The 115343-nt window shown below is 42.8% G+C and carries 70 protein-coding genes and 1 pseudogene (2 of these 71 running past the window's edge); 29 read left to right on the plus strand and 42 right to left on the minus strand.

All coding sequences use genetic code 11. The features are described from left to right. Positions 1-2552, minus strand: partial view of a DNA mismatch repair protein MutS gene (gene mutS, locus HMPREF9447_RS11575; RefSeq protein WP_009129923.1) — the 5' portion only. Its footprint begins 64 nt before the window's first position; 2552 of the gene's 2616 nt are visible here — the first part of the coding sequence; its start codon is at positions 2550-2552; the stop codon falls past the left edge of the window. A 451-nt stretch (positions 2553-3003) separates the two neighbouring features. Between mutS and HMPREF9447_RS11580 the strand changes: the two genes are divergently transcribed. Both HMPREF9447_RS11580 and HMPREF9447_RS11585 read left to right on the plus strand, forming a co-directional pair. Beyond that, positions 3004-4485 carry a glycoside hydrolase family 30 protein gene (locus HMPREF9447_RS11580; RefSeq protein WP_044138040.1) on the plus strand — a complete coding sequence of 494 codons (1482 nt, stop codon included), beginning with the start codon at positions 3004-3006 and terminating at the stop codon, positions 4483-4485. Positions 4486-4637: 152 nt separating this feature from the next. Next, positions 4638-5072 (plus strand): DUF6078 family protein, encoded by a 435-nt coding sequence (locus HMPREF9447_RS11585; RefSeq protein ID WP_009129925.1) that lies wholly within the window; start codon positions 4638-4640, stop codon positions 5070-5072. Positions 5073-5202: 130 nt separating this feature from the next. Here the strand turns inward: HMPREF9447_RS11585 and HMPREF9447_RS11590 are convergent, their stop codons facing one another. Beyond that, entirely contained in the window at positions 5203-9240 is a 4038-nt protein-coding gene (locus HMPREF9447_RS11590; RefSeq protein WP_009129926.1) for a hybrid sensor histidine kinase/response regulator transcription factor, read from the minus strand. Positions 9241-9444: 204 nt separating this feature from the next. On the opposite strand from HMPREF9447_RS11590, the gene HMPREF9447_RS11595 reads away from it, so the two are divergent. The 4 genes from HMPREF9447_RS11595 (at position 9445) to HMPREF9447_RS11610 (ending at position 16810) form a co-directional block, all read left to right on the plus strand. Beyond that, positions 9445-12591 (plus strand): SusC/RagA family TonB-linked outer membrane protein, encoded by a 3147-nt coding sequence (locus HMPREF9447_RS11595; protein ID WP_009129927.1) that lies wholly within the window; start codon positions 9445-9447, stop codon positions 12589-12591. An 8-nt stretch (positions 12592-12599) separates the two neighbouring features. Further along, the gene (locus HMPREF9447_RS11600; protein ID WP_374937440.1) at positions 12600-14456 is read left to right on the plus strand and encodes a RagB/SusD family nutrient uptake outer membrane protein; all 1857 of its coding nucleotides are present in this window, start codon (positions 12600-12602) and stop codon (positions 14454-14456) included. Between the two features lie 15 nt (positions 14457-14471). Continuing rightward, complete coding sequence (locus HMPREF9447_RS11605; RefSeq protein ID WP_009129929.1) at positions 14472-15146, plus strand: DUF3823 domain-containing protein; 675 nt, start codon at positions 14472-14474, stop codon at positions 15144-15146. 113 nt (positions 15147-15259) lie between these two features. Beyond that, entirely contained in the window at positions 15260-16810 is a 1551-nt protein-coding gene (locus tag HMPREF9447_RS11610; protein WP_044138042.1) for a glycoside hydrolase, read from the plus strand. Here the strand turns inward: HMPREF9447_RS11610 and HMPREF9447_RS11615 are convergent. The 3 genes and pseudogenes from HMPREF9447_RS11615 to HMPREF9447_RS29105 form a co-directional block, all read right to left on the minus strand. After that, entirely contained in the window at positions 16807-19011 is a 2205-nt protein-coding gene (locus HMPREF9447_RS11615) for a suppressor of fused domain protein (RefSeq protein ID WP_009129931.1), read from the minus strand. The genes HMPREF9447_RS11610 and HMPREF9447_RS11615 overlap by 4 nt on opposite strands. A 34-nt stretch (positions 19012-19045) precedes the next feature. Further along, positions 19046-20209, minus strand: coding sequence for a hypothetical protein (locus HMPREF9447_RS11620; protein WP_009129932.1), 1164 nt, complete (start codon positions 20207-20209; stop codon positions 19046-19048). A 913-nt stretch (positions 20210-21122) separates the two neighbouring features. Then, positions 21123-21230, minus strand: a pseudogene (locus HMPREF9447_RS29105) (helix-turn-helix transcriptional regulator); the annotation flags it as partial. A gap of 432 nt (positions 21231-21662) precedes the next feature. On the opposite strand from HMPREF9447_RS29105, the gene HMPREF9447_RS11630 reads away from it, so the two are divergent. Then, entirely contained in the window at positions 21663-22454 is a 792-nt protein-coding gene (locus HMPREF9447_RS11630) for a DUF6266 family protein (RefSeq protein WP_009129933.1), read from the plus strand. Between the two features lie 87 nt (positions 22455-22541). Here the strand turns inward: HMPREF9447_RS11630 and HMPREF9447_RS11635 are convergent, their stop codons facing one another. Next, positions 22542-22967, minus strand: coding sequence for a DUF3836 domain-containing protein (locus tag HMPREF9447_RS11635; RefSeq protein ID WP_009129934.1), 426 nt, complete (start codon positions 22965-22967; stop codon positions 22542-22544). 256 nt (positions 22968-23223) lie between these two features. Between HMPREF9447_RS11635 and HMPREF9447_RS11640 the strand changes: the two genes are divergently transcribed. Next, positions 23224-23811: an ORF6N domain-containing protein gene (locus HMPREF9447_RS11640; protein WP_044138148.1), complete on the plus strand. Its 588-nt coding sequence runs from the start codon at positions 23224-23226 to the stop codon at positions 23809-23811. A 94-nt stretch (positions 23812-23905) separates the two neighbouring features. Here the strand turns inward: HMPREF9447_RS11640 and HMPREF9447_RS11645 are convergent, their stop codons facing one another. Next, positions 23906-24331 carry a DUF3836 domain-containing protein gene (locus HMPREF9447_RS11645; protein WP_009129934.1) on the minus strand — a complete coding sequence of 142 codons (426 nt, stop codon included), beginning with the start codon at positions 24329-24331 and terminating at the stop codon, positions 23906-23908. Positions 24332-24662: 331 nt separating this feature from the next. Here HMPREF9447_RS11645 and HMPREF9447_RS11650 point away from each other — a divergent pair, with 331 nt between their 5' ends. Continuing rightward, entirely contained in the window at positions 24663-24881 is a 219-nt protein-coding gene (locus tag HMPREF9447_RS11650; protein ID WP_044138149.1) for a helix-turn-helix transcriptional regulator, read from the plus strand. Further along, positions 24878-25039, plus strand: a complete 162-nt coding sequence (locus HMPREF9447_RS11655; protein WP_009129937.1) for a HipA N-terminal domain-containing protein — start codon at positions 24878-24880, stop codon at positions 25037-25039. The genes HMPREF9447_RS11650 and HMPREF9447_RS11655 overlap by 4 nt, the downstream gene beginning before the upstream one ends. 88 nt (positions 25040-25127) lie before the next feature. On the opposite strand, the gene HMPREF9447_RS11660 is transcribed toward HMPREF9447_RS11655, so the two are convergent. The 3 genes from HMPREF9447_RS11660 to HMPREF9447_RS11670 form a co-directional block, all read right to left on the minus strand. Further along, complete coding sequence (locus HMPREF9447_RS11660) at positions 25128-26579, minus strand: TlpA family protein disulfide reductase (protein WP_009129938.1); 1452 nt, start codon at positions 26577-26579, stop codon at positions 25128-25130. Between the two features lie 33 nt (positions 26580-26612). After that, positions 26613-32240 (minus strand): alpha-2-macroglobulin family protein, encoded by a 5628-nt coding sequence (locus HMPREF9447_RS11665; RefSeq protein ID WP_044138046.1) that lies wholly within the window; start codon positions 32238-32240, stop codon positions 26613-26615. A gap of 179 nt (positions 32241-32419) precedes the next feature. Continuing rightward, positions 32420-32845, minus strand: coding sequence for a DUF3836 domain-containing protein (locus HMPREF9447_RS11670; RefSeq protein ID WP_009129940.1), 426 nt, complete (start codon positions 32843-32845; stop codon positions 32420-32422). Between the two features lie 258 nt (positions 32846-33103). On the opposite strand from HMPREF9447_RS11670, the gene HMPREF9447_RS11675 reads away from it, so the two are divergent. After that, positions 33104-33784: an RNA polymerase sigma factor gene (locus tag HMPREF9447_RS11675; RefSeq protein ID WP_009129941.1), complete on the plus strand. Its 681-nt coding sequence runs from the start codon at positions 33104-33106 to the stop codon at positions 33782-33784. A 60-nt stretch (positions 33785-33844) separates the two neighbouring features. Further along, on the plus strand, positions 33845-34363 hold the full coding sequence (locus HMPREF9447_RS11680; protein WP_009129942.1) for a DinB family protein: 519 nt from the start codon (positions 33845-33847) through the stop codon (positions 34361-34363). A gap of 74 nt (positions 34364-34437) precedes the next feature. On the opposite strand, the gene HMPREF9447_RS11685 is transcribed toward HMPREF9447_RS11680, so the two are convergent. The 5 genes from HMPREF9447_RS11685 to HMPREF9447_RS11705 all read right to left on the minus strand — a co-directional run bounded on the left by HMPREF9447_RS11685 (position 34438) and on the right by HMPREF9447_RS11705 (position 39745). Then, entirely contained in the window at positions 34438-36078 is a 1641-nt protein-coding gene (locus HMPREF9447_RS11685) for a tetratricopeptide repeat protein (protein WP_009129943.1), read from the minus strand. Between the two features lie 13 nt (positions 36079-36091). Beyond that, positions 36092-37066 (minus strand): hypothetical protein, encoded by a 975-nt coding sequence (locus HMPREF9447_RS11690; protein WP_044138048.1) that lies wholly within the window; start codon positions 37064-37066, stop codon positions 36092-36094. A gap of 95 nt (positions 37067-37161) precedes the next feature. Continuing rightward, positions 37162-37728, minus strand: a complete 567-nt coding sequence (locus tag HMPREF9447_RS11695; protein WP_009129945.1) for a hypothetical protein — start codon at positions 37726-37728, stop codon at positions 37162-37164. A gap of 418 nt (positions 37729-38146) precedes the next feature. Next, positions 38147-38854 (minus strand): response regulator transcription factor, encoded by a 708-nt coding sequence (locus HMPREF9447_RS11700; protein ID WP_009129946.1) that lies wholly within the window; start codon positions 38852-38854, stop codon positions 38147-38149. 21 nt (positions 38855-38875) lie between these two features. Further along, positions 38876-39745: a PDDEXK nuclease domain-containing protein gene (locus HMPREF9447_RS11705; RefSeq protein WP_009129947.1), complete on the minus strand. Its 870-nt coding sequence runs from the start codon at positions 39743-39745 to the stop codon at positions 38876-38878. A 118-nt stretch (positions 39746-39863) separates the two neighbouring features. On the opposite strand from HMPREF9447_RS11705, the gene HMPREF9447_RS11710 reads away from it, so the two are divergent. Further along, the gene (locus HMPREF9447_RS11710; protein WP_262482428.1) at positions 39864-40379 is read left to right on the plus strand and encodes a DUF3836 domain-containing protein; all 516 of its coding nucleotides are present in this window, start codon (positions 39864-39866) and stop codon (positions 40377-40379) included. A 68-nt stretch (positions 40380-40447) separates the two neighbouring features. After that, positions 40448-41266 (plus strand): DUF5694 domain-containing protein, encoded by an 819-nt coding sequence (locus HMPREF9447_RS11715; RefSeq protein ID WP_044138050.1) that lies wholly within the window; start codon positions 40448-40450, stop codon positions 41264-41266. Positions 41267-41276: 10 nt separating this feature from the next. Here HMPREF9447_RS11715 and HMPREF9447_RS11720 read toward each other — a convergent pair whose 3' ends face one another. From HMPREF9447_RS11720 to HMPREF9447_RS11770, 11 genes are all read right to left on the minus strand, one after another. After that, positions 41277-42158 (minus strand): hypothetical protein, encoded by an 882-nt coding sequence (locus HMPREF9447_RS11720; RefSeq protein WP_009129950.1) that lies wholly within the window; start codon positions 42156-42158, stop codon positions 41277-41279. Between the two features lie 104 nt (positions 42159-42262). Further along, on the minus strand, positions 42263-44521 hold the full coding sequence (locus HMPREF9447_RS11725; protein ID WP_244267605.1) for a sensor histidine kinase: 2259 nt from the start codon (positions 44519-44521) through the stop codon (positions 42263-42265). 200 nt (positions 44522-44721) lie between these two features. After that, entirely contained in the window at positions 44722-47301 is a 2580-nt protein-coding gene (locus tag HMPREF9447_RS11730) for an alpha-amylase family glycosyl hydrolase (RefSeq protein WP_009129952.1), read from the minus strand. Between the two features lie 93 nt (positions 47302-47394). Then, positions 47395-48627 (minus strand): SusE domain-containing protein, encoded by a 1233-nt coding sequence (locus HMPREF9447_RS11735; RefSeq protein ID WP_009129953.1) that lies wholly within the window; start codon positions 48625-48627, stop codon positions 47395-47397. Between the two features lie 20 nt (positions 48628-48647). After that, on the minus strand, positions 48648-50381 hold the full coding sequence (locus HMPREF9447_RS11740; RefSeq protein WP_009129954.1) for a RagB/SusD family nutrient uptake outer membrane protein: 1734 nt from the start codon (positions 50379-50381) through the stop codon (positions 48648-48650). A gap of 13 nt (positions 50382-50394) precedes the next feature. Next, entirely contained in the window at positions 50395-53523 is a 3129-nt protein-coding gene (locus HMPREF9447_RS11745; protein ID WP_167549117.1) for a SusC/RagA family TonB-linked outer membrane protein, read from the minus strand. Between the two features lie 38 nt (positions 53524-53561). Beyond that, complete coding sequence (locus HMPREF9447_RS11750; protein WP_009129956.1) at positions 53562-56315, minus strand: MGH1-like glycoside hydrolase domain-containing protein; 2754 nt, start codon at positions 56313-56315, stop codon at positions 53562-53564. Between the two features lie 27 nt (positions 56316-56342). Next, on the minus strand, positions 56343-57731 hold the full coding sequence (locus tag HMPREF9447_RS11755; protein ID WP_009129957.1) for a glycoside hydrolase family 28 protein: 1389 nt from the start codon (positions 57729-57731) through the stop codon (positions 56343-56345). Next, positions 57731-58450, minus strand: a complete 720-nt coding sequence (locus HMPREF9447_RS11760) for a sugar phosphate isomerase/epimerase family protein (protein WP_244267606.1) — start codon at positions 58448-58450, stop codon at positions 57731-57733. Before HMPREF9447_RS11760 ends, HMPREF9447_RS11755 begins: the two co-directional genes overlap by 1 nt. 158 nt (positions 58451-58608) lie before the next feature. Next, entirely contained in the window at positions 58609-60186 is a 1578-nt protein-coding gene (locus tag HMPREF9447_RS11765; protein ID WP_009129959.1) for a glycoside hydrolase family 28 protein, read from the minus strand. A gap of 169 nt (positions 60187-60355) precedes the next feature. Beyond that, positions 60356-64426 carry a two-component regulator propeller domain-containing protein gene (locus HMPREF9447_RS11770; RefSeq protein ID WP_044138051.1) on the minus strand — a complete coding sequence of 1357 codons (4071 nt, stop codon included), beginning with the start codon at positions 64424-64426 and terminating at the stop codon, positions 60356-60358. Between the two features lie 312 nt (positions 64427-64738). Between HMPREF9447_RS11770 and HMPREF9447_RS11775 the strand changes: the two genes are divergently transcribed. Next, complete coding sequence (locus tag HMPREF9447_RS11775) at positions 64739-65224, plus strand: DUF3836 domain-containing protein (RefSeq protein WP_009129961.1); 486 nt, start codon at positions 64739-64741, stop codon at positions 65222-65224. Positions 65225-65348: 124 nt separating this feature from the next. Here HMPREF9447_RS11775 and HMPREF9447_RS11780 read toward each other — a convergent pair whose 3' ends face one another. The 4 genes from HMPREF9447_RS11780 to HMPREF9447_RS11795 are packed head-to-tail and all read right to left on the minus strand — an operon-like array spanning position 65349 to position 69417. Next, positions 65349-66431 carry a trypsin-like peptidase domain-containing protein gene (locus HMPREF9447_RS11780; protein ID WP_009129962.1) on the minus strand — a complete coding sequence of 361 codons (1083 nt, stop codon included), beginning with the start codon at positions 66429-66431 and terminating at the stop codon, positions 65349-65351. Positions 66432-66451: 20 nt separating this feature from the next. Then, entirely contained in the window at positions 66452-67771 is a 1320-nt protein-coding gene (locus HMPREF9447_RS11785; RefSeq protein ID WP_044138154.1) for a hypothetical protein, read from the minus strand. A gap of 33 nt (positions 67772-67804) precedes the next feature. Then, a complete protein-coding gene (locus HMPREF9447_RS11790) occupies positions 67805-68836 on the minus strand; it encodes a DUF3137 domain-containing protein (protein WP_009129964.1) in 1032 nt (343 codons plus the stop codon). Positions 68837-68838: 2 nt separating this feature from the next. Next, complete coding sequence (locus HMPREF9447_RS11795; RefSeq protein ID WP_009129965.1) at positions 68839-69417, minus strand: LemA family protein; 579 nt, start codon at positions 69415-69417, stop codon at positions 68839-68841. A gap of 977 nt (positions 69418-70394) precedes the next feature. Here HMPREF9447_RS11795 and HMPREF9447_RS11805 point away from each other — a divergent pair. Next, a complete protein-coding gene (locus HMPREF9447_RS11805) occupies positions 70395-70937 on the plus strand; it encodes a DUF3267 domain-containing protein (protein ID WP_009129966.1) in 543 nt (180 codons plus the stop codon). Between the two features lie 80 nt (positions 70938-71017). Here HMPREF9447_RS11805 and HMPREF9447_RS11810 read toward each other — a convergent pair whose 3' ends face one another. Then, positions 71018-73228, minus strand: a complete 2211-nt coding sequence (locus tag HMPREF9447_RS11810; RefSeq protein WP_009129967.1) for a sensor histidine kinase — start codon at positions 73226-73228, stop codon at positions 71018-71020. A gap of 464 nt (positions 73229-73692) precedes the next feature. Here HMPREF9447_RS11810 and HMPREF9447_RS11815 point away from each other — a divergent pair, with 464 nt between their 5' ends. Beyond that, complete coding sequence (locus tag HMPREF9447_RS11815; protein WP_009129968.1) at positions 73693-74178, plus strand: DUF3836 domain-containing protein; 486 nt, start codon at positions 73693-73695, stop codon at positions 74176-74178. 2 nt (positions 74179-74180) lie between these two features. Here the strand turns inward: HMPREF9447_RS11815 and HMPREF9447_RS11820 are convergent, their stop codons facing one another. The 11 genes from HMPREF9447_RS11820 to HMPREF9447_RS11870 form a co-directional block, all read right to left on the minus strand. After that, on the minus strand, positions 74181-76430 hold the full coding sequence (locus HMPREF9447_RS11820; protein ID WP_009129969.1) for a sensor histidine kinase: 2250 nt from the start codon (positions 76428-76430) through the stop codon (positions 74181-74183). Between the two features lie 186 nt (positions 76431-76616). Then, entirely contained in the window at positions 76617-78044 is a 1428-nt protein-coding gene (locus tag HMPREF9447_RS11825) for a DUF4185 domain-containing protein (protein WP_009129970.1), read from the minus strand. A gap of 1 nt (position 78045) precedes the next feature. Next, positions 78046-80025, minus strand: coding sequence for a glycoside hydrolase family 97 protein (locus HMPREF9447_RS11830; RefSeq protein ID WP_009129971.1), 1980 nt, complete (start codon positions 80023-80025; stop codon positions 78046-78048). Positions 80026-80100: 75 nt separating this feature from the next. Further along, positions 80101-81675, minus strand: a complete 1575-nt coding sequence (locus HMPREF9447_RS11835) for a RagB/SusD family nutrient uptake outer membrane protein (protein ID WP_009129972.1) — start codon at positions 81673-81675, stop codon at positions 80101-80103. Positions 81676-81693: 18 nt separating this feature from the next. Continuing rightward, positions 81694-84666: a SusC/RagA family TonB-linked outer membrane protein gene (locus HMPREF9447_RS11840; protein ID WP_009129973.1), complete on the minus strand. Its 2973-nt coding sequence runs from the start codon at positions 84664-84666 to the stop codon at positions 81694-81696. 60 nt (positions 84667-84726) lie between these two features. Then, positions 84727-85902, minus strand: coding sequence for a glycoside hydrolase family 172 protein (locus HMPREF9447_RS11845; protein ID WP_009129974.1), 1176 nt, complete (start codon positions 85900-85902; stop codon positions 84727-84729). A gap of 19 nt (positions 85903-85921) precedes the next feature. Beyond that, complete coding sequence (locus HMPREF9447_RS11850) at positions 85922-87568, minus strand: ribulokinase (RefSeq protein ID WP_009129975.1); 1647 nt, start codon at positions 87566-87568, stop codon at positions 85922-85924. Between the two features lie 8 nt (positions 87569-87576). Next, positions 87577-89007 carry an L-fucose:H+ symporter permease gene (fucP, locus tag HMPREF9447_RS11855; protein WP_009129976.1) on the minus strand — a complete coding sequence of 477 codons (1431 nt, stop codon included), beginning with the start codon at positions 89005-89007 and terminating at the stop codon, positions 87577-87579. A gap of 26 nt (positions 89008-89033) precedes the next feature. Beyond that, complete coding sequence (locus HMPREF9447_RS11860) at positions 89034-90257, minus strand: DUF6786 family protein (protein WP_009129977.1); 1224 nt, start codon at positions 90255-90257, stop codon at positions 89034-89036. Positions 90258-90271: 14 nt separating this feature from the next. Continuing rightward, on the minus strand, positions 90272-92059 hold the full coding sequence (locus HMPREF9447_RS11865) for an L-fucose isomerase (protein WP_009129978.1): 1788 nt from the start codon (positions 92057-92059) through the stop codon (positions 90272-90274). Positions 92060-92137: 78 nt separating this feature from the next. Then, positions 92138-93142, minus strand: a complete 1005-nt coding sequence (locus HMPREF9447_RS11870) for a LacI family DNA-binding transcriptional regulator (RefSeq protein ID WP_009129979.1) — start codon at positions 93140-93142, stop codon at positions 92138-92140. A gap of 223 nt (positions 93143-93365) precedes the next feature. On the opposite strand from HMPREF9447_RS11870, the gene HMPREF9447_RS11875 reads away from it, so the two are divergent. The 12 genes from HMPREF9447_RS11875 to HMPREF9447_RS11930 form a co-directional block, all read left to right on the plus strand. Further along, positions 93366-94451, plus strand: coding sequence for a hypothetical protein (locus tag HMPREF9447_RS11875; RefSeq protein WP_009129980.1), 1086 nt, complete (start codon positions 93366-93368; stop codon positions 94449-94451). A 421-nt stretch (positions 94452-94872) separates the two neighbouring features. Then, positions 94873-95745, plus strand: a complete 873-nt coding sequence (locus HMPREF9447_RS11880; protein WP_009129981.1) for an FGGY-family carbohydrate kinase — start codon at positions 94873-94875, stop codon at positions 95743-95745. Between the two features lie 71 nt (positions 95746-95816). Then, positions 95817-96962, plus strand: coding sequence for a glycoside hydrolase family 172 protein (locus tag HMPREF9447_RS11885; RefSeq protein ID WP_394330291.1), 1146 nt, complete (start codon positions 95817-95819; stop codon positions 96960-96962). A gap of 64 nt (positions 96963-97026) precedes the next feature. Next, positions 97027-100233 (plus strand): SusC/RagA family TonB-linked outer membrane protein, encoded by a 3207-nt coding sequence (locus tag HMPREF9447_RS11890; protein WP_009129983.1) that lies wholly within the window; start codon positions 97027-97029, stop codon positions 100231-100233. 21 nt (positions 100234-100254) lie between these two features. Beyond that, the gene (locus HMPREF9447_RS11895; protein WP_009129984.1) at positions 100255-102084 is read left to right on the plus strand and encodes a RagB/SusD family nutrient uptake outer membrane protein; all 1830 of its coding nucleotides are present in this window, start codon (positions 100255-100257) and stop codon (positions 102082-102084) included. A 24-nt stretch (positions 102085-102108) separates the two neighbouring features. Then, positions 102109-102519: a DUF4945 domain-containing protein gene (locus HMPREF9447_RS11900; RefSeq protein ID WP_044138055.1), complete on the plus strand. Its 411-nt coding sequence runs from the start codon at positions 102109-102111 to the stop codon at positions 102517-102519. A 46-nt stretch (positions 102520-102565) separates the two neighbouring features. Further along, positions 102566-105562, plus strand: a complete 2997-nt coding sequence (locus HMPREF9447_RS11905) for a GH116 family glycosyl hydrolase (protein ID WP_009129986.1) — start codon at positions 102566-102568, stop codon at positions 105560-105562. A gap of 16 nt (positions 105563-105578) precedes the next feature. Further along, positions 105579-106772, plus strand: a complete 1194-nt coding sequence (locus HMPREF9447_RS11910; RefSeq protein ID WP_009129987.1) for a glycoside hydrolase family 172 protein — start codon at positions 105579-105581, stop codon at positions 106770-106772. A gap of 22 nt (positions 106773-106794) precedes the next feature. Beyond that, a complete protein-coding gene (locus HMPREF9447_RS11915) occupies positions 106795-109884 on the plus strand; it encodes a SusC/RagA family TonB-linked outer membrane protein (RefSeq protein ID WP_009129988.1) in 3090 nt (1029 codons plus the stop codon). Positions 109885-109896: 12 nt separating this feature from the next. Then, positions 109897-111819 carry a RagB/SusD family nutrient uptake outer membrane protein gene (locus HMPREF9447_RS11920; RefSeq protein ID WP_009129989.1) on the plus strand — a complete coding sequence of 641 codons (1923 nt, stop codon included), beginning with the start codon at positions 109897-109899 and terminating at the stop codon, positions 111817-111819. 20 nt (positions 111820-111839) lie between these two features. Continuing rightward, positions 111840-113549, plus strand: coding sequence for a DUF4886 domain-containing protein (locus tag HMPREF9447_RS11925; protein WP_009129990.1), 1710 nt, complete (start codon positions 111840-111842; stop codon positions 113547-113549). Positions 113550-113708: 159 nt separating this feature from the next. Continuing rightward, on the plus strand, positions 113709-115343 hold the 5' portion of the coding sequence (locus HMPREF9447_RS11930; protein ID WP_009129991.1) for a glycoside hydrolase family 172 protein. Its footprint extends 306 nt past the window's final position; only the first 1635 of its 1941 coding nucleotides appear in the window; its start codon is at positions 113709-113711; its stop codon lies off the right edge, out of view.

Below are 115343 nucleotides of genomic sequence, written 5' to 3' on the forward strand. Positions count from 1 at the left end.
TTATTCACATCCAGCGTCAATATCTCGTCACGTATCTGACAGAGTATCGGATCGTCCAACTGGAAGAAACTGAGTTGCATGCCCCCGCGTGTCTCCCCCACTTCCGCCATCGGCTTATTGGCAATACCTTGCTGGCGATTGTCTGTTTCCAATTGTTTCAAAATGTCATTCGCACGTTTTACAATACTTTTCGGCATACCTGCCATCTTTGCCACATGGATACCGAAAGAGTGTTCACTGCCGCCACGCTCCAGCTTACGCAGGAAGATGACTTTGTTATCCACCTCCTTAACGGAAACATTGTAATTCTTGATACGCTTGAAGCTTTTCTCCATTTCGTTCAGTTCGTGGTAGTGCGTAGCAAACAATGTACGCGCCTTTGCCCTGGGATGCTCATGGATATGCTCTACAATCGCCCAGGCGATAGAAATACCATCGTAGGTAGAAGTACCCCTTCCCAACTCATCAAAAAGCACCAGACTGCGCGGAGACAGGTTATTCAAGATATCAGCCGCCTCGTTCATCTCCACCATAAAGGTAGATTCGCCAACGGAAATGTTATCGCTGGCACCCACACGGGTGAATATCTTATCCACTAATCCGATATGCGCACTCTCGGCAGGCACAAAGCTGCCTATCTGTGCCAGCAACGTTATCAATGCCGTCTGCCTCAGCAATGCAGACTTACCCGCCATGTTGGGACCGGTAATGATAATAATCTGCTGCGAACCACTATCCAGCATCACATCGTTGGCAATGTACTTCTCGCCTATCGGAAGCTGTTTCTCAATGACTGGATGGCGTCCCTGCCGAATATCCAGCACATCACTATCTTCAATAATAGGGCGGATATAGTTATTCTCACGCGCCACATTAGCAAAGGAATGCAGACAATCCAAACGGGCTATCTGGTTTGCATTGACCTGGATGGCAGGTATAAACTCACTCAACGCCTGTACCAGCTCCATGTAGAGTTGCGTTTCCAATATCAATATCTTATCTTCGGCACCGAGGATCTTCTCTTCATATTCTTTCAGTTCCTGCGTGATGTAGCGTTCGGCATTTGCCAGGGTTTGTTTACGTATCCACTCCTGCGGCACTTTATCCTTATGCAGGTTACGTACTTCGATATAGTAACCAAACACATTATTGTAACCGATCTTCAGGCTGGGGATTCCCGTCAGTTCACTTTCCCGTTGCTGTATCTGTAGCAGGTAATCCTTGCCGGAATAGGCTATCTGGCGCAAATCGTCCAGTTCGGCATTGACGCCTGATTTGATAACGCCACCTTTGTTAATCAGCAATGGAGGGTCATTATTAATCTCTTTCTCTATGCGGTCGCGAATGGATTGGCAGATATTCAATTGTTCACCTATACGGTTCAGACTGGCATTATCAGCATCCATACAAGCTGCTTTAATAGGTTCAATGGCCAGTAACGCCACTTTCAGCGCCACCACCTCACGCGGGGAGACACGCCCCACGGCTACTTTAGAAATGATGCGTTCCAAATCGCCTATCAGATGCAATTGTTCTTCAATCAGTTCTTTGAAGTCCGGTTGGCGGAAAAAGTATTCCACTACGTTGAGGCGTTCGTTGATAGGCAATACATCTTTCAATGGAAACACCAGCCAGCGTTTCAGCAAACGGGCTCCCATAGGGCTGATAGTCTTATCAATCACGTTCAGCAGGCTACTGCCGCCATCGTTCATGCTGCCTATCAGTTCGAGGCTGCGGACGGTGAACTTATCAAGACGGACATACTTATCCTCCTCAATGCGCGCCAATGAAGTGACATGCCCTATCTGAGTGTGCTGCGTCATGAGGAGATATTGCAGGATAGCCCCCGAAGCAATGATACCATTCTTGAGATGCTCCACACCAAAGCCTTTCAGGTTCTTCGTCTCGAAGTGTTTCAAAAGCTTCTCACGGGCGGTAGTCTCGGTAAATACCCAGTCGTCCAATTCAAAAGTAAAGAACTTGCTTCCGAAGTTTCCCTCGAACATGCCGCGCTTTCCACGCTCAAAAAGCACTTCTTTGGGGGCGAAGTTATTCAAGAGTTTATCCACATAGTCGAAAGGGCCTTCTGCTGTGAGGAATTCGCCTGTAGAGATGTCAAGAAATGACACACCGCAGGTTCCTTTACCAAAATGGACAGCAGCCAGAAAGTTATTCTCCCGATAGTTCAGTATATTGTCGTTGATGGAAACGCCGGGAGTCACCAGTTCCGTAATGCCGCGCTTCACCAGTTTCTTGGTCATCTTCGGGTCTTCCAACTGGTCGCAGATAGCCACACGCTTACCCGCACGTACCAGTTTAGGCAGATACGTATCCAGCGCATGATGGGGAAAACCAGCCATTTCAACGGTTTTTCCTTTACCATTGGCACGCTTGGTGAGGGTGATTCCCAGAATTTCGGCCGCAACAATAGCATCGGTAGAATAAGTTTCGTAGAAGTCGCCGCAACGAAACAGCATAATGGCATCCGGATGCTTGGCTTTCAAGTCCAGAAACTGCTTCATCATCGGGGTGAGCACAATATCTTCATTCATGTGGATTTATCTTTATTAAACACAAAGGCACAGAGGTACAGAGTGTTTCACTTGTGTAAAAAGAGAACTCTATGTCTCTGTGCCTTTGTGTTCATTATTAATGAGACAAAGATAATTCTTTTTTAGAAAATAAGCGTGGAGAGGATTCAAATCCTTAGCAAGCCTTAACAAAAGTGCTCTTTTCGCTAAAACATGTTATAAAACACTCTTTTTTATTTGCTTTATTTGGAGATATCCCAAAAGTCCGTACCTTTGCACTGTGTTTTTCATAGTATTAGATTTAAGGTTAACAAAGGTTGGAGTACAGCGGTACTCCTTTTTTTATGCCCATACGTGACGTCTCACAATGATATTATCTTCGCTTGAATTGATTTGTCCCCCTTTTTGCGCCTTTTGTATACCTGGTAATAATAACTATTTTGCTTAATTTGCATTCAAAAGACTTATTACCATGAAAAAGAAGAAAATGAAAAAAGTATTCCTCTATTGCCTGGCAACTGCCTTTGCCACCGGAACCTATGCCCAGACTTACAACTGGGTGAGCAGCACGGAAGCCAACATCTGGCAACAATCTAAAGTAAAGTTACAATCGAGCACCGGACAGACTCCGCTTTTAGAAGTCAACGGAACAGAAGAGGGCACCACCTTCAAAGCATGGGGCACCACCTTCAACGAACTGTGCTGGGATGCTCTGAACATGCTTACCCGCGACGAGCAGGATGACCTTCTGGAAAAGATGTTCTCTCCACAGGGAGATTTACGCTTCACACGGGGACGAATCTCGATGAATGCGAACGATTATGCACGCGACTGGTACAGTTGTGATGAGGTATCGGGCGACTTCCAGCTAAAGTATTTCAATATCAACCGTGACAAACTGGCCATCATCCCCTTTGTGCGTGCGGCACAAAAGTACAATCCTGAGATGACATTCTGGGTGTCCCCCTGGTCACCTCCCAGTTGGATGAAAATTAACCATGACTATCCGGTACGCAGCGACAAAACCAACAAGATGTCTCCGGAGTCGAGCATAGCCCTTTACGAAGACAACACTGAAAAGCGTAAAGGCGTATTCCCCGAGCAACTGGCCGTGAACGACTACATGATACAAGACCCTCGCTATCTACAGACGTACGCCAACTATTTCTGCAAATTCATTGATGCCTATAAGGAACAGGGAATCCCGGTCGATATGGTCATGTATCAGAACGAGGCATACAGCTACACCCCTTATCCCGGTTGTGCCTGGACTGCCGAAGGCACCGTGCGCTTTAACGTAGAATATCTGGCCCCTACGCTGAAAAAGCATCACCCGGATGTAAAACTATACCTCGGTACTTTCAATACGAACCGCTACGACTATGTCGACAAGATACTTTCCGACCCGCGTATGCCACAAAGCATCGAAGGCATAGGCTTCCAGTGGGAAGGCGGACAGATATTGCCTAAAATCCGCGAAAAGTATCCCCAATACAAATACGTACAGTCCGAAAGTGAATGCGGCTGGGGCAGCTTCGACTGGCAGGCAGGAGAGCACACTTTCCACCTGATTAACCACTATCTGGGCAATGGTTGCGAAGAATACACCTTCTGGAACAACACGCTCTGCGATAACGGCGAGAGTCCCTGGGGATGGAAGCAGAATGCGCTGATACATGTGGATTCAAAAACCCGCAAGGCAACTCTGACGCCCGAGTATTACGCTGTGAAGCATTACAGCCAGTTCGTCTCTCCCGGTTCACGCATCATAGCCTACAAAGCACAGAAAGAAGACAAAACACCTGTTATGGTTGTGGAAACTCCACAAAAGAAGAAAGTAGTGATAGCCGGTAACTTCAACAATGAAACCAAAGAAGTTACCGTGAAATTAGGCAACCGCTATCTGAGCGTGAAGCTCCAACCCCATTCGTTCAATACGTTTGAAGAGAAATAAATTGATAAAAAAGAGTCATTATTCAGGCAACCGTGTCTGAATAATGATTACTTTTGCCATGAAATTCAATCGTAGTCATCACAAAAGAAACACTGAGATTCTCTTTAAATAAGGATAACTGCCTTGGAAACAACAACAAACAACTCACAATCATGGAAGAAGAACATTATTTTCCGGACGCACCGCACAATTACCCCTTATGCCTCAACCGTCAATGCCCCAAAGCCTCTACTTGCCTGAGGCAATTGGTGGAACAAGCCATTCCAAGCAGCATTGAGTATTGGGTAGTCGTTAGTCCCAAACACCAAGCTACGCTGAAAGGCGCCTGTCCCCACTACCGTTCCAGCAAAAAAGTGCACTATGCCAAAGGTTGCATGAATATTCTGGAGAATCTGCCACACAAACAAAGGCAACGTGCCATGACCCTACTGGTAGAGCGATTCAGCCAAAGAACATATTACCGCATCCGCAAAGGCGAACGCCTCCTCAGCCCTGCCGAGCAAAAGGATATACAGAGTATCCTCAAAAAGTGCGGAGTAACCCAGAAACTGGAGTTTGATGCTTATGTAGAAGGATACGAATGGTAATCCTTGATATACCGGGATATAAGAGTGTGTTTTTGCCACCGTATTGGCAAGACCTTGCCATAGGCTTGGCAAAACTTTGCCATCGCAGTGGCAAAAGTTTGCCAACGCGGTGGCAAGGAATTGGCAAAGCTTACGGCTGTTTCAGATACTCCGAAGGCAACACGCCGAACTCCTCTTTAAAGCACTGGCGGAAGTAAACCAAACTGTTTATTCCCACTTTAAAAGCAATTTCGGAAATGCTGTATCTGCCTTCCAGCAACAAGCGTTCGGCATACTGCATCTTTATCTTACGAACATACTCATTGGTGGAAAGTCCCGTCAATGCTTTCATCTTGCGGTAAAGCGTAGATTTACTCATAAACATATTGTCAGCCAAGTATCCGATGTCCACCTTCTCGGACGACAAACGATCTTCTATCAACTGGTTAATCTTCTCAATGAACTCATTATCCAGCTTGTTCATAGACTCTGCCAACCGGGCACGTTTCTCATCCAGATTGTGATGAGGCGTAGAGCCACTGAAACGCTCTGCCAACAGCTTCCGCGATTCAAGCAAATTGTTGATGCGGCTATGTAGCAAAGTAGCACTGAAAGGTTTCGTCAGATAAGAGTCCGCCCCCACCTGATACCCCTCTTCTTTGTCTTGCAAAGAATCCTTAGCCGTCAGCAGGATGACAGGAATGTGGCTGGTACGTACGTCTTCTTTCAGTTTCTTGCACATGACGATTCCATTCATCACAGGCATCATAATGTCACTTACTATTATATCCGGAATGCAACTGAGTGCCTGTTCCATTCCCTGCTCACCATTGGCTGCCGTCTTTACATCAAAATCATCGGAGAAGGACTCAACAATGTAATTGCAGATGTCAGGATTATCCTCCACTACCAGCAAAATACGCTTTCCGCCGGATACGGACTCCGGAATGTCTTCTTTCTCTTCTTCCGGCTCATCGTCAGCCTTTTCCGGTGAGTCGGCATGCAACGCATTAGGATAAATATTATCCGTCAGTAAGCTGATATAGAACGCGCTTCCTGCATTCAGGGTACTTTCCACTCTGATAGTCCCTTCGTGCAACTCTACCAGGTTCTTCACCAGAGCCAAACCAATACCTGTACCGGATGCCTGATGCTCACTTCCTTCCTGATAATAACGGTCGAAAATATGAGGTAAGGCTGCGGGAGTAATCCCATAGCCTGTATCGCTCACCTGTATTTCGGTATAGTCGATACCATCTCGTGCTACATTGTACACTCTCAATAGTATAGAGCCTTTCTCGGTATATTTAACCGCATTGGAAATCAGATTATCCAATATGATGGTCATGATTTCTTTATCGAAATACAGAGGCATATCTTCTTTCTCTACCTCAATATGAAATTCAATACTCGGCTTGCGATTCAGCTCCTTATACTTGAGTCCTATCTCGTATACCAGATTGGCTATATTATCATGAGCCACACAGAGTTTCTTGTTCTGTGTTTCCGTCTTGCGGAATTCCAGTATCTGATTAATCAGGTTCAGCAACCTGATGGCACTTTGATGGATGACCGATACCTTCTGGGCATCTTTATTGGAAAGTGAATTACTCTTTTGCATGTCCTCCAATGGTCCCAGTATCAACGTTAACGGAGTACGGAGTTCGTGGGTAATGTTGGTATAGAAGCGTAGACGTTCCTGGTTCAATTCCTGTTCCTGCTCATGATTTTTCTTCTCCAAATCGTAAAGGAGTTCCATATCCAGCTTCTTCTTGTAAGCATAGAGCATGGAGAACACTATAAATACACCTGTCACAATATAGAGCAGTTTTGCCCACCACGATAGCCACAAAGGAGGTATGATACGGATATTCAATGTCGTTATTTGATCCGACCAGTCTTGGTTTCTCATACGCGTCTTCACCAAAAACTGATAATTGCCGGGAGGCACATTACGAAAAGTAGTATTATTAGGTTCCGTTACGGTATACCAAGAGTCTTCAAGCCCTTTCAACATATAGGCATACTCCACTTGGTTGGCCAATGCGTAATTCTGTACATTGAAGGTGATACTAAAGTTATTTTGCACATAGTTCAATTCCACTGACGAACATCCGTCAAGAGGAAGCACTTCTTCCTTATTTCCCCAGTCATTCAGAGGCTCGAATATGCGCATTTCCGTCATAATGACCGGTGGAGCTTTGCGTTCTGCCAGCACAACACCCGGATTGAAATAGCACAATCCGTTGAGAGAACCGAAATAAATCCTCCCATCATTGCCACATGCTGCACTGTTACTCATAAATCCGTCTGCCGGAATATTATACTCGCGACCGTAGTTGTAGATATAGTTCTTTGATTCCACATAGCAGCTGATTCCCTTATTCGTACTGAACCAGATATTGCCCGAAGCATCTTCCATGATTGCCCGTACATGGATGTTTTCCATTCCGTGTATGCGCTTATAAGCTTTGTATTCCCATTCTTTCGAAGAAGGAAAACATACCAGTCCTTCGCCGGTCGCTATCCATACACGCTTCTTACTGTCTGCATACACAGCATTGATGGTGTTTGAGGGAAAACCCTCACCCACATGAAAATGTTTCACCACACTGAAATCAGGCGCATAGACAAGAACACCACTGCCGAAGGTACCGACCCAGAAACACTCCTGTTCATCCTTGAAGATGCTGCGTATCTGTATATCTTCTATATAATGTCCCGAAACATGACCTGTAATATCTGCCTTATACATCCCTGTACTGGTTCCAATCCATATCACATGATTTCTGTCCTCATAGATGGTACGCACATCCGTATCGGTCTCATCTTTCGGGAAAATCTGCCGGAAAGTCTTCTTACTTTTATCGTAATAGCACACGCCTCCGGCAAACAGTCCGAACCATAGGTTTCCTCTTGAATCGCACAGGGAAGCTTGAACAGGATTGCCATTCAGGTCGCCGTTGTTCTTACCATAGACTGCTATCCGCTTTCCTTTTTCAAAGACATTGATGTCTCCACTATTCGTTCCTATCCACAGTTGCCCTTCATGATTTACACAGACACTGTTAACCATTTTATTGGTAAGGTTTCTTTCTGCCGTCGGAATGGGCGAATAATTATAAGTATTAAACAAAGAAGGTTCATGGCTTAAGAAATTAATGCCACCTCCCCAGGTACCCACCCACACATTCTTATAAGAATCCTGAAAAAGATAACGCACCGTAGAATTCGACAAGCCATATTCATCATTGCCTTCGCCTATATAAGTAAAACGTACTTGTTCCGGCGATAAGAACAGATGTTGTGCCAGGTCCAGAATAGCAATTCCGCCAAACTCCATCGCAATCCACAGCTTATTTTCATCCATTTGCCTGATGCTGAATACCCGGTGCTGAACTGCCTCCCGACTATCTTTAAAATGAATGAAATTCTCCGCCAACGGATTGAACAGAGCCAGACCATTGGAAGTACCCAGCCAGATATTTCCACTGTTATCCTTATACACACACATCACCCCGTCTGCCGGCAAACTATTGGAATCGGCCGGATCATGCCTGAAGTTCTTCACCTTCTTCTCCTTTACAGAGAGTATACTGAAACCATCATGTACATGCCCGATATAGAGCTTTCCGTCTCCACCATCAACCACAGACCAAATTTGATTACTGACCAGCCCCGGCACCGTTTCCCAATTATAATGTATAAACTTTCCGGTCTTTTTATCCAGATAGTCAACACCATTCCAATAAGTAGCAATCCACAAGTTGCCGTCCGATGCGGGTTGTATATCTGTGACATCATTGGTGGTCAGACTATTCGGTTGCCCCTGCTCGTAGGTATAGACAGTAAAAGTATCATTGGCATAGTCATAGGCATTCAGTCCGGCACGCTGTGTAGCAATCCAGAGAATAGAATCCACTGGATCATCAAGCACACAGTTCAATTCATTACCCGTAATGCTAAGTTTGTCCGAGGTTCCCTTATAATAGGTAATAAAACGGGTACCATCGAATTTATTCAGCCCCTCCTCCGTTGCAAACCATAAAAAGCCCTGCTTATCCTGAGTTATACTCAGAACATTATTGTTAGACAATCCTTCGATTGCCCCTAACCGTTTCACGGAATAAGGTTGCGCTGACAGCCACACCGGAAATAACAGAAACAAGAGTATGCATGTATTTCTCATAATGCCAATTTGTGTATGTACTCGAATAGCGATTCAAAAATAAGAATAAATTCTGTATCTGATGTATACAAATCATTCATTGCAAGATTCATGAACCTTGTTTGCATGATTTATAATACTAATATGTGTTCTATTCTCTTACATTTGCAGCGCTAAAAAGTGAACAGAAGATAATATATGTTTAATCTCTAAATTCTAATTCTTATGAGGCATTTTAAATTGCTATGCACTTGTGCCATGCTATTGTTATCTGCTACAGTATTCGGACAAACCCAAATCAAAGGTTATGTAGCTGATGTAAAGGGTGAGCCAGTCATAGGTGCCAACGTCACAGTGAAAGAGGTGACGAGTGGAGGGAGTATGAACGGAACCATCACCGATATTGATGGAAATTTCACATTAAATGTAAACGACACAAATGGTACACTGGTGATTTCATTCATCGGTTACAAGTCCAAAGAAGTCAAGATGAATGGAAAAACGACCTTTCAGGTTACACTGGAAGAGGATTCGGAAGTCTTGGATGAGGTCATCGTCGTTGGTTACAGTTCCCAGTCTAAAAGGAATGTAACTGGAGCTATCGGTAACGTAAAATCCGAAGCTCTGACACGTTCGGTTTCCACTACTACGGCAGGAGCCTTATCCGGTAAGATGGCAGGTATTTCGACCCGTGCCATGGATGCACGTCCCGGTAAAGGCATCAATCTGGAAATCCGTAACATGGGAAATCCACTGTTCGTTATCGACGGCATTCCTTATGGCGGTGAAACCGGCAGCGACTGGGTGCAAAGTTCCAATGTATCCGGTAATGATGCGTTCAATGCCCTCAACATCGAGGATATCGAAAGTATTTCTATCCTGAAAGATGCATCCGCATCTATCTACGGTCTGCGTGCTGCCAACGGTGTTGTGCTGGTAACTACTAAAAAAGGTAAGAAGAACGAGAAAGCCACCATCAACGTCAACGGATACTACGGATGGCAGAATCTGACCAGATTCCCCAAACTGGCTAATGCCGGACAATATGTAAGAGCATTGGTAGAGTCTGAACAGAACTACGGTAGAAACCCGGCAAATCTTTATAGTCCGGAAGAATTAGCCAAATGGCAGGCAGGTACAGAACCCGGATATCAGAGCTATGACTACTATGATATCATCATGAGAAATAACGTACCACAATATCACATCAATGCCAATGTTACGGGCGGTTCCGAAAAGACCAACCACTACATTTCTATTGCTCACACAAGCCAGGATGCATTGATGCCTGATTTCAATTACCAAAGAACCAATATCCAGGCCAACATCGAAACAAAAATAGCCAAAGGTCTGACTATCGGAACTCAAATCAGCGGTAAATATGAAAAAAGTCAGGATGTAGGTCTCCCCGGCGGTGACGGATATTTTTCGTCTATTCTGTCTATGTTCAAAATGTGGCCCATCGAAAGTCCCTATGCCAACGATAATCCTGATTACATCAATAACACTCACGAAATCGGTTATAACCCAGCACTCTTTAAAAGAGATGTTGCTGGCTATAAAGACAACCTGACGCGCAATGCAAACATCAACGCATATGCACAATATGATTTTGGTTTCGGGCTTACAGCAAAGGCAACTTTCTCTTACAACTATACCAACAGTAAATTCGATGGTTTCCAATACTCTTATGATGCATACACCTACAACAAGGAAAGCGGTGCATATGACAAGACTGGTGGCTTGAACAGCCGCTGGAGATACCAGACAGAAAGAGACGTAGCTGCACGCTATATGCAGCTCCAACTGAACTACACCAAGCAAATCAAGAGCCACTACATATCAGCTGTATTTGCTTACGAAGCTTCTGATTATGACAAGAACTACCAGTCAAACGGTACGGTACCGACCAACAACTACCTGCCATTACTGCAATTCAGTGAAATTAACGACTTCAACGACGATTGGTCTTATCAAGCCAGAGCTGGTTGGATTGGAAGAATCAACTACAACTATGCTGATAAGTATCTGATTGAATTACTGGGACGCTATGACGGTTCTTACCTTTACGCCCCTGGAAAAAGATGGGGTTTCTTCCCCGGTGCATCAATCGGATGGAGAATTTCAGAAGAATCTTTCTTTGAAAATCTGAAAGGGGTAGTCAATGACCTCAAAATTCGTGCTTCTGTGGGACAGACTGGTAGTGAAGCCGGCGTATCCATGTTCGGTTACATGGACGGATACAACTGGAAACAAGGTAGCGCTGTTCTGGACGGTGAAGTAGTCACCGGTATCAATCAACGTGGATTGCCCATCAGAAATCTGTCATGGGTGAAGAACACATCACTTAATATAGGTTTTGATATCGCTCTGTTCAACAACAGACTGACAGGTACATTCGATGCCTTCAGAAAGAATATCACTGGTATTCCGACAGGACGTTACGACGTTGTCTTGCCCAGCGAGGTAGGTTACAACCTACCCAACGAAAATCTGAACAAAGACGCTTATGTAGGTGCCGAAGGTATGATTACCTGGAAAGATAATATCGGAGATGTGAACTATACCGTAAGCGGTAATATGACTTTCTCAAGATATAAGATGGTTTATCGTTACAAAGAAAGATTCGGTAGCTCCTGGAATAAATATCGCAATGGTTCCAATGACCGTTGGGGTGGTATTTATTGGGGATATCAGGTAATCGGGCGTTTCGAGTCTCAGGATGAAATCAACAACTATCCGATTAATATAGACGGCCAGAACAACCGTTCACTGTTACCCGGTGACTTTATCTACAAAGATGTCAACGGTGACGGCATCATCAACGGAATGGACGAACGTCCTATCGGTTATCCCGAAGGCTGGTCTCCAATGTTGTCTTTCGGTGGTAACATTGGCGTTGAATGGAAAGGTATTGACCTGAATATCGACTTTGCAGGTGGTGCCATGCAAGGATGGGGGCAGAACTATGAATTGAGAAACCCTCTTCACGGTAACGGTAACTCACCGGAGTATCTTCTGGAAGACAGATGGCATCGCGAAGACCCATATGATCCGAACAGTGCATGGGTTTCAGGATATTATCCCGCTATCAGAAAAGGAGAGTCCGGACCTAACGGCAAAAACAGTGACTTCTGGTTGCACAATGTACACTATCTGAGAGTTAAGAACCTGGAAGTAGGATATAGTCTTCCTGCACACATTCTTCAGAAGATACGCGCACAAAAAGTACGTGTATATGTCAATGCTTCAAACCTGATCTCATTCGACAATGTACATCAGTATGAAATAGACCCGGAAATCAGTGCCGCAGCAGCTGTTGTATACCCACAGCAAAAAACCATACTTGTTGGATTTAACATTACCTATTAAAAAAGATGATTATGAAAAAATATATCAGTTTATTCATTGTGGGAGTTTTGTTTACCTCCCTATTATCCAGTTGTGGGGATAGTTGGTTCGAGAAAGATCCTCAGAACATCCTCACCGACGAGCAGGTATGGAATGACCCAGCCTTGATTAAATCGCAGTTGGCAAACATCTATAACAGAATGCCTCAGTTGCACGGCGACTTCAACACAGGCGGTATGACTGAAGTTGATGATGCCATGTATTCGGGCACAATGGACCAAAACTACAGAAATGAGCTTCAGTATGGTGATGACTACGGCAGATGGTGGGATTACGGATTGATTCGCGACATCAACATGTCCATCGAGAAACTGGATAAATTCAGTACCGGATTAGGAACAGAGCAGAAAGCATTGTTCAATGCAGAATTCCGTTTCTTGCGTGCTTATGTATATTTTGAATTGGTAAGACGCATGGGTGGAGTTCCTCTCATCACCACTACGCTGGAATATGACTTCAGCGGTGACCCGTCTTATCTGCAAAATCCACGTGCCAAAGAGCACGAAATCTATGATTTCATTTATACTGAAATCCAAAGTATCAAAGACCAGTTGGCAAGCAACAACGGAAGCCAGACCAGAGCTAACACTTATACAGCCCTTGCATTGCAGAGCCGTGCCATGCTGTATGCTGGTTCCATTGCTAAATACAACAACGAACTGACCCCCGCTGTGAAGACAGATGGTGGTGAAGTAGGCATCTCTGCCAGTATGGCTAACGATTACTACAAGAAATCTCTTGAAGCATCCAAAGCAATCATCGCAGGCCCTTACGAACTGTATAATTCAAATCCGGATAAAGGAAAGAACTTCTATGACTTGTTCATGACCAAGACAGGAAATAAGGAAATCATCTTTGCCAAAGATTACCTAGCTCCCACAAAGGTGCACCGCTTCGCATATGATAACATCGTAAGACACTTGACAGAAGATAACGAGTCGTCTTCTACCATCGCCCCGTCACTGAGTCTTGTTGAAAGCTATGACTATCTGGATGGGAGCAAAGGAACATTGCACTATAAAGATGCCAACGGCAATTACATTGTATATGAAAATCAAACTACTATCTTTGCCAACAAAGATGCACGCCTTTACGGTACTATCGTTTATCCAGGTACTAAGTTCCGGAGTATAGACGTTGATATTCAGGCTGGTGTTGCCATCTGGAATGCAACCACCGGAACCTATGACCTCAGTGTAAACCCGACATTGGGCAGCAATTATGAAGATGGAAAAACATGGACAGGTCTGGATGGTCCGAAGGACAATGCACCGGACGTAAGTAACACTGGTTTCTACATCCGTAAGTTTGTCAGCGAGGCTTCAGCAGCCAGCTCACGCGGTACCGGCTGCGAAAACTGGTGGCCTTGGTTCCGCCTGGGAGAAATCTACCTGAATGCTGCCGAAGCAGCTTTCGAGCTGGGTGAAACAACTCCTACGCCGGAAAGTTACATCAATAAACTGCGTGAACGTGCAGGGTTCCCGGCCAACAGTATCGAACACCTGACTCTGGAAAAAATCCAGAATGAGCGTCGTGTAGAACTTGCATTTGAGGATCACCGGTACTTCGACATGAAACGTTGGAGAATAGCAGATAAGACCTGGGACGGTACTTACAATGACAATACCGTGGTATACGGACTCTATCCTTACAGAGTAGCCGTAGCCAAACCCGGAACAGATGACAAAGACAAGTTCATCTTTGACAAGGCAACGCTGACTCGCTTCAAAAGACCGAGGCTGTTCCGTCTGGCCAACTATTATTCATCAATCGACCAGAATGTCATCAATAACAATCCGAAAATCGTTAAAAACCCGTTCCATTAATAATATATATAAGTCATGAAAAAAATAGCACTTTTTATCACAATAGGTTGCCTCCTGATACTCTCAAGTTGCGGATATGACAACTATGATGAACCCAAGTCCATACTGTCGGGAAAGGCTGTATACGAAGGAGAAGCAATAGGAGTTCGTACTGACGGAACAAGATTTGCACTATTCCAGGATGGTTACGATTTCAAATCAGAAATACCGGCACACATTGCTCAGGATGGAACTTATTCTGTATCTTTGTTTGATGGCGAATATAAACTGGTCAGAATTAGCGGAGCACCTTGGGAAGCACCCCAGAACGATACGATATTAATCAGAGTAAAGGGCAATACAGTGCAGGATATTCCCGTTACACCATACTTCGTTATCAAGAACCCGTCTTTTCTAAAAAATGGGAATAAGGTTGTTGCCAAATTTACAATCAAAAAAGTTGTGGAGAGTGCAAACCTGAAAAGTGTAGGTATCTATATCGGCAAAAGCATATTGACTGACAACAACAGAAACGAAGGTAACAAATTCATGGATTTATCCAATGTTATTCTGGATCAGGAAATGACTGTTGAGATTGATGTCCCATCCTCATTGACCAGTGCCAACTACGTATTTGCACGCGTAGGGGTACAATCGGACAAAGCAGGAGAGTTTTGCTACACACAATCAACAAAGGTTACACTGAAATAAGTCACAGGATAACTTAAGTATAGGAATTACGAGAGGAAGTATCCGCAAACAGATACTTCCTCTCCATTTTATAAATAAACTCTTATCGAATGAAAAAAACAATTCTTGCAGCTATGCTATCAGGTATATGCAGTTATGCTTTTGCCCAGCCGACCACTCATTTCGAGATAGTTGCCGAACAGCCTTTGCAAGTCATGGAGCACTTCAGCGCTTCGGATGCCTGGAGCATGCACATCATAGGCAAATGGCCTCAGGAAAAACAGAACCAGGTGGCAGACTGGCTATTCAGCACGGAGAACGATGCCAACGGCAAACCTAAAGGTATCGGCCTCTCCCTGTGGCGGTTCAATGTAGGTGCAGGGAGCACGGAGCAGGGCAAAGCAAGTCAGATAGGTTCTCCCTGGATGCGTACCGAATGTTTCTTGCAGCCGGACGGAAATTATGACTGGAACAAACAACAAGGGCAACGCAACTTTCTCCGTCTAGCCAAAGAGCGCGGGGTCAACAAATTCCTTGCTTTCCTGAACTCGCCTCCTGTTTATTACACCCAGAACGGGCTCGCCACCAACACCGGACGTGACGGTACACTCAATCTGAAAGAAGAACATTATGAAGACTTCGCCCGCTTCCTGGCAAACATGATTAAAGGAGTGGAAAAGAAAGACGGCATCAAGTTCGACTACCTCTCCCCTTTTAATGAGCCGGATGGTCATTGGAATTGGATAGGTCCCAAACAAGAAGGCACTCCGGCCACAAAGAAAGAAATAGCCCGTGCCGTACGCCTCATCAGTAAAGAGTTTGTAAAAGAAGGAATTGATACAAAAATTGCTATCTGTGAAGCATCAGACTATCGCTGTATGTTCGCTACACATATGACGGACCATGAACGGGGATACGAAATACAGTCTTACTTCTCTCCCGATAGTGTAGATACGTATCTGGGAAACACTCCTAAGGTACTCCGCCTCATCTCGGGGCATAGTTATTGGACGACTACACCGCTGAACATGCTGCGTGATTATCGCCGCCAGTTGCGTGATACGTTGGATAAGTACAAGGTTGATTTCTGGCAGACGGAAACCTGCATTATGGGGAATGACGAGGAAATAGGTGGCGGTCATGGATTCGACTGCACAATGAAAACAGCCCTTTATGTGGCACGTATCATTCATCATGACATTGTCTATGCAGGAGCCCGTAGCTGGCAATGGTGGCGTGCCATAGGAGGCGATTATAAAGATGGATTAATACGCGAATATACTGATCCAGACTTGCGCAATGGCAGAGTGGAAGATTCAAAACTGATGTGGATATTAGGTAACTATAGCCGTTTCATCCGCCCGGGAGCTGTACGCATGTCTATTCGTACAACCGACAGGAAGGGGCAGGTAATTCCGGAAGGAGATACTGACCAGAAAGGACTTATGTGCTCTGCTTACCGGAATATAAACGGGCAATGGGTGATGGTAGTCATCAACTACGCCGACAAGGAGCAAAATTTCACGTTCCATGTAAATGATTCGAAGGTGAAATCATGGCAAGGCTATCGCACATCGGATAAAGTTGGCGAAGACTTGCTCCCCATTGATAAATTGAAGAAAAAGCAATTGGCAGTAATCCCCGCACGCTCTGTCATTACTTTTGTGTCTGTGGTTAATGATTAACCACAGACATTCACCCTATTGATATCCACCACTGCACTCATTTCGCCCATTTTTCCCAATAGAGCCTCTGCACCTTTCGCTATCTTGAAATTCATCTCCTCTTCATAGAGCGGAATCACCTGATAGAAATTCACTTCCTCACCATTGGGCAACTGGCATACGGCAGCACCTTCTTTCACATTCTCCGGATTAATGAGCAATACCCCCGAAAGCTTTGTATCCTCCGCAAACGGTTCGCCATTCGGAATAGTATGTCCCCAGCCCAACCAAGTATCCTGTTCTATCGGCAGACGGGCAAGTATCTTCAGCCAGCGCAACGGCCAGTAGTCCTTTTCGTCATGGCTCTGGATTTTCCAATCGGCAGGCAAATATATCAATAATTCGGCACGCTCCAGCTTATACTCAGCCAACTTTCTGGGTACATTCATCCGATGCGCACCCATTCCCGAGGTCACCAACGTATAATAGTTCTTCTCATCCGTAGGCTCAATAATATAAATATCTATGTGGACATCCGGCGAAGCTATTTCATGGAAGACATTATCCGAATGACCGAAGAACTTCTCGATATGAGCCTCCAGAGTATCTATCTCTTCCCCCTTATATATTTCCGGATTATAGGGCAATACTCCATTCTTACAATTCTCAACGTACTCTTTCGCGTCTTCATCGTCCGGATCCAGCTCCAACGAATGCTCAAAAGCCTCCTGTGCTTTGTCCAACTGATTTAAATAATAATAGGCATAGCCCACACGATAGAACCAAAGCGCGTCTTCCTTGCACTCTTCTTCTATCGAGAAGAGGCAATCAAGAGCTTCCTGAAAGCTTCCCAGATTATTGTAGGCACGTGCCAGAAGTCCTGTCAACTCTGTACCCCGCTCCTCTTCGGCAATCTCCAGGATGGCATCTATTATCCTTTGTTCTTCATCTTCCTCATTCCACTTCTCTATCTTTTTGAGCAACTCATCATGTTTATCTTCTTTTATAGCCGAAAAATGCTTTATAAAACCAGTCGAAAAAGCCGTCGCCTCCTTCTTCCCTTCACACGAAATGGTGAAAAGGGTGAACTGATGCTCAGTAATCACCTGACATTGGCAAACGTATTCGTCACTCTTTTCATCTCCATCTGCACCCAAGTCATAGAGCCTGCATCTCCCATTCTTGAAGAACAGCTCCTCCAGCAACACAGGCGCATCATCTTCCAGATAGTCCGCTTCCTCATCGGGCATGGAATATGCCATCAGGCGAACAATATGCCAGTTCTCGTCCTCCCCGTCATAATAGCCGCGAGAATCGTCTTCTTCAAAATAAAGATACTTGCCTGGAAGAGAAAACTTCAGGTTGCCCAAAGTATACGTCACCCACCCTTTACGATAACCTATCGGAAATTCACATACATAATCCGGCAATGCAGAGACATCTATCGGCTCTTTTTCAGCCAGACGGCAAAGCAACAGGTAGTCTTCTTTCGGGAAAGGAAGAGACGCATCCATTCCGGCTGCCGTCTCCAGATTCTTTATAATGAACGAATTGATTTCTTCATCTTCATCACTACGGGCAGAAGGCATGAAGTAGCAATCTTCCCACAAAGCACTCAAAGCGGTATTCCGGTAGAATAATGCATCACGTTCCTTATTGTTCCACATGAGGAATTCATTTGCCAGCGCTTCGATGCCCTTGTTCTTTATCCGTTCTACAAGATTTTCGGGGCGTACTCGTCCGAAGGGAGATACCACTGTTCCTGCTACTTCTTGCGGCATGTATTTGTTGCAATCCCAGCAGATGGCCTGCATATCGCCATCCTTGCTCATACGCTCCTGACAAAGCTCTACAATCGCATTCAGCCAATGATAGAAATGTTCGGAACGCATCCGTTCAAAGTCCCTGTGCTCATAATATTCCGTATCATCTTCCAGCTCGAAGGGGAAGTCCCTCAGTTCCATTAGTTCATCAACGATATCTATCGCAGCCTTATGAAAACCTGCTCCTAACAGGTTAGTCTGGCAATCGCCTATAATGACCATTTCATCCTCTGCCGACTCATAATTGAAGAATATATTTCCTAAACGGCAAACAGATAATTCTGAATAATCCTCTGTATGACTAACAGATACCTCATGCCGGGCAGCCACGACATCCAGCAGCTTCTGGAATGAAGAAACATTTTTGCACTTCGTTGTTAATCTGAAACCTATACTCATGGTTGTGACATATTAATTGTTAGCTATTTATTGTTTATTCTTCTGTCTCATCATCCTCTGTCTCATATAGCCTGCACAAGTCGCTCCCCTGACGAAAATCAGAAAGATAGAAACGATACTGGGGATAATCTTTCAAGAACGGGATAATCTTCTTCATGAAAGCCGGCTCATCAAACAACAAGAGGTCTATGTAGCAAGTACCTGTTCCGACAGCACCACCCAGCAAAAGCCCCAGACCTTCCGGAGCAAGTAGTTCTTCCGACAAGCGGTCTTCCAACTCATATCGGAAATCCAGTGCCTTCTTCCCGTCTCCTTCTTCATCGTTCTCATACGGGAAAGCGATAAATACCGCCTGCGCGCCAAACTGGTTCAGTCGGTTGAACAACTCCTCCGACCCATTATAATAATCGGCAACCAGAGGCTGAAAGCAGGAACTGCCTGCAACAACGTCAAAACGCAATTCTTCGCTCTCCTGAGGTTCAAAACGATAACCTGTATATACTTGTTGCGGATTATCGAATATTTCCTTATCATGAGCCTTTAGCGTATCCGTAATGTATGCTTTGAGTTCGGGAAGCATCATACTGTTTTCAAGCGGAGTATCCGCCCGTTCCACACTACCGATGTACTGGTATGAAAGTCCTTCACCAAGCATGATTTCCATCATGATATAGTATGCATTGTAGCTCTGGGCTTCTTCCAGCGAGCACAACTGTTCTTCGTAAAAGCAGATATTAAAGGCATTGATGTCTTCCTGATAGATAGCAGACACCTGCACCTGGGACATATCCACATTCACCCCGTACATGCCAAAGCTAAAGCTTGCATCCGTCCCCTGATTGAAGGGGAAGAAGTGCCATTTTTCCTTAAACTGTGCAGGCAACTGCGACACCACATACGGATAAAGGTAGAATAAGTGTGTGCTACCCTCCACCGAGAAAGTGAATTCATAATCTCCGCCCAGGTTGAAGTGCACATCCTTGTTTATCAGATTGGTTCCGGCTGTAACAAACTCAACTGCATCGCCGCTCTCAAGCTGACCACGGTTCTCAACTATCCGTGCCAAGTCTTCCTCGTTGTCAGTAAACCATTTCCAGAAGTCCTGCACCCGTTTTCTGAAAGGCAACGCATCAACAACTTTATCATGCTCGTCAGCCTCCGTCCAAGCATCAATCTGTCCTCTTAATGTTTCATCCATTGTTTTCTACAGTTTAATCTTGTCCAAAGATAAGAAAAGTCAGTTTATTCCCTCAACAATTAGCCATAAAAAGTTACAATTGATTATACCTATTTAATGAGTGGCCTGACATAATGAAATTACAAACTGTCATTTTGTATTTCTAAAGGGTTTCTGAGTACCGTATTCCCGGGAAAGAGGTAGAGGGAACAGAAAAAATACAGCCAAATTCATTAAACTGAGAGCAAGAGGAAAGGAAGAAATACGAACTATCAACAGAAGAGAACAAAGAAATCCTATTCTTAAGAAAAAGGAAACAAAATATGCTAATTTACCACTCAAAATAATAGTTCCATATTCATCAGGAAACATGCACTAAAAAAAACTCCAAAAAGGGCACTTTCAGTCTACCGACTCCGTTCACCGTAGAGTTTCAAAGGGTTTCCCGTAGAGCAAGCAAGCATTCGTTTACGATAAAGTTAACTTCTTGCCGACAGAAAATTAAGAGTTTGTCAACAAGGAGTTAAGAGTCTGTTTACATGAAATTGACTTTTTCCGCCTAATTATCGTATAAATATCGCATATTATGCAGCAATTAGCGCGAATCATTCGACTATTTATGCATCAAATATCTACTTTGCACATATTAATAAAAATATGGGTTAGCAAAATAACGGATGTACTATCTTTATGAAATAAAAACAAGGGAAAATACACAAAAAAGGTATATAGACTATAACCTGCCATACTCGCCCAAAGAAATCCCTTTATTGTTTTTAAACACTCAATTGAAATACAGAACATTGTTAAATCCGTCATAATAGCATATTTCCGAAACAGACATTTTCTGTTGCTTCAAAAATTGGCAGGCAATCTCTATTCGATAGTCATTCAGATAAGTGATAAAAGCTTTTCCAGATCTTGCCGACAACAATTAATGTTGCTGAATATACTTATCCAAACAATCCGTAGCCGATAAAGTCAATTTCCCTTTTATACGTTGCTTTGCCTTCAGCACCGAACGGGGAGTTATATTGAAGAGGGATGGAAGTATATTTCCAAACAAGAAGCAAAAACCGATACACTCGTTTTCGATAACATTCCCAAAGGTGCTCTGCTCCATCTCCGGAATTTGACCAGAGGAAAAGAAGAGAAAGTTTTCTATATTGAGAATGGGTTACAGACCTTTCCGTGAGATCAAGGAACATCTGCTTATTTGAGTAATATCCGGGATGCACTTGCTCCGTACCTTCTCCACTCACAGGTACCTCTAAGCGAAGAAACCACGGCCTTGGTACGGAGCAAGTGCATCCCGGGTATAATGCGGACAAAACATAACCCATCGGAAAAGGCAAAATAATTATCTACGCAAAACGACGCAAATTAACGCAAAAATCACGTGGACCGGATTGATAAGAATCTTTTTCCATATATTTGCGCAATCAGAAAAACAAGTAACTTAAAACACGATAGTATGGGAATTATCAATCAAGGCATTCTCGGAGGTTTCTCCGGCAAAGTGGGACCGATAGTCGGTTTTCGCTGGAAATCAAACTACTATATCCGTGCACGCGCCGCCAAAGTCAGCAACCCGCGCACACCCAGGCAACAAGAGCAACGGGGCAAGTTTGCCACGGCATTCAACTTCCTGAAAACGATGAAACCTTTCATACGCATGGGTTATAAAGAATTTACACAAGATAAATCCGCATTCAACGCCGCCATGTCCTACACGCTGAAAAGAGCCGTGATGGGTAGCGGAAAAGATATTACGATTGACTTCAACCGGACGCTGGTGTCTATGGGAACGCTGATGCCTGTATTCGAAGGTACAGCCATACAAGAGAAGGATAAAATGAGTTTCAACTGGCAGAATAACTCTGGTACGGGAAATGCGGAGGACACCGATATAGCCATGCTGCTGGTGTACAACAAAGATAAAGAAATGGCTGTCTACGATACCGAGGCCGCATTACGTTCCGGCAAGCATGCAGAACTTCCTCTCCCGGATAGTTGGCAAGATGATGAACTGGTCGCCTATCTCAGTTTTCGCAATGCCGACGGAGACAGTGTTGCCAATAGCATTTGCCTACCGATTTCGATAGCCGAAGTACCGGAGGGCGAGGCAGAAATACAAGCAGAATCTACTGATACAACCTATGAAAAGCCCCTGTCCATCAAGAAAGCAAAGCTACAACCACATATAGCCGTGCATTTGTCTTCTGCTCCTCCCAACAATATTGGAACATGCAGGTGCGAAACCTGACCGGATATTCCGGCGACCTGACAACAAAAAAGCCGGATACCAGAGAAATGTGTTCTCTGTATCCGGCTCCCGATAATGCCTATACTTTTATTTTGTACTTGCCAGCATCAAAGTCGCGTTAGCATCGTTCAAAGCGTAAACGCTCTTTTGAATGTTGCTGTCGTAAGCATTGCTCTTAGAGTTCCAACGGGCGTAGTTTACTGCAATTTCATTGTTACTGTACTCTACATTCATTTTGAAGTAGGGAACCCAGGCTTCCTTTACGCTGTCCCACTTGGAAGCTTCCTTGCTGGCTACGCGGTTTTCGTTATCATAAGTGTAGGTGTAACGGAGGTGGCGGAAAAGACGTCCGTCTTCGTTCTTAAAGATAGTCTTTGCGGTCATCAGTTCACCGGTCATCTCTTCATTCTTTACATACTGGGTAGGATTGCTTGCACTTGCAGAGAAGTTCATTACACTTGCCATTACTACTACCATCATTACCACTGCTTTAGAAATTAAGTTCGTTTTCATAATCGTTATTTTTTTATTGTTATTACTTCTTGATCTTTGAAAGGAAGTCTTTGTCAACCGCCTTCGACTATATATAGTCAATTGCTGTGCCAAAACAATAAAGCATTGATTACCAACGACTATTCACTTTTCAGTAGTGTTCATTAACGGACAAGTGTCCGCATAAAAGCGGACGCTACAAGAAACAAACAAGAAAATGAGAAAGCCTTTGTTTAAAGTAAAAATTTCTCTACCTTTGCTTGAAACTACTATAATAATGGAATTACAAGTTATTCAAAATAAAATATACGAGTTCAGAGGTCAAAAGATAATGTTTGACTTTGATCTGGCTCAACTTTATGGAGTTGAAACAGCTCAACTAAAACGCTCGGTTAAGCGCAATATGGAACGCTTTGAAGGAGAAGATTTCATGTTCGAAGTCACAAGAGAAGAACTTTCAAGATGCCAAATTGGCATCTTGAACAAAGGAAGAGGTAGCAATATTAAATATCTGCCCTTTGCTTTTACAGAATTAGGCGTAGCAATGTTAAGCAGTGTATTACATTCTTCTACTGCCATTGAAGTAAATAGAAATATTATGCGTGCTTTCGTTTCTGTGCGACAATATCTTTCTTCCACCAATAATACTACAAAGGAAATAGAAGAACTAAAGCAGCGCATGAAAGTCTTGGAAGACGGAAACGAAGATACAATTGCTGCTATCAATGACCTCAGCGAAGATACTCGAAAAGAACTTGATGATATTTATTTAGCCTTATCACAATTGGCAGACAAACAAAAACAGATTGCGCAAAAAAATAATTGTAAACCAATCGGGTTTGTGCATTATGACAACAAGAAATAGCATAAATTTTATAGGCATTTACTACAAAAAAGAAATAGGCTATTAGGAAATCTCACATATTCCAATAGCCCATTTCTAAAGAAAACTACTATTTTTATTTTGTACTTGCCAGCATCAAAGTTGCGTTAGCATCGTTCAAAGCGTAAACGCTCTTTTGAATGTTGCTGTCGTAAGCATTGCTCTTAGAGTTCCAACGGGCGTAGTTTACTGCAATTTCATTGTTACTGTACTCTACATTCATTTTGAAGTAGGGAACCCAGGCTTCCTTTACGCTGTCCCACTTGGAAGCTTCCTTGCTGGCTACGCGGTTTTCGTTATCATAAGTGTAGGTGTAACGGAGGTGGCGGAAAAGACGTCCGTCTTCGTTCTTAAAGATAGTCTTCGCGGTCATCAGTTCACCGGTCATCTCTTCATTCTTTACATACTGGGTAGGATTGCTTGCACTTGCAGAGAAGTTCATTACACTTGCCATTACTACTACCATCATTACCACTGCTTTAGAAATTAAGTTCGTTTTCATAATCGTTATTTTTTTATTGTTATTACTTCTTGATCTTTGAAAGGAAGTCTTTGTCAACCGCCTTCGACTATATATAGTCAATTGCTGTGCCAAAACAATAAAACGCTGATTATCAACAATCATACAAATTAAAGCAGTGTTCATTACCGAACATGTGTCCGCACAAAAGCAAACAATAGGATAAAAATTATAAAAACGTAAATACCAATGGACTACGAATATCAATTCTATCCCCTAAAGGGTATAAACAGGGCATAGAAAAGAACTATTTATACCCGATATGGTATAAATAACAATATAATTATTATATTTGTACCCAAACGGGTATAATATGGAATATATGACTTTAGCAAAATACGTAAAAGAGATGCGTAAACAGCATGAACTTACACAAGTTGACTTATCAGAAAAATCCGGTGTAGGTCTCCGTTTTATCCGCGAATTAGAGCAGGGCAAACAGACCTTAAGATTGGATAAAGTAAATCAGGTATTAAATCTTTTTGGAATGGAAGTAGGCGCTGTTCCAATACCCAAAAACACTGAATTATGAAACAAGCATTAGTTTATCTACGCGATTATAAAGCCGGAACATTGACAGAAGATGAAAACGGATATACATTTCTGTACGACAGAGACTTCCTGCAATCTGCCCATGCAGAAGCAATCAGCCTGACTATGCCGCTAACTGATAAGTCTTATAAACAATAAATTATCCATTATAAAGTGAGGGAAGCCCCAATGACTTCCCTCATACTACATATCGGCTTGATATACCTATCCCTACCCGATTCTCCCCTTACTTCAATAGAGCATCAATCTTTGCCGCCGTCTTCGGATAACTAGGTCGCAATGCAGTGCCATAATCCACTATAACCCCATCACGGTTAATCAGAAGGAATTGCGGTATGCTGTTCATGCCCCAGTGCTTCATGATGCGGTGATAGTCATCGGAGGTCGCCCAATCTTCCGAATAGACACATTCAATATTCTTCCCTTGCAGAGAGAAGCGCTCCAGAATCTTATGATATGCTTCCCGGTCTCTGCTTCCGCAAATACTCACCATTACCACATCTTCGGGAGAATATCGTTTCCGCAATTCCTTCAAAGGCTCCATTTCTGCCAGGCAAGGGGGACAAATCACTCCCCAAAAATCAACATAAATCACCTTGCCTGCATACTTTTCCAGAAGATTATATACGGGAATCATAAACGGCATGTCCTTCCTGGCAGCCGCCTCATCCGCATTATTACCATAGAGCATATGGTGGGATACCTTCCCGGGAGCTTTCAGATAATCCACTTTATCCTCATATAGTTCAAGTATGGGTTGCCTCAAATGGGGAGCCTGCACTATAGAGTCGAACTGGAGCCTGTAATCAGCCAGACAAAGCGTATCGTTGTGGCATAAAGGGGCACCCACGCGTTGGAGGTATAAATAGGGCAGGATAGCATTATCCTTGCAATCCTTAATAAGATCTGCTAACTCAAAATCGCTATATTTTTTTCTGGTATGATTGCAATAGAGGAAAAAATTCACCGTTTCAGCAAGTGGAAACAGACCGGCAAAAACGGTTTTTCCCGAAAAGAGAGGGTCAAGTTTTAACATTAATGCCATATACATACTGACGTCCTTACCCTCCGACGCCTGCGACATGGCATATCTAAAGAGTGCATTGTAATAATCTATCCACAGCAAATCCGCCGTATATTCTTCAACCTCGGCACCTGGAGAACATTTCTTCAGGAAGTCGGCACGACGTTCCCAACGACTGGTATGCTCTTCTCCCAATTCCTTTTCAAATTCTTCGAAAGTACTCCTTGGATTACAATAATAAGGGCCACGATAATATCCACCTAAAGTGAAAAGAGCCATATATTGGTTCAGATCGCCGGAAGTTCCCGTAATCTTGGGAGATAGCAAATCACTGAAGTCAATCTCTACAAACAGACTATCGCCCGGATGTACAAACAAGTGTTCCGCATAATTACGAAGAACAACTTCGCGAACGGGAGCGTAAGGACTAAAGCGGAAACTGAAAGTACCGTCATCCGCTATGGGAGAAGTGTAGACTGTCTCCATTTCAGACAGATAAGGTATCACAAGCGTCACCTCCTTTTCCTTCGGATAGACCTCCCTATTCAGTACACGGCCCGAGATTATCACCTCTTTTGCCAAATCCCCATTATCCTCCTGAGCCTTACAACTAAGGAAAGATAAAAAAGCAATCAGTAAACATAGATGCTTCATGCGCATTTTATGATTAATAAATGAATAATAATTTCAACGTACCGTTACAGACAGACTCTTTGTATGTCCGCCAAATTCGGGTGCATAAGCCGATTGCACGGTAACAATACCGGTCTGATAAGTTCCCGGACGATCTATATAGACTTTGTATTCTATCTGAACAATGCCCTTCCTTAGTTTATCAATAAAGAATTCGGCAGAAGTATCACGCATCACCTGATAATAGCCGATAGCATCGGAATGACGGTATCCCGAAAACGCTTCCTTTGGCTCCATGCAAGCGGCACGTGTATCTTTTATCTGAATGAAGTCCATATCCCGGTCTGCTTTCATAGTCAGTCGGACGGTAAGTTCGTCTCCCACATGCAAATCTGTTTTTGAAGAAAGTTCCTTGCCATCTCTATAATAAGTACGGGTGATTTTCAAACCGTTACTTTTTGCGGATTGCAATTGATCCATATCTTCCAGATATTGGGCATATACAGCTCCCCAGCCTATCCCTGTACCCGTGTGCGCTATTTCTATTTGCTGGGTTTCAGCCTCATCACCAGAGAAAGAACGGCGGACATAACCTAATGCATCATCGGGAGTAACCACTTCTGTTCCGGATATTTCCGCTTTTAGCATGCTGCTCTCTGCCAATCGGTTATCATCTCTACCCAGGAAAGCATACACAGCATCGGCAGTAGCTACCGGATTGTCCCAAGCCTGCACTTGCTTCTGTTTAAGCAACCATTGCTTCATTTCGGCAACCGCCAACGGTTCTTTCAGAATGGCGGACAAGGCTTCGATGGCGGCCACTTGCGTCGGAATTCTATAACTGTTCCAGAAGTAGCGGGCTTTCGGAGTATCGAAATAACGTCCCATCCCGGGTGTGGCAACGGAATATTCCAGAATGGAGCGGGCAAGTTCGTTCGCTTTGGTCGTTTTACCAGCTTTATGCAGTAGGGTAGCGATAAGCGCCCTATCATAAATGGCATCAGCCGGAGGGGCTGCCTCCAGTTTGCCAATCATATACGAGTAAGCTGTTTTATCGGCACGCTTCGCAACTTGCGCATCCAAAGCACAGATATACAGGTAATGCAGGGATTGCTCGCCGGGCAATCTATCCTTATCGCCCTTCTTTTCACTTTCCTTCATCTGTCTGTATTCATCCAGCCATTGGGTATGGAGATAATTCACCGCCTTTTCGTACATTCCCTGTAGCGGAGCAACAGATGCGCCCATCGTCCGGAGCCGTGCCAGCATTTCTGCAATCCGGGTGGTGACGTAGCGGTTGCCCGACATCCCTTTGTACCAACTCCAGGAGCCGTCGGGGAGTTGCAATGCTTCCAGACGGGATGCTGCAACCTGATTACGGTTGCCCATTGTGTTCAGGTCGAACAGAAGCGCTATGCTTCTTTTCTGCTCCGTCTCATTGAGGGCATCCGCCAGCCAGGGAGTTTCTTTAAGCAACAGGTCTTTCAGGTCTTCTTTATCACTGAGATTGCCTGATGATGAACCGCCCTGCGCTTTCCAGCTTTCGAACACCTGCCGGATGCGGGGATGGGTATTGATAATGGTTGTGGACAGTGAATTGGCATAGTAAGCACTTGCCCACGACAAAGCATCTTCATTCAAAGGATTACCAATGACGGGCAGAGCCTGTATGGCATACCAATCGGGATTGGCAGTCAGTTCCACCGTCAGGCGTTTGTCGGTAGCGGTTTTACTTCCGTCATTGAACAAGCCGTCCAATGCAACCGATTTACTTTCCGCACCGTTCAATTGCACGGATATTACCTCAGTCACCCATTGTTTATCAGACAGAACCGGAAGATAATGCTGCTCGCCATCACTGAAATTGCCTCCCTCGGCAATAATCCGGCAAATCCAGACCGTAGCTTCATCCGGGGTTTCCAGATCAAACGATACGGAAACGGTTGCTCCGGCAGCCGCACTGAATTCGTGTTCACGGATTGACAGAACCCGGTTTGTTTGCGGGTCAACCAGTTCCATTCGGGCTGTTCCCCGGATGTTTTCTTCCGACAGGTTGATTATTCCTGTACTGATGACCGGTTTATCGTTCACACGGATAAAACGGGGCATATTGGGTTGCACCATAAACGGCTTGACAGCTTTTGCCCGGGCTGTTATCTGCCCGTAATCCATACCCCGGGTATGGGCAAGCCCCATGAACTTCCATTCGGTCAGGCTTTCGGGCAAGGTGAAAGACAGGCTTACGACTCCATTCGTATCCGTACGGAGGGCGGGATAGAAGAAAGCTGTTTCTGCAAAGTTCTGCCGGAGAGGGACGTATGGAGAACCATCATCCAATGCCACAGCATCAGAGCATTCAAACACTGCTTCAATGGAGCTTCCGTCTTCTACTTCAAAACCGTCATCAGACAGAGTTTCAGCATCAAGGCTGATAGCTGCGGGCTTCATCACCCTGCTATCCTGCTTTACACGGAAACCGTTCTCCGGATGCGGAACCCGCCAAAACGGAGCATTCAGAGTGCTATACACATCCCACCAACGAAGACCACGCAGAGTGTTGCCCGCATAGGGGAAGTTACTGTACATCCAGATGAAATGACCTGAGAATATCAGGTTTGCACGGACACCGGGAGTGGAACGGGGAAAGTTCAGGTTGAAAGCCCAGTCATTGACGTACAGTTTATCGAGGGAAGCGTCATAAAGAGTGGCGAGTAGTTGCGCATCGGCCGCTTTCTTGTCGGGATGCGTGATTTGGAGTTGCCATTCTTCCTTTCCCCCCGGTTGCAGCTTATCACGGAAAGTAATCCATTTCAGTTGCAGGCTCTTATCCAGGCGGGGACGGGATATCTGCACTTGCTTGGTGTATAATTTGCTCTCGCGCATAAAGGCGAAGTTCACGGTGATGCCGTCTCCATATTCCGGTTTATAGGGATAGGTGAACTGCCGGATTTCATTATTGAGAACCATCCGTTTGGATTCAATGCGCTTGTCGCCACAGAAGACATCGTACAACAGATAGACATCTTTCTCACTGCTGCCCACATACAGGCTGACGGGATGCCCGTCATTAAACTCTGTCCCGTCCTGATAGAACCACTCCGGTGAATGTACCGGCAGGTGACGGTCTGCCAACGAAAAGAGAATGAAATCCTGCCTTGCCGTGCAGGTTCTTCCCTGCCCGTCGAGGGCTGACACTTCCATAGTGTAACGTCCCGGAGTAAGGGCCAGTATATCATCGGGAACAAAAGAGCGGCGGGTTTCTACTGTGCGGCGGCATACCTCATTGGTTTTGTTTCCTTTTTCGTCCAAAGCATACACCACGCAAGTGGCTTGAAGCGTTACGGGCTGTCGGCTTAGATTCATAGCCAACACCTGTATGGTTTCCCGTTTCTCGCGAGCCACCTTTGGGCGCAGACCTTTAATCTGCAAGGCTACGGACTGTTGCCCTACCGGTAACGACAAAGTACCGCTTTCCACCTCTCCGGTCAGGTTGATGACCTCAGCCGTTATTTTATAGGTGTAGTAACGCCCCGGTCGGTCGGGCTTGAAATCATCCGGTTTGCGCAGAAAGACCGGGAAGCGGAAGTTACCGGCTGCATCAGTCTGCACCTCACCTACTGCCAGAACAGTTTCTTGGTCCGAAATCCTCCAGAATTCATTCTCCGAACGGGTGAGTTTATAATTGAGTCTGCACAATCCTACCGGAGTGCCTGCAAATGTTTTTGCTTCGCCGCTAACTAATACGGTATCTCCCACGTTATAAGTGGCCTGATAGGGCTGGAAGACTACATCAAACGTCGGGCGCTTGTATTCATCCACACGGATATAACGGTTTTCGCCGCCTTGTACCGACAGTTCAAACTCTCCCGGGAGAAGTGTTTCAGGAAGCATAAAATCGCCGTAAAAAGCCCCGAATTCGTCTGTAGCGAGGGATATTTTGCCAATCTCCTGCCGGTTGGCATCCCGCAGCACCACATCCTTGCGGACTCTTGAGAAGACACGTATCGAATCACCTGATTGCTCATACGCTATCCCCGAAACATGCACCACCTGCCCGGGACGGTATAAAGCCCGGTCGGTGAAGAGGGAAACATGCTTTTCCCACTTCCGGGAGGCGGGCACATTATATCCCGCACCCGAGAAACCAGCATAGCTGATTTCCATATAGTCGGCACCCGGCTTACGGACGTTTATTCCCAGCCAGTTTCTTTCATCGGGCGGGGTAAGGGTAACAGTTCCTTTACTGTCCGCAGGATATGCTTTGACCAAACGATAACCTTCTCCCTGCGACACACGGTAATAAGCTACTTCCGTGCCTGCCACCGGATGTCCCGTCAGGCGGTCGATGATATTGATTTCCTGTTTTCCGCCGGGCAATCCCAAGGATATGGCTTGCAGGGAGGAAACATAAGCTTTTCCGTATGCTGTATACTTACGATGCCCGTCGGGGATAGATTTTAATATGTAAATGCCCTCGGTGGGGAATTTATAACGCAACAAGGTATCTGTTTCCATATAATCCGGGGTGGCTGCCAGTTGGTAATGGCGGGTGCCGACCAGTTTGCCGTATTGGCTTACGGTGGAAGCTGTTATTTCCCTTTCCAGAATATTACTTGTGACGGGCAGGTTCATCCGGTAAAGTTCTACGGTCAGTCCGGTCAGATTGCGGTATTTTACTTTCAAATCCACTTCTTTCGCTGGGTAGGCAAAGGGGATTTCTACCATCAACCGGGGAGTGAGCACTTCTGCAACTTGTTCTTTCAAATCATTGGCAGAGGGTGATTGGGGGTATTTTTTTAGTCCGGTTTGGGCGGCATGCAGTTTGGCGGTATAATCCTGCATCCTGTCGTAGCGCTCTGCCAGTTGGCAATATACCTCTCCGCAAAGCGGGGAAGCGGAGAACTCGTCGGCCCATTGTTTCAAGAGGGTTATTACTTGTTCGTCAGTCAGCCTCAGCTTTTCATTCACACCGCCGCGACTGATGTCATTTCCCTGATAATTCAGTTTATCGAGCATTAGCAATAAGCGGGCATCCGTCATGCCTTGCTGTTGGTAAAAGTCAATCAGCCCGTCATAAATGGATAATATCTCGGTTTGTATTTTCTCGGCTAACACGGGATTGACAATGAAATAACCACTCAGCCGTGAGATGGCCTGCCGGGCAAGCAACTGATACATATTGTCGCCGCAATACTTCCCGCTCAGTTCTTTGCTGACAGTCATCGGGCGGTAATCCATAGCGGACTTCCGGGAAAGCAGGTCTTTATCTTGTAGTGAAAGGCGAAAATAAGCAATGGCAGCGTCTATGGCAGCTTCATCCCTCTTGCCGGTATCGAGGGTGTAGTATCCCAGCAGATTATTCAGTATAGCTTTATACACCGGGTCTTTTTCTTCCGCCACCCAGGTTTTCAGTCCGGATAATTCACGGTCCAGACTATCGGGGGTGATGTCGATAGATAAGGATGCCTTCGTCAGATGAGCTTTCATCATCTGAGGCACGTTCTTTTCCTGTTTGGCATGCTCGTAAATCTTTTGCAATTCTCTGATTGCAGATTCAGGCAACCGCTTTTGTTCCAGAGCTTCAACCTGTTTCCACATTTGTTCGTACAACTGAGCGGAAACCCGAAGCGGCAGGCAGATAAGAATACTTATGATGCCAGCCCAATAAAACATATTTTTCATCTGTGTTTTGATTAATGTCCGACAATTAACAGGTTCATTCACAAAGATATATTTTTTATCCGTAGGGTAGTAAAGCTGTTCAGACTTAATAACATAACAAATGCCAATAACAAAAGAAACCGGCTATCGGGAAACGCCTCATTCCCAATAGCCGGTTTACCCGAGAAAACTATTCGCTTTTATTTTGTACTTGCTAACATTAAAGTAACATTATCATCATTCAGTTCATAAACAGTTTTTTCAATATTGCTGTTGTAAGCGTTGCTCTTAGAGTTCCAACGGGCGTAGCTCACTTCAATTTCATGATTGCTATACTCCATATTCATTTTGAAGTAAGGAACCCAGGCTTCTTTTACACTGTCCCACTTGGAAGCTTCCTTGCTGATTACGCGGTTTTCGTTATCGTAAGTGTAAGTATAACGGAGGTGACGGAATAAACGACCGTCTTCGTTCTTAAAGATAGTCTTAGCGGTCATCAGTTCACCGGTCATCTCTTCGTTCTTTACATACTGGGTAGGATTGCTTGCACTTGCAGAGAAGTTCATTACGCTTGCCATTACTACTACCATCATTACCACTGCTTTAGAAATTAAGTTCGTTTTCATAATCGTTATTTTTTTATTGTTATTACTTCTTGAGTTTTGAAAGGAAGTCTTTGTCAACCGCCTTCGACAATATATAGTCAATTGCCGTGCCAAAACAATAAAGCATTGATTGTCAACGTCTACCCATTTTCAGAGAGTGTTCATTAACGGACAAGTGTCCGCACAAAAGCGAACAGAACAAGAATAAAAAGCGCAGGAAGAGCAGGATAAAACAAATTAGTTACATTTGCAAGCTCAACATAACTCAATACTTAGAATATGCAACCGGACTTAAAGGAAATCGTAGAACAATATGGCGTCATGGTATCTTCCATAGCACACCGCATGATACAAAACAAGGAAATTGCTAAAGAAGCGGCTCAGGAAGTCTGGTACGAAATCATCAAAAGCATAGACTCGTTCAACGGGGAATCCGGGTTATCGACATGGATATACACCATATGCAAACGCACCATACTGCGATATGCCCGGAACGAAAGAATAGCCACAATGAATGAGTTGAGAGAATTCCGCGACCTTCCTGACATTGATTATAACGGGCAGGACCGGGACGAACAGGAATGGATAAAAGTATGCTGCGACTGGTGTCTGACAGCCCAGAATCATTGTCTGACGAACGATGCCCGGCTGATATTCATATTCAAAATAAATCTCAACCTGCCGTACAAGCAAATCAGTGAAATCATGGGCATGACGGAAGATAGCGTCCGTCAGATTTCCTCCCGTTCTATCCGCAAGATTACCCACTTCATGAATGACACTTGTCCGCTATATAACCCGCAGGGAACCTGTAAATGCCGGATATGCAAACAAGTCACCTTGCTCAATCTGGAGAAAGAATATACCGCCATAAAGAAGATTATCCGCCTCGTCGACGTTTACCAACGGCTCGAGAAGGAACTTCCAAGAAAGAACTACTGGGAAAAAATTATTTCCTGAGCTGTCACAGAATGGAAAGCTTGCTCACTAACTACTATGTATAACTTAAATAAACTAATTATGAGCAAGATTGATTTTTTAAAAGAACAGATTATTGAATCGCGGAATTTTGTGAACCGTTTAGTATCGGAACTTCCGGAAAATCTGTGGTACACCATCCCCGAAGGCACTGACTCTAACTTCGCATGGCAAATCGGCCATCTGATTATCAGCCAGAACTTTCATGCCATCGTCTGCATCACCGGGAGTAATGAAGCCGTCAGCAAACTTATTCCGGTAATTGATTACGTGAAGGCCTTTAATGGAATGGGTACATTGCATCGCTCCGCCGAAAAGAATTTAATTCCTGTGGCAGAGCTAAAAAAACAACTGGACGCTGTTCATGAGATATGTATCAGTAACCTCTCCCGTCTGGACGACCGTATTTTATTAGAGGATTTAGAGCCTATTCCCTTCAAACACCCGGTTGCCAATAATAAGTACGAAGCCCTTGCCTGGTGCTTCAAGCATGAGATGTGGCATAGTGCCGAGATGGAAGCAATAAAACGAGCATTGGGGCATTCTATCAAATGGATGTAATGGCATCAGCCTCAAAAGGCAGTTTTCTTTTGGGTAAATCAATGAGATACCTGAAAGACAGCTGCCTTTTTACTTTAAAAGTTATACAGCAGTTCTTCCAATGTAATACCACTATCCGCCCCCATCTTTTCCATACGGATACGTTTCAGACGCTTCTTCACCGAATCCCTCTCCAGATGCATCACTTGCGCCATGCCCGACTGGGATAATTGCATTTTCACCATACAACAATAACGCAAATCATCTTTATTCAGACTCGGATAGGTCTGTTGCAGACGTTTCGTGAAGTTATTGAAGATGATGTCAGCATTCTGCACAATATCGTCCCAGTCTTCATCGGAGAGAATCACATTTCCGCCTCTTTCTATCTCCTGCACCACCTTCTGGCTGAGTCTCCTGAAGAAAGTTTCTTTCAGCTTAGCTTCCTTCTGCTCCAGCTCCACCATACGCCGGAGATTTTCGGAAGTGATCTCACGTTGCTGCGCCAATTCTTTTTCCTTTTTTACAAGCTGATGCTGCTGCGCCATCAGATGGTTGCGGTTACGGCGATAGATGAAATATACTGCACTTGCTACCCAAACCAGCAACAGAGAGATTGTAGTCATCCAATACACATTACGCTGCCTCTCCACAGCCCGGGTGCGCCAATACAGGTTTTCCACCGAAAGCTGTTCGTGTTTGTAAAGCTCTTGCAATGTAATGGCTTCCTCAGTATGATGATGCTTTCGTATGGTATCGGACAACTCAATGAAGCGTTGTAGCATAGGATAGGCATCCGAAGCACGGCCCATCTTATGATATATTCTCGCCATATTATTATAAGCATCGGCCACCGAAGAAGGATTTGGGCTAGAGATAACTTTCTGAAAATAGTGATATGCCGAATCATATTGTCCCAGTTTCCCAAACAACTCCAACTTCACCCCATAGAGCGAAAGAATTCTCACAGTATCCTTAGCCGGACGAAGGCTTATAGACTTATTAATGTAGTCCAGCGCCTTGGCGGGTTCTCCCTTCTGGGAATAAATACTTCCCAGATTTGTATAGATGAAAGGAAGCTGCCGAGGAACAGAATCGGCTAAAGCCGCCTCATAGGCAGCCTGAGCATAATAAAGGGCGCTATCCAATTGATTGAGAAACAAATATCCGGTAGAAATATCGCACAAGGCCATATTCTTATAGAACATATTTCCCAGATCCAAAGCCGCTTTCAAGGCTTCTTTGGAATAACGCACCTTACCGGAATATTCTTCCTGATTCAGGCAGACAACTCCCAACCAGGTATTCACCCGGTAGAGCTGCTCATGATTACCACTATTTTGCAGGAAAAGCAGAGCTTTCAGAAAAGATTGTATGGCATCGCTCATCCGGTTAAGCCGTCTGTCCAAGTGTGCTTTGCAGTAAAGGGCCCGTTCGGCATAAAGAGAATCGCCCGATTGGCTGAAATATTTAATTGCCGGTAGCAGCAGAGTATCTGTAGCTGCATTCAACTGTTGCTTCCTGTGGACAGCCTCGGACATCAGCAAGGCATAAAGGGCATAATCGCGCTTCGATAAGTTATGCAACGGTTCTTTAATCTCATTCATTACGGATATGGCGCTATCCGTCTCCTGTTCCGCCATCAGCTTCTCCGCCAAGGCCACGCGATTATCAGGACCACAAGAAACCAACACACCGCCCCACAGGATTATTCCTATCAAACTCTTCAATCTCATCTTCAATATCGTGTTATTCGTACGAATCCATCATCACTTCTCCAGTCTCTCCATGAATCAATATCACTCTGGCTATATCCGGCCGAATGGAATCGTGTATATCAATCTCCCATACCGGAATACCTTTTTGTCCGTCTATATACTGATTTACACTGACGTGGGTGGTATCCGATAAATTAATATTCCTCAGTTTGGCAAAGATATGAATATCCCTCCATGTATACTTAAAAGCTTTTTCATTTTTTTCGTGCAAACAAGAATCAGGCGCCTGTGCCTGCTCATCTTCAGGAAAACGAACTTCTACTTTTTCCGATACTTTTGTTGTGGTCACCGAATTGATCTTCCGTATTACTCCCCATCCCAGCCAGCCGTCTTCCAACTCTATTTTAAGATAGATGCCTCGTTCACCGCTGAGCCGGTATGCAGAGTCAATGGGCAAGTAGATGCGAGTGCAACGGTCACCTTGTATAAATATCTCCCCGTAAGAAAATGTATTCAGCAACCATGCAGCAGAACGTGGATTGTGGCTCTTACGCGTCCGGTCGTGTGGAGCGATATTGACAATTATATACTCACGGGTCTGTATCCCGGAAGTAAAGCAACTGTTCAGCCAGAACAGAAAAACCACCAGTATATTGGTACACAACCCTACTACGGTAGCTCCACACATAAAAGCATAGACAAAGTTTCTCCAATGATACCATTTCCCAGTGCTTTTCTTATAGATATAAACCATCCAGCTACACATCGTTATTGCCATAAGGAGAATAACGATTTTCCGATTCAATCCTAAATAGCTGCCGGAAGAAAATGCAGTATGCATCAGCATTTCCTCTTCCATATACCACATCCTGCAATGCAACAGGAAAAGAAAGACAAAGACAGGCACCAGGATTTTCCATAGTGCCATTCTTTTCTTCGGCTGCCGCCGGGAGGCATCTTCGCCCTGAACCGGTTGCTGTTTGGGCCTAAATTTCTTTCTACTCATAAATACAGAAAAGCGAGCGGACATTCAGAAAGGCAAAAAGCAGAAGACCAATAAGCAAAACCAGCTTTTTCATCAGGTCCTACAATTAATAAGAATCAGTCGTTTTCCGCATCTTTAAGCATCTGCCTAATTACATCCGCATGATCGAGATAATCATTTCCTGATAAGGTCAGGACATTGGTCAGACCGATAATATTGCTGTCAGAATCATAAGAAGTCAGTAAGCAATACATCTCCTGCCCTAATTTATCCTCTTCCACATGAATCTGAACCGGTGCGCTGTATGCTCCGGGCAACTCTGCCAGATACTCAAAGTCTTTTCTGAGAAACGCTTCCAGGATTCTGTCTATATCGGTTTCATCGCGCTTGAACTTCTTCAAACCCACCTCTTTGATCTTACCCCCACTCTCGCTATTATAATAATCAAAATTGCTCAAATACGCTGCAAGCAGGCATATTAATACAGCAATTACTCCGACCGTCCGAACCAACCAACCCGCTACAGGGATAAAACCAGGAAAAATAACAATAATAACAGCGACTACAGCCAATCCATAATAAAGCATCGGCTTAACATTGTTCTTTCTTTTTTCAAATTTCACCGGATTTGCTGCATAGAATTCACCCATATAGCTTGGGTAGAGTTTTGTTTGATTTTCCATAAATATTACTTTTTATAATGATTAATAATAGTTCCATCTTTCCTGGTTATCGTATGAAAACAAAAGTAAAAAGTAACCTGTAAACAATGAAACAATCATGGGGGATAAATGAAGGGGACATATTATATAATAAGTCACTGTATTTCAAACAATAGCTCTATATATGGGATAGACAAATCAGGGGACATTTGCAGATAAAGGCTGATTCCATCAATAGCTTTACACAAAAATTCAATAGAAGAACAACAGTACCACCTTTCAAATATATGGTTGCATTCTTGTAGTCATATTTTTATAAATTATACTGTCTGGGATCCCTTTCCCGAACTGAATAATCTTTTCTTTCAGTAAGCTCAAAAAAAACGGGATGATAAGATTTACATCTCAATCATCCCGGAATTTATATTCTGATGGTCAGCTACACACCTTCTTCCAGCATCAGCCCCACTCCTTTCACCGTTTTAATGCTAACGGATGAATCTTCAGCTATAAGTTTGCGCAGCTTCGTCACAAATACATCCAGACTACGGGAAGCGAAGTAATCATCTTCCGTATTCCAGAATTTATCGAGAATGGCTTCGCGGCGCACTACATCCCCCCGGTTCTCACAAAGCATTTGCAATAAGCCTGCTTCGCGGACAGTCAGCGTTTTGCTCTCACCGGAAGAATGCTTTAGTGTGGCGTGTGTAGCGTCAAGCACATATTCTTTTCCTATTTTAAAGCATTCGCTTTCGTCTTTGGCCTTCTCACCTTTAGAAAGCTTTAGTAAAGCACGGATATGAGCATCCAGTTCATCAGGAATAAAAGGTTTCTTGATGTAGTTGTTAGCCCCCAGTTCATAGCCTTTCAGTACGCTCTTGGGAGATACCAGTCCGGAAGAAAAGATGATAGGAGTCTCCTTATCTACCTCACGGATGCGCCTCACCATCTCGTAACCGTCCATGACGGGCATCTCTATATCCGAGAGGATAACGTCAGGCTGATGTTCCCGCCACATCTTCAAGCCCTCTTCACCATTGGCAGCCGCCAATACTTCATAACCCTCTATGATATCCTCCAGACTGCTCTGCACAATGTAGCGCAGGCTGTTGTCATCTTCGACTAATAATAACTTTATTGTATCCATATGCTTTGAAATGAGTTATATCTACTTTATATCTCCCTGTCTATCATTTTCAATCAACGACCGTTCTATTAATTCTCTCTTCAACTCTTTCACAAGCTGTTCTTCCGAAGGCAGATATATCTGGTATTTACTCGCTAAAATCGTACTATTATCTTTGGGCAAAGAATAACGAACGACTGTATCATTCTTATTTGCACAAAGCAATATACCAATAGTAGGATTCTCCTCTGGAAGCTTTTCCTCACGGTCATAATAGTTCACATACATTTGCAAATGCGTAATTAATGCCTGTTCTATATCTTTCTCATAATAGGATGCTTCTCTCTTCAATCCGAGAAACTCTAAAATCATAGGATCTTTAATAATCTCCAGGGGTGTTTCAGGAATACGCTCTTTACGGGCCACAGATAGAACAGCTTCCTTATCATTACTTAATAAAAGACGTTCATAAAGACCGGAATTAATTTGTCGTTCCAGTTCACGTGCTGTCCAACAATTATTCATAGCCTCCAATTCATAATATTCTCGCTTATCCAAATTATCTATCTGAATGAGAAGCCTATATTGAGTCCAATTGAATTGTGAACGCAGTGCGTTCACAATTGGATAAGTTTTGTAAAATTGACGACAGAAAGCTAACTGACGGTAAGAGAAACCACTTCCAAACTCTGGTACAAGTTCCCTTGAGAGTTTTTTCAGGAGATAAGTTCCATAATCAGCACGCTCCTTTCCATCCTGTTCCTCTTCCAGAATGCGCTTTCCAAGCGACCAGTACATTTGTACCCGACAGAAATCAACACTCCGCACAGCATTTGTACGTGCCTGCCGAATAATTCCCTTTACTTCGGAAAGGAAATCGGACCGCAATAATTCGTCTAACTCTGTTTTCATTAATAATTAATGCTATACGCTACAAAAGTAATAAATTATTCGTTAACCTAAAGATAACATTGCGATAACATTCATCTTCTTTCCTCTGCCCTACCTTTGCAACATCAAAAGTAACGAAATGTATAACTTAAAAAATAAAACGATTATGAAAGTTTTAGTATTATCAGTAGTATTTGCATTGACATCAGTAGTAAACGTAATGAGTAATAACAATCTGAAAGAATTTGCCTATAACAGCGAAATGAGTGCAGAACGTATAGAAAGCCAAACCGTATTCAAGGTAGAGAATGAAAAGTATCTGCACAATCATTTGAAGTATAATTATACGTATGATACCGAAGGACGTATCTCTCAAAAAGAAGTATTGAAATGGAACGGAAAGGCACAGGTTTTCGAGAAGAATCACTGCTTGACAATGACATATGTAGATGGAGAAGTAACCGTGAAATATGCTTTGTGGAATGCAACAGACAATGCTTATACAAGAGTGAAATCAAAGGCTGTTTATCAGACAAATGGAGAAGAAGTAAATTATCAGAGCTACAACTGGAATGAAAAGGAAAACTCCTGGAATCTGGCAGTAAAGTGCAGCAGCAACGGCAATGACAGAACATTACTGGCTGAACGCAAATAAATCAAGAGTAAAGAATTCCAAATCAATAAGTTTAACTAACTTTGGGCATCAAACAAATAATAATAGCGATGAAGAAAGTTGTTTTAACTTTAATCCTGGCAAGCATCTTCCTTACCAAAGGATACGCACAACAGGCAGACGTCCTTACATTAGGAGTCTTCCACTTCGAATTCCCCAACCTTGATGTGCAACAAGTAGCCGAGGACGACCAGATAGATGTTCTGTCACCCCAATATCAGAAAGAAATAGAATTGATAGCCAACAAACTGGCAAAATTCAAACCGGACGCAATTGTCGTTGAATGGCCGGTATACAAACAGCAGGAGACCGATTCCCTTTTTAATGCATATCTTGCCGGAAATCATAAACTTTCAAGAAATGAAGTGCAACAACTCGGCTTCAGAGTAGCAAAGATGTGCCATTCGAAGATGTATTGTGCAGATGCATGGGGGACGCATACCGCAGCCATCGAAGCATTGCTGGAAGACGACAACAGTGATAAATTCATAGCGTTTGATAAGAGCTTTACAGATAGTCCTGATTCCGTATTATACCAAAGGGATGAGCCCATATTCAAACAAAAAGGGATACTCGCCCAATTGATGCATCTGAACGAACCCGAACTAATCCAAAAAGACCTGGGAAATTATCTTATCGGTCACTTCAAATACGAATCTGCTGAGGGGGATTATACCGGAGTGGACTTTGAATCCGGAAGATGGTTCAACCGTAACCTGAGAATATTCCGGAATGTCCAACGCATTCCCAAAGATTCAGGCAAACGAATACTGGTGATATTCGGCGCAGGACACATGACTATTCTGAACTACTTGTTTGAGTGTTCACCCGAATACAAATTGCTACACGTAAATGATTACCTGAAATAAATAATCCGCTCTATCGGATTGGCAGCGAGAAACGGGGTGGTCTAATCGTTGGTCCACCACCAAAGTCTCCCACTCCCCGATTATCGAAGACGACGTTACGGAGTATCTCGTATAAGATTCCGCCAACATCCAGCCCCAGTTTAAACTTCTCGAAACGGTAATAAGGAATCACCACCGGTGCCGTCTCCCAACGCCCCCTTGTACCATCGTAATACCGTTGCACCCCCACTTCCATCCCAAAGCGGTCGGACATATCGAGAGACATGGTGGCACCATAACGGTCGGTACTCATCCCGTAGGAATTTCCAATGTCATAAGAACCGAATACATTGAAAGCAAGCCGGTCGGAAGCACGATAAGTCAGTCTGCCTGAGGTGCTGAATGCTTGTCCGGTGATGCGGGACATGTTTATCTTCATAGCATCGGCACGAAGCTGCAACGCCCACCTGTCATTGAAAACATGCCGGTATCCTAACGAAGCATTATTGAAACGACCAATTCCCGGCACACTTGTCTGTGATCCGGAACCGAACAGTTCTCCATGAGAAAATTGCTGCATGACGCCACCTGTACTAAAATCACCCCGGAAAAGTAAAGAAGGATTAACCTGATAAGGCAGGCGTATTTCATCTTTCAAAGAAAAATCGGAAAAGTTCTCTGATAAATTTTGGAAAGGCAAAGGAGAAGGGGCAGAAGTGGGCACCTGCTCCAGAAGAGGCTTAAGCGGAAGAGGTTGCCAAATATCTTTGGGCTTTACCTGCATATGGTCACGGATAACGCCTATGCTGTCTCCTTCTTGTGCAGAAAGCAATTGCGGAGCAGAAATCAGCAGTAAGAATAATCCCAAACGGATTGGGAGCAACGATATGTTGACTTTTTGTTTCATACGCATATACCCTCCTTTACTTTTATGAATAGTGTACACAAAAATAACAAAAGGCTAGCTGAATAACAAGCAGTTGGCAACATTTCGCTTTAACAGCAAGCTTTTTTAACTCAAAAGTGCATCGTGAATTCACTGTAACTTCCCTCCACACTTTCCACTTTTACCACGCCATCGTGTGCATCCACCACTTGCAACACATAATTCAACCCTAAACCAAAACCGGATGCTCCTGTCTTTTGGCTACCGGAGGCCACTCTTTCAAACTTCCCGAATATCTTATGCTGCTCACGAAGAGGAATGCCGATACCATTATCACGCACCTTAACAATACTCCCGTCTTTTGTCCTCTCGCCCGAAAGAGTTATCGTAACTTCTTCTTTAGAATATTTAATGGCGTTATCCACCAGATTGGAAAGCACCTCACGTAGACAGAAAGCATCAGCATATACCGTACATCCTTCCTCACAATCTATCTCGAAAAGAACTTTCTTCGCTGCTTTCAGTTGGAACTTCTCGGAAATATCCTGCAACAAAGGCCTCAACAGTATCTCTTCTTTATGAAGCTCCAGTTCTCCACGGTCTATCTGTGTCAGCATCACTACGCGATTGGAGAGTGTCAGCAGATGTTCACACTCGTCTTCCATCGCCTGTTTATAGCGGGAGATTTTCTCCGATTTATCGGCTAACTTACCGCTTGCCAGAACATGCGCTCCCATCATGACGGACTGCAACGGAGACTTCATATCGTGTATCATAGAGTATGTAAAGTCTTTCTGAAACTGTTCCAGGCGGCGCTGTGCACGCAACATGCGTATCTGGAAGAAGACGCAAAAAGAAACAAAAAGAAAAGCAATAAGCAACGGCACCTGCATATACCACGTAGCCCCCATAATAGTGCGCTGCGGTGAACGAACCACAGCATGGATGCAACTTGTACTGTCCTTATCCAATGGGAATAATTTCGTCGTAATATCTCCGAAGCCAACGGACGGACTGCCGGTATAGAGTATCAACTCTTCCGACGGATATTTAATCCAGTGTATGTCCGCCCTATCGGGAAAGCCTGTTTCCGAAAGCTGATACTGAAAAACGCTATCGGCAAATTGCAGTGAAAACGGAATAGGCACACGGCTGCGTAGGCTGATAGTATCTTGTATGTCATAGACCATCTTAATTCGGAAGTCTTCATCGAATTTATTGTAGATATGCCTCACGAAAAGTAAATCTATCCGGTAGCGATATCCTTTCTCCTTATACACTTTAATAATCTCTTTCATAAAGCGATCCGCATAGGGAAGAAAGACAGTTGGTGAACGATCCTCCTCGAAATCGGGATTCGCTTTCTTAAAGAGCGGATAACGATAACGGTCAGCTTCCCGATAGAAAGCCTCTTCCAACTGCTCTTCCGCCTGATATCTTATCTTCTGGGACGTTGTGTAGTACAGATATCCCGACCATACAGCCAGCAAAAAGAATACCCCGACCAGACTGGCAATGGAAACCGCTTTCAGAGAAATACGCCTGCCTGTATTCTGTTGCCCGGCCTCAGTTTTGGCATACGTCAGGGTAGCATTGGTCTCTTCAAACAATAGATTGCTCTGTGTTTCTATCTCTTCCCATCCCTCCGTTGCTATCAAGTTTTTCATGCGACTGACGGGGTGCTTCATCTCCTCGGCCAATGCATAGAAATTCTGCTGTTGCTCCTGCAAACTGTTTCGTTGGCGGAATACAGATTTCATCTGCACTATCAGGGCGTAGATGGCCGTGCTTAACAGCAGCAAGGTGATGAATGAAAGCAATAAAAGCTTCTTTTCCATCTCCTTGGAAGGGAAAGAAAGAATGGCGCGAACCGCCTCTCCACGGGGTTTAAAAGTAGAAGCAGCCTCGGAAGTAACGGCAGCAAAGCTATTTACGTTTACTTGAGGATTGGTACTTTCCAGTACTTCGCCTGTATGGGTATTGATGCGCTCCACGGTCAGTCCACCGCCCATGTCCAGCCTTTGCAATTTATGATGCAACACGCTATCAATGGTCGCCAACGGAATTTCTTTCACACCATATACGCGCTGCAAGGCGGTTGCTGCCTGCTGTGCAGTACGGTTGTTCATTTCATTCCCGTCCAGCCGTTTGTATTTGGGATTGGGACCATACGTAGCAATGGCTACGGAGTTATCAGGATAGGGAAGATTGTTCACCAAGTTGTCCACTGTTTCCGAAAAAGCCATCCAGAAACATTTGTTCAGTGATTTTTCAGCCTCTTGCATCTGCGCATGAAAAGCATAAAGCATTCCGCCTAATTGTATCAGTACAACAGCAAACAGACTTACTAAAGAAAGGGATATAACAGTACGTAACTTCATCCGGTTCATTATGTTTTGCCTGCAAAAATAGCAAATTACTATGGATTACAGATTGATAGTACGCTTTTTATATCTGTCTCTTATTAGTATCCATTTTCTGCTTCACCATTACCAAATCCAATTCCCATTAAGGGGGTTGTTGATTTCAACCTATTGAAACAAACAGTTTCAGCGTACTGGAACCAACAACCTAATAAAACGAAACTTTACTATCGCTTTATAAGATGAGCTACCGTCTGCTTTCCTTTTTCTCCAGTCAGAAGCACAAGATAGCATCCCTTATTCAACTTGCTGACATTGAAAGTATGGTTCACAGGAATCTGATCATCTACTACAGTTCCATTCATTGCAATAATTTGCACTTTAACAATTCCAGATAATAATATCTGAACATCTTCTTTTGCAATTGTAGGAGTAATAGCCATTTGTTGACTTTCTTCCGGAAACATGTCTACAGAAGTAATCTCTACAGGCTTATTTATATATAACCTGAATTCTCCGGCCGGTAAAGAAAAAGGTCCTCCCATCTCAGATTTACCCGTTACAAAATCATACCAATTCTCTCCACTGCTTAAATTTGGGATGCAAATATTCGCAGCAGTACCAAAATTGCCCACCAAAACAAAATGAAGGTCTGGATGGATCACTTCAATACGGCGGATGGGCCAGTCTGTCTCATCCACATTTCCTATGAATTCTCCATCAGATATCACATGGGCATACTGTTCCCTGAAGTTTAGCAGTTTACAATAAGTCTCAAATAAAGCCTTTCGTTCCGGAATCTCCAGGAACTCCCAATGGGGAGGTTTCGTTTCACCTTCATAGCTGGAACTAAGTTCGTCTGTACCTTCTTTTGACTGAATAGAGATGTCGTACCCCATTTCGCCAAATTCCCACATCATCTTGGGACCGGGCATCATAAATAAAAAGGCTGCAGCAGTTCCGCATCTTTTCATACGTACCTCCAACTTCGTTCGAATATTTCCTATTCCATTCACTGAAGCATTGTATGCAACACGCTCTTCGTCATGACTCTCCATATAAGTTACCCGGTTGTTTTTACTCCATCCTTTAGATGAAGCCATAGCTCCCTTAAACGAACTACCTTTCTGAATTCCATTGATAGCATTGCTGAAAGGAGAATATTGCTTTCCCCACAGCATTAAATCATATTCTGCAAGTTCTTTCTCTTCCTGATCACCAGCCAAATGCTCGTAAATGAGGTAAGCATCACTTTTACGTTTCCGTATTTCATCCGATAATCTCTTTATAATGCGAATCCGATCCGGATCGTATGCAGAACCATCTCCCGGAGTATTGGTAAATCCTTTAGAGAAATCAAAGCGGAAGCCGTCTAGTTTATACTCTTTTAGCCAGAAAGCACAAATACTATCTAAAAGAATTTGTGTTTCTTTACTCTCATGGTTGAAATCGGCTCCCCATGAATATTTCGTATTGGGAGAAACCATATTGAACCAGGGATTATCTGCCGCAGGCTGTGCTTTGGTATTTCCCGGAGGATCAGCATACAGTCTGACTAAGGAACAAGTACCATATGCATGATCCAATACAATGTCCATAATCACTGCTATTCCGCGTTTGTGACACTCGTCTATAAATTTCTTATAGTCCTCCTCAGTTCCATACACTTTTTCTGTTGCAAAGAAAAAAGTGGAGTGATATCCCCAATTGGTTATTCCATCTATCTTACAGAAAGGCATTAATTCGATTGCATTGATTCCCAATGATTTCAGATAATCCAATTTCTCAAGGGCTAGTTTCAGATTTCCTTTATATTCGCCATTGCGTGTGAAATCGCGAAGCAGGAGTTCGTAGATCGTCAATCGGTCCTGACGTACGCCTTTAAAATCGGTCACTTCCCATGGATATTCCGGTTTTGCCGTTTGCCACACAGATACAATATCAGCTTTACATTTTTCCGGAAATCCCATGAGGTTAGGATATGCAATGGGGGATATTCCTTTGTCGAACTTCCTTTCGAGTATCTTATTGGCATAAGGGTCTGCGATATCCAAAAGGCCATCAACCAGGTAATAAAAAGCATATTCTTTCCCGGGAATGAGATGATCCAGAGTGATCCAGAAGTAGTCACCATCTCTTTTCATCCGGTAATCCTCCTTCACTTCCCAGTTGCTCAGTTCGCTCATTAAATACGCAAATTGCTTTCCCGGAGCGAACAGCACTAAAGTGAGGCTTTTGTCATTGTGGTAGTTAATACCTCTTTGCACTCCTTCCGGGCGCGGACTCTCTTCTCCCGGATCTATTGTATGGGAAAGCAGTAATTTTATATTCGTTTTCTTATCACTGGTAGCTCTTCCGTCCATAGTGCCATCCGCATTACGCAACACAAACTCAACACTCAGTAATTGCTCGTCTACTTTAAACTCGTAAGGCGGTTCCATCTGAGTGTTTTGCATAAAAAACTCTTTAACGGACGGGGTAATTTTAAGCTGCCAGAGGTTATCCCCGACCTTCTGGAGTTTAACAGCATCAATATTACATTTGTCGGGTGTTGTTTTATCCGGCCACAAAGCAATTCTGGATTTCCATTCAGTACCACTCGGACTTTCGGAAGTGATAACTCCCATATGTGAATAAATCGGTCCTTCAAAATCAACTAAAGAAGCTTTCTGAAAGGAACACTTGGTCAGATCAAAAGTCACAGTAACTTCATCGTCACCTGTTGGCCTAGATGGTGTACAATCTACAATCTGTGCTTTTAGGGATAAAGTGCACAGAAGTGTGATAAACAATATGTAAGCTCTCATAAAATGTAATTTTTAATTCAGTACTATAAAAGAACGAGCTGTATCGGAAATATACGATACAGCCCGATTCTAATCGCTCAATTAACCTGACAACTACTCATCAACACTGGGTACCAGTTCATACCGGAAAGGATATTCCTGCAAATACACATTGAAGTCATAATATCCTTCCGTTGCAAGAAATGGAATATTCTTTGTACCGGATATGATACCCGATTGATTACCTTTTTCCACCTTATTGTCGGTAGCTCCCATATTGGCAGCATTTGCCCAGGTTTTGCCCACTGCATTCGCCCTGAATTTGAATTCAAACTTAGAGGTATTGGGTACACCACTTCCGTCTGTTTGATATTCCGGAACGTACACATGCTTGGCAGTCCATACTTTTCCTTCCGAATCGTATGTCAGAACAGCTCCTGTTCCTTCTTCAGGATTTTGAGCTGACATGGAATTTGCCCATTGAGGATAACCCATATTACGCTGTCCACACACGAAAAACTCTTTATAGAACTTGTAAAGTGTCATAGTCTTTGCGTTCTCCGTGATTTTGACTACCATTTTATAGAATCCCGGTCCATCGAGTATTTCCTCTTTATTGGAACCCGGTGCAAAAGCCCCCGGAGCAATAACGTTTCCTCCCGCCTGCAGAGCAAGGCTTGTACCTGGAGTGAATGAAGCCGGCGCTCCCCATTCAACTTCCGGTGCCAGTTCTTCAACCAATTTTATACCTTGGTCCAACTTGGGTAAATACACATATCCTTCATACTCTCCATTCCAGCCGGGAGAATATAATACTTCTGCGTTATTTGTTGTAAAGTCGGTATAATCACCTATTACATAAAGCAAATCAGGATCACTGGAAAACGTAGTCACATTGAATTCGGATATGGAGGATGTCAATGATGCATAGGCTGTGCTGATAGTGGCTTCAACGCGCATTACAATGTCCGTAGGCCGGCGTTTGATGGCTCCGGCCGACAATAAGGCGGCATTCAGGTCTTTTACTTTCACCGTATATTTGTTTTCATTGGTAATTGCAAACGTTGTGTATGTCAGATTATTTATATCTACTCCTTCCTTTTTTACAGCCAGCTGAATGGCGTAGGAAATAATCGCATCGTAGCCAAATTGAGCAGGGGTCCATTCTATGACGGCCAAATCTGTCTCGGCAGCATTCTTATCCAGAACAAACACATCGTCAAAGGTCTGTTTCCAGGAACTGGCAACAAAATTATCAGGGTCCAGTATCAGCTTCTCATCTTGTGCGCAAGACGCCAGGCAAAGAAGAGAAATTATGCTAACTATTGAATAAACTAACTTTTTCATATTTAATCTTCTTTAAGAGGTTATTGATTGGAAACGGCATTGTCATAGCCCGGATTCTGAGTCAGATTAGGATTGGCGCCGATATCTGAAGCGGGTATAGGAAACAGCTCTCTATATTTGGGAACAGCAGAACCGGGGAAAGTTCCGTTCTTGAATTCCCATGTATAATCATTCCCGGAATATTTACCAAAACGGATCAGGTCCGTGCGGCGGAATGCTTCCCAATAAAGCTCGCGGGAACGTTCACCGAAAATATAATCGAGAGTGAAAGAGCTCAGGTCTTCGGCCTGTATTTTTGCGCGATGTCTCAACTCATTAAGTTTTTCCAGTGCCAATGCATCCGTACATGTTCCTCCGGATTTTCTCACCGCAGCCTCAGCGTAGTTCAGATAGGCTTCGGCAAGGCGCATCAAAGGATAGTCCAGACTTGGATATTCAGTCAAAGAAATTACATTCCCATTTTCATCCGTATATGAGGGCGGTATACCTTCACGTGTCAGGTTGGTCCATTTATAGGAAGGCCAGCCATAAATAAAGGTGCTCGAACCGGCATTTTTGGACATAGGCAAATGACAAGTCGGGGTAAAGAAAATAGCCCGGTTATCCAAAGTGTTTACATACTTTCCCAATGATCCGTTTCCATCATCAACCACCTCATCCATTGTTCCGAGGAAATCATCAATTCCCGGGTAGAAGTGACGGACGAAAGTCAATGTAGCACGAGAACCTTTGAAGCTCTTTGAGATACCGCTCGTTTGGGTAAAGTTAGGATCGTTAGGACCTCGTGAGCCTGCTACCAGGAATTGTGTCGCATAAGACTGAGTCCAGCGTCCGTCAAAGTTGATCGTGAAAATCATCTCTTTACGTGCATCTATATTTTCACCATTGTCAGCCATGAAAAGTTCTGCATAGTTAGGGCATAAATCATATCCTGCACTAATCACGTTGCGAGCATATTTCATGCACTCATCATATTTAGGTGTCTGGATATACACTTCTGCATTCAAATATAAGCGTGACAGTAACATCCAGACAGCTGCTTTGTCGGCACGTCCATACTCATTCTGTTTCGGTTCGGTCATATACGGATCGTCTGATAACTCCAGAAGTTCGCTCTCAATGAAGCTATAGAGTTCGGCACGTGAGCGTTGTGGAGGCAAATAAGTACCGATTGGATCGTTTTCTGTAATAAAAGGAGTATTTCCAAACATATCCATAGCGTGATAATACATTAAAGCACGAAGGAAACGGGTTTCAGAACGATAATACTGTATTTTAGCCTTGAGATCATCATCTACTCCACGGTCATTCAAACGCTCGTCTGTGGTTTGTTTCAGATAATCATTGCACATGGTAATAGTAAACAAGAGACGATAATAGAGACCTGAAATTATCGGATTGTTCAAGGTGCTGTATGTATTGTAAGAGAGTTCGGGACATCCCGGGTCGGACTGAGTGAATGTCACTTCGTCTGTAGTGAATTCCTGCATATACCAAAATGTACGCAAGAATGGAGAGGTTCCGGCATCCACATCAGCAATTTCCGCACTGGCAGGTCCACTTTGTCCGGATAGGCCAAGTGCTGCATACAGTTTGGCTAATCCCTGCATATAACTTTCAGGGGTAGAATACGCTTTATCTGCCGTATACAGCTTAGGATCAAGCGGGGTAGTGTTCAGGTCGTCGAAGCAAGACACAAATAAAATCGTCATTGCCGAGAACAGTATTGATAGTAAAATATATTTCAGTTTCATAACAGATCATTTTTTAGTAGTTAAGATTCAAACCTAATACAAAGATACGAGGGCGTGGCCATGCATTATTGTCAATACCACTGCTCACCTCCGGATCTAATCCTGAGTATTTTGTGATAACAAACGGATTTTGGGCAGTGAATGAGACACGTCCTCCAAGTTTACTATTAAATAGTTTTTTGAAAGAATAGCCCAGGGTGATATTATCCAACTTCAGGAAAGATGCATTTTCCAGAAATAAATCACTCTTTGCCTGAGTAACGGTAATAGGATTGCGGAACTTTGAAGTTTTCACGACAAACTCAGGTATGTTGCGTACTGTTTGTCCGTTGCTGAACGTATAGTCGGCTGAACAACGTGCGGAATTGTAATCGTTGAATACCCAGTTTCCAATACTTCCATGTGCATTAAAACCGAAGTCCCAGTTCTTATAACGGAACAACATATTGAATCCGAAGAATACATCTGGACGCGATTTGTGTTTAAGTACAAGGTCTTTGTCATCGATGATGCCATCCTTGTTTTGGTCGATAAATGCATCCTGAACCGGATTACCATATTCGTCATATACCTGTTCATATACATAGAATGTATTAGGAGCATACCCCACACTGTGTATCTGAATGTTATTACCCGTTCCCATACTGATACCTCCGGTCGGTACTCCCACGTAGTCCGGATTGAAGATGGCGGTCAGTTTAGTAATTTTTGATTTGCTCCAGGTAGCGTTTACGCCGATATCCCAAGAAAAGTCTTTTGTTACGATAGGAGTGGCATTGACATTGATTTCAACCCCCTTATTCTCCAAATTACCGATATTGGCGGTCATCTTATTCGTAAAATTAGAACCGGCGGGAATGGGAATGGAGTTTAATAGATCGGAAGTCTCTTTGTAGAACAAGTCGACACTACCCGATAAACGATTATTAAAGAATCCCCAGTCCAATGCCACATTCCAGGTGGCGGTAGACTCCCACTTGATGTTTTCATTATAAGCTTCCGGTTTCAATATCTGATAGAATTTATCTCCGATCTGATATTGTGAAGTAGAAGTGATGGTTGACAAATTATAGGTTGCAATATAAGGATAGTAATCTGAACCAATATTCTGCTGTCCCGTCACACCATAGCTAGCGCGGAACTTTAAGTTACTCAGCTTATCGAATTTCTTGAAAAAAGCTTCATCGGACATTCTCCACGCTAATGCTACAGAAGGGAAGAGGCCCCAACGGTTAGAAGGAGAGAAACGGGACGTTCCGTCATCACGCAATGTGAGAGTAATCAGATACTTGTCCATAAATGTATAATTCAAACGTCCAAAGAGTGAAATCAAATAATATTCTTTAGGAGCTGCACTCTCCGAAATAAATACCGATTCATAATTCTCTAACGAATTGGAGTAAGTCTGACTCTGGTCATCTCTTTTAAAATGTTGCCATGAATAACCGGTCATGACGTCAATCTTGCTGCGAATTGCTTTTATGTCTTTTACGTAATTCAAATAGAAATCCAGGAGATAGTTCTCGCGGGTAGATTTGGAATCAGTATACCTTCCTTGTCCCGGAGGTAAAATGGCATCTGTATACGAACTATACGATCCGGGATAATTACCTTTATCACCATCATTTTTCGTGTAATCATATCCCAGGTTCAGGTTGGCATGTAATTCCGGTAAAAAATGGAATGAATAATCAAGCTGCATATTACCGAAAGAACGGAATACCTGTGTCTCATCCCAGTAGCCACTAAGTCGTGATACAGGATTTTCCGAGCCATTGCGATTGATAGATCCGTCCGGATTCAGCCATTGAAAATAACCATTATATTTATTGTAATCAATTGAACCGTCCGCATTATAAAAGTGTACCGGCTTTGTCGGATCAAATGCAGCAGCAGCGTTGATTGCTCCGGTAGATACATATTTATTTTTATTCTCCATAGCTTTTAGATTGACACTCACACTTAAATGCTTATCAAAGAATTTAGGAGTAAATGTGACAGCCTGGGTAAAGCGCTGGAAATTGGAACCTTTCAAAGTTCCATTTTGGTCGGTATACCCGAGGGATACACGGAAAGGATATTTATCACCTCCTCCGGATATTCCTATATTCTGGTCGGTAGACAGACCTATCCGATAGATTTCCTTTTGCCAGTCTGTATTATAATATCCGATTGTACCATCCGGATAGGTATAATTGATGGCTTTGTGAACTGCTGCCCCGGATAACGTGTTTTCCGGATAATACTCGTCAATATAGGCACGGAACTCATCAGCATCAAGGACTGGTACTTTACCCGAATTTACGTTGGCGCTGTATGTGCTGCTGTATTCTACTTTCAGCGCTTTACTTCCTCCTTTTTTCGTAGTGATGATGATGACTCCATTAGAGGCTCTGGAACCATAGATGGCTGTTGCGGAAGCATCTTTCAAAACACTGAATGATTCTATATCCTCGGGATTTAATGCTCCCAGCACGTTCGACATACCCACTCCGGCATCATCTGATGTTGTAACTCCGTCAATCACTATCAAAGGAGAATTGCTGGCAGATAGAGAGGAGCCGTTACGGATGCGGATGGTGGTACCGGACCCCGGTTGTCCATCGCCCGGAACAATCAGCAAACCCGGCACTTTTCCTGTAAGCATATCCTGAGGAGTGGTGATTGCACCTTTGTTCATGTTGCCGGCTTTCAGGGTTGCCACTGCTCCGGTTGCATCTTTCTTAGTCACCTGACCATAACCGATGACTACCACTTCTTCCAAGGATTGAGCATCTTCGGACATTCTGACATTGAGTACCGAACCCGTACCAACAGACAGAGTCTGTGTCTGGAATCCAATATAAGAAAAGGACAGTTTAGCACCGGAAGATACCTGTATTGAATATTTTCCGTTTACATCGGTTATGACACCCGTTTGTGTATCAACCGCTTGTACATTCACACCAATCAAAGGATCTCCATTGTCATCACGGACAACACCTGTCACTACTTTCTGACCGGCATGCTGCCCTCCAACTTGTGTTGTCTGTTCTGTCCTCAGCTGTTTTGTATTATTTTGCTGACCAAACAGCATCACTGCCGACAGGCAGAAAAGGACTGTAAACAGGCTACGAATTAAAATGATTTTTTTACTTTTCATAGGTTGTGTCTCCATAAAATTAAAAATTAACATCGATATCATTTAAGAGCACTAATGGTAAGTACTCCTGTTTTATTACTATTCGGAAGGGTGATTTCCACCACTCCGGTATGATAAGACTTACTTTTAACTGGTCTCCCATTGAATTGTACTTCATATGTATGATCCGGATTCATACATACAATCATACAACGCTCATGAGGCAATATAGAATCGTCAAAAGAAATCTTGGCGCGATACTGAGAGTAATCTGTATTAAAATGATTCTCAATAATCCATATTTCAAAGCCTGTTGACACCTTACCAGGCTTATAATAAGCAGCAAACCAATTTAGTATTGGAGAAGAAAGACCGGAAAATTGATGCCATCCGGCTCCTCTTCCTGAGGAAATTATAAAGTGTTCGAATGTGTAATAACTTTCCTGGCACTCTTGTTCCCATTTGTCTAAGGCGGTTTGTGCTATCTGATAGGCTTGCTCACCTTTTCCTATATCTAAAAGAGCTTTCCACATAACCCATTGATGAGGAAACCAGACTGCTCCGTTCCAATATCCGTCTGCCTGATAATAAGGGGCCGATTGATCGACAGTTGAAAGACCGGAAGATGTCCACAATTCTTTCGGTGAAAACAAATGCCCCACCAACCTGTCTGTCTGCTCAGGTGTACAAATACCTGCTGCCAGCGGAGTTACCCCGTCTAATCCCTTATTGAAGTTGGACTGATCCTTGTATCGAAGAATTGCTTTGGCATCTCCGAATGCATCATGAGTCACATATCCGAAATAACCACTCTCTTCATCCCAAGCGTATGTTTGCAGAGCTTTAGAAAGATTCTTGATAATCCGGTCGTAGCTCTTTATATCCTCTTTCAACCCCATCTCTTTAGCAACTAAACGTAAAATTTTGGCGGCACGAAGATAATACGCTGAAGTTACTACAGGGGTTACAAATGGATATTGACTCTTATCACTGCGTAGTGCCTGCTGCGGTGGATAGTCGTCCCAACCTCCGGAATTATAAAAATAATCCCAAGTTCGAAGCAGCCCGGAGCCTTTCATACGCGTGGTAGAGTTCGGATTGTTTCCTACCATAAAATCAAAGTATTGTTTCAGTCTCGGATAGAGAAACTTCAGAACTTTACGCGATTGGCTATTATTCCACAAATCATAATAAGCATATATCTGGATAGGCAACGGGGTACCATGATGAATAAAAGCAGATTCACTTCCCACCGGTGTAGTATAAGCTCTGATACATTCGAAGGCTTTTGTTATATCTACATCAATCATGCCTAAAGCAATGAAACCAAGGTCCCATGTATAGAGGCTATTCCAATTCTTCCCGGGTGTAAAATGCCGAATATACTCTTTCTGAGTGTAAACCGGATAAACAACATTGGAAAGTAATGCAGCCTGCAATAACTGATGCCCAAAACTATACTTCTTTCCTTCGGGTAACAGGTTTTCCTCTGGTTTTACCGATTGCTGAGACTGAGCCAGGGAAACAAACTTTTCAGGAGTGGAATGAAAGAGCTCTAAATCTTGTCTGACTTTCTCACGACTGCCGGTACATACCAACATATACAGTGTTTGTTCCGAATGGGTAGCTAACACTACCGGTCGCAAAAAAGCATTTGTATAGTGCCATTGCTTGTCACCAATCAGTTTTCTGGCTAAATGATCGTGTGTTTTCTTTCGGAAAAATGACTCTAACTCACTATTCAGCACTTCCCGGATAAACGATTCTTTATAATTCCAAGCTACTCCATAGAAGTTTTCACAATCTTCATATTTTAATATGAAATCCTGCTTCTTGTCTCCCACTTCAATCATTGGTGTAAAAGGTATTGCGGTGGGGGTGATCCTCAGTTTGCTCATATCTTCAACAGTCCCGATAAAGAATCCATCCAAACAAATCTCAGCAGTTCCTTCGGAAATAAGCTCCAGAATGTATTCACCGCTCTTTCTATCATGATAGGAGATCGGAAGAATTGTAAAATCTCCGGTTCCGGTGAATTTTACCACTTCATCAGTCAGTCCTTTCAAACGTAAAGTTGCTGTTTTTCCTTTTTCAACTTTATATCTGAATCCTATAGTCCCGTCTTCCATGCCCGAAGGTATATCTATCCAGTAGCTTACCCGGTCGCCTGCATCTTTTCCAAATCCTTTTCCCAAAACGGACCCATCCAGTGAAAGACTGCTACGCTCTTCATTCCTGTGCCACCCGTCGTACACCAATCCATACTGGGGAGATTTAAAAGTAGGTTCATTCTCTGTGTAATCTATCGCACTATACCATTGCAAACGAGAAGCTCCTGACGCTTTCACCTGTGGTTGTGTTTCCGGATAATCGATATAGGCCATTTGATTCAGGGCCAGATTTTGATAAGTCTCCGTGTTGTTTACACAACGTATACCTACCAGTGTGCTACTTTCATCCAATATATAATAAGTAACATCCGTAAATACCCGGTCTTTCCACTCCAACTCATAGCGATAGGTAATGCGATTCATGGAAGGATTTATATTCCAAGGGTAATAAGACGATTCAAAAAGGACATGCGGAACCAACTGTCGGTTTCGGTAATAACCGGGCATTACAGAAAAGTCAAAGCGTATTCCTTTCTTTATGTCAGGTATATGTGAAATTCCTGCATAACGCTTTGAATAAGGTCCCCAGGATGTTAATGAAGTTATATCATGACTATCATTAAAACAAAATGGAGGGATGATCGCCCACAACTGTGGAATCATTAATCCGCTCATCAACAGTCCTACTATAAATCGTTTCATTATGTGATTAGATTAAAGTTATACAGATTAAAGTACTCTAAGCTTTACCAATTCTTTGGGAGTCGGTTTTTCATCCAGCTTTTTACCGTTTATCTTTACACTTTGAAATCGAATATTTTCTCCGTTCTGGAAACAGTATGGAGTTGGTACTTTACCGATTGTCACGTTCTTCAATACAATGTTCTGAAGAGGTCGTTCTGCAAAACCAGCCATGTAAATACCACATTCATTGGATTGCTTACAGGTCACATTCTCAATCAGGAATGAATTAAATAGCGTTGGATGAAAAGCTGAGCGTTCCCCTTTATAATTCGGTTCAAAACGTATCAGGGCAGTACGTACTGTATCTGCTTGTACATTACGTACATAGACATCCTGTATGTAAGCTCCACGGTCAAGATTCGATTTGAAATAGATGGCATTGGAGGACTTCGGAATTGTAATATTTTCAATAAAGATATTCCGGACTCCACCGGCAATCTCGCTACCAATACATACACCATTAATTTTAGAGCGGAAAGAACAATTACGTATCACAACATTTTCCGTCGGCTGACCGATGCGCCATGCATCATTATCCCGTCCTGATTTGATGGCTATCGCGTCATCGCCTGTAGAGAAAGTGCAACCTTCAATCAGTACGTTCCGGCAAGATTCCGGATCACAACCATCATTATTATAATTATGACTGTCAACTGTTACATTACGGACAATTACATTGCTACAGAAAATAGGATGAATCACCCAGAACGGAGAATCTATGATAGTGACACCTTCTATTCTTACATTAGCACAGCCAAAAGGTTCGATAAAGCCGGGACGAAGTTTATAGCCTTCACCGAATACGCGACGATAAACCGGTACATTGGTACGCCCCATCTTACGAAGCATTTCCTGTTCTACTGTCTGAATATTATTCCAGGGTGAGAATTTTTTGGAGCCATTCCCATTTACGGTGCCCTCACCTGTCAGAGCTATATTCTGCACATGATATGCGTATATCAGCGGAGAATAGTTGAACAGCTCGGTACCTTCCCAACGAGTAATGACAGCCGGTAAATAGTCACTTTCATTGGTGCTGAAATCAAGTATCGCTCCTTTTTCCAGATGTACGTTTACATTGCTTTTGAAGACCAAAGGGCCATTCATATAGTAAGTACCTGCAGGAACTGTGATTTTTCCTCCACCGTTGTCGCTACAAATTGTAATAGCCTTTTCAAAGGGTTCTTTACACAATGTTTTTCCATCTCCGACTGCACCAAAGTCCGTGATGATATAAGTTTTATCAGGAAATGTCACAGGATCTAAGCTCTGCACGATGGCATCTGCTTTATCCCAAGGCGATTGCTGGGCGCAGATATTCATAGCAAATGTCAACGCCACAGATGTGATCATTAAAGAGATTTGTTTCATCATTATTCATTTTTTAATAGGGTTATACTTTCTTGAATGGTACTTTTCAATTTCTTTTCTATCCGGTCGGGTTCTAATCCAACATAACCTTGGTAACCGACCTTTTTCAGTAAATTCATGAACTGTTTATAATTAAAAGAGTCTGTCCGGTTAAGTCCTTTCCGTTCTAGAATGCCCGCAATATGATAATGAGAAATGTAAGCATAATATTTTTTTATATCACTCATTACATCACGTCCCATATCGTTCATATGCCAGACATCATATAAAAGTTTGAAATTCGGTGAGTTTAGTTTTTTACATAGTGCTACTCCCCATTCCGGATTATCACACTGGTAATAAGAGAAACGCTGTTTAGTGAAAATCTCTTCAGTGTTACGGCTACTGAGTAACTCCATTACCAAAGTCACATTTGCTTTTTCTGCGATATCCAATAGAGGCTTTAATCCTTCCACACATGCTTCTAAAGCCTCTTCATCCGATAAGTCCGTATTTATTCCGGAATAACATACCACTTGCTTAATTCCTTTTTCCGCTAATAAGGGAATGAAGCGCTTATAGTTTTCAATTAGTGATGAATGCCACCTCCGGTCACAAAATCCTCGTTCGATTCCCATATCTATACCATCAGCCATGGCGACAGTTAGTCCTTTCTCTTTCACAATGTCCCACTTTTCCGGATCTACCATATCAATAGCTACAGCTCCGTTTTCTTTTGCCATATCACACAATATAGCAGTCTGTGTACGAAAACTCCATTTTACTAAAGATATGCCTATCGGGTCCTTTCCGTAAACTTCAGTTATGGAAGTTATGGATAACCAGCAAATGAATATAACTTGAATATAGCACTTCATAATTTTCATATATACTTAAGTTCTTATTTGTTTTCCAATAGATTACCGACTTCTTTTACCTCTTGCCCGATTTCTTCATTGTACAACTGGGATACCTCACTGAAATCATTACCAATCAATTTTATACCGGAAGACCTGCCACTGTTTTCCAGAAAAGACGGTAGAGCATTTTCTGTTGAGAACCCTCTGATCATAAGATTTTCCACATTATTTGTCCTGATATAGGCAGATTCGCTCAGGTGTGAAACAGTCTTTACTTTATCTATGGTAATATCACGGCAATCGTCAAAATACAGCGCGTGCCTATCATCTTTATAGTCTAAATTAAATTGTATATCCTCTAAGGTCAGATGGCGGACATGGCGGATAAAAAAGCCATATGCCGGTAAGTCTGCACCAAAAATTTTATTTTCCGGATAGCTGTTTTCCACTTCGGGGATAGTACGCAATGTATGTTCTTTACGCCCACCGCCAGGACAATTCAGTATTATATGGCTCAACTTTATATTTTCTGCATACTGATTGGGAATACCTGTAATGGAACAACTCATCAGGCTATTGCTTGTGGCCGTAATGTTGCTGATTACTATTCCTTTCATCATACCAACCAGCGGACTATGTCTTTGCCCGTAACGAATAAATATAGGGGTCAATGTATTGAACATGGTGATATTATTAATCACTATCTGCTCCATTGTTCCTCCATCGACTATTTCCAATGCAATGCCCGAGTTGTTTGTATAATTGGCTGTTACACCAGGTATAGTGTACTTTTTATAATCAAAATAATCATTTTGTTCCGGGCGCTTTATAACACAGTTGGATATGGCAATATTCTTGAATCCACCCCTGGAAGCCGTTCCCAATTTTATAGCATTACAATTGCTGGAAACAATACAATTGGAAATGGCAATATTTTCACAAGGGCGTTCTTTATAGTAGCTCTTCAGGCATATCGCATCATCAATACAATCGATTATACAATCGGATACAGTAATATTGCGCCCATCGAGATCTATTCCATCATTATTAAAATAGCTGGTAGAACGAATCGTAATCCCTCTTATTTGCACATGATCACAATCGCTGATACGCAAAGTCCAATAAGAGGCATTGATCAGGCTTACATTACGAATGTCTATTTGTGAACATCCTTCAAAATTAGCGGCATAAATACGATCGGGGGATTTGGCTCCTCCATGAAAAACAGTATCATTGCCATTCGCATCGATCACTCCACTTCCACAAATACCTATATTATGGACATTTTCTGCATGAATAAGTCCCTTACGATGAGTTCTGAGTTCAGGATACTCATTCAGGTCCGAACTTCCTCTCAGTACGGCTCCACGATCTAAGAAGAACATTACATTATTTTTCAGAAATAATGTTCCACTGATATAAGTACCTGTAGGTATACATACCGTACCTCCTCCATTCGTAGAACATAAGTCAATAATTTTCTGCAAGGAGGCTGTCTCGGATTTTCCAGAATTAGCTTTCACTCCATAGTCTGCTACATTATATATAAAAGACGCAGCCTTTGACGGATGACTTATACAGACTAATAAAATCAGAATACTAAAAAGTGTCTTTTGCATATCATATCATTTAAAGTTTTAGAATAGTCGGATTTAACTCCGATTGTTCACCGACAAAGGTATGCGCAGAACTACTTTTTTGTTTGAAACTATGTTACGGATATTAACACAAATGATACAAAAGCATGATATAACCGCTTAATAATCGGAATTTTCTGTATCTATCCAATTATTTATGCTGGTAGTCGGATGGTGAAACGCCATAGCTTTCCTTAAAAGTGCGAGTAAAATAAGAAAGGTTATTAAAACCGACCTGATAACAGACATCAGAAACAGAAACACCTTCCTGACGAAGCAAATCGGCAGCCACTTTAAGCCTTACATTTAAAATGAAACGGCTGGGAGATAAATTCGTAAGATACTTTATCTTACGATAGAGATGTACACGGCTTACTCCTAACTCTTTCCCGAAATCCTCAATGGTTAGTTCTGAATTAGTAAGATTCTTTCGCAGAAAGTCATAGCATTTCTGCAAAAACTGCTCATCATAGTCAGTTACCTCTACATTCATATCTTTCGGACTGATTCTTTTCTGGAAAGACTGTCGTAACCGTTCATTGTTATCTAATAAGTTTTGAATACGCGCCAGTAATAAATCAAAATTAAATGGTTTGAATACATAATCATTGGCACCCGAAGACAATCCGTCTTTTACGTGTGTATCCGAAACATGTGCTGTCAGTAAGATTACTGGAATATGATTAATCTCAATATTACTTTTTATAGCTTTACAAAGTTCTATTCCGTCCATAACAGGCATCATCACATCACTGATGACCAAGTCAATCTCTCTCCGATGTATAATTTCTAATGCCTCATGACCATTATCGCAATCGAATACATTGTACATAGTTGCAAGCTTGCTCTTCAGATACTGCCTGATCTCATTGTTATCCTCTACAACTAACAAAGTTCTAAGCTCTTTTTCCACTTTTGGGCGCTCAATAGCAGGCTCTGTTTTAGGAGCGACTGAAGGAGTCAGAATCAAACGATGTTCCTGTTCTGTTTCATCGCATAACTCATCTTCTCGCAAATGGTCTTTACCTATTGGAATCAGGAATCTGAATACAACACCTGTGTCGCCGATATTTTCAACCCAAATATCGCTATGATGCAGGCGCATGATCATACGATTGAAACTTAGACCGATTCCTGTTCCCTGCTGGCTCTTTGTGTTTTTAAGCCGATAGAAAGGTTCGAAAACTTCTTCAAGTTTATCTTCCGGAATAATATCTCCTTCATTGAATACAGAAACAAGTATAGCTTCCTTTACTCGTTCATCTACCCGTTCCCGATAGGATGACTCATTCAAAGTTATCACATCAACGTTTAGGGAAATAACACTTTCTTCATTGGAATACTTGAAAGCATTCATCAGGACATTATAAAAGACTTTTTCCAGTAGCTGAGGATTATACCAGGCTATTAGCTCTGTTTCAGGTAAATGTATCTTTAATGGATGATTTTGGATTCTGGACAATTCACTAAAAGCAAGTATCACCTCCTTAATAAAAGGAATCAGATGTTGTTTGGATGCTAATAATTCCATACGTCCTTCATCATGCTTGCGAAAATCCATCAACTGATTTACTAACTTCATAATTTTCATGACATTGCGTTGGACTCCCTGTAATACTCCCTTTTCCATCTGTGAAGAAGTATTTGATGCCAATAGGTCAGTCAATGAACCGGAGATCAGTGTCAGTGGAGTACGTATCTCGTGGGAAAAGTTTGTAAAAAGATCAAGTCGAAATTTATGCATCTTATCTAAATTCTTCTTTTCTATATTCTTGATCTCCAAGTCATGTTCCAACCGCATCTTGATACGCAAGTAGTAGAAGAACAAAGCCAACAAAGCAAGCATTGTAATAGTATATGCCAGATAAGCCCACCATGTACGCCATGGTGCAGCTTTAATAATGACAGAAAGCAGATTAGAAGGTTCAGACCAAGTGCCATTACTGTTGCAAGCACAGACCAGGAACTGATATTCGCCTGCCCCCAGATTACTATAAGTCACCTGCCTTTGTGTACCAGCTAAATTCCACTCTTTATCGATACCTTGCAATCGGTAGCGATACAGGTTTTTATCCGGATAGATATAGCTTAATGCAGCAAAAGCAAAAGTCAGATTATCCTGATTATACTTAAGTTCAACCCTGTGGTGGGTACGTATATTTTTACGAGATAGAGTATCTATTGACTGGTTATGAACCAGAAAATCCGTCAGAACAACCTTAGGGGCCTTCTTATTAACATGCATCACATCTTTGGGAACGACTTCAACTAAACCGTTGCTACCCCCAAAGTATAGCAAATTGCGTTCTGAAACAAAACAAGACATAGACTTTACGTGCAACAATGGAAATCCATTGTAAGCATCATATTTTATAAATGTATGGTCTTCTTCATTATAATAAGCTATTTCATAAAATGAGCTAATCCAGATACGACCATCATTATCCTCTAGTATACCACAAATGTTGTTGCCAATATGATCGCTATTTGTGTTAAATACCTGTTTCACTTCACCCGAACTGTCCATACAGATCAGTCCTTGTCCAAATGTTCCTATCCAAATACGCTCTTTCCTATCTTTATAAATGTAACTGACAGACAAATCTTCTCTGCCCATAACAGGAATAGGTGTGAAAACATTCTCTGCGATATTATAGCAGAATAGACCATTATTACGGGTACCAATCCATAGCTCATTATCAGAAGCCTCATAGATAAAATACACGTCTCTTACCTTATGAGGAGTGTTTGATGGATAGAAAGTCGTAAAGCTTTCATCCTGTTCGTTGAAACGGCAAATGCCGCCCGGACCACCGTTAAAACCAATCCAGATGTGTCCATTGGAATCCTGCAATGCACAGTTTACCCGATTTCCGGGAATGCGACCAGTTTGTGAAGTAGCAGTATAATGCCCGATGAGTTGTTTCGTTTTCAAATCAAAAAGATGAATGCCATGAGATTCTGTGCCAACCCACAACACACCCTCATGAATCAACAGAGGCTTACATTCCACCAGTGGAGTCTCTCCGTTATATAACTCGTAACATTGTTGAGTCCTCGTAATCGGGTTGTAGTAGGTGATTCCAAGATCATCACTTCCAAGCCATATTCCCTGTCCATCGGGTACTATTGATCCGATTATCCCGGTAGAGGCTTTACCGGCCCGTTCGATTGGGATGTGAGTGAAATGATTCATATAACGCGAATGGAGAAAAAGCCCCATATAGTATGATCCCACCCAAATATTTCCATTATTATCTTTATAACCACTGGTAAGCATTATCCTTTCTTTCACATCTGTCCCGAGCGGGTTCAGAGAATAAGTATTCCGTGTTTTGAGTAATTGACCGGTCTGTTTATCATAAAAGAAGATTCCTCTCCGCTTACTTATCAACCACAAAATCCCTTTCTGCTCTATAATACAACAAATATTCAGATCATCATTCATCCGTAACTGCCCACAAGGGAGGAGTGAAATAACATTCTCACCTTTAGTCACTTTAGCCAACAAAGACAAATTGTTTCCAATCCAAGTATCCCCTACTGAATCCTGCCAGACAGAAAGCACATTAATATTACCGCTTCCATGTTCTAACTGGATACGCCGTACATTTTTCGCATGAGTATCATAGATGTATAATCCATTATGCGTGCCAATATAAATCTCCCTATCACTATACTTTCCTACAGTATTAGTCTCTTCATTAAATGCCCTGTGATTTTCTGGATTCACAAAGACTTTGGAATCGGTATCGTACCATGTAACTCCCTTATCTGTTGCAATCCACAACAGATGAGTGGAAGGATCAAAATATAGTTCATTGATCTTATTACTTTTTAATAAGGAAAACTCATTGGGAAAGAAAGAGAAAATATGTTGACTAAGAAGATTAATGCAATTAAGGCCATTATCAGTCCCTACCCATATATTCTTGCAGGCATCTTCAGCTATACAACGTACCTTACTATTAGAGATCGATTCCCTGACCAACGACTCACAATATACAATAAAATTATAACCATCATAGCGGCATAATCCATCCTTGGTTGCAAACCACATATAGCCTTCAGAATCCTGAAATATTTTCTGAACTGTATTATGAGGTAGCCCTTTAGTGATGTCAATGTTTTCAAACAACGGCTCAAATGTTGCTTTTTGTGCCAGCAAATCATGGATGGACAACAACAGCAAAAAGAAAAACAATAATCTGCGTGACATCATTCTAATGGGATTAGCAGTTCTAAATATAGAAAACCGATACAATATTAGAAAAAAAGTACTATATATCCAAAAAGGAAATCTAAAAAGAAACTCCCAAATCTTTGTACTCTTATAAATCAATAGGAAATACAATCATACAGAACAACCCAATAGTAGTACGATCTTTCATATTGTTTGCATTTACCTGCAAAAATAACAAATTATCTCGTTAACCTAACGATAACGTTATGATAACATTCATCCTCATGCCTCTGCCTTATCTTTGCAACATCGAAAGAAACAAGAATGTATAACTTAAAAAATAAAATCATTATGAAAGCTTTAGTATTATCAGTAGTATTCGCATTGACATCAGTAGTAAACGCAGTAAGCGGGAACAATGTAAAGGATTTTGCCTATAACACGGAGAAACAGGAAAACGGAGTGGAAACTCAAATGGTGTATAAAGTAAAAAAAGGAAAGTATCTGGAACGCCACCTGCAATACAACTACACGTATGATGAAAAAGGACGTGTTTCTGCCAAAGAAATACTGAAATGGAACCAGGACAACAGCCGCTTTGAGAAACAGTATTGTCTGAACTTCAGCTACACCGACAATGAAGTAGGCGTACAATACGTAGCATGGAACAGCAAAGACGGTGACTACACCAATATAAAATCAAAAGCCATCTACCAGATGAATGAACAAGGCATGAACTACATGAGCTACAACTGGAACGAAAAAGAAAACTCTTGGAATCTGGTGACAGAACACAACGCCACCCACTGGAACGGCGCTTTGCTGGCTAACAAGTAACTTTACTCTAACAATAGATACTCTCTCTTAAAACAATGTGCCGGAAGTGCTGTGCTACGTGCAGGTGAATAATTATTCACCCCACAAGCACCGCCACTTCCGGCACATCCATCGTATTTATAAGTTATTCTTCCTGTTTGGAGTATTCTGAGAACTCGCAACCGAAGCGCTCTACCAGCATATTATCCATCTCATCCGCTTTCAGAGCCAGATTGACGAGATTATGGCAGATTTCATCTTCGGACACATCCGTGATATCAGACAGATGCACACGGTAGGCAATATAAATCTGCCGACCCTCAATGCCCAACTTATACGGAGAGAAATCTTCACTCAGAATATAGTCAAGTACCTTCTCCACCTCCTTCTTAGGCAACAGATTGATAGGGGAAACGGCAAACAAGTACATGTCCCCATACACAAAAATGCGTATTTCCGAACTGCCTTTGTGGAATGTCCAGGAGTCGTAACCATCCCGTGCAAGCACAGGATTAATTCCCATCTCACGGATGGCACGCTCACAAAAGATGCTCAACGAAGACGGTTCACGCTCCTCAAAGATACCTTCGGGCAACTTCTCACCACATGAAGGACAAAATTCCTCTTCATCGGCTATCAACTCGTCACAACTGTCACACTGCACCTGGAAAATAGAGCGGTCAATCTCCTCCACCGCCTCAAGCAACTTCCGCAATGCTTCCACACGCACACCGAATCCCATATTGTCGGCATTCGTCAACTTGCTCACTGTCACACCCACCACTTCATTGTTTTCATTGAAGATAGGACCGCCGGAGTTACCGGGATTGACGGCTGCATCAGTCTGAATATAATATTTTCCCTCCATCAGTTGTTTGGGCGAGGAAACGGAACCCTCGGTCACCGTGAAAGGCATACCGTAAGGATAACCAGCCACACACACTTTTCCACCGATAGAAAGAGAATCGTCTCCCGCCAGACTTAAAGAGGGAAGGGACGAAAAATCACCTTCCACAGACAATAAGGCAATGTCCAGAGAAGGATTTACCAACACCACTTTAGCCAGATAAGGGTTCCGGTCATTGTCGTGCACCGCCAGTGAATGAAAACCTTTGACTACATGGTAGTTCGTTACAAAAAGGTCATAGTCTTTCAGGTAGAAACAACTGCCTGAACCGCCCGCATGGGTTACTTTGAAAACCAACTGATATATATTGTTCTGTTCCATTGATTTGCTTTTTTAAAGTGTTACGCTTGTCCGCCAAGTGCCTGCTGCATCATTTTCAACTGAAGTTCCTGCGCCAGACGCATATACTCGGCCATATCTCCTTTCATCATAGCTGCCTGCATGTCGGCTTGTGCTTTCATGACCTCTTCTTGCAGGGAAGCGGCCATACCTTGCATCTGCTCGATAGCTTCAGCGGATATTTCTTCAAGAGTATCGTCATCATCATCCGGTTCCAGGTCACCCTCCATTATCTTATCCATCGCATTATAAAGAATTTCGGAGGCATCTTCCATCGACTGGCCGCTCGCTTTACTGAGTGCACGGGAGATGATGACGTTGATGTCGTCTTGCATATCGTTGTAGAAATAAGCCTCATAGAAGATATAAAGCAAACGCACAGCGCTGCGTTCATAGTTTTCCGTCTGGATGGCTTCGGTGGCCTCCTTATAGACACTCATAAAGTTCTCCTGCACATTCTTCAAGGATGAACGGCGCTTGGTGGAGACTAAGGTATCGACGAAATAAAGGTCGGCAGCCAGTTCTTCTTTGGACAGGGCAAGCAGCTTTTCAAGAAAGGCTTTTCCTTTTGCTACCACTTCGGCGGTGGGCAGTTCGGCATCCATGTCGTCCACTGCCTTGTCGAGGTCGTTCAGCAACTGGCCTTGCGGACGGGCAAAGTAGGAAATCTGATAGAAAGTAGTGTCGAGCACATTCCATGAATAACCGTATTTACGGTCGGCATCATACTCTTTGATGGCTTCCAGCGTCTCGCGGCCAAGCTTTTGCAGACCTTCATAAATGCGGTCTACTTCTTCCTGCGGATAAGGGGTGACTTTAGGTTCGTAACAACGCGTGGCACCAAACTTTGTGCAGAATTCATCATCGTATTTATCGCCGATGTGGCAGATGTTCTGTAAGACGAAATACATCTTGTGCGGATGGCTTTGCGACAAAGGGCAGGAGTATTCCATTCTCAAACTGTCACCGTCCTTCACAAAACGAGGCAACAGCAGTTTGTTGATGTTCAGGTCCGCCACCTGGCGCAACATGGCTACACGACCCTTCTCAGGTAAAGTCAGGAAGTCGGCATTGATGCGGAAAGCATCCTCTTTCACATAGATGTGTACCAGGATGGAGCCATGCGGAATATGAAATTCTGTACCTTCCGGATTGCCATATTTAGCCCGGAAATCAGCATTCAGATAGTCCAGTAAACAATGGAAAGCTTGCAGGTACTCACCTTGATTGTACAAGTCCACACTCCTTTCAAAATCCTCTATATGTATGGAACTTTGTGTGGAGTCCACTACGGGAGGGATAAAGATTAATGTCTGTTTCATAATACGCATTTCTATTTTTATAAGTACTACTAATTAGTTAAGTCTCAGTTCATCCGCCACCCGGCAGGCAAGGTTTACCTCGTCGTATATCTGTTCCAGCAAATGTTCGTTGTCCAGCGCCTGCGTGCGGAGGCACAGAAAACCTTCGGGCATAACGGCTGCGTAATAAAAAGTATTCCTGCTGAAAGAAAGCATTATATCATGTCCGAAAGCTTCGCGCAAACGGGTGATATGGCGCATCATTGCCGGGGTGAGTATCATGCGGGCCGCCACTTCATCATCGGCATAGACAGCAAAATAGTTCTCAAATTCAGGGTCTTCCAGATGCATGAAGCGAGCGTTATAGCGTTTCTTCAATGCCTGAATGTTCTTTGCCAGATAACCGACTTTCTGTTCCAGATGGTCGGGCAGGATAAGGGTGGTTCCCTTGAAAGTCTTCTCCAGACGGCACCAGCCGAACATTCCGCGAAAATTATGCGCACTGCTTTCGTAGCGGGAAGCAAACAAAGGGCGGAGCACATAACGGTAAAGCATCACGAAATATCCCGTCACAGAGTTTTGCGCCAGCTTATTCAGCAAACCATAAGAAACACCTATATCCGCCACATAAAGAGACTGATCGCCATGCGGAACTTCCAGATAGCCGTAAGTAGTGGCTCCAAATGCCGGATCGGAGAAAGAAGTGTTGAAGAGCTTGCTGCCGGACAATATCCGGTAGTCTATCTGCAAAGAGAAAGAAAAGACATACGACGGAAACAGGGTGGACATAACGCTGCGCATAATATCGCTTTCCTGCTGCTGAAACTTCATAAGGGAACGCGAGAATGCAAAGTTCAGCACCACAAAGCCCATGAAAACAGGCAGTATGTATTGCGTCATCAGACTATAATTCTCCACTCCGATATACCCCGCCAGATAACCGCCCAATAGGACGAACATCATCCAGCAAAAGACAAACAGGTAAACCACAATACTCAGACCACGCACCACCTTGCGCCAGCGGTTCACACGGGACAAGTCATTGCGGAGCCGTTCGGAAAGCGCTTTGAAATCAATTGCTGCCATATTCATACTCGTTTTAAAAGTTCGCTGACGTCCACATTGCGTTGCTCGGCTTCGGGAATATCAATCAGTTCTTCCTGATGATGGTTCTGTTGGCGGGCAACGATGGAGGAAGGGAACATTTCAATGAAGTTGTTATAGTCGGTCACTGCTGCATTGTAGGTGCGCCGGATGGCTTGCAACTGCAATTCCATATCTTCAATGCTCGTTTGCAGGCGGTGGAATTGTTCGTTTGCCTTGAGTTCCGGATAATCTTCAACGGAGAGTTGCAATCTGGATAATAAAGAAGATAATTCGGCACCGGTTCTTATCTGTTCGCTTTCCTGGGAAGGCTGGAAAGTGCGTGAACGAAGTTCGGTGATGCGTAGTAGCGTTTCATTCTCATGGCCCATGTAGGACTTCACGACGGCCACTAAATTCGGTATCATGTCATTGCGTTGTTTCAGGGCAACGCAAATGCCGCTTCGGCATTGCTTTACGCGGTTTCGTTTAGCGATTAGGTTGTTGACGGTCCAGATATACCAAAGTATGAGAAGCACAACAAGAGCTATCCCGATATAAAGAAGAATTCCCTGGTTTTCCATAATTTTACTTTCTAATATAGATTAATAATAGTTGCATCGCATCTGCTAAGGAGATTGTAGCAAAAGTAGGAAGATACACATAAACCGAAAAACAAACAGGGGGGGACAAATGAAGAAGAGCCTTTTGATTATAAAAGTGTGTATTTCAATATATTATTATTCAAACAAGGGAAAGGAACAAGGGGACATTTTCAATTTACAAGGGAAACGGGGGGACATTAGAAGAAGAAAACAAGAAATTCCTGCCACATCATTCAAAGTTCTTGCCTTGATTAAAGACTGTCGAAGTTTAAGATTATTATGAAGGATTCATGATAGTATAGAAAGAAGCAAATACTAAAGCAGTACTATCTTAATTCTCCTCCTCCTGGGAGGAGGAGTACCCGTAGGGGGAGGTGGTAGGTAAAATAATAAAGTACCTATAAATCACAAAGCTAAGGATTTCTTTTCTCACCTACCACCCCGCCCTTTGGGCACCCCTCCTCCAACTGGAGGAGGGGAATGGAGATAGTCCGTTTGATTCATAACCTAATAGAAACGAATTAACCCTGCCACGGCATTTAGTTAGTTTGCAGATTATCAACAGATAGCATTTACCATTCATTTACCGCCTAATGTAAAAGCATTTACCGCAGTATGTAACGACCTTTACCACCTATTGTAACGCTCTTTACCTCGGCATGTAACGGCCTTTACCTCAGCATGTAAATGAAGTTACCATTTGGGGTAAATAGAATTACCTCGAAAGGATACAAGCCGACAGGCCTATAACCCTGCGTTAACGTAAAGATAACATTGCGATAACATTCTTCCTTCCCCTCCCACCCTACCTTTGCAACACCGAAAGAAAACAAATTGTATCACTCAAAACATAAAGAAACCATGAAGAAGTTTCAGAAAATAGGAATAGAATTATCATATAGAATTAAAACACATCATTGCAGACCTGTTTTTCAATTAATAGAAAGGATTAGATTATGAAAGCGGATATTTCAATCATACAAAGCAGAAAAGGTACCGAAATAGTAGTTTCGGGAAACAAAATCAACCGGAATGGAATCATAGCCGCCATTCTGCTCGCTTTGCCCATACTGGTGCTGTTCCGGTTAATTCATGGAGAGGAAATGACTCACATATCCTATCTGATATTCTGGTCGTGCGCCCTGGCCGGTTTTGCAGTGAACTTATTGCTTCATGCCCTCTTCTTCGGAATATTCTCACCCAAAGGTTTCCGGTCCATATCCTTCGTGAAGCATAAGGGAGGCATACGTTTCTGCCATTGCAATGAACCCATAAAGATGTGGCAATATCGCACCGCCTGCTTCCTGCCCATCCTGTTATTAGGAATCATCCCGCTCTTTTGCGGCATGATAGCGGGACACTATTACAGTGCTTTATTCGGAACATTCTTGATTATCGGCAGCATTGATGATGTCTGTATCCTCTGGAAATTGCGCTCCTTCGGGAAGGATGCATTCATCAATGATTGCTCACAAGAGTTGCGGTTTCATATCTGGTGAAAAACGTGGCACAATGGAGGGTATATCAAAATGAAGATTAGAACACACCTTCAATACGCAAATAACCTTTAACCTCAGAATCACTTCGTCGGAAAATAAAGTGTGAACTCACTGAAACGACCTTCTTCGCTTTCCACCTCTACCCTGCCCTCATGCGCCAGCATCACCTGCTGCACATAGTTCAGTCCCAAACCGAAGCCCGCAGCTCCGCCCTTACCGCTACGTCCGGCTGCCGCAGAGCGCTCAAAGCGGTTGAAGATGCGCGACTGGTCTTTCAAAGAAATACCCAACCCGTCGTCACACACCTTTATCTTGCAGAAACCTTTCTCCGACACGCTGACAATATCTATTTTCACCTCATCACGAGAATATTTGATAGCGTTGTCCATCAGATTGCCCAACACTTCGCGCAGGCAGAAAGCATCCGCATAAACAGTCTCACAACGGTGATAAACCGTATTGAACTCCACTTTCTTATTGACTTTCAAGGAAATCTTCGCAATCAGATCATCGAGCAAGGGGCGCAGGGCGACTTCTTCCTTATGCAGTTCCAAATGTCCTTCGTCCAGTTGCGTCAGCATCAACACCCTGTTTGACAAGGCTGACAAATGCTCACTCTCTTCTGTCATCACCCGGCGGTATTTCTCCTCTTTTTCCGGTTTATCCGCCAGTTTCCCGCCCGCCAGCACATGTGCCGCCATCAGTATGGAGTTCAGCGGAGACTTCATATCATGAATCATGGCATACGTGAAGTCTTTCTGGAACTGCTCCAGACGGCGTTGCATACGGAGCACCTTTATCTGTCCGAAGATACAATCCAGCATCACCAGAAACATGATCCAGAGAGGAATCAACAAATACCAGATGGAAGATGCCACATAGCGGTATGGGTTCTTCACTATTCCCTGCACACAAAGCGTACTGTCTTCCCTCAGCGGAATAAACCGGGAAATATAGTCACCATACTTCACAGAAGTATATCCTGCCTGTGCAACCGTACTGTCCGAAGGATAGCGGAACTGACGGATCCCACTACGTGATTTCATTCCCAATTGGCTGAGACGTTCGGCAAAGGCAGAATCCAGATACTGGGAATTCATCTCCACTCCCTCCAAGTGCTTCTGCGCAATCAAAGCCGCACGAAGACGATAATTTTGATCAATCGTATTATAGATATGCACCACATACATGCTATTTATATGATACAACGAATCTTTTCCTTTCAGAAGCTCTTTTTGTTCTTTGGCAAAAGGTGTCTCGCTTTTCTTTCTCTGTTCTTCCGGTTCTTTTTCTTCTTTAGGTTGCAGAAGGAATAATGAGTAGCGATTATACATCACCTCATCATAAAAGGCAGCTTCAAAACAGTCGTTCACCTGATAAACCGTCTCACGGGCAGCCGTGCGATACAAATAAACGAACCAGGCCACCATCAGCAAACAGCTTGCCAGCAAACTTATCATAAAGAAAACCTTGAAAGAGTGCTGCTTGCGTGCCTGCCTTTTCCGTTCTTCTTCTTTGGCAGCGGAGAGCGTTTCTTCCGTCATATCCAGAATATCCCTGCTCGATGTTTCTATCTCCTCCCACCGCTGTCCGGGAATCCGGCTGCGCACCTCCCCTATCGGCAATCTCATTTTCTCTGCCAAAGTATAGAAAGCGGAACGTTGTTCTTCAATGCCACGGCGCTGGCTGATGATATACTTCATCTGCTGTGCCCAGCTATAAATCAGGAAAGCGGTCAGCAACAAAGTAGGAAGAAACAGGAAGAATATATCTTTTACAAGCGGAAGGAAAGGAGTGATAATAGTTGCTTCTATAGCTTCGCCTTTCTCCTCATTCAGCCAGGCAGTATCGGAGATTACAGTTTTGAAAAGCCTGTAGGCAGAATACTGGCTATGGTCTTCTGCCACATCAATCCATACGGTTCGGTCTATGTTCTTCCATTTCAGTTTCTTTTCCAATGTCCTTTCCATCTCATCCAGAGGGATCGTTACCTGATAAATATCTTGCAGAAAAGAGGCGGCTTGCTGATATTCCAAAAATACCCGTTCATCATAAGGTCTTTTTGCATCTCTGGGTATATATGAATAGAAAGGAATGGTATAGTCGGGAAAAGGCAGGTTGTTGATTTGATTATCCACCGTCTCTATAAAAGCCTGCCGGAAACATTCGTTCAGCGTACGCTTCGCCTCATTTTTATAGTTGTCATAGGCATACATCATCCCTCCCAATTGTATCACCACAACGAGAAACAGTCCTACAATAGAAAGGATGTAAAGCGAACGAAGCTTCATCTTGTCATTATTTTGGGGACAAAGATACTGTTTTTCTACGTTAACCTAAAGATTCTTTCTCTCCTGAAAAGACAAAAATGCAAGATACCTTCTTTTTAGCAAAGACACATCTGATAATTCCCCCAATTATTCATTACCGGTATTTCGCTTTCTTTTGTGTGAAACCTAACTGAGCATTTTATCACTTCACCACCCTACCCTGAATATACCCGGGACGTACTTGCTCCGTACATTCTCCGGTCAGAAGTACCTCTGAGCGAAGAAACACTGGAGTTGGTACGGAGCAAGTACATCCCGGGTACGGATTTGATAAGATACAAAGCTGCATTTGCAGTTGATAGAATTATCGGTATTTCTACGTTAACCTAATGATAACATAGTGATAACATTCTTCCATGCGCCTCTGCCTTACCTTTGCAACATCGAAAGAAACAAGAATGTATAACTTAAAAAATAAAATCATTATGAAAGCTCTAGTATTATCAGTAGTATTCGCATTGACATCAGTAGTAAACGCAGTAAGCGGGAACAATGTAAAGGATTTCGCCTATAACACGGAAATGAACGAGGGTCGAGTAAAGACGGAAACTGTATTCAAAGTAGAGAACCGGAAGTATCTGCATAATCATTTGCAGTATAACTATGCGTACAATGCCGAAGGACGCGTATCAGCCAAAGAGGTATTGAAATGGAACAAGGAGAACCAAAGTTTTGAGAAGCAATATTGCCTGAACTTCTCTTATGACGGAACGGATATAAACGTGGAATACGTAGCATGGAACAGTAAAATGAATGCCTATGCCGATGTGAAAGCCAAAACTGTTTATCAGATAAACGCAATGGGGGCAAATTACCAAAGCTATAAATGGAACAAGAAAGACAATTCCTGGAACCTGACAGCAGAACACAGCACGCACCCTGAGAATATCACCTTATTTGCAAAGAAATAACTTCAACACAGGGGGAAGCATATAACAAACTCACTATAGCTTCCCTCTACACTCTCCACAGCTACCGTGCCGCTGTGCGCCTCCATCACCTGCTGCACGTAGTTCAATCCTAAGCCAAACCCTGAAACACCGGATTTACGGCTTCCCGCAGGCAGCCTTTCGAACTTACCAAATATTTTCTGTTGCTCTTTCAACGGGATTCCGATTCCATTATCGCGTACTTTAATCATAGTAAAGCCGTCTGATTCTTCACAGGAAATAGCTATTTCCACTTCATCTTTGGAATACTTGATGGCATTGTCAATCAGATTATTAATCACTTCCCTCAAACAAAACATATCCGCATAAACCAAATAGTTCTCCTTACAGTCCAGTGTAAAATGGACCTTCTTTATTGCTTTCAACAAAAACTTCTCCGTGACATCTTTCAGCAAAGGTAACAAAACAACTGTTTCTTTATGGAGCTGCAACTCTCCCCTGTCTATTTGCGTCAGCATCAGCACCTTCCCGGAAAGTGTCAGCAAGTGCTCGCACTCATCATGCATCAGTTGTTTATACTTCTCTATCTTTTCCGGTTTATTAGCCAGTTTACCCCCCATCAGTACATGCGCTCCCATCATAATGGAATTCAAAGGAGATTTCATATCATGTATCATAGAGTAGGTAAAGTCTTGCTGGAATTGCTTCAAACGACGTTGCAAACGCTCAATATGTATCTGGATACAGACACATATACAAATAAACAGGAAAGTAATGCCCAATGGCAAAAGCATGTACCAGATGGAAGCAACAATATGGCTTTGAGGGCTACGCACAACGCCTTGCACACACTCTGTACTGTCCTTATCCAACGGGATGAGCTTTGTGGTCATATCCATAATCCCAACATGAGGTTTTCCGGTATGGGCAAGCAACTCTCCCGAAGGATATGCCAGTTTCTGTATGTCGCTCTCGCTGGATATGTCATTTTTATGTAATTCCAGGGCAAAGACACTATCTGCAAACTGCGTGGAGAACACAATAGGAGGCTGGGCACTATTATTAATACTATCCTGCATAGTGTAGGCAGCATGCAACTGGGAATTCACATCATATTTATTATAGATATGATATACCAGAATCCCGTTCATCCAAAAGTGATACCCTTTTTCCACACTAAGCTTCCGTATATTTTCAAGAAACCTGTCAACATAAGGAGTATTTCTCGTTACTTTTATCACTTCTTTCCTATCTTTATAAACGGAAAAGAATGAAATACAACGGTTATAATAGGTTTCATCATAAAACGCCTTTTCAAAGTTATCCTGAACCTTAAATTCCATTCTCTCGTAACTAATCCGGTACAGATAGGCAGACCATATTGCCAACAATAAAAAGATACCTGTAAGGCCGATTATGGAGAATGTTTTTAATGAAATCCTTTTACGGGCGGGATTAAGCAATGCTTCCGTCTTTGCTTTTGAAAGTGTTTTCTCTGTCATGCCCAGTAATGAAGTGCTTTTCTCTTCTATTACCTCCCATTTTTCACGGGGCATTTCCGATATGATTTCGATGACGGGTTCACGCATTTGTTCGGCCAGCACATAAAAGTCCTGCTGTTGCTCCTGCAAATTATTTTGCTGCCTGATAAGGGATTTAATCTGTAGCACCAATGCATATACAGCTACCCCCAGTAACAGAAAAGTAACTGCAAAAAGAATCAGTACATTCCGCATGATGTTCGCAAAAGGGAAAACAACAATAGCACGCACAGCTTCCCCCCTATCTTTATAGATAAACGCTTTCTCGGAAGTAATGGCTGCAATAGTTGTACGCATGCCGGCATTAGTGCTTTCCAATATTTCTCCCGTATTTACATTAAAGCGTTCAACAGTAACTTTTCCCTTGATATCAGCATATTCCAGTTTCTTATGCAGCAGGCTGTCGAACTTAGCCAGAGGAAATTCTTTCAGCTTATATACCTTCTGCAATACTTGTGCGGTTTGCTGCATGCCACGGTTGACAAATTCATTCTTACCCAATTTTAACCGCACGGGATAATGTATAATGTTTACTTTGGTGCCGTCCGGATAAGGCAGATTATTCACTATATCGTCCACTGTTTCAGTAAATGCCATCCAGAAGTATTTATTAATGGATTGCTCAGCCTCTTTCATCTGGGCTTTATAGGCATAGACCATACCGCCCAGTTGTATCAGGACAATGAATAAAAGACCAATAATTGATATGTTTATTACCGAACGGGATTTCATATTGCTTGTTTTTTACCTGCAAAAGTAATGAAAGGAATAGCATTCAAGCAGTAAAAGTATGAAAATATCATATTGAACCTTTGCGCACTATTTCATTAAGAGAAATTTGTCTGTTCCACTTTATTCATAAAAAGCGCCAGAAATTATTCTGACGCTTTTTATATATTACTGTTATCCTCTATATTCTTATTGATTAAATAGCTCCACAGACATCAAATATGAATTATAGGGCAGCCACATAGACATGATAAAATAGAGTGTATCGCCTTTAAGTGATAGCGGGTGAATATACGACCCATAAAGCTGGGCATATTGCCAGCCATCCACTATCTTTGCGGGTTCACTCCACGGACCTGTAATATGATCGGCCGCACGGAAAGAAATCTCATAGCGAAGACCATTAAAATAAAGCAATATCCACTTATTGAACTCCGGATGATAAGCCACGGAAAGCTCCCCGGCTATGTCATCGAAAAGCGGGACAGCCGCTGCCTCATTATCTTTCACCCAGCCGCCACCGTTCCAGAACTCATATTCTGCTTGGTTTTCAATGTCTTCTTCACGGAAGCGGGCAAGGTGAGGTTTATTATCACGTCCTGTAATAGTACCTACCATATAGATATAACCGTCTTTCTTAAAATAGCCCACTTGGCCGAAGTTGCTCATTGAACCGAACTTTACATCCTGACAACGCTTCCAGGTAACTCCATTATCCACAGATTTATAAAGGCTTGAATAATTGGTCACCCATCCCGCCCAATTACGGATATTCATATAATGGACATAATCGGCACCATTGGCACGAATAGCGGCTGTAGGAATAGAAGTCCAGTCTCCATTACCACTGCCATCCTTACCCCCGTAACAGATTTCACGGGCACTCTTGCCACTTTCATCCATAGCCGCACCATTGATGACAAGCCCATCAGAAAGATTGGTATCCTCAGAGAAAAGCAGCACATTGCTTCTCCAACTGCCACCATTAGGTCCCGGATTAACAAAGTTAGGATAGAAATCACTGCCAAACGTATCACCAAAGAAAAGGCCATAACGTCCCGGTTGAAGCTCCCAGACAATCCCCAAATCTGTGCCGCCTACATTATACAGCTCATTGGTACGGTTATTCACCTCAAACTCCACAGCGGGCAGTCCGTTCACTCCATTTACTTCTGCACCAGTAACCCGGGACACACATTTCAGGTTGGTAAAAGCTAATGCTTTCGATGCATTGACAATGCCCTTATTCACCATCAATTGAACGACTTCTGATGATTTACCGCTATTATCTACAGCTACAAACTCAAGAGCAAGCCGAGTACCATCATCTTCTTTCATAGTATACTCGTAGATATACTTCTCTGAGAGGCTGGCCTTCATGTATTTCTCAGTCGTGCCTTTCGTATCACCGGTTTTCGTGATTTCCAGATAAGCTAATTGTGCAAAGCCATCAATCGTTACTTCAACAGACGCCTTTCCATTGTCAGCCGTAACCTCACTTTTGGAAAGCCGCACATTCAGAGTTGGATTTCCATCATCCGAATCTGATTTCTCACAGCTTGCAAGTCCCCACGTCATCAGAAGACTTGCAAGCAATACTATATATTTCCTTATCATATTACAACTTAGAGATACGCAGCACAGCACCTCCGTCAACAGCCAAAGGCAACTCTATCTTATCCTTACGGGTCACTGTACGTATTTCCTTACTCAAATGGTTAGGATTCCTCTCAGCATCCGGAGCATCCGTATATATCTCCGCCCGATATTCTCCTTCACCCAGAAAGTCCAGCTTCAGGTTTAATGTACGTGCCGTGCCATCGTTCAAAGTACCTACCCACCAGTCCGTACCATTGCGGCGGGCTACGGTGACATACTTATTGAATTCAGCCAATGGCACGTGCATTTCATCCCACGTACCGGGAACTGTACGCAATACCTCAAAACCAGGTTGTCCTTCATAGGCCATAGGCGTATCACACAAGGAAGTTAGATGGTTTTCCAGAACCACATACATCGCCATCATGTGGCAACGAGTGCTCATCACATAAGGATTTACATACTGAATCTTGAACTCAGAGCGCGGAAGCGCACGGAAACCTCCCAGATGGTAATCGGTGGGTCCGGCCAGCAAACGGGTGAATGGAACGGAAATATCATGGTCGGCATTCACCAATGTATCCCACTTGCAAACTTCATAATTGAGCGTTCCCTCACGGGTGAATTCATTAGGGTAAGTGCGGGTAAGTCCCGAGGGCTTACTGGAACCGTGAAACTGGATAAACAGACGATGCCTGGCAGCCGCCTGGAGAATTTCTTCCTGAATACGTATCATCTCCTGGTCGTCACGATCCAGGAAATCGACCATCAAGCCCTTTACACCCCACTTTTCATAGAGTGCAAAAGCCTCTTCCAGCTTATCATAGAGTGGTCGCCAATGTACCCACAAATGTATTCCCACTCCTTTGCTCTTGGCATACTCTACGATACGCGGCATATTCAGGCAAGGTATCGGACGGGTGATATCGGCATTCGGACCTGCCCAGCCGAAGTTGAAGTTATCGTCATAATACCAGGGAGTTTCGGCATACCCATAAATACCATGGGCATCCAGACCGTTACGGGCTGCAAAATCAATATAATACTTGTTTGTCTCAAAATTGTTTCCGGGAGAGAAAGTACTATCAGGCACCACATTGCCGTTCCACCAGGTGAATGTAGTCCGGCAAGGCTTTATCCATGAAGTATCCTCAATCTTGCAGGGTTCATTCAGACTGGTAAGGATGTTTGTTTCAAGAAGTCCGCCCACACGATCGGCTACAGAAAGTACACGCCAAGGGGTACGGTGCGGAAATTCATTGATTTCCACTTTTATCTTCTCCTGTCCCAGGCGGGGGGACAGTTTACCTGCAAAGCCATTCTTCTCCTTCACCAGATACATACCTGCATAATCGCGGACAGCCGCTTCTGTGATCGACATGTATATGCCGTTATCAAATTCCAGAGTCACAGGCATTTCAATAAGACGTTTCTTGGCTATCTTATCATATTCCGTATGAGTGTACACCCCTTCATGCGTGTTGATATATCCCGGCAGGTACATCAGTAGCGCCATCGGATTGCCATTCAGCCTGAACTGGGTCTTCTCATCATACATCACATAGGAATTCCATCCTTCCTGTTCAGGAAACTCATAGCGGAAAGCCACTCCATCATTGAAAGCTCGCACTACCAGATTGATTAACCTTCCCGGAGCTTCTTTTTCCTGCAGAGGAACTATCATCTCATTGCAATGATTACGGGCACTACTCACCTTACCAACCACCAATTCATAGGTTTCATCAATAGACTTCCGGCGAACCTTACCGGTTTTCAGATTACTGCCAAATTCACCGTTGTCGAAACTGAATCCCAGCAGGGAGTTCTCCACCAACAACTGTTTTTTGTAATTAACCTCGTAAGAAACGGTTTCCGGAGTTATCTTCAACAGAAACTTGAGTTTCCCGTCGGGCGATGATACGGATATGTTCTGTTGGGCCGAGACAGCCATGAAACAGAATAAGGCGGCACATAGGATATAGAATTTCTTTATTGTCATATTTAGTATGAATATATAAGTTAAAGTATCCGGTCAGAACGCTTTACAGAGCATACTGACCGGATAGTAACATGATTATTTCGGGTTCTGTACCAAATTAGAGTTACGTTGCAATTGGTCGAACGGAATCAACATTAAATTACGCTTGGTGTCATTTGTAGGTGTATGTTCCCACCAGGTACCTTTCGTATAGTTATCATCAAAGCGAATCAACTGACTACGACGTAAACCTTCAAGGGCAAATTCGACACCCAGTTCCTGAAGCAAACGGCCATACTTCACCGGTACTCCATTGCAGGATATGGTAGCTTCGAGTTCAGCACCAGTCAACTCATTTGTAGTATCAAAATTTCTCCTGCGCACTTCGTTCACCAAGTCCGCCGCATCCTGTGAATTTCCACCTGTGCGAAGAATACATTCCGCCTTCGCCATAAGCACCTCGGCATAGCGCATGATGACATAATCATTGTCCGGAGTTCCGGTAGCACCTACCTTGATTTCATATTTGCCAAAACGGTAACCCTGATACATCGTAGCGTCACCACTGATATTAGTAACCTCCCTGGTATAACTAAGCAACATTTGCGGATCACCGCACCAACCGTTTGTCCATAGAGGAGTTCCGTCAAGAGCATATTGCTGCCCCATCCGCCATGTCTTTTCCAAACGTTCATCACCTTCCACATAATTGTCAAAGAAAGTGGGAACACCTAAGCAACCTCCATCAAGCCAGGTAGCCTGAAGACTAAAGGTTTGCATCTGCGAATAGTGCAACGTCTTGCGTGCCCACATATATATCTGCCCGCCGGATTTCGTTTCATCAAATGGAATGACAAACATTGTTTCATTACTCAACTCATTGTTTGTAGAGAATGGCAATGAATAATCGCCATCGAGCCTATACTTATTGGCAAGTATGATTTCATCACACAGAGCTTCACATTCGCTATACATAGGTGTACCTATCCAAGCCTCAGCATTCAGATACATGCGCGCAAGCAGCATTTTAGCATTCCACTTATTAAAGCGCCCGTAAGTACTCAATCTGTCTTCGCTCAGGTTATCGATATTGTTTTTCAATTCCGTTTCCACAAATTGAAAGACTTTTGCACGTGGCTCCGTAGCAGGAAGATAGCCGTCGGGTACATCAAAGCGGTCGATGATAGGTACATTTCCAAAAGCCTCAAGCAACAGATAATAATAGAATGCACGCGCCACTTTCAACTCCGAAATGTAATTTTGCTTTCCAGCCATCTCTATGGAAGAGTTTTCAAACTGATAGAGTACGCGATTGGCACTTGACACACCTGCATACAAGACATTCCAGATAGCATTCAGGTGCGGATCTTCTTCCGTCCATGAATGTTGGTGCAGGCGAATATAAATGCCGCCATCATACCACAAACCGTGATTCTTAACAGGAGTGACACATACATCGGTTGTTTCTTCCAGATCCCACCAGTTTTGCCAATCGGTCATAGCACGCATACTTGAGTAAACCGGAACCATAGCTGCCAAAAACTCAGACTCAGTCTTATAGAAATCTTTTTCCGGAATGCTACTGAAAACTTCCTCATCAAGATTAGTGCAACCACTGAATACCGCAGTAAGGGCAAGGAATGCAGTGATAATATATTGTTTTCTAAACATTGCTATAAAATTTAAAGGTTAAAACAAAAGATTTAAACCAACAGTAAACTGACGTGTTGTCGGATAAAGTTCACCGGCACCGGAACCTTCAACACCGGGTGCAAGCCCTTTAATGCTGACTTCAGGGTCCAGTCCTTTGTAGCCCGTCATAGTAAGCAGATTGTTACCCGCTACATACAGACGAAGGCGCTGAATGACATTCTGGTTCTTGAGTTTGAACGTATAACCGATATTTACATTATCCAGTTTCACATAATCACCATCTTCTACATAATAACTCTGCATGGCAGGAGCACCCTTTACATAAGAATTACTACCAAATGGTTTCTCGAGTACGGAGCGTGGCAGATTACCTTCGCCGATACGCGCTGTTGTTTCCCAATGCATGCGTTGACGGTTAAGCACCTGGAAGTTGAATGCACCACGGAACATTACAGAAACATCAAAGCCCTTATAATTCAATGCCAGGTTAAGACTACCATAAGTTGTAGGGATACCGTTGCCGATTACCCGCTTGTCACCGTCATTGGCATCCGTCAGCAATTTCGGTTCACCATCAGCTCCATAAACCATCCACAGACCATCAGATGTGAGGCTATGCGTTTGGAAACCATGAAAATTACCTACCGGGTCCCCTTCTCTTACAATGTGTGTATGCGTTTGTATCGGTGAACCTGTAGCACCTGCATACCAGTAATCTTTCTGGTAAAGCCCGTTAGAGAGAGAGACAATCTTGTTCTTGTTATAGGAAAAAGTTCCTGTTATGTCAAAACGTAAATCCCTGGTTTGTATAGCTGTACCACTCAATAACAATTCAATACCCTGATTTCTGATTTTTCCTACGTTTGCCATCATACTCGATACAATATAGGGCGGAGTAGGAACTTCGTAAGTAGAAAGCAAATCTGAAGTCTCACGATGATAAACGTCAACCGAACCCGAAAGTCTGTTCTTCAGGAAAGAGAAATCAAGACCGAAGTTCAGCTCGCTTTTCGTTTCCCACTTCAAATCGGGATTTGGATTCTGATAAGGTGCAGCTCCCTGTGTCCATTTACCATTAATGTAAGCATAGCCACCATAGCCCAACAAATACATTGACAACAAGTTTGCATTCACCTCGTTACCCGTAACACCATAACCAACACGGAATTTTAAATCATCCAGCCACTTCACCTCTTTCAGGAAGTTCTCTTTACTAAGGCGCCAACCGGCTGATACGGCAGGGAACCATCCCCACTTGTGGTTATCGCCAAAACGGGAAGAGCCTTCACGGCGCAAACTTGCCATGAACATGTACTTCTCATCATAATTGTAAGTCACGCGGCCAAAGAAAGAAATAAGCTTATGTGTATTTCTATAGCTGGTCATAGCTGCTTTGTTATCTTTCATATCATTCATAGAACCAATGTTCCAGGGACCGAACATATCCGTCGGAAAATCTTTCGCCCATTGATATAATCCCTTAGCATCATCATCCTGATAACTATAGCCCGCCATAGCACCCAGATTATGGAGTCCTAAGGATTTGGTGTAATCACCTACCAATTCCAACGTTTTCTGCAAACTGTTGTCAGCCCAGTTCCACACATTACCATAATCACCATTGACAACTGTAGACATATGCTTGAAAGAGTTGCTCTTGTTTTCCATACGGTCAAAGCGTTGAAGAGCTCCCATGACGCTCAAATTAAGCCCTTCAATCGGGGTAACTGTCATTTTACCGCTCATCATCAGTTGATTATATCCCTCTTTGTCATATTCTTCATTAATCATGGCAACAGGGTTATAAGGTTTCAGATTGACTTTATATTCAGTATAGTTTCCGTTCTCATCATAAATGGGACGCGTTGGATTTTCCAACAGAGCATTCAGGTAGGCAGAATACCATGCACGTTGCTGAGTGACATAGCTATCATTGATATTTAACTGGAAACGCAGTTTATCGTTAAACATATTGTGATTCAATCCGATTTTTGCAGTGATGGATTCACGGTCTGTCTTATTAATGACACCCTCACGTTTCCGGTAATCGATAGAAGCCACATAATTGGACTGGGCATTGCCGCCCTTCAAAGAAAGAAAGTGATTCTGGCTGATAGCCGTACGGCTGATTGCATCTACCCAATCAGTGGTAGTTCCTTCATCCTGAATACCTGGAAAATCAGAATTATCTTTCAAGCTACGATAATCATCCGCAGTCAACATATCTGCATGTTTGGAAATAGTTTCAAATGATACGGATGCATTGTATTCCAGCGACATCTTCGTGGCTTTTGCACGATTGGTCGTAATAACAATCACACCATTCGTACCACGTGTACCGTAGATTGCAGCAGCCGATCCATCTTTCAACACATCAATAGACTCAATATCCTCACTTGAAATAGCCGTCATGCTACCACCGGGGATACCATCAATGACTATCAGCGGACTGGTATTGCCTGATAATGAATTTACACCACGAATAGTCATTTCAAGTCCCAACACCGGGTCACCGGTATAATTAGAAAGTTGTAAACCGGCTACTTTACCTTGAAGCAACTGTTCGGGGCTCTTCACCATACCGGCAAGGAAATTATCCTTTTTCACCGAAGTAATGGCACTCGTTACTTCTCCCTTCTTCATCGAACCGTAACCCACCACCACTACATCATCCAACAGGAAAACGTCCTCTTCAAGAGTTATATTAAGGGAAGTGGTATTTGCATTCGTCTGAATAGTGCGCGTTACATAACCGACATAACTCACCGTTAATGTGTTACCCGGAGTCATCTTAATTTCAAAATGTCCATCGACATCCGTCGAAACACCGTTCGCAGTACCCGTCTCCAAAATCGTAACACCCGGCAGAGTGTTACCTTTTGAATCCTTCACAACACCCTGGAAATTCTTTGTCTGTGCAGCGATAAACTGGCATGCGCATAGCATACATACCAATGCCATCAGCCGCATTGTTCCGGAAATAATCCGTTCTTGATTAAACTTAGGCATAGACTTAAAGTAATAAGGTTGATAAATTTAAGTTGTTATTTGTCTCTCGTGATTTTCTTTCTAAAAAGGTCTGACGACTTCCAGATCATCAGCCGAAGGTAATGCTGGGAACTTGGCATGCGGCTCGCTCTGATACCAGAATACAACAGAAGAGATATCCGATTTCTGGTCAAGATAACGACCATCATTGCGCCATCCAAGATCCTGGATAGTAACTTTCAAGTCCTTGTCAAAGCGAACAGGATCAAGGATATGCCAGCGATACATACCGAAACGTTGTTGCGAACGGTATACTCCATCAGGGCGTATAATCTGGTGAAGTCCTGCATAAGGTGTAGAGAATTCCTCGTATTGGCGGGTTGTTTTATTCTCAAAGTTGTAGGAACCACAGAAATAGTCTTCTGTACCGGTACCGCAGATGGTCGGGAACTTCTTGTCACCATCCATGAAGAATTTGATTTCTCCTTCACCCCACCAACCACTGTTATTGACCTGCCATGCCATGTAAGTACCCACATATTGGCCCTTGCCCTTGATGCCATCAACCAATACATGGTCAGAAGTCATATTGGGGTTTGAACGGCGGAATTGTGCATGGAAGTAAGCGGCATCCTCAGGAACTTCAGTCAATGTATAGTTTATCTGATAGTAAACCCGCATTTCATTGTTCGGATCAATGTTTTCCATAGTGATTCTGCACTTTTTGCGGAAAGGCATTTGCCAGTAACAATTGAATGCACTGCCCGGATTCACGCATACGGCCAGTGAAGATAATGGAGAATACACTCCCCAGCCACTACAGAAGAAATCACCAATGGGACATTCTACGGAAGGCTCTTTCTCATCATCCCAATAAAATCGGATAATTGTTTTCCGCCACTCACCTGTGGGAGTCATCCAGATTTGCTGGATAGCGCCGGGACCTTCTATTTCAGCCAATGTAAAAGTCTCATTAGGACCGATATTCACATAAGGATTCACCTTCCAGCCTTGTCCCAATGTCTTTGCTGCGTGATGTGCATTAGCTTGATTAGGTTTATCTTTATCCCTTACCGGGTCGGCCATACCACCTTTACCTTTTTCGCCGGTAAAGTTTTCAGGACTGATAGAGCGGGTTTTTGCATCGGACAAACGATACAAATTACCCATATTCATATCAAGTCCATTAAAGTTTTGAGCATAAACGCCCACTGCACCTAAACATAAGGCGCTTAAAATAAAAGCTTTGATTTTCATGATTAAATAGATTAATGGTTTATAGATTGATATATTCAGCATTTTTTGCCAGTTCAAGGTATTTCTTGTAGAGTATTTCATAAACCCTTGCCCTCCTGGTGTCCGGTTTATATTCCACCTCAATATCCGCCCCCATATACTTCATGGCTTCCATGATGTCCTGATATACTCCCGCGGCCACCGCTGCAAACATAGCCGCCCCGAGTGCGCAAGTCTGCTGCGAGCGCACGATACGAATGGGCATATTCAGCACATCAGCCAAAGTCTGCATGACAAAAGGGGCCTTTTTGCTGATTCCTCCAATGCCGTTGACGGAATCAATATGCAAACCTTGTGCTTTCATGTGCTCTACAATACGCCGGGAGCCGAAGGCGGTGGCTTCGACAAGGGCTTTGAATACTTCCGGGGCAGTGCTTCCCAGTGTCAGTCCTGCAATCATGCCTTTCACATTCTGATCTGCATACGGCGTGCGGCGCCCGTTCATCCAGTCAAGGGCAACGATGTCATTTTCAGAAAGTTTCAAGGCTTGTGCTTCCCGGGTCAATTCAATCAGCATGGTGTCCATGACTTTCTGTTTGGCCTCTCCTTCGGGAATGTTCTTCAAGGGCCATGACATGAATTTCCTGAACCATGCATAGATGTCTCCGAAAGCTGATTGTCCGGCTTCCAGGCCAATGAATCCGGGAAGTACGGAACCGTCTACCTGTCCGCAGATACCTTCTATGCATCGGTCTCCTATTTCATGTTTCTCTGCCACCATGATGTCGCAGGTGGAGGTTCCCATGATGCGTGTAAGTACCCCTGGTGCTACCGAAGCTCCCACGGCTCCCATGTGTGCATCGAGGGCTCCTACGGCTACGGCAATGCCTTGAGGTAAGCCCAGTTTACCGGCCCATTCGGCGGTCAACGTGCCGGCGCGGGTGTCGCTGGTGTAAGTTTGCGTGAAAAGATGGGGGAGGATTCTGTTCAGGGAGGGATTAAGTTCTAAAAGAACTTCGGAAGAAGAAAGTAACCAGCGTTCGTGCCACATGGCTTTATGCCCTGCTGCACAGCGGCTACGGAGCATTTTCTCCGGAATTGTGTTCCCTGTAACCAAACCTGTCATCCAATCACAATGCTCTGTCCATGAATAAGCAGCCTCTTTTACTCTAGAATTAGTATTAATGACATGTAAGACTTTTGACCATACCCATTCTGAAGAATAAGTACCTCCTTCGTAGAGTAAATAGTCAAGATTACGTTCCTTCATGAGAGCGTTTATCTGTTCGGCTTCACGAACTGCCGTATGGTCTTTCCAAAGGATAAACATGGCATCCGGCTCTTCTGCAAATTCAGGATTCAAGGCTAATGGCATCCCATTGCAATCAGTCAATGCAGGTGTACTGCCGGTAGTGTCAAAACATAACCCACAAATAGAAGCTATCTCCTCTTCTGTCAGATGAGATAAAGCAATGTGCACAGCTTCCGTCATAGATTCAATATAATCCAGCGGATGCTGGCGATACCGATTACTCTGTGCATCGCAGTAAAGACCTGCTTTCCAACGGGGGTAGAAACTTACCCCCGTAGCAACTTCCTCTCCATTGCGCACATCCACTATTAATGCCCGGCAGGAATCTGTACCGAAATCAAGTCCAATGACATATTTCTTATTAGATTCTATCATGTGAATTCTTATTTAATTGCTAATTCCTGTTTTCTTGCAATGAAATATCCATAATAAGCAATAACCGCAAAAGCTACAGCTGGAACAATATATGCAGCCATAATGCTACCGGTCTGATCAGACACAATTCCTTGGATTTGAGTCAAGAGTGCCGCACCTGCAATGGCCATTACCATGCCCGAACCTCCGATTTTAGTATCTTCTCCCAATCCTGTAAGCCCAAAGCCATAAATGGTTGGGAACATCAGTGACATACATCCGGAAATACCCATTAGGCAATATACCCCGAAACTGCCCTTACCGAACATAGCACCTACGCAGCATAGCACGGCAAGAATAGCGAGACCTATCAAAAGTTTGTAGGCTTTCACATACTTCATCATCCCTGTACATAGGAAGCGCATAGTGACAAAGAGGATAAGCGACATGATGTAGTAAGTTGCAGCAGCCTGTTCGGCTGTACGGGGCAACAAGTCATTCAATCCAAGCCATTCGCAACCATTATAGAATGCAGCAGATACAGGTTCTACATTGCGCAATGCATCTACAACAGCATCGGCAGAAGCCGCATTGCCCAGAGAAGCCAACACACCGTCAAAATCCAACTGCTGCATAGCATAGCGGATGACAAATGACCATACGGCTATCTGTGCACCTACATAGAAGAATTGCGCAACTACGCCCCACACATAATTCTTATTTTTCATGAGCCTGCGGAAAGTGGCGCCAAATTCAACCTTTTCTCCCTTTTCACTAAGATTAGGCATTTTGGTAATCCAAATGGCGGCTAAGAGTACCAGCATCACCAATCCAAGCACTACATAAGCCATAGTGACAGCACTTAATTCCTGACCTTGGATGGCAGCCAATTCACTAGCCGGGAGTTGACTGCGTTCTGAAGCAGTCATCATGTTCAATTGCGAAAGAATGAAAATCTGACTAATCACCACTCCCGTAATTGCTCCAAACGGATTGAATGCCTGCGATAGATTTAAGCGGCGTGTAGCTGTACTCTCAGGACCAATTGCCAATACATACGAATTGGTTGATGTTTCCAATACGGAAAGTCCGGCAAAAAGAACAAAAATGGCCAGCAGGTACATGAAGAAACTAAACTCAACGTTTATTCCGGAGCAAAGCATTGCCGGATAGAACAATAAGGCACCCAAAGCATACAAACCAAGTCCCAACATTACACCGGACTTATAAGTGTATTTCTTGATAAATAATGCACCCGGAATAGCACAGCATCCATAGCCCAATAGATAACACACCACTTGTATCCAGGCAGTTTTCGAGTCACTGATACTCATGATTCGCTTGAATGCGGCGAGCATGGTATCCGTAAGATTATTCGGCACAGCCCAGGCAAAGAACAGCGTGGTGAGCAGAATGAACGGAAAGAGGATTCCTTTCGGTATTATTCGATTCGATTCCATACGAATTTTGATATTATATAGTTACCCTATTGAAACTTTGTCTTAATTACATTCAAATCTGCTCCGAATAATTTCTGTACGATAGGAGCCAACTGTCCGTCTTCACCCTGTATGTGGATTACTTTCTGTGTATGCACCAACGATGCACCCGGTACAAGTTCCGCTCCCGCAGAAGATGTTTCAATCTCATAGAAAGGTCCCATGATAGAACCGTCTTCCACCGGACCGTCATTATAAGAGTTGATGACATCACCCGCAAACGGGTCTTCCTGTGGCCCCCATTGTCCATTCACATAAGCTGAAGAAGTTTCGGGTAGGCTACACCACAAGATAGTCAGTACACCTTTTGACGAGTCATAACTTCCGCACAGATTTGTTGCTCGTGAAGCCGGCAATCCTAACTTTGAGCGATATTTTCCATCTATCTTGAAATAGATGATGCCCTCCTCCTTGATTAACCTGTCTGCCGGGATTTTACCGAAATACTCATCATTTACAATCGTTCCTTCCGCATCTTCCCTATATGGAATAAAGACAGTGGTAGTAGGTGTGGGATTAAAACAGCCGAGCATCCATACCGACACCAGTCCGCCCTCTTTTGTCCATGCGCTATCGCCCGTATTAGTAATTTTATTCTCACTCTTATAAGCTACTATTTTCATACCTGGTGAAAGTTGTATGCCGAAATCCGCAGCCACTTCATCGGTATTCATCAATGACACCGTACGGTCGATATTCATATCGAAAGTAGTACCTGAAGCATTTGTCAGACGGGTGTCCTTCACGAAATGAACACTGCTATCATCCTGTGACTTAATGGTAAAGGCTTCCGTATCAAGTACAGTGGGAACTATCCAGTTATCATAAACCTGCTTCTGCCCTTCCTTAAAATAGAGCGAGAACGGGCCGCCTTCGGGACCCAGCCAGAAACGTTCTTCACCTCCTACAGGATTGAACTGCGGGCTGACCTTTCCCTCACGAATAAAGCGGTAGTTAATCCATCCGTAGCTATCGCCCTCGTCACCGGAAGCCGAAGTAGTCATCACCCGCCCCTGCCATGCCGGAACAATCATGACTTTAGAATTTCCATCGGCAGAAACTAGTTCAGTGTATTCTATGCCATTCTCTTTCAGGAATTGGGCATCATAAGCATAACTTCCCATCTTAACTTCTTTTTGTCCGCTGCAAGATGCGAGTAACATAACCGTACCTGCAAGCAGAGTGTTTTTCAAATTGATTAGTTGCAACATAATTCTCATGTTTTTCATTTATAGAGAGGTCCGTAATTTTTGCAAGCTCTATAATCACTACCTTCCACGTCTTCACCGAAAGCAGACCATGCGCTGGGGCGGAAAATGTTTTCCTCAGGAACATTGTGCATGCATACGGGAATACGGAGCATGGAAGCCAGTGTAATCAAATCAGCCCCCGTATGACCATAGCCGATAGCACCATGATTGGCACCCCAACGATTCATTACGGTATATACATCGCGGAAACAACCTTTACCTGTCAGGCGTGGAGCAAAGAAAGTGGAAGGCCATGTACGGTCGGTACGCTCATTGATAGCCTTGAAAACATCCTCATCCAGATTAACCGCCCAACCTTCAGCTATTTGAAGTACAGGTCCCTGTCCTTTTACAAGATTCAACCGGCACATGGTTACAGGCATTTCACCACGGGTCAGGAATTGAGAAGAATATCCACCGCCACGCATGTATTCGCGGGAAGCCGGATACCATTTGGTTGCAGCAAGGCATGCCTCAACTTCTTCCTCAGATATTTCCCAGAAAGGCTTCATTACAGGTTTTCCGTCACGGGTTTGAAGTCCTGTTCCGTCCAGCGTGCAAGAACCTGAGTTAATGAGGTGAATGAAACCATTGGCAGCTTTGCCTTCCAATTTTTTGCCAGTTACCCGTTCCACTGCCTTCGGACTCCAATAGGTACGTACGTCAGCAAATATCTGTGCCGTATTTGATAATAAATGTCCAAAAAGCATGGAAGTGCCGTTCAATGTGTCATTTTCCGTAGCAAAAGTAAATGCTTCACGAATACCGTTCCAGTCGAATGAGCTATTCAGTATAGCTTCAGTGAAGTCACCATCCGGCTTGAAGTCCGTCCACTGACGTTGCCCCTGGAAGCCTGCGGCAATGGCATTATGTCCCATTGCTTCTTCCTTAAAGCCCATCTCTGCCAATTTAGGATTACCAATCATCATGTCACGGAAAATAAGAGTCATTTTTACCACGTATTCCCAACGCGCATCCTTTTCTTCACGGGAATATACCAGATGTTCCGGATTGAAATCCTTTCCTTCATTGCTTTTGCAATACTTTTCCGTCCATGCCATGGCGCGGTCAAATTCCTCGTGATCATAAATACCCAACTGAACACGACGCTCTATCTCACTGGCATCTACATATTCATTACGCATGCCCAGGTATTCCTGAAAGAAATCCGGATTAGGGATAGAGCCGGCAATACCCATGGATACGCTTCCTATAGAAAGATAAGATTTACCTTTCATGGTTGCAACAGCCAGACCTGCACGGGCAAAACGTACTAATTTCTCTTGCACATCTTCCGGGATCTCCGTGTTACCAATTTCCTGTACATCCCGCCCATAAATGCCAAATGCCGGCAATCCCTTCTGTGTATGTCCTGCCAAGGCAGAAGCCAGATAAACAGCACCCGGACGCTCGGTTCCGTTAAATCCCCAGATGGCTTTCGGCATTTCACCATCCATGTCAATTGTCTCAAATCCGTAGCACCAACAGGGAGTAACGGAGAGTACTACTCCTACTCCATTATTACGGAATTTCTCTGCTGCCATAGCTGCTTCAGCCACACCGCCGATAGTGGTGTCTGCTATGATACATTCCACAGGTGTGCCATCGCTGTGACGTAAAGATGAAGAATAAAGCTCTGCTACTTTATGGGCCATAGTCATGGTCATATCTTCCAGTGATTCGCGGATACCCCCGCGACGGCCATCAATAATAGGCCGAATACCAATTTTCGGCTTTCCACCGATAAGTCTTGAATGAGTCATGGGTAAATAGATTTATATAGATTAATACTGTTAATTAACTAAATCGATTAAGCAAATGTTTAAAAAAAATAGCCCCGGTTAAGGGGTTATTTCTATAAATACCCCATCAGCAAGTACCGACTGCACAGTATTACCATTAGCAATATTGTCTATCAGTATTCCAAGTGCCTTCTGTACCAATACTTCTGCGGGTTGTTGAACATAGGACACAGGCGCACTGAAAAAGTCGAATGCGGGAGTACCGTCAAATCCTACTAATCCTATTTTATTAATAACCTCCTGTCCCAAATCTTTTATGGTATATAAACAGGCTATTGAAATCATATTTGTAGCAAACAGGAATGCATCTGCTCCTCCTTCAATCATTTTGGGCAATAAACGGTCAGCCGATTTTCTTGGAGTATCCTGTTTCAGGAAAATGACATTTGCCAATCGTTTCTTGCCGGCATCCTCCATTGCTTTCTTATATCCGCGAATACGCTCCTTCATATGAATCAGGTTAATATCATAAGCCACTATACATGGGGCATTATAACCGGAATCCAATAGATATTTAGTTGCGGTATAAGTTGCATTATAATTATTTAAAGCTACATAGCTGACATTTATTTCGGGAAAATAGCGGTCGAAAAGAACAATGGGGACATTATTATCTACTAATGAAGCAATGGATTTTTCCGAATTTTCACAGGGAACAATAATCAATCCATCTACACCTTTATTAATAAGGTTGCTCACAACGCGGTTCATTTTCTCTGTGTCTTCATCGGAACTACCGAAAAGAACGGTATATCCACGCTTCGTTGCCTCGTCTTCCAGTATACGGGCTAATTGTGAGAAAAAAGGGTTGGATATGTCGGATATCACTACGCCAATTGTTTTAGTCCGCCCACTACGAAGGCTCTTAGCGGCAATATTGGGCTGATAGTTCATTTCCTGAGCTATTTTCAATATACGCTTGGCTGTTTCTTCGCCCACACGATATTCTTTCTTCTTACCGTTTAGTACGAATGAAACCAGTGCTGTTGATACTCCTGCGGCTTCAGCAATGTCTTTTAGCGATATTTTTTTTAGTGCTGACATATGTTTTTCAATATAACGTTTTTGCTATAATAGAGTACTATGCTTTTCATTTATCTACTGATATTGTAATACTTAGTACTTTACTACGCTGCAAATATAAACATAAAAATTAAAATAGCAAATTATTTTGCTAATTCGTTATAACAATTTTATATTTGCAGCGTGAAATCACTGTAAACTGCCATAAACATCATATAAAGAACTAATTTAAATCTTTAAGACAATGAAAACCAAGATTCTATTTGCCATTTTATTTTTTGTAACCGGAACGTATTTTTGTTACGGACAAACTGATTTGAAAATTGATCCTAAAACTTTAGCAGTTCCGGAAGAAAACGGGATATGGGTGCAGCCTGCCCAAAACACCAAAGCACAACCGATATGGGGATTTGCTGATGGCATCCGGATAGGGATTGCCCCGCTTGACGGTCCACGTGGACTGATACGTATTTATACTCCTTATTTAGGGCATGATAATTTTGTGGTAACTAACTTTATTGCATTCGAACCCATAGACAAAGCAAAAAACATCAGAGGACTATCCGAATTGGAATGGAGTGAGCTGGATGATGTTCGCGGAAAACGCTTTTGGAGTAGCAATACGCCTGAAGCGCCTTCTTTTCCCGATAAATATTACCCGGCGCATGGAGTCATATCCAATGAAAATGGAGTCGAGACACTGACCATATATCTCTTCTGCGAGACATTTGATAATGGAGCAGATATTTATGTACGAATTAAATTCACAGCGGGAAAACCTTATGAATTTGAGATAACCGGATATACTACTGAGGAGTCCGACGAACTAAGCCGATTTATACTTACAGCAACAATGGGCAACAAAGCCCGACTCAGAACATTGCATCTTGCAAATGGAAAAAACAAAAAGGCCGGTCAGTTATGGCCAACTTATAAGGAAAGCAATTTTACAGAACATAACCATACTCCTTTATCTGAAATGATAAAAGATAAGAACGGAGGTGCCTGGTTCATCGCTTCTCCTGATGAAGAGGACCCTGCTAAAGCTGTTTATGCCGAAGATACCCATGCACATTGGAAATATACAGGAAAAAAGGCTACTCAATATTGGTATTGTCCTAAACCAAGTAATGAATTAGAAGGGGTAGTAAACGGTCGTTATACCTACTGGGCAAGTAAATCCCCTATTCCCGGCGGCATTTCTTATGAAAATTTCGAATTGACGGAACCTTTCCGTTCCGGACAGAGTTATGTATTCGGCATCACTCCTCTTTCATGGGAAGAGGTTATATCAGGAATTACTACAGGGCTTACCTCAGACGGTTTATAGCATTGATGCTATATTACCATGCAACAATGAGGCATAAAATGCTATTTTGTATTTTTTCAATACATACTCGTTCGCTTCAGTTCCATATTCGACTTTTATCTTTTTCTTAGCTACTTCTGACCTTCTCCTTATGCTATAAGAAGGAGTAGGTAGGGAGTAGGTAAGGAGTAAGTAAGGAGAAGGTAAGGAGAAAGTATAGCGCAAATATATTCATAATCCGCACAGAAGCTGTGAGAATATAATAATACAGTAGAAATATAACCCAATTTCTACTACTTCTCTTTTATATCCATAATTCTATATGATATAAGTATCAATTGTTTCTCTCTGCGAAGTTCTTTTAGAACTTAATCCCTCCCTGAACAGAATCCTCCCCCATCTTTTCACGCAAACTTACACCAGCGACACCCGCGCCGGCACGTTGACCGCCGAATGGGCCGGTAAACTGGGCTTACCTCAAGGCATTGCCGTAGCCGTAGGAGCCCTCGATGCACACATGGGAGCCGTGGGAGCTTCGGTAGCACCAGGGGTACTTACACGCATCATGGGAACCTCCACCTGCGACATCATGGTGGCAGAGAAACATGAAATAGGAGACCGATGCATAGAAGGTATCTGCGGACAGGTAGACGGTTCCGTACTTCCCGGATTCATTGGCCTGGAAGCCGGACAATCAGCTTTCGGAGACATCTATGCATGGTTCAGGAAATTCATGTCATGGCCCTTGAAGAACATTCCCGAAGGAGAGGCCAAACAGAAAGTCATGGACACCATGCTGATTGAATTGACCCGGGAAGCACAAGCCTTGAAACTTTCTGAAAATGACATCGTTGCCCTTGACTGGATGAACGGGCGCCGCACGCCGTATGCAGATCAGAATGTGAAAGGCATGATTGCAGGACTGACACTGGGAAGCACTGCCCCGGAAGTATTCAAAGCCCTTGTCGAAGCCACCGCCTTCGGCTCCCGGCGTATTGTAGAGCACATGAAAGCACAAGGTTTGCATATTGATTCCGTCAACGGCATTGGAGGAATCAGCAAAAAGGCCCCTTTTGTCATGCAGACTTTGGCTGATGTGCTGAATATGCCCATTCGTATCGTGCGCTCGCAGCAGACTTGCGCACTCGGAGCGGCTATGTTTGCAGCGGTGGCCGCGGGAGTATATCAGGACATCATGGAAGCCATGAAGTATATGGGGGCGGATATTGAGGTGGAATATAAACCGGACACCAGGAGGGCAAGGGTTTATGAAATACTCTACAAGAAATACCTTGAACTGGCAAAAACTTGCTGAAATCATTAATATTATAAACCATTAATCTATAAAACATGAAAATCAAACTTATTATTTGGGTAGCTTTATGTATGGCTACCATGGGCGTTTATGCTCAAAACAACTACTCATTCAATGGATTGGATATGAATATGGGGAATCTGTCGAGATTGTCTGATGCAAAAACACGTTCCATCAGCCCTGAGAATTATACAGGTGAAAAGGGTAAAGGCGGCATGGCTGATCCTATTAATGATAAAGATAAACGAAATGTGGCTAATGCGCATCATGCGGCTAAGGATTTGGGCAAAGGCTGGAAAGTAAATCCATTCATTATTGTAAAGCCTGGCGAAACAATGACAATTGCCGAAATCGAAGGCCCTGGGGCTATTCAACAAATTTGGATGACACCAACAGGTAATTGGCGCTTTTCTATTATCAGGATGTATTGGGATGATGAGAAAGAGCCATCTGTTGAATGTCCGGTAGGTGATTTCTTTTGTAGCGCATATAATGAGTATGCACAATTATCTTCTTTGGCCGTTTGTGTAAATCCGGGTAGTGCTTTCAACTGCTACTGGAAAATGCCTTTCCGTAAAAAAGCACGCATCACGTTGGAAAATATAAATACTGCTGAAGAAATGCGTTTGTATTACCAGATTAACTACACATTAACCGATGTTCCTGAAGATGAAGCTTATTTCCATGCACAATTCCGTCGTTCTAATCCCACTAAAGGTTCATTGCACACATTGATAGATGGCGTAAAAGGCAAAGGCCAGTATGTAGGTACTTATTTGGCTTGGCGTGTGAATGATAATTGCTGGTGGGGCGAAGGCGAGATAAAATTCTACATGGACGGTGATAAAGAATATCCTACTATTTGCGGAACCGGAGCAGAAGATTATTTCTGCGGCTCATACAACTTTGAAAATCCCAAAACTCGCCAATACCAAGAGTTTACTACTCCTTATGCCGGAATGCATCAGGTCATCCGTCCAGATGGACTCTACCGTGCAGTTACTGCCTTTGGGCTCTATCGCTGGCATATTTTGGACCCCATACGCTTTGATAAAGATTTGAAAGTCACAATACAGGATTTAGGCTGGCGCCATGATGGGCGTTATAACAATCAAAAATCTGATATTTCATCAACTTCTTTTTGGTATCAGACTGAGCCACATGTTAAGTTTCCAACCTTGCCAAGCAAAGATGATTTAGAAATTCCAAGATGGTAAGAACAACGTATACTCGATGTCTACAATCACAATGAACTTTTATTAACTATTAAATCAAAGTATTATGAGAATTTCTTTTAAAAGAAATGGTTTCATAGCATTGGCATCAATGTTATCATTAGCAGTGTATGCGGGAGATAATGTATTTCCTGCAACTGCTAAGTTGGCAAATAAATCTACTCAGGTATCTGAACACGGAACCAATACTTCCAATGAGATTCAACAAGCGAGAATAATACAAGGAACTGTGTTAGAAGAAGGTACTAATGAGCCTCTTATTGGAGTGAATGTCGTTGTTAAGGGAACTGCCATAGGTACTACCACTGATGCGGAAGGAAGATATTCAATAAGAATACCTTCTGATGATGCAATATTGGTTTTTTCTTATATCGGTCAGAGCACAGAAGAACATTCTGTTAAGGGCCTGAAAAGTTTGGATGTTGTTATGAAGAGTGATGCTACAATGCTTTCTGAAGTTGTAGTATATACTGGCTACATGAGTCAGAGAAAGGCAGACCTGACAGGTTCCGTATCTATGGCCGATGCAAAAGATATCAAGAATACTTCTGCCAATGCCATGAAGTCTTTGCAAGGTAAGATGGCCGGTGTAAAGATTACGACCAATGGTGGTAACCCAGCCGAAAGTGTAGGTATCCAGATTCGTGGGCTATCTTCTTTATCTGGTGCTGTGACCCCTCTGATCGTATTGGATGGTATGCCGACGCAAAACCTGAATCTTCGTGATATCAATTCGGGTGATATTGAGTCCATCCAGGTCCTGAAGGATGCTGCTTCTGCTTCTATTTATGGTGCACGAGCTTCTGGCGGTGTAATCTTAATTCAGACCAAGAAAGGTAAGGTTGGCAAGACTACCATCGATTATAACGGTAGCGTTTCTGTCAGCAAGATACTGAATAAACCAGAGATGATGAACACGGAACAATTTGGCATCGCTGCTTTCCGTGCTGCTGCTTATGATGAATGGGCTTACGGATCGGCCCTGCTTTTTCCAAATGGCTATGAGTATGACTATCACAGGGGTGAAGACGGTATGTTAGTGATGGATGGCATGAGGACAAAAGATTTCTTGGATAACGACCATTTGGTGAGAGCTGCCGATACGGATTGGATGGATGAAATATTTCGCACTGCCTTGTTGACCAATCACCAAATCACAATTTCCAATGGCACTGAAAAGGCTAAGAGCTTATTTTCATTGGGATACTCCAACAATCAAGGTACGCAGATACATTCCTTTTTTAAAAAATATTCTGTACGTGCCAACACAGAATATAGTCTGATTAAAGACCGCGTAAAGGTGGGTGAAAACTTAGCTATATCTTATTTGCAGTATAAAGACCAATATCAAACTTTTAATGCTATGATCATGCCGTCCATTGTTCCTGTTTACGATGTAAATGGTAACTGGGCTGGTCCGGCCGGACTTGATGATATCAATAATCCGGTTCGTATGATGACAATGGGTAAGGATAACATCAGCAACTACGTAAAAATAGTCGGCGATATATTTATGGATGTAAATATTTGGAACGGTATCTCGGCCAGAACCCAGTTGGGTGTGGATTACGGTAACTCCTACAGCAGAACGATAGATGGCACCTTTGTGGAGACAGGTTTCAGAGGTAATACCAAAAACTACGTAAGTAACAGTCAATCTCATCCGTTGAGCTATGTATGGACCAATACTTTGTCTTATAATCAAAGTTTTGGCAAGCACCATATTGATGCTGTGTTCGGTACTGAATTCACCCGGTATGTACAGGAAGGATTTTCTGCTAAAAGAGAAGGTCTCTATTTGGAAGACCGTGATTTCGCCCATCTTGGTGTAGCTACCGGTAGTGAAATTACCCTAGGTAGCTCGGCTGATGAATATGCCTACTTCTCTCTTTTCGCTAAAGCTAACTACTCATATGCTGGTAAGTATCTACTGTCTGCTACGGTGCGTCGTGATGGTTCTTCTTTGTTCGGTGCTAACAATCGTTATGCTGTATTTCCTGCATTTTCGGCCGGCTGGAGAATCAAGGATGAAGCTTTTATGGAAGAAGCCGACTGGCTGTCCGATTTGAAGCTACGCCTCAGTTGGGGTGCTAACGGTAGTGTACAAGGATTACCTCGTGGTTATACAACGACTCCGTTTACTACCAGTTATTTTGATACAGCTTACCCCATTGAAGGCCAAGAAACCGGCAATCTACAATCGGGCTATAGGAGAACTTGGCTCGGCAATCCTGATTTGAAGTGGGAGACTACAAAGCAAACTAACGTTGGCATTGATTTCGGTTTTTTCAATCAACGCTTGACGGGTTCTTTCGATTACTACAACAAGAAGACCGAAGACATTCTTGTACAGACTCCATACATTGCTGCAATGGGTGAAGGTGGTGAGCCATGGATTAACGGTGCAAGTATGAACAACCAAGGTGTGGAATTTGCTTTGACTTTCAGAAGTGAACCTACTAATGATTTCCAATGGGCAATTACGGCTAACATCGGCACATACAAAACAAAGTTGACTGAACTCCCCTCCAATGTAATCAACAAATATGCAGGTGACGGTGTGCATGATTTGATTCTGGGACGCTCACCAAACACTATGTATGGTCTGGTTGCCGATGGTATCTTCCGCACACAGGAAGAAGTCGACGCTCATGCCGATCAGCCAGGCAAAGCAATCGGACGTATCCGTTATAAAGACTTGGACGGTGACGGCGTAATCAACGAAACATATGATAGAACCTGGATAGGCTGCTCTGATCCCGATTTCTTCGGTGGGCTTAACTTTGACTTCGTTTACAAAGGCTTTGACCTAAATTTGTTTTTCGAAGGATTGTTTGGTAACGACGTGAACAGTGACTGGAAGAAGGAAAGCGACATTTGGCTTTATACGAATCCGGCTTGGAAGAATCATGCTACCCGTATGTTGGGCGCCTGGTCACCCAGCAACTCAAGTTCCGATATTCCAGCCATTACAAATAATACCTCTAACAATGAGCAGCGCTTCTCTTCTTATTTTGTAGAAGATGGTTCGTACATTAAATTGAGAAATATAGAACTGGGTTATACTTTCCCAGCTCACCTTACTGAGAAGATGTATATGAGGAATCTGCGTCTGTATGTTTCTGCTGATAATGTTTTTACGTTGAAGAAATTCTGGGGAGCTGATAAGTATACCAGTTTTGATCCTGAATGGCCTTCTTACGCTTATTTGACACCGTTTACTTTCAGCTTCGGTATTAACGTTACTTTCTAAACCAATTAAAAAGAACAAATTATGAAAAGAATATATTCTTTATCGATCGCTTTACTTTCATTATTGGGAGTTTGCAGTTGCGATTCGTACCTGAATGTCAATCCCAAGCAAGTGCTGGATGAAAATATACTTAGCAAACCTAGTGATATTGAAGGTTTTGTAACGGCTGCTTATGCTCGTATGTGCGAGATCGGTTCGTTTGAGTCTGTTTACATGTATTGGTGGTCCGGTTCCATGCGTTCGGATGACGTTTATAAAGGTGGTGGTGGCGTTGCAGATGCTATCGGTTCTTTCGGTAATATGTCACTTTTTACCAATGTGACCTCTGATACGGGTGGATTGGATGGAACTTGGTATGTATCTTATCAAGTCATTCAGAGATGTAACACAGCTATCCAGAGGATGGCAAACTTCACGGAAGAAGAACTACCGGAGAAAAACAGCTATATGGGCGAGATGCTCTTTATCCGTTCGTTTACACTGTATCGACTGAAGAAACTTTGGAAGTATGTGCCCTACATTGATGAGAACGTGACAGGTACGTCCGAGGCTTTTGAAGCTGTGCCTAATCGTGAATCCGGACAGGATAATGATCTTTATTTATGGCAACGTATTCTCGACGATTTCAAGAAAGCCGAAAGCCTGCTCCCTTTGGATCAAAGAGACAAAGGTCGTGTGAGTCGCAATGCTGCTACTGCTATGATTGCCAGAACAATGCTGAATATGGCATACGAGCAGGATAACCGGCATCAAGTGGTAGGCATTAATAAACAAATGCTTGAAGAGGCCTTGCCTTATATTGATAAGATTATTGCTCAGGAAGGCGACCGTGTAGGTTTGGAACCCGACTTCGCCAACAACTTCCTGTTACAATACGACAATGCTACCAAAGAGTCCATTTGGGAGTTGCAGTTCTCTATCAACGACGGTCTTTCATCCGGTGGCCGAATCAACCGTGCCGAAGGTTTGAATCATCCTTATATGTGGCCCAAGGATGAAAATGGTAATGCCAAATTCCAATGCTGCGACTTCAATCATGCCAGCTACACTCTGACCAATGCCTTCAAGACGGATCAAAATGGTTTACCTCGTTTCGAAGATTATAACGACGACGACTATGGTCAGTACATCAAGAATCCTGATGGTTCGTACAATCTGGATGTTGTTAACAGTGGTGCTAAAGATTACTTTGACAAATATACATGGGATCCGCGTTTCAGCCATACTATCGTAGCCCCCGGTCAACCCTGGAAGTATAACCCCGACTTGATATTCCACTCATCTGCCAGCCGTGATCCGATTACTTATAGTTTTCTGAAGCCCATCAAAGATATGCCGGATCCAGATTGTGGCTGTTTGATGTATGATGGATGGCAGTTTAACTCTATGAACAAGAAGATGATTCGTTATGATGATGTCTTGTTGTGGAAAGCTGAAATCCTGATTCAATTGGATAGAGAGATGGAAGCTCTGCCATTAATCAATCAGATTCGTTCTCGTGCAGCCAATAGTAGAATTCGTTTGATAAAAGCCGATAACCAGCCTACGATGGACTATCATGTCGCTACTTATCAACCAGGCGTAAACTGCACATGGACCAGAGACTACGCTTGGCAAGCACTGGTGTGGGAGAATCGTTTAGAATTTGCTTGTGAAGGTCATCGTTTCTTCGATCTGCAGCGTTGGGGTACTTTGGCAGAAACTATGAATGAGTACTTTGCTATCGAAAGAACTCGTTTTCCGTGGTTCAATAGTGCTCGCTTTACTGCTGGTCGTGATGAGTACTTTCCAATTTCACAACCCCAGATGGAATACGCAAAGGGTAATTATACACAGAATCCTGGATATTGATGTCTAACTATTAAGAAGAAAATTATGAAAAAGATAGTAACCGTTTTTATAATGCTGCTGGCAGTGTTGTCACTATCCAGCTGCTATGATAGAAGTGTACTTGATGATAAAGGCTTAAACTACTTCATGCCGATAGCAGAAAATGTACAATATACTCAGGACAATGCCACAGTTACATTGACTTGGAAAATTCCTACCGAAGTACCTGAAGAGTTTATACGTCCTATTGCTGTGCAGATACAAGTGGTGGAAAATGATATCTATAGAGATAGAATAACCTTGGTAAATGAAGAAACATCCCATGCTTTCACCATTGATCCAGCAAAAAAATATCGCTATATCGTCAAATTGGTAGGTACTTTTACCGGAGATGCTCAGGAAACCGGACGTACCTCCAGCGTTACTTCTAAGGGTGTAATTATTAAAATAGAATAGTCTCTACAGGGGTTCTCTATTTTTCAGTGAGATAAAATACAAGCTTATGATAAAAAAAGTATTGACTATATCAGTTTTGTTGGGTACAATGACTCTCTCTCTGGCGCAGACTATACCTCAGATTAATGAAGTGACATCTGGTGTTCTTTCAAGAGAGTTTAATGGAATATATCGAGGAGAAAATCTGAACAGGATTGCATTTCCTATTGGTGGTATTGGCGCTGGCATGTTCTGTTTGGAGGGAACCGGCGCTATCTCTCATGTGTCGCTCAGACATCATCCGGATGTAATGAACGAGCCATATGCTTTTGCTGCTATTTATGTAAAAGGCTTTGAGTCGGGAGCAAAAGTATTGGAAGGTCAGGTACCGACTTGGAAGTTGTTCGGACCCGTTCAGAGCGGCTTGGGTAGAGGGGACAAACCATATGGTTTGCCTCGTTTTGAAGAAGCAACTTTCCAGGCACGTTTCCCTTTTGCAACTGTAAATTTAAGAGATAAGGATTTTCCTTTGCAGGCAAAAATTATAGGTTGGAGCCCCTTTATTCCAACGGATCCTGATAATTCCAGTTTGCCGGTAGGAATACTGGAATATCAGTTTACGAATCTCTCTGACGAAGTTCTTGAGACTGTTTTTTCTTATAATACAAAAAATTTTATTGATGGTCAGGGGACTATCCAAGGGGTAAAAAATGGGTTTGTTTTGGAATCTAACCAAAATGATAGTGGCCTGGCTATTTATGTAGACAATGATGAAGCAGTGGTAGACTATTGTTGGTTTCGTGGTGGTTGGTTTGATTCCCAAACTGTGGTCTGGGATAATATCCGTTGTGGAAGGATAGTCAATAATCAGCCCGTTAAAGAAGTTGCTCCAGGAGCATCTGTTTATGTTCCGGTAGCATTGCAACCAGGAGAGACAAAAACTGTTAGAGTAAACTTCTGCTGGTACTTTCCTGATTCAAATCTTTCTATCGGCTTTGCCAGAAAAGCAGGTAAGGCATACATTGGAAGCCCTTCTAAAGGAACTGCCCCTAATCAACAATCTGTAAGCGGCTTTGCCGGTAAACAGTTGTTGAACTCGTTCGATAAAGGAGGTGATGGCTTGGTAGGCATTATTCAATCTCCTGAGTTCAATATTGAAAAGAGATACTTGAAATTCCTGGTAGGTGGAGGTAATCAGCCTGACCGTACTTCTGTTAATTTGGTTATTGATGGAAAGATTGTTCAAACGGCGGCTGGTAATCAGTCTGAAATTCTGAATGAAGTTGTTTGGGATTTGAAACTTTTCCAAGGAAAGAAGGCTATTTTGAAAGTCATAGATTTGGATGTATATCCTTGGGGACATATCCTTGCCGACCAGTTTGTATTGACCAATGATGAGAATGAGAATCTTTATGATTTATCTTCTACGGCAACAGTACTTGCTGACTTTGAAGATAATAACTGGAAAGACTGGCTAGTCATCGATTCTTCTGAAGAAGAAAAGCAATTTCTGGTAAATGAAGAGGATACTGAGACCACATACCGACCTTGGTATTCCAAGCGTTTTAAGAATTTGAATGAAGTTATTGGTTATTGGGATGCAAACCATGCGACATTGAAGAAAAATAGCAAATTGTTTAGCGACGCATTCTATGATTCCACCTTACCTGATGAAGTTTTGGAAGCTATTGCTGCTAATTTGACCATATTGAAATCTCCAACAGTATTACGCCAATGGGATGGAAGATTTTGGGCTTGGGAAGGATGCCAAGATTCTTGGGGCTCTTGCCACGGAAGTTGTACGCATGTGTGGAACTATGCACAGGCTCTGCCACATTTATTCCCATCTTTAGAAAGAACATTACGTGAAACGGAGTTTAGGGTGGCTCAAAATGCGAAAGGGCATCAGAATTTCAGAGTAAACATGCCTATTTCTCCACCACCACATAATTTTCATGCTGCTGCTGACGGACAGTTGGGTGGAATTATGAAAGTCTATCGTGAATGGCGGATAAGTGGAAACACCCAATGGATGAAAGACCTTTTCCCTGCTGTAAAGAAAAGTCTTGACTATTGTATCCGTACATGGGATCCCTTGCAGAAGGGCTATCTTGAAGAACCGCATCATAATACCTATGACATTGAGTTCTGGGGGCCGGATGGCATGTGTACCAGTTTTTATTTAGGTGCCTTAACTGCATTTGTTGAGATGAGTAAGGCACTGAAACAATCCACAAAAAAGTACGATATTTTGCTGGCAAAGGGCAAGAAATATATGGAAAATACTCTTTTTGATGGGGAGTATTTCATACAAAAGATTCAATGGGAGGGACTTCAGGCACCTAATCCGGTAGATGTAATTTCTTTCGGAGGAGGCTATTCGGATGAAGCCATGAAATTGCTCAAAAAGGAAGGTCCTAAATATCAGTATGGCAGTGGTTGTTTATCCGATGGTATTCTAGGAATGTGGATGGCTTCTGTATGCGGATTGAATGAAGTTCTTAATAACGAAAAAGTAAAGAGCCATTTGGTATCTGTACACAAGTATAATTTGAAGGATAATCTCGTAGATCACTTTAATCCCCAAAGACCGGCTTATGCTTGTGGCAAGGAGGGAGGATTACTGCTCTGTACCTGGCCGAAAGGTGGTATGTTGTCATTGCCCTTTGTGTATAGCAATGAAGTCTGGACAGGCATTGAATATCAGGTTGCCAGTCATTTGATGATGAAAGGTGAAGTAGCAAAAGGGTTGGATATCGTTCGTGAATGCCGCAAAAGATATGATGGGAGAGTGAGAAATCCATTTGATGAAATAGAATGTGGTCATTGGTATGCACGTGCTATGGCAAGTTACGGCATGTTGCAGGGACTTACCGGGGTCAGATATGATGCTGTTTGTAAGACCATGTATATAGACTCTAAGATTGGTGATTTCAGAAGTTTTATCAGTACAGAAACTGGTTTCGGTACAATAGAATGGAAACATGGAAAGCCTTCTTTGAATGTTGTGTATGGAATCATTGATGTAAAACATTACAATGTTTCAGGTAAGACGATGAATTAAAATCAATTGAAATATTATGAAAAGGATTACAAAAGTTAGTTTGCTACTATCCCTTGTATTGGGATTGTATTTCCCTATTGTTTTTGCGCAAGTAAGCATGAACAATGAGATGTTCGATTTGGCTAAATTGAAATCAGGAGTAAAGAACAAGCGCATTTCCAGTACTGACCCAACAGGCGGTAATAGAGATCACTTGGAACCGTTTCAACCGGGAGAGAAAAGGACTATTGCAGAGATCAAAGGAGCAGGAGTCATCAATCATATCTGGATAACCATTGCTCCTCCTCCTAATGAATTGAGCAGAAATGATATTATTATCCGCATGTACTGGGATGGAAAAGATTACCCTTCTGTGGAATCTCCTATCGGTCCTTTCTTTGGACAAGGTTGGGATGAAAGATATAATTATGCATCACTCCCACTATCTGCAGGACCGGAAAATGGTACGGGAATGTCGAGTTACTTTACAATGCCTTATACCGAAGGAGCGCGGATAGAGATTGAGAACCAGACTGACAAGGCTATTAATGCTTTCTATTTCTATGTTGATTATCTGGAAATGGATAAACTCCCGAAAGATATGGGAAGATTCCACGCATGGTATAACCACAACCTGACGGAAGCTCTTCCCGAAGGAGAAACCGAATGGGGGCTAACCGGAGCACAACACCCAAATACAACGGGTGAGCGGAATTATGTTTTTATTGAAACGAAAGGAAAAGGACATTTCGTTGGTATTAACTATTATGTACATTGCCCAACTCCAATGTGGTATGGTGAAGGAGATGATATGTGGTTCATCGACGGAGAAACGAATCCCTCATTAATAGGAACAGGTACAGAAGACTTTTTCAATACTTCTTGGTGCCCTAAAGAATCTTTCTCGCATCCATACTTCGGCTATCCACGGGTAAACAATGATGTAGGTTGGCTGGGACGCACACACGCCTACAGGTTCTTTATAACGGATCCCATATTCTTTGAAAAGAGCATAAAGGGCACCATTGAACATGGTTCTAATAATAATCTGACTTTAGACTTGGCTACTGTTGCCTATTGGTATCAGGATTTGGCTGCACCACTGCCTGCTGCCCCAACCAAGGCTCAACGAGCTCCCAAGCCATTTATCAACCATATGGACATGCATCGCTGGAGAGATGCATGGCGTAAATCAAAAGGAAACAAAGCAACTCTATGGGGAAATGAATAATAATTACTAACAACCATATAATATGAAAAACATTCCAAAAAAACAATTTGTGAAGTGGCTCCTGATCACTTTATTATGTATTGGGAACATACATTGTATTTTTGCCCAAGAACAAAAAAAAGTGACTGGACGTGTAATGGACGCTCAAGGTGAATTGCTCATCGGAGTAAATGTAACAGAAGCGGAAAATCCTTCTAGTGGAGTTGTAACAGATGTCAACGGTACCTATACAATTACTGTAAATTCAAAAGCCAAAGCTCTTAAATTCTCATATATTGGATTCAAAGATAAAGTGGTATCTATTGGTTCGAAAGGGATTATTGATGTGTCAATGGAAGAAGACGTAGCGGCTCTGGATGAAGTAGTAGTCGTAGGTTTTGGTACACAGAAAAAGGCTTCCGTTGTTGGTTCTATTACTAATGTTGAACCGGCAAAGCTTTCAATGAATCCCAGTCGTTCGTTAAGTAATAATTTGGCGGGTATGGTTTCCGGAGTAATTGCCGTTCAAAGAAGTGGCGATCCTTGGTTTAATAATTCCGACTTCTGGATTCGTGGTATCAGCAGCTTTACGGGAAATACGAATCCTTTAGTATTGGTGGACGGTATTGAAAGATCACTTCATGATATTGATCCTGAAGAAATTGCTTCTTTTTCGGTATTGAAAGATGCTGCAGCAAGTGCTGTTTATGGGGTACGTGGTGCCAATGGTGTCGTAATGATTGAAACCAAACGTGGTAAGATTGGCAAGCCTCAGGTAGATGTTCGTTTTGAGCACTCTTTTACGGCACCAATCAAAGTGCCTGATTATATCGGCAGTGTGAAGTATCTGGAACTGATTAACGAAATGTATACAGAGTCAGGAAGAGCCCCATATGCCAGTGAAGCAACCTTAATGAATTATAGAAAACAGACAGACCCGGAACTGTATCCGGATATTAACTGGTGGGATGTGGTATCAAAAGATCATGCTGACAATACGAAGGCTAACATAAGTGTCAATGGTGGTACGGATATTCTCCGATATGCCTTGGTTGTGGGCTACTACAATGAAAATGGCATTATTGAACGCGATAAAAATCAGGAGTGGGATTCCTCATTAAAAGTAAGTCGTTATACAGTACGCTCCAATGTAGACGTAAACGTTACTCCTACCACACTGTTCCGCGCCAATTTAGGTGTATTTCTGCAAACAAGAAACGCTCCTCCGGGAAGTGATGAAACGAATACAGGCATTTTCTATCAGGCAATGCGTGTTCCTCCCTATGTGCATCCGGCTATCTATGCTGATGGACGCATCCCTCGCGTAATGTATAAGCAAAATCCTTGGGCATGGGCTACACAACGGGGATATGAAAAGATGAATCATAGCAAAATTGAATCATTGACCTCTCTTGAACAAGACTTGAAGTTTATCACTCCGGGCTTAAAGGCGAAAGTAACTTTCTCGTTTGATAAATTCTCGGCAAATTCAGTGACACGTTCTAAAAATCCGGATTATTATAATCCTGCTACTTCTCGTTTAGAGAATGGTGAATTAAATACAAGTATACAGGAAAACGGACAGCAATTCTTAGGCTATTCAACTGGTGCAGAATGGGGAGATCAAAGTGTTTATTTGGAAGGCATGCTTTCATATAACCGTGTATTTGAACAAAAGCATGACGTAAATGCTATGTTCATGTATAACCAGAAAAATTATGATAGAGGAGAAACACTGCCTTATCGTAGCCAAGGTATAGCCGGAAGATTCTCGTATACGTATGACAGTCGTTATATTGCAGAATTTAATTTCGGATATAATGGTTCCGAGAATTTTGCACGTGGAAAACGTTTTGGTTTTTTTCCTGCAGTGGCAGTAGGCTGGATTGCATCGCAAGAAAAGTTTATGCAACCTCTTTCAGATGTAATATCTAACCTGAAGCTTAGAGCTACCTGGGGGCAGGCGGGTAACAGTAATATCGAAGGTCGCCGGTTTGCTTATATTTCCACAATTGTAGATACAGGTTCGTACACTTGGGGTACAGATGCAAATATTTATCGTTTGGGACGTGCAGAAGGTGATATTGGTGTTCCCGATCTAACTTGGGAAACTGTTACGAAAATGAATGTCGGCCTGGATTTAGGATTATGGAATAATACGATAAATTATACTGTAGATCTATTCAAAGAGAAAAGAGAAGATATTTTTATGGAGCGTACCAACGTACCGGGTTCTGCAGGCTTTAACCGTTCCATTTGGGCAAATTATGGTAAGGTAGATAACAAAGGTATTGATATGTCGTTGAGCATTAATCGTCAGCTTAATAAAGATTGGTCCATATCAGCTATGGCTAACTATACTTTTGCGCGTAATGAAGTGGTAGAGATAGATGAGCCTGAAGCGATTGTAGGTACCTATCGTTCTCAGACAGGTAAACCGGTTGGTCAGTTATTCGGTTTGGTAGCAGAAGGACTTTTTACAGAAGATGATTTTGATGAAAACGGTAAGTTGAAAGAGGGTATCCCTGTACAGAACTTCAGTGATGCGAGTAATCTGCGCCCGGGAGATATCAAATACCGGGATATGAATGGTGACGGTGAAATTACAGCTGTAGACAGAACGGCCATTGGCGGAACACGTATTCCAGAAGTTGTTTATGGCTTCGGAGCATCAGTCAGATACAAATCATTTGATTTAGGTGTATTCTTTCAAGGAACTGGTAAAACCTACCAATTACTTGGAGGTGAAACTTGGCTGCCGGGTTCGTCAATTGGTGCAGGAAATATATTTTCGAATATAGATGATCGCTGGACACCGGAAAATCCAAGTCAGAATGTTTTCTGGCCCCGTATGGGAGATAGAACTGTAGCAAACAATGAACAACAGTCAACTTGGTGGCTGCGCGACATGAGTTTTCTGCGACTGAAAAATGTAGAACTGGGGTATAACCTTCCCCGCATCTGGACAAACAAGATTGGTATCCGCGATTGCCGTATTTTTGCAAGAGGTACTAACTTACTGACGTTCTCTAAGTTTAAACTTTGGGACCCGGAATTGGAAACAACTGATGGATTAAGATATCCACAAATGAAATCAATATCTATTGGATTAAGTATCAACTTCAACAATTAAAAAACAAAGGATATGAAAATATATAAATCTACAGTAGCAGGTGTCCTTGTCTCACTTTCTATGGTGTTGACAACAGGCTGTAATGATTTCTTAGATAAGTCCCCGGATGACCAGTTAACCATGGAGATGGTCTTCTCTGATAAAGTAAGAACAGAAGATTGGTTGGCTAGCGTATATTCATCTATACCCAGTCCAATGTGGGGATATTTTAAAGAACAAGGATATAATATCATGGGGGATGACATCACTATTCCTCAGGAATGGAGTCCGTTTGGCTGGGCAAATGTGTATGCCTATACGACAGGGAACTGGAGTCCAATATCAACATGGGATCCATATTATTGGGTAGAACTTCCCAAAAGGATACGCACCGGATTGGTATTTCTGGAAAATGTGAGAGTAATTCCGGCTGTTGACTTGACGGAGACTTATGTGAACCAGATGAAAAATGAAGTCAGATTTATGATTGCCTATTACTATTCATTAATGATAGAGATATACGGACCTATCCCATTTACCCCCGGGGTTATTTATCCGGTAGACTCACCTGCTTCCGAATTGATGACTCCTCAAGTGCCTTATGATCAGATTGTAGATTGGATTGATGCAGAATTATTGGATGTGTCTAAGAATTTGCCGGCTGTTTATCCAAGTAATAACGACTGGGGGAGAGCAACTTCAATCATGGCGTTGGCCATTAGAGCTAAAACATTACTTTACGCTGCAAGTCCGCTATTTAATGGTAACCCAGACTTCAAGGATTGGAAAAACTCGGATGGAGTCAATTTATTCGACCCGGAAGTAAAGGTTGAAAAATGGCAAAAAGCAGCTAATGCTCATAGAGAGCTAATCGAAGCCGCCGAAGCTGCCGGTTACAGACTGTATTATGAATATAATGCAGATGGCACTATTGATCCTTTTATGTCTTATTATAATATGTCATTGAAACGTTTTTCTGATGGAAACAGAGAGATTATTTTCGGTAGACCACAAAACGTTGACCTTAATTTCTGGCAGGCACATCACTTACCCAAGGGCATTGGAGGTAATGCTGCCATGGGTGTTACTCAAGAACTTGTAGATGCCTTCTATATGGCAAATGGCAAAATGCCGATTACGGGTTATAATGAAGATGGCTCTCCTATCATCAACCCGGAATCCGGTTATGTAGAAAAAGGATTCTCTTCTGGTGCGGAATTGAGACATACGCTATGGCCGGGAGGAGGACCGAGTTCTTTGGCTAATGCGAGTACCGGAATGTATCCGGTTACTATGGAAGGTACTTATAATATGTATTGTAATCGTGAACCCCGTTTCTATGTTTCCGTTATTTTCAATGAAGCATGGCTAGGAGTTGATAACCGCAGAGTAGAGTATGTGCAGGGTGGAAGAGATACAGACTTAACTTTTGATTCTCCCCAAAATGGTTATAATGTCAGGAAACGAATTTCTTTGGATGTATTTCCGAGAGATGGCAGGCACAATTATCAACCTGGAATATTATATAGAATGGCAGATGCCTATCTGGGGTATGCCGAAGCACTAAATGAATCTTTAGATAGACCAAATGATGAAGTATATAAATACGTAAACTTAATCAGAGAAAGAGCCGGTATTCCAAATTTGGAAGAGGGTTTAACTCAAGAGCAAATGCGTATTGCAATTCAACAGGAACGTCGTGTGGAATTCAACTGTGAAGGCATTCGTTTCCATGACGTCCGTCGTTGGAAACTTGGAGAAAAATATTTTGGCGGTAGACTGTATGGCATGAATCATCGTGGCAGTGTAAAGAGTGATGATGAAAATAATCCTAATGCCTTCTATAAGAGAACTTACTATAAATCTCGTACTTTCAATAAGAGAATGTATTTATGGCCTGTACCGCAAACTCAGATAGATATAAATTCTAAACTGGTGCAGGCTCCCGGATATTAATGAATAATACAATAATGACCATGAAATCAATAACATTCATATTGGGTATCATCATGTTGGCGATTTTTGCGTTTACATCCTGTACGGATGATAATGACGTATATCCGTCCAACGATAAATTTGTGCGTATCGACCAAACATCACTTTCTATAGTGGTTGGAGAAAAATTTAAAGTCACTGCCACTACCGATGAGGCTAATGCTGATTCATATAAACTAACGTGGAGTGTACTAGATACTGATATTGCAACTGCAACAGATGCTGATAATAATACTGGTGTCATTACAGCCGTTGCAGCAGGAACTACTGTTATAAAGGTAGAAACTATTGACGGACGATTGGTGTATTTTGCTGACCTCACTGTTAGCGAAGGAGAACGGTCTGTTAAAGTATTAACAATTGGTAGTGGAATATCCAATGATGCTACTATAAGCTATCTACATGACATCGCTAAGAATGAAGGCCTACCTCTAGTCATTGGAAACCTATCTTCTGCCGGTGCTTCTTTGGAAGATCACATGAAAAATATTACTGAAAACCAAGGAGTATACCAATATAACCGTATTGCCGCTGATGGAGGTTTAAATACGCAAAATAATCAGTTACTGAAAACAGTCATTAAAAGTGAGAATTGGGATTATATTGCAATTGAAGAAGCATTGCCTTTATCCGGAAAACTGGAAGGGTATCAGACCTATTTACCGCAGATACTAGAGTATATTAAGGAACAGGCAACTAATCCGGATGTAAAATATATCCTGCATCAGCCGTGGGCGTATGCGCAGAATGCTCTTGAGGAAGCTTTTGCCGATTACGATAATGATCAAATTCAAATGTTCAATGCTATTGCAAACGCTACATCAAGAGCTAAAGAATTTGCTCAGATAGATATTACGATTCCTTCCGGAACAGCTATTCAGAATGGGCGTACAAGTTATGTAGCCGAAAGCATCCTTAGGGATAACACTTATCTGAATATGAACATAGGACGATTCATAACGGCATGCACATGGTTTGAGGCACTTTTTGGCAAAGACCTAACTACAAGTTCTTATAAGTCGGATAATCTTTCTAATTTTGACACTCATTTAGCTAAAGAGGCTGCCCATAGTGCAATAATTGCCCCCAAGAACATAACAGACCTGATAGATTATAAGGAACAGGGGCCGAATGAGTTCGTGTTAGAATGTCCTATCTATATTGACTTTGGTCCTATTGAATCTGCTGCTCCATTCAATAATTACAGATTTCCAACAGATGCCATGTTAGGAAACTTGAAAGATGAGCAAGGAAATGCCACCGCGTTCCAACTTGGGGTAGAGGAAAGATTTACCGGTGTGTTGGAGCGAGGTTTGGAGAATTTGTTAGGTTTCCCGAAAACAGCTTCGGAAGATATGTTCTTCAGTGATGGAATTACTATTCCTGTAAGTAGCTTCAAGATGAGTTATCTGAATAGAGATCAGAAGTATACATTTGTTTTTTATGGACATATAAATGATAGATTAACCGAAACAGAATTTCACATTATTGGAAAGAATGAAGGTGTTGGCTATGTGGTAAACGATGATAATTTGAATAGAGTTGCAATAATCCAGGATATTGAGCCAACAGATGAAGGTACAATTACCATAAAACTTCAACCCGGACCTAATAATACTCAATGGGCAAAATTCTTCGGGGTAAATGCAATGATTATTACTCCAGAGGGGTATGAATTACTATTGCCTTAATTAACGTTCTAAAGAATAGAGATTAATATGGTGAGTTTGCCAATCATAAAACGGTAAACTTGCCATATTACCTAAAATTTCAATAGGTATTATAAAAATACTACATCTCTGCAACTTGATAAAATAATATACAACTAATTAATCTATTAATGAAAAGTTATGAATACCCTAAAAAATAAATATCTATTTTTATTAGCTCTTGTCCTATTATTCAGTCCTCAAGTAGTGTCTCAGAAAACATATAAATGGATAGACGAATTAGAACTATTGAAACGAATAGATAAATTGCCCGAGTATCGCACAGGCTCTTACGTAGAGCAATTTTCAAGCTATGATAGAACCGGAGGAAATAATGATGGATTTAACGGTACTTATTCATATCTCCGGAAAGAAGGCGATAAACTTGTTATTGCAGAAATGGAAGGCCCTGGAGTTATCAACCGTATCTGGACTCCTACCCCTACCGATAATATGCTGTATTTCTATTTTGATGGCCAGAAGGAGCCTGGATTAAAAATAAAATTCTCGGACTTGTTTTCCGGCAAAGTATTTCCATTTACAAAGCCTGTTTGCGGAAATGAAATTGGCGGTTTTTATTGCTATTTTCCAATAACTTATAAAAAGTCATGTAAGGTTATTTTTGATGGACCAAAATTGGAGTTTATTCAGATACAATATCGGAATTTACCGGGTGAAAAGGTTGAAACCTATACAGGAAACTTCTCTCAGCAGGATAAAGATTTGCTTTCCGAAGTAAATAAAGTGTGGGCTGATATATCTCCTAAAATCACTAACTATACAAATGGAAAATCATCCGAAATCAAAACTGAAGAAAAGATGTTCACAATTAAACCCGGAGAAGATATTTCTTTCTTTGAAATGAATGAACCAGGCAGAATTATCGGTATGGAGATTGACGGAGGTAATTCATTTGAAGGTTTACACAAAGATATAATACTTTCCGCCAAATGGGATGACGAAAAAGTAGAGGCAATATATTCTCCAATTGCTGATTTCTTCGGGTATGCTTATGGAAAAGGAGCCATGCGAAGCATGATAATGGGTAAACAGGGAACTTCCAATTATTGTTATCTCCCGATGCCTTTTGATAAGTCAGCTTCTGTGAAAATGATTTATAAGAAAAGAAATGAGATACGCCAATCACCTGTCTCTGTAAATGTGAAGGTCTACTATAATAGCAACAAACGTGATGTAAAAGAAGAAGGTAAGTTTTACGCTGTGTGGCGTAGAGAAAAAACTCCTCTTGGAGAATTCCATAAGTTCACAGAACAGCAAGGGAAAGGGCATTATGTGGGCACCATACATCAGGCACAGGGATTACGTTCTGGTATGACCTTGTTTTTCGAAGGAGATGATAGTACTTATGTAGACAAAAAAATGAGACTGCATGGTACTGGTTCCGAAGATTATTATAATGGTGGCTGGTATGCTGTACTGGACCGTTGGGATAGAGGTAACAGCCTTCCTATTCATGGATGTCTGGACTACTCGCTTCCCATGGCCAGAACAGGAGGTTATCGTTTCTTCCTAGCTGATAAAATGTCTTTTGAAAAAGAGATTTATCACGGAATGGAGCACGGAGAAGTAAAAAATAATTTCCCGGTAGATTACATATCACTGGCATTCTTTTATGCTGCTCAACCTTTGCAAAGCAGGATGGAACCTTCTAATGAACTTCGGGAAGTGTATCAACCTACGGAACATATATATTTTCCTCAGCAAATGTTGTTAACTCCTGGTGGAGGTGTACAGATTATAAATGATAGAGGGCTC

The sequence above is a fragment of the Bacteroides oleiciplenus YIT 12058 genome (assembly GCF_000315485.1).
GTDB classification, from domain to species: Bacteria; Bacteroidota; Bacteroidia; order Bacteroidales; family Bacteroidaceae; genus Bacteroides; species Bacteroides oleiciplenus.

Excerpts from the sequence above, each read along its gene's own strand:
- HMPREF9447_RS11580 (WP_044138040.1), top strand. The coding sequence starts at position 3,004 with ATGAAAAAGAAGAAAATGAAAAAAGTATTCCTCTATTGCCTGGCAACT.
- HMPREF9447_RS11585 (WP_009129925.1), top strand. The coding sequence starts at position 4,638 with ATGGAAGAAGAACATTATTTTCCGGACGCACCGCACAATTACCCCTTA.
- HMPREF9447_RS11590 (WP_009129926.1), bottom strand. The coding sequence starts at position 9,240 with ATGAGAAATACATGCATACTCTTGTTTCTGTTATTTCCGGTGTGGCTG.
- HMPREF9447_RS11595 (WP_009129927.1), top strand. The coding sequence starts at position 9,445 with ATGAGGCATTTTAAATTGCTATGCACTTGTGCCATGCTATTGTTATCT.
- HMPREF9447_RS11605 (WP_009129929.1), top strand. The coding sequence starts at position 14,472 with ATGAAAAAAATAGCACTTTTTATCACAATAGGTTGCCTCCTGATACTC.
- HMPREF9447_RS11610 (WP_044138042.1), top strand. The coding sequence starts at position 15,260 with ATGCTATCAGGTATATGCAGTTATGCTTTTGCCCAGCCGACCACTCAT.
- HMPREF9447_RS11615 (WP_009129931.1), bottom strand. The coding sequence starts at position 19,011 with ATGAGTATAGGTTTCAGATTAACAACGAAGTGCAAAAATGTTTCTTCA.
- HMPREF9447_RS11620 (WP_009129932.1), bottom strand. The coding sequence starts at position 20,209 with ATGGATGAAACATTAAGAGGACAGATTGATGCTTGGACGGAGGCTGAC.
- HMPREF9447_RS11630 (WP_009129933.1), top strand. The coding sequence starts at position 21,663 with ATGGGAATTATCAATCAAGGCATTCTCGGAGGTTTCTCCGGCAAAGTG.
- HMPREF9447_RS11635 (WP_009129934.1), bottom strand. The coding sequence starts at position 22,967 with ATGAAAACGAACTTAATTTCTAAAGCAGTGGTAATGATGGTAGTAGTA.
- HMPREF9447_RS11640 (WP_044138148.1), top strand. The coding sequence starts at position 23,224 with ATGGAATTACAAGTTATTCAAAATAAAATATACGAGTTCAGAGGTCAA.
- HMPREF9447_RS11645 (WP_009129934.1), bottom strand. The coding sequence starts at position 24,331 with ATGAAAACGAACTTAATTTCTAAAGCAGTGGTAATGATGGTAGTAGTA.
- HMPREF9447_RS11650 (WP_044138149.1), top strand. The coding sequence starts at position 24,663 with ATGGAATATATGACTTTAGCAAAATACGTAAAAGAGATGCGTAAACAG.
- HMPREF9447_RS11655 (WP_009129937.1), top strand. The coding sequence starts at position 24,878 with ATGAAACAAGCATTAGTTTATCTACGCGATTATAAAGCCGGAACATTG.
- HMPREF9447_RS11660 (WP_009129938.1), bottom strand. The coding sequence starts at position 26,579 with ATGAAGCATCTATGTTTACTGATTGCTTTTTTATCTTTCCTTAGTTGT.
- HMPREF9447_RS11665 (WP_044138046.1), bottom strand. The coding sequence starts at position 32,240 with ATGAAAAATATGTTTTATTGGGCTGGCATCATAAGTATTCTTATCTGC.
- HMPREF9447_RS11670 (WP_009129940.1), bottom strand. The coding sequence starts at position 32,845 with ATGAAAACGAACTTAATTTCTAAAGCAGTGGTAATGATGGTAGTAGTA.
- HMPREF9447_RS11675 (WP_009129941.1), top strand. The coding sequence starts at position 33,104 with ATGCAACCGGACTTAAAGGAAATCGTAGAACAATATGGCGTCATGGTA.
- HMPREF9447_RS11680 (WP_009129942.1), top strand. The coding sequence starts at position 33,845 with ATGAGCAAGATTGATTTTTTAAAAGAACAGATTATTGAATCGCGGAAT.
- HMPREF9447_RS11685 (WP_009129943.1), bottom strand. The coding sequence starts at position 36,078 with ATGAGATTGAAGAGTTTGATAGGAATAATCCTGTGGGGCGGTGTGTTG.
- HMPREF9447_RS11690 (WP_044138048.1), bottom strand. The coding sequence starts at position 37,066 with ATGAGTAGAAAGAAATTTAGGCCCAAACAGCAACCGGTTCAGGGCGAA.
- HMPREF9447_RS11695 (WP_009129945.1), bottom strand. The coding sequence starts at position 37,728 with ATGGAAAATCAAACAAAACTCTACCCAAGCTATATGGGTGAATTCTAT.
- HMPREF9447_RS11700 (WP_009129946.1), bottom strand. The coding sequence starts at position 38,854 with ATGGATACAATAAAGTTATTATTAGTCGAAGATGACAACAGCCTGCGC.
- HMPREF9447_RS11705 (WP_009129947.1), bottom strand. The coding sequence starts at position 39,745 with ATGAAAACAGAGTTAGACGAATTATTGCGGTCCGATTTCCTTTCCGAA.
- HMPREF9447_RS11710 (WP_262482428.1), top strand. The coding sequence starts at position 39,864 with ATGTATAACTTAAAAAATAAAACGATTATGAAAGTTTTAGTATTATCA.
- HMPREF9447_RS11715 (WP_044138050.1), top strand. The coding sequence starts at position 40,448 with ATGAAGAAAGTTGTTTTAACTTTAATCCTGGCAAGCATCTTCCTTACC.
- HMPREF9447_RS11720 (WP_009129950.1), bottom strand. The coding sequence starts at position 42,158 with ATGCGTATGAAACAAAAAGTCAACATATCGTTGCTCCCAATCCGTTTG.
- HMPREF9447_RS11725 (WP_244267605.1), bottom strand. The coding sequence starts at position 44,521 with ATGAACCGGATGAAGTTACGTACTGTTATATCCCTTTCTTTAGTAAGT.
- HMPREF9447_RS11730 (WP_009129952.1), bottom strand. The coding sequence starts at position 47,301 with ATGAGAGCTTACATATTGTTTATCACACTTCTGTGCACTTTATCCCTA.
- HMPREF9447_RS11735 (WP_009129953.1), bottom strand. The coding sequence starts at position 48,627 with ATGAAAAAGTTAGTTTATTCAATAGTTAGCATAATTTCTCTTCTTTGC.
- HMPREF9447_RS11740 (WP_009129954.1), bottom strand. The coding sequence starts at position 50,381 with ATGAAACTGAAATATATTTTACTATCAATACTGTTCTCGGCAATGACG.
- HMPREF9447_RS11745 (WP_167549117.1), bottom strand. The coding sequence starts at position 53,523 with ATGAAAAGTAAAAAAATCATTTTAATTCGTAGCCTGTTTACAGTCCTT.
- HMPREF9447_RS11750 (WP_009129956.1), bottom strand. The coding sequence starts at position 56,315 with ATGAAACGATTTATAGTAGGACTGTTGATGAGCGGATTAATGATTCCA.
- HMPREF9447_RS11755 (WP_009129957.1), bottom strand. The coding sequence starts at position 57,731 with ATGATGAAACAAATCTCTTTAATGATCACATCTGTGGCGTTGACATTT.
- HMPREF9447_RS11760 (WP_244267606.1), bottom strand. The coding sequence starts at position 58,450 with ATGGCAAAAGAAAACGGAGCTGTAGCTATTGATATGGTAGATCCGGAA.
- HMPREF9447_RS11765 (WP_009129959.1), bottom strand. The coding sequence starts at position 60,186 with ATGCAAAAGACACTTTTTAGTATTCTGATTTTATTAGTCTGTATAAGT.
- HMPREF9447_RS11770 (WP_044138051.1), bottom strand. The coding sequence starts at position 64,426 with ATGATGTCACGCAGATTATTGTTTTTCTTTTTGCTGTTGTTGTCCATC.
- HMPREF9447_RS11775 (WP_009129961.1), top strand. The coding sequence starts at position 64,739 with ATGAAAGCTTTAGTATTATCAGTAGTATTCGCATTGACATCAGTAGTA.
- HMPREF9447_RS11780 (WP_009129962.1), bottom strand. The coding sequence starts at position 66,431 with ATGGAACAGAACAATATATATCAGTTGGTTTTCAAAGTAACCCATGCG.
- HMPREF9447_RS11785 (WP_044138154.1), bottom strand. The coding sequence starts at position 67,771 with ATGAAACAGACATTAATCTTTATCCCTCCCGTAGTGGACTCCACACAA.
- HMPREF9447_RS11790 (WP_009129964.1), bottom strand. The coding sequence starts at position 68,836 with ATGGCAGCAATTGATTTCAAAGCGCTTTCCGAACGGCTCCGCAATGAC.
- HMPREF9447_RS11795 (WP_009129965.1), bottom strand. The coding sequence starts at position 69,417 with ATGGAAAACCAGGGAATTCTTCTTTATATCGGGATAGCTCTTGTTGTG.
- HMPREF9447_RS11805 (WP_009129966.1), top strand. The coding sequence starts at position 70,395 with ATGAAAGCGGATATTTCAATCATACAAAGCAGAAAAGGTACCGAAATA.
- HMPREF9447_RS11810 (WP_009129967.1), bottom strand. The coding sequence starts at position 73,228 with ATGAAGCTTCGTTCGCTTTACATCCTTTCTATTGTAGGACTGTTTCTC.
- HMPREF9447_RS11815 (WP_009129968.1), top strand. The coding sequence starts at position 73,693 with ATGAAAGCTCTAGTATTATCAGTAGTATTCGCATTGACATCAGTAGTA.
- HMPREF9447_RS11820 (WP_009129969.1), bottom strand. The coding sequence starts at position 76,430 with ATGAAATCCCGTTCGGTAATAAACATATCAATTATTGGTCTTTTATTC.
- HMPREF9447_RS11825 (WP_009129970.1), bottom strand. The coding sequence starts at position 78,044 with ATGATAAGGAAATATATAGTATTGCTTGCAAGTCTTCTGATGACGTGG.
- HMPREF9447_RS11830 (WP_009129971.1), bottom strand. The coding sequence starts at position 80,025 with ATGACAATAAAGAAATTCTATATCCTATGTGCCGCCTTATTCTGTTTC.
- HMPREF9447_RS11835 (WP_009129972.1), bottom strand. The coding sequence starts at position 81,675 with ATGTTTAGAAAACAATATATTATCACTGCATTCCTTGCCCTTACTGCG.
- HMPREF9447_RS11840 (WP_009129973.1), bottom strand. The coding sequence starts at position 84,666 with ATGCCTAAGTTTAATCAAGAACGGATTATTTCCGGAACAATGCGGCTG.
- HMPREF9447_RS11845 (WP_009129974.1), bottom strand. The coding sequence starts at position 85,902 with ATGAAAATCAAAGCTTTTATTTTAAGCGCCTTATGTTTAGGTGCAGTG.
- HMPREF9447_RS11850 (WP_009129975.1), bottom strand. The coding sequence starts at position 87,568 with ATGATAGAATCTAATAAGAAATATGTCATTGGACTTGATTTCGGTACA.
- fucP (WP_009129976.1), bottom strand. The coding sequence starts at position 89,007 with ATGGAATCGAATCGAATAATACCGAAAGGAATCCTCTTTCCGTTCATT.
- HMPREF9447_RS11860 (WP_009129977.1), bottom strand. The coding sequence starts at position 90,257 with ATGTTGCAACTAATCAATTTGAAAAACACTCTGCTTGCAGGTACGGTT.
- HMPREF9447_RS11865 (WP_009129978.1), bottom strand. The coding sequence starts at position 92,059 with ATGACTCATTCAAGACTTATCGGTGGAAAGCCGAAAATTGGTATTCGG.
- HMPREF9447_RS11870 (WP_009129979.1), bottom strand. The coding sequence starts at position 93,142 with ATGTCAGCACTAAAAAAAATATCGCTAAAAGACATTGCTGAAGCCGCA.
- HMPREF9447_RS11875 (WP_009129980.1), top strand. The coding sequence starts at position 93,366 with ATGAAAACCAAGATTCTATTTGCCATTTTATTTTTTGTAACCGGAACG.
- HMPREF9447_RS11885 (WP_394330291.1), top strand. The coding sequence starts at position 95,817 with ATGGCTACCATGGGCGTTTATGCTCAAAACAACTACTCATTCAATGGA.
- HMPREF9447_RS11890 (WP_009129983.1), top strand. The coding sequence starts at position 97,027 with ATGAGAATTTCTTTTAAAAGAAATGGTTTCATAGCATTGGCATCAATG.
- HMPREF9447_RS11895 (WP_009129984.1), top strand. The coding sequence starts at position 100,255 with ATGAAAAGAATATATTCTTTATCGATCGCTTTACTTTCATTATTGGGA.
- HMPREF9447_RS11900 (WP_044138055.1), top strand. The coding sequence starts at position 102,109 with ATGAAAAAGATAGTAACCGTTTTTATAATGCTGCTGGCAGTGTTGTCA.
- HMPREF9447_RS11905 (WP_009129986.1), top strand. The coding sequence starts at position 102,566 with ATGATAAAAAAAGTATTGACTATATCAGTTTTGTTGGGTACAATGACT.
- HMPREF9447_RS11910 (WP_009129987.1), top strand. The coding sequence starts at position 105,579 with ATGAAAAGGATTACAAAAGTTAGTTTGCTACTATCCCTTGTATTGGGA.
- HMPREF9447_RS11915 (WP_009129988.1), top strand. The coding sequence starts at position 106,795 with ATGAAAAACATTCCAAAAAAACAATTTGTGAAGTGGCTCCTGATCACT.
- HMPREF9447_RS11920 (WP_009129989.1), top strand. The coding sequence starts at position 109,897 with ATGAAAATATATAAATCTACAGTAGCAGGTGTCCTTGTCTCACTTTCT.
- HMPREF9447_RS11925 (WP_009129990.1), top strand. The coding sequence starts at position 111,840 with ATGAAATCAATAACATTCATATTGGGTATCATCATGTTGGCGATTTTT.